The sequence below is a fragment of the Janthinobacterium sp. CG3 genome (assembly GCF_000344615.1).
Taxonomy (GTDB): Bacteria; Pseudomonadota; Gammaproteobacteria; order Burkholderiales; family Burkholderiaceae_D; genus Janthinobacterium.
This window is the reverse complement of sequence record NZ_KB467824.1, coordinates 1852683-1966147: the sequence shown is the minus strand read 5'-3', so window position 1 is coordinate 1966147 and position 113465 is coordinate 1852683. Positions and strand designations below refer to the sequence as shown.

General features: G+C 63.7%; 98 protein-coding genes and 10 pseudogenes. 57 read left to right on the top strand and 51 right to left on the bottom strand.

Features of this window, described 5'->3' with window-relative positions; translation table 11 throughout:
• The first annotated feature begins 128 nt into the window (after nt 1–128).
• The 4 genes from JANGC3_RS0108450 (at nt 129) to JANGC3_RS0108435 (ending at nt 7495) form a co-directional block, all read left to right on the top strand.
• Nucleotides 129–1391 (top strand): efflux RND transporter periplasmic adaptor subunit, encoded by a 1263-nt coding sequence (locus tag JANGC3_RS0108450; RefSeq protein WP_017876055.1) that lies wholly within the window; start codon nt 129–131, stop codon nt 1389–1391.
• A 3-nt stretch (nt 1392–1394) separates the two neighbouring features.
• Nucleotides 1395–4580 (top strand): efflux RND transporter permease subunit, encoded by a 3186-nt coding sequence (locus tag JANGC3_RS0108445; protein WP_017876054.1) that lies wholly within the window; start codon nt 1395–1397, stop codon nt 4578–4580.
• Between the two features lie 11 nt (nt 4581–4591).
• The gene (locus JANGC3_RS0108440; RefSeq protein ID WP_017876053.1) at nt 4592–6061 is read left to right on the top strand and encodes an efflux transporter outer membrane subunit; all 1470 of its coding nucleotides are present in this window, start codon (nt 4592–4594) and stop codon (nt 6059–6061) included.
• A 147-nt stretch (nt 6062–6208) separates the two neighbouring features.
• Complete coding sequence (locus JANGC3_RS0108435; protein WP_017876052.1) at nt 6209–7495, top strand: FAD-dependent oxidoreductase; 1287 nt, start codon at nt 6209–6211, stop codon at nt 7493–7495.
• Between the two features lie 55 nt (nt 7496–7550).
• Here JANGC3_RS0108435 and JANGC3_RS0108430 read toward each other — a convergent pair whose 3' ends face one another.
• On the bottom strand, nt 7551–8324 hold the full coding sequence (locus JANGC3_RS0108430; RefSeq protein ID WP_026132728.1) for a ferredoxin--NADP reductase: 774 nt from the start codon (nt 8322–8324) through the stop codon (nt 7551–7553).
• A gap of 287 nt (nt 8325–8611) precedes the next feature.
• Between JANGC3_RS0108430 and JANGC3_RS0108425 the strand changes: the two genes are divergently transcribed.
• From JANGC3_RS0108425 to JANGC3_RS0108415, 3 genes are read left to right on the top strand one after another with little or no spacing between them, the layout of a single operon-like run.
• Nucleotides 8612–9100, top strand: coding sequence for a DUF6328 family protein (locus JANGC3_RS0108425; protein WP_017876050.1), 489 nt, complete (start codon nt 8612–8614; stop codon nt 9098–9100).
• Between the two features lie 13 nt (nt 9101–9113).
• Complete coding sequence (locus JANGC3_RS28850; RefSeq protein WP_017876049.1) at nt 9114–9383, top strand: cupin domain-containing protein; 270 nt, start codon at nt 9114–9116, stop codon at nt 9381–9383.
• A gap of 1 nt (nt 9384) precedes the next feature.
• Nucleotides 9385–9915 (top strand): GNAT family N-acetyltransferase, encoded by a 531-nt coding sequence (locus JANGC3_RS0108415; protein ID WP_026132727.1) that lies wholly within the window; start codon nt 9385–9387, stop codon nt 9913–9915.
• Here JANGC3_RS0108415 and JANGC3_RS0108410 read toward each other — a convergent pair whose 3' ends face one another.
• The 8 genes and pseudogenes from JANGC3_RS0108410 to JANGC3_RS0108375 all read right to left on the bottom strand — a co-directional run bounded on the left by JANGC3_RS0108410 (nt 9916) and on the right by JANGC3_RS0108375 (nt 18156).
• Nucleotides 9916–10815, bottom strand: coding sequence for a fatty acid desaturase family protein (locus JANGC3_RS0108410; protein ID WP_017876047.1), 900 nt, complete (start codon nt 10813–10815; stop codon nt 9916–9918). It abuts the gene before it with no gap.
• A gap of 23 nt (nt 10816–10838) precedes the next feature.
• Nucleotides 10839–11954 (bottom strand): hypothetical protein, encoded by a 1116-nt coding sequence (locus tag JANGC3_RS0108405; protein WP_017876046.1) that lies wholly within the window; start codon nt 11952–11954, stop codon nt 10839–10841.
• Nucleotides 11951–12676 carry a hypothetical protein gene (locus JANGC3_RS0108400; RefSeq protein ID WP_035787565.1) on the bottom strand — a complete coding sequence of 242 codons (726 nt, stop codon included), beginning with the start codon at nt 12674–12676 and terminating at the stop codon, nt 11951–11953. Before JANGC3_RS0108400 ends, JANGC3_RS0108405 begins: the two co-directional genes overlap by 4 nt.
• The gene (locus tag JANGC3_RS0108395; protein WP_017876044.1) at nt 12666–13667 is read right to left on the bottom strand and encodes a hypothetical protein; all 1002 of its coding nucleotides are present in this window, start codon (nt 13665–13667) and stop codon (nt 12666–12668) included. The genes JANGC3_RS0108400 and JANGC3_RS0108395 overlap by 11 nt, the downstream gene beginning before the upstream one ends.
• Nucleotides 13668–13704: 37 nt before the next feature.
• Nucleotides 13705–14733 carry a glycosyltransferase gene (locus tag JANGC3_RS0108390; RefSeq protein WP_017876043.1) on the bottom strand — a complete coding sequence of 343 codons (1029 nt, stop codon included), beginning with the start codon at nt 14731–14733 and terminating at the stop codon, nt 13705–13707.
• A complete protein-coding gene (locus JANGC3_RS28845; protein WP_017876042.1) occupies nt 14723–16030 on the bottom strand; it encodes a glycosyltransferase in 1308 nt (435 codons plus the stop codon). The genes JANGC3_RS0108390 and JANGC3_RS28845 overlap by 11 nt, the downstream gene beginning before the upstream one ends.
• Nucleotides 16031–16217: 187 nt before the next feature.
• Nucleotides 16218–16325, bottom strand: a pseudogene (locus JANGC3_RS32495) (PEP-CTERM sorting domain-containing protein); the annotation flags it as partial.
• A gap of 490 nt (nt 16326–16815) precedes the next feature.
• On the bottom strand, nt 16816–18156 hold the full coding sequence (locus JANGC3_RS0108375; RefSeq protein ID WP_017876040.1) for an MFS transporter: 1341 nt from the start codon (nt 18154–18156) through the stop codon (nt 16816–16818).
• A 150-nt stretch (nt 18157–18306) separates the two neighbouring features.
• On the opposite strand from JANGC3_RS0108375, the gene cyoA reads away from it, so the two are divergent.
• The 15 genes from cyoA (at nt 18307) to JANGC3_RS0108300 (ending at nt 33838) form a co-directional block, all read left to right on the top strand.
• The gene (cyoA, locus tag JANGC3_RS0108370; protein ID WP_035787564.1) at nt 18307–19341 is read left to right on the top strand and encodes a ubiquinol oxidase subunit II; all 1035 of its coding nucleotides are present in this window, start codon (nt 18307–18309) and stop codon (nt 19339–19341) included.
• Nucleotides 19341–21344, top strand: a complete 2004-nt coding sequence (gene cyoB, locus JANGC3_RS0108365; RefSeq protein WP_026132725.1) for a cytochrome o ubiquinol oxidase subunit I — start codon at nt 19341–19343, stop codon at nt 21342–21344. Before cyoA ends, cyoB begins: the two co-directional genes overlap by 1 nt.
• 4 nt (nt 21345–21348) lie before the next feature.
• Nucleotides 21349–21978 carry a cytochrome o ubiquinol oxidase subunit III gene (gene cyoC / locus JANGC3_RS0108360; RefSeq protein WP_017876037.1) on the top strand — a complete coding sequence of 210 codons (630 nt, stop codon included), beginning with the start codon at nt 21349–21351 and terminating at the stop codon, nt 21976–21978.
• Nucleotides 21975–22382, top strand: coding sequence for a cytochrome o ubiquinol oxidase subunit IV (gene cyoD, locus JANGC3_RS0108355; RefSeq protein WP_017876036.1), 408 nt, complete (start codon nt 21975–21977; stop codon nt 22380–22382). Before cyoC ends, cyoD begins: the two co-directional genes overlap by 4 nt.
• Nucleotides 22383–22405: 23 nt before the next feature.
• A complete protein-coding gene (locus JANGC3_RS0108350; RefSeq protein WP_017876035.1) occupies nt 22406–23224 on the top strand; it encodes an SURF1 family protein in 819 nt (272 codons plus the stop codon).
• A gap of 98 nt (nt 23225–23322) precedes the next feature.
• The gene (locus tag JANGC3_RS0108345; protein ID WP_017876034.1) at nt 23323–24669 is read left to right on the top strand and encodes an ATP-binding protein; all 1347 of its coding nucleotides are present in this window, start codon (nt 23323–23325) and stop codon (nt 24667–24669) included.
• Nucleotides 24659–25213 (top strand): response regulator transcription factor, encoded by a 555-nt coding sequence (locus JANGC3_RS0108340; RefSeq protein WP_026132724.1) that lies wholly within the window; start codon nt 24659–24661, stop codon nt 25211–25213. Before JANGC3_RS0108345 ends, JANGC3_RS0108340 begins: the two co-directional genes overlap by 11 nt.
• 254 nt (nt 25214–25467) lie before the next feature.
• On the top strand, nt 25468–25878 hold the full coding sequence (locus JANGC3_RS0108335; protein WP_035787563.1) for a type IV pilin protein: 411 nt from the start codon (nt 25468–25470) through the stop codon (nt 25876–25878).
• A gap of 2 nt (nt 25879–25880) precedes the next feature.
• Complete coding sequence (locus tag JANGC3_RS0108330) at nt 25881–26447, top strand: prepilin-type N-terminal cleavage/methylation domain-containing protein (protein WP_017876031.1); 567 nt, start codon at nt 25881–25883, stop codon at nt 26445–26447.
• Nucleotides 26444–27901: a PilW family protein gene (locus JANGC3_RS30720; RefSeq protein ID WP_017876030.1), complete on the top strand. Its 1458-nt coding sequence runs from the start codon at nt 26444–26446 to the stop codon at nt 27899–27901. Before JANGC3_RS0108330 ends, JANGC3_RS30720 begins: the two co-directional genes overlap by 4 nt.
• Nucleotides 27898–28437, top strand: a complete 540-nt coding sequence (locus JANGC3_RS0108320) for a pilus assembly PilX family protein (RefSeq protein WP_026132722.1) — start codon at nt 27898–27900, stop codon at nt 28435–28437. The genes JANGC3_RS30720 and JANGC3_RS0108320 overlap by 4 nt, the downstream gene beginning before the upstream one ends.
• Nucleotides 28438–28457: 20 nt before the next feature.
• Nucleotides 28458–31532 carry a pilus assembly protein gene (locus JANGC3_RS0108315; RefSeq protein WP_017876028.1) on the top strand — a complete coding sequence of 1025 codons (3075 nt, stop codon included), beginning with the start codon at nt 28458–28460 and terminating at the stop codon, nt 31530–31532.
• On the top strand, nt 31529–32092 hold the full coding sequence (locus JANGC3_RS0108310; RefSeq protein WP_017876027.1) for a GspH/FimT family pseudopilin: 564 nt from the start codon (nt 31529–31531) through the stop codon (nt 32090–32092). Before JANGC3_RS0108315 ends, JANGC3_RS0108310 begins: the two co-directional genes overlap by 4 nt.
• A gap of 164 nt (nt 32093–32256) precedes the next feature.
• Nucleotides 32257–32667 carry a PRC-barrel domain-containing protein gene (locus JANGC3_RS0108305; RefSeq protein ID WP_017876026.1) on the top strand — a complete coding sequence of 137 codons (411 nt, stop codon included), beginning with the start codon at nt 32257–32259 and terminating at the stop codon, nt 32665–32667.
• A 304-nt stretch (nt 32668–32971) separates the two neighbouring features.
• Nucleotides 32972–33838 (top strand): alpha/beta hydrolase, encoded by an 867-nt coding sequence (locus JANGC3_RS0108300; RefSeq protein WP_051068252.1) that lies wholly within the window; start codon nt 32972–32974, stop codon nt 33836–33838.
• A 121-nt stretch (nt 33839–33959) separates the two neighbouring features.
• On the opposite strand, the gene JANGC3_RS0108295 is transcribed toward JANGC3_RS0108300, so the two are convergent.
• The 8 genes from JANGC3_RS0108295 to JANGC3_RS33605 form a co-directional block, all read right to left on the bottom strand.
• Nucleotides 33960–34208, bottom strand: coding sequence for a DUF3297 family protein (locus JANGC3_RS0108295; RefSeq protein ID WP_026132719.1), 249 nt, complete (start codon nt 34206–34208; stop codon nt 33960–33962).
• 170 nt (nt 34209–34378) lie between these two features.
• Nucleotides 34379–36757 carry a DNA polymerase II gene (locus JANGC3_RS0108290; protein WP_017876023.1) on the bottom strand — a complete coding sequence of 793 codons (2379 nt, stop codon included), beginning with the start codon at nt 36755–36757 and terminating at the stop codon, nt 34379–34381.
• Nucleotides 36758–36881: 124 nt separating this feature from the next.
• Nucleotides 36882–37421, bottom strand: coding sequence for a molybdopterin-dependent oxidoreductase (locus JANGC3_RS0108285; protein ID WP_157406530.1), 540 nt, complete (start codon nt 37419–37421; stop codon nt 36882–36884).
• A 49-nt stretch (nt 37422–37470) separates the two neighbouring features.
• Nucleotides 37471–37830 (bottom strand): winged helix-turn-helix domain-containing protein, encoded by a 360-nt coding sequence (locus JANGC3_RS0108280; protein ID WP_017876021.1) that lies wholly within the window; start codon nt 37828–37830, stop codon nt 37471–37473.
• Between the two features lie 103 nt (nt 37831–37933).
• The gene (gene modC, locus JANGC3_RS0108275; RefSeq protein ID WP_017876020.1) at nt 37934–39028 is read right to left on the bottom strand and encodes a molybdenum ABC transporter ATP-binding protein; all 1095 of its coding nucleotides are present in this window, start codon (nt 39026–39028) and stop codon (nt 37934–37936) included.
• 10 nt (nt 39029–39038) lie between these two features.
• The gene (gene modB, locus JANGC3_RS0108270) at nt 39039–39713 is read right to left on the bottom strand and encodes a molybdate ABC transporter permease subunit (RefSeq protein ID WP_017876019.1); all 675 of its coding nucleotides are present in this window, start codon (nt 39711–39713) and stop codon (nt 39039–39041) included.
• Nucleotides 39714–39723: 10 nt separating this feature from the next.
• Nucleotides 39724–40467 carry a molybdate ABC transporter substrate-binding protein gene (modA, locus tag JANGC3_RS0108265; protein ID WP_017876018.1) on the bottom strand — a complete coding sequence of 248 codons (744 nt, stop codon included), beginning with the start codon at nt 40465–40467 and terminating at the stop codon, nt 39724–39726.
• 195 nt (nt 40468–40662) lie between these two features.
• On the bottom strand, nt 40663–40842 hold the full coding sequence (locus JANGC3_RS33605) for a hypothetical protein (RefSeq protein WP_232429813.1): 180 nt from the start codon (nt 40840–40842) through the stop codon (nt 40663–40665).
• Between JANGC3_RS33605 and JANGC3_RS0108255 the strand changes: the two genes are divergently transcribed.
• Nucleotides 40786–41931 (top strand): IS4 family transposase, encoded by a 1146-nt coding sequence (locus JANGC3_RS0108255; RefSeq protein WP_017876017.1) that lies wholly within the window; start codon nt 40786–40788, stop codon nt 41929–41931. The genes JANGC3_RS33605 and JANGC3_RS0108255 overlap by 57 nt on opposite strands.
• Nucleotides 41932–41992: 61 nt before the next feature.
• Here the strand turns inward: JANGC3_RS0108255 and JANGC3_RS0108250 are convergent, their stop codons facing one another.
• Nucleotides 41993–42421, bottom strand: coding sequence for a TOBE domain-containing protein (locus JANGC3_RS0108250; RefSeq protein ID WP_017876016.1), 429 nt, complete (start codon nt 42419–42421; stop codon nt 41993–41995).
• Nucleotides 42422–42665: 244 nt separating this feature from the next.
• Between JANGC3_RS0108250 and JANGC3_RS0108245 the strand changes: the two genes are divergently transcribed.
• On the top strand, nt 42666–44693 hold the full coding sequence (locus tag JANGC3_RS0108245) for a TonB-dependent receptor plug domain-containing protein (protein WP_017876015.1): 2028 nt from the start codon (nt 42666–42668) through the stop codon (nt 44691–44693).
• On the opposite strand, the gene JANGC3_RS0108240 is transcribed toward JANGC3_RS0108245, so the two are convergent.
• The 3 genes from JANGC3_RS0108240 to JANGC3_RS34310 form a co-directional block, all read right to left on the bottom strand.
• Nucleotides 44684–46090, bottom strand: coding sequence for a wax ester/triacylglycerol synthase family O-acyltransferase (locus JANGC3_RS0108240; protein WP_017876014.1), 1407 nt, complete (start codon nt 46088–46090; stop codon nt 44684–44686). The two genes, JANGC3_RS0108245 and JANGC3_RS0108240, sit on opposite strands and share 10 nt — an antisense overlap.
• 120 nt (nt 46091–46210) lie before the next feature.
• On the bottom strand, nt 46211–47830 hold the full coding sequence (locus tag JANGC3_RS0108235) for a fatty acyl-CoA reductase (protein WP_232429676.1): 1620 nt from the start codon (nt 47828–47830) through the stop codon (nt 46211–46213).
• A gap of 825 nt (nt 47831–48655) precedes the next feature.
• Nucleotides 48656–49033 carry a hypothetical protein gene (locus JANGC3_RS34310; protein ID WP_157406529.1) on the bottom strand — a complete coding sequence of 126 codons (378 nt, stop codon included), beginning with the start codon at nt 49031–49033 and terminating at the stop codon, nt 48656–48658.
• Nucleotides 49034–49130: 97 nt separating this feature from the next.
• On the opposite strand from JANGC3_RS34310, the gene JANGC3_RS0108220 reads away from it, so the two are divergent.
• On the top strand, nt 49131–49304 hold the full coding sequence (locus JANGC3_RS0108220; RefSeq protein WP_157406528.1) for a hypothetical protein: 174 nt from the start codon (nt 49131–49133) through the stop codon (nt 49302–49304).
• A 92-nt stretch (nt 49305–49396) separates the two neighbouring features.
• Here the strand turns inward: JANGC3_RS0108220 and JANGC3_RS0108215 are convergent, their stop codons facing one another.
• From JANGC3_RS0108215 to JANGC3_RS28820, 4 genes are all read right to left on the bottom strand, one after another.
• The gene (locus JANGC3_RS0108215; RefSeq protein WP_026132715.1) at nt 49397–49828 is read right to left on the bottom strand and encodes an HD domain-containing protein; all 432 of its coding nucleotides are present in this window, start codon (nt 49826–49828) and stop codon (nt 49397–49399) included.
• A gap of 45 nt (nt 49829–49873) precedes the next feature.
• Nucleotides 49874–50362, bottom strand: a complete 489-nt coding sequence (locus tag JANGC3_RS0108210) for a hypothetical protein (protein ID WP_017876008.1) — start codon at nt 50360–50362, stop codon at nt 49874–49876.
• Between the two features lie 71 nt (nt 50363–50433).
• Nucleotides 50434–51330 (bottom strand): alpha/beta hydrolase family protein, encoded by an 897-nt coding sequence (locus tag JANGC3_RS28825; protein WP_017876007.1) that lies wholly within the window; start codon nt 51328–51330, stop codon nt 50434–50436.
• Nucleotides 51331–51344: 14 nt separating this feature from the next.
• Complete coding sequence (locus tag JANGC3_RS28820) at nt 51345–51992, bottom strand: TetR/AcrR family transcriptional regulator (RefSeq protein WP_017876006.1); 648 nt, start codon at nt 51990–51992, stop codon at nt 51345–51347.
• Between the two features lie 153 nt (nt 51993–52145).
• On the opposite strand from JANGC3_RS28820, the gene JANGC3_RS0108195 reads away from it, so the two are divergent.
• Complete coding sequence (locus tag JANGC3_RS0108195; protein WP_017876005.1) at nt 52146–53291, top strand: cupin domain-containing protein; 1146 nt, start codon at nt 52146–52148, stop codon at nt 53289–53291.
• A 20-nt stretch (nt 53292–53311) separates the two neighbouring features.
• Here JANGC3_RS0108195 and JANGC3_RS31390 read toward each other — a convergent pair whose 3' ends face one another.
• Entirely contained in the window at nt 53312–53800 is a 489-nt protein-coding gene (locus tag JANGC3_RS31390) for a GNAT family N-acetyltransferase (protein WP_081611803.1), read from the bottom strand.
• 190 nt (nt 53801–53990) lie between these two features.
• Here JANGC3_RS31390 and JANGC3_RS0108185 point away from each other — a divergent pair, with 190 nt between their 5' ends.
• Nucleotides 53991–54416 (top strand): YsnF/AvaK domain-containing protein, encoded by a 426-nt coding sequence (locus JANGC3_RS0108185; protein WP_026132714.1) that lies wholly within the window; start codon nt 53991–53993, stop codon nt 54414–54416.
• 34 nt (nt 54417–54450) lie between these two features.
• On the top strand, nt 54451–55593 hold the full coding sequence (locus tag JANGC3_RS0108180; protein ID WP_026132713.1) for a YsnF/AvaK domain-containing protein: 1143 nt from the start codon (nt 54451–54453) through the stop codon (nt 55591–55593).
• Between the two features lie 281 nt (nt 55594–55874).
• On the opposite strand, the gene JANGC3_RS0108175 is transcribed toward JANGC3_RS0108180, so the two are convergent.
• Complete coding sequence (locus tag JANGC3_RS0108175; protein ID WP_017876000.1) at nt 55875–56687, bottom strand: hypothetical protein; 813 nt, start codon at nt 56685–56687, stop codon at nt 55875–55877.
• Between the two features lie 312 nt (nt 56688–56999).
• Here JANGC3_RS0108175 and JANGC3_RS0108170 point away from each other — a divergent pair, with 312 nt between their 5' ends.
• Together JANGC3_RS0108170 and JANGC3_RS0108165 are read left to right on the top strand one after the other, a co-directional pair.
• Nucleotides 57000–58841 (top strand): hypothetical protein, encoded by a 1842-nt coding sequence (locus JANGC3_RS0108170; protein ID WP_017875999.1) that lies wholly within the window; start codon nt 57000–57002, stop codon nt 58839–58841.
• 48 nt (nt 58842–58889) lie between these two features.
• Nucleotides 58890–59318, top strand: a complete 429-nt coding sequence (locus JANGC3_RS0108165; protein ID WP_157406527.1) for a PGDYG domain-containing protein — start codon at nt 58890–58892, stop codon at nt 59316–59318.
• A 110-nt stretch (nt 59319–59428) separates the two neighbouring features.
• On the opposite strand, the gene JANGC3_RS0108160 is transcribed toward JANGC3_RS0108165, so the two are convergent.
• The gene (locus tag JANGC3_RS0108160; protein WP_017875997.1) at nt 59429–60622 is read right to left on the bottom strand and encodes an amino acid aminotransferase; all 1194 of its coding nucleotides are present in this window, start codon (nt 60620–60622) and stop codon (nt 59429–59431) included.
• Between the two features lie 67 nt (nt 60623–60689).
• Entirely contained in the window at nt 60690–61766 is a 1077-nt protein-coding gene (hppD, locus tag JANGC3_RS0108155) for a 4-hydroxyphenylpyruvate dioxygenase (protein ID WP_017875996.1), read from the bottom strand.
• A gap of 130 nt (nt 61767–61896) precedes the next feature.
• Here hppD and JANGC3_RS0108150 point away from each other — a divergent pair, with 130 nt between their 5' ends.
• Together JANGC3_RS0108150 and JANGC3_RS0108145 are read left to right on the top strand one after the other, a co-directional pair.
• Entirely contained in the window at nt 61897–62412 is a 516-nt protein-coding gene (locus JANGC3_RS0108150) for an Lrp/AsnC family transcriptional regulator (protein WP_017875995.1), read from the top strand.
• Between the two features lie 90 nt (nt 62413–62502).
• Nucleotides 62503–64932 carry a penicillin-binding protein 1A gene (locus JANGC3_RS0108145; RefSeq protein ID WP_157406526.1) on the top strand — a complete coding sequence of 810 codons (2430 nt, stop codon included), beginning with the start codon at nt 62503–62505 and terminating at the stop codon, nt 64930–64932.
• 55 nt (nt 64933–64987) lie between these two features.
• On the opposite strand, the gene serB is transcribed toward JANGC3_RS0108145, so the two are convergent.
• Together serB and mfd are read right to left on the bottom strand one after the other, a co-directional pair.
• Nucleotides 64988–65902, bottom strand: a complete 915-nt coding sequence (serB, locus tag JANGC3_RS0108140) for a phosphoserine phosphatase SerB (RefSeq protein WP_017875993.1) — start codon at nt 65900–65902, stop codon at nt 64988–64990.
• Nucleotides 65902–69342: a transcription-repair coupling factor gene (mfd, locus tag JANGC3_RS0108135; RefSeq protein WP_017875992.1), complete on the bottom strand. Its 3441-nt coding sequence runs from the start codon at nt 69340–69342 to the stop codon at nt 65902–65904. The genes serB and mfd overlap by 1 nt, the downstream gene beginning before the upstream one ends.
• A gap of 210 nt (nt 69343–69552) precedes the next feature.
• Here mfd and JANGC3_RS0108130 point away from each other — a divergent pair, with 210 nt between their 5' ends.
• Nucleotides 69553–70422, top strand: coding sequence for a pirin family protein (locus JANGC3_RS0108130; RefSeq protein ID WP_026132712.1), 870 nt, complete (start codon nt 69553–69555; stop codon nt 70420–70422).
• A gap of 29 nt (nt 70423–70451) precedes the next feature.
• On the opposite strand, the gene JANGC3_RS0108125 is transcribed toward JANGC3_RS0108130, so the two are convergent.
• On the bottom strand, nt 70452–70979 hold the full coding sequence (locus tag JANGC3_RS0108125) for a metal-dependent hydrolase (protein WP_017875990.1): 528 nt from the start codon (nt 70977–70979) through the stop codon (nt 70452–70454).
• A gap of 179 nt (nt 70980–71158) precedes the next feature.
• The gene (ppsR, locus tag JANGC3_RS0108120; protein ID WP_017875989.1) at nt 71159–72007 is read right to left on the bottom strand and encodes a posphoenolpyruvate synthetase regulatory kinase/phosphorylase PpsR; all 849 of its coding nucleotides are present in this window, start codon (nt 72005–72007) and stop codon (nt 71159–71161) included.
• 221 nt (nt 72008–72228) lie between these two features.
• Between ppsR and ppsA the strand changes: the two genes are divergently transcribed.
• From ppsA to JANGC3_RS31385, 4 genes are all read left to right on the top strand, one after another.
• A complete protein-coding gene (gene ppsA / locus JANGC3_RS0108115; RefSeq protein WP_035788434.1) occupies nt 72229–74589 on the top strand; it encodes a phosphoenolpyruvate synthase in 2361 nt (786 codons plus the stop codon).
• A 195-nt stretch (nt 74590–74784) separates the two neighbouring features.
• Nucleotides 74785–75201: an NfeD family protein gene (locus JANGC3_RS0108110; RefSeq protein WP_026132710.1), complete on the top strand. Its 417-nt coding sequence runs from the start codon at nt 74785–74787 to the stop codon at nt 75199–75201.
• 104 nt (nt 75202–75305) lie between these two features.
• A complete protein-coding gene (locus JANGC3_RS0108105) occupies nt 75306–76253 on the top strand; it encodes an SPFH domain-containing protein (RefSeq protein ID WP_017875986.1) in 948 nt (315 codons plus the stop codon).
• A gap of 461 nt (nt 76254–76714) precedes the next feature.
• Entirely contained in the window at nt 76715–77023 is a 309-nt protein-coding gene (locus JANGC3_RS31385) for an H-NS histone family protein (RefSeq protein ID WP_081611802.1), read from the top strand.
• 323 nt (nt 77024–77346) lie between these two features.
• Here the strand turns inward: JANGC3_RS31385 and smpB are convergent, their stop codons facing one another.
• Entirely contained in the window at nt 77347–77796 is a 450-nt protein-coding gene (gene smpB, locus JANGC3_RS0108095) for an SsrA-binding protein SmpB (RefSeq protein WP_017875984.1), read from the bottom strand.
• A gap of 96 nt (nt 77797–77892) precedes the next feature.
• On the opposite strand from smpB, the gene JANGC3_RS0108090 reads away from it, so the two are divergent.
• Both JANGC3_RS0108090 and JANGC3_RS0108085 read left to right on the top strand, forming a co-directional pair.
• Nucleotides 77893–78324, top strand: a complete 432-nt coding sequence (locus JANGC3_RS0108090; protein ID WP_026132709.1) for a type II toxin-antitoxin system RatA family toxin — start codon at nt 77893–77895, stop codon at nt 78322–78324.
• On the top strand, nt 78317–78622 hold the full coding sequence (locus tag JANGC3_RS0108085; RefSeq protein ID WP_017875982.1) for an RnfH family protein: 306 nt from the start codon (nt 78317–78319) through the stop codon (nt 78620–78622). The genes JANGC3_RS0108090 and JANGC3_RS0108085 overlap by 8 nt, the downstream gene beginning before the upstream one ends.
• A gap of 43 nt (nt 78623–78665) precedes the next feature.
• On the opposite strand, the gene JANGC3_RS0108080 is transcribed toward JANGC3_RS0108085, so the two are convergent.
• Complete coding sequence (locus tag JANGC3_RS0108080) at nt 78666–79187, bottom strand: DUF4124 domain-containing protein (RefSeq protein ID WP_017875981.1); 522 nt, start codon at nt 79185–79187, stop codon at nt 78666–78668.
• A 161-nt stretch (nt 79188–79348) separates the two neighbouring features.
• Between JANGC3_RS0108080 and guaB the strand changes: the two genes are divergently transcribed.
• The 3 genes and pseudogenes from guaB to JANGC3_RS0108060 all read left to right on the top strand — a co-directional run bounded on the left by guaB (nt 79349) and on the right by JANGC3_RS0108060 (nt 83981).
• Entirely contained in the window at nt 79349–80812 is a 1464-nt protein-coding gene (gene guaB / locus JANGC3_RS0108075) for an IMP dehydrogenase (RefSeq protein WP_026132707.1), read from the top strand.
• A 125-nt stretch (nt 80813–80937) separates the two neighbouring features.
• Nucleotides 80938–82548 (top strand): glutamine-hydrolyzing GMP synthase, encoded by a 1611-nt coding sequence (gene guaA, locus JANGC3_RS0108070; protein ID WP_017875979.1) that lies wholly within the window; start codon nt 80938–80940, stop codon nt 82546–82548.
• A 309-nt stretch (nt 82549–82857) separates the two neighbouring features.
• A pseudogene (locus JANGC3_RS0108060) lies at nt 82858–83981 on the top strand (tyrosine-type recombinase/integrase).
• A 137-nt stretch (nt 83982–84118) separates the two neighbouring features.
• Here the strand turns inward: JANGC3_RS0108060 and JANGC3_RS31380 are convergent.
• Nucleotides 84119–84376 carry a helix-turn-helix transcriptional regulator gene (locus tag JANGC3_RS31380; RefSeq protein WP_198292006.1) on the bottom strand — a complete coding sequence of 86 codons (258 nt, stop codon included), beginning with the start codon at nt 84374–84376 and terminating at the stop codon, nt 84119–84121.
• A gap of 146 nt (nt 84377–84522) precedes the next feature.
• On the opposite strand from JANGC3_RS31380, the gene JANGC3_RS32485 reads away from it, so the two are divergent.
• From JANGC3_RS32485 to JANGC3_RS31365, 5 genes and pseudogenes are all read left to right on the top strand, one after another.
• Complete coding sequence (locus JANGC3_RS32485; protein ID WP_157406525.1) at nt 84523–84837, top strand: hypothetical protein; 315 nt, start codon at nt 84523–84525, stop codon at nt 84835–84837.
• A 307-nt stretch (nt 84838–85144) separates the two neighbouring features.
• Nucleotides 85145–85267, top strand: a pseudogene (locus JANGC3_RS31375) (IS66 family transposase); the annotation flags it as partial.
• A 65-nt stretch (nt 85268–85332) separates the two neighbouring features.
• Complete coding sequence (locus JANGC3_RS0108045) at nt 85333–86658, top strand: IS1182 family transposase (RefSeq protein ID WP_017875976.1); 1326 nt, start codon at nt 85333–85335, stop codon at nt 86656–86658.
• Between the two features lie 147 nt (nt 86659–86805).
• Nucleotides 86806–87714 (top strand): annotated as a pseudogene (tnpC, locus tag JANGC3_RS31370) (IS66 family transposase); the annotation flags it as partial.
• A 308-nt stretch (nt 87715–88022) separates the two neighbouring features.
• A protein-coding gene (locus JANGC3_RS31365; protein WP_442905264.1) for an IS3 family transposase occupies nt 88023–89431 on the top strand; the annotation gives its coding sequence in 2 pieces (ribosomal slippage) (nt 88023–88463 and nt 88466–89431; 1407 coding nt in all).
• 620 nt (nt 89432–90051) lie between these two features.
• Here JANGC3_RS31365 and JANGC3_RS0108025 read toward each other — a convergent pair.
• The 3 genes from JANGC3_RS0108025 to JANGC3_RS33600 all read right to left on the bottom strand — a co-directional run bounded on the left by JANGC3_RS0108025 (nt 90052) and on the right by JANGC3_RS33600 (nt 92436).
• A complete protein-coding gene (locus JANGC3_RS0108025) occupies nt 90052–91395 on the bottom strand; it encodes an IS4 family transposase (RefSeq protein ID WP_017875972.1) in 1344 nt (447 codons plus the stop codon).
• Nucleotides 91396–91637: 242 nt separating this feature from the next.
• The gene (locus tag JANGC3_RS33190) at nt 91638–92270 is read right to left on the bottom strand and encodes a hypothetical protein (RefSeq protein WP_198292005.1); all 633 of its coding nucleotides are present in this window, start codon (nt 92268–92270) and stop codon (nt 91638–91640) included.
• On the bottom strand, nt 92257–92436 hold the full coding sequence (locus JANGC3_RS33600; protein ID WP_232429813.1) for a hypothetical protein: 180 nt from the start codon (nt 92434–92436) through the stop codon (nt 92257–92259). The genes JANGC3_RS33190 and JANGC3_RS33600 overlap by 14 nt, the downstream gene beginning before the upstream one ends.
• Here JANGC3_RS33600 and JANGC3_RS0108015 point away from each other — a divergent pair.
• The 3 genes from JANGC3_RS0108015 to tnpB all read left to right on the top strand — a co-directional run bounded on the left by JANGC3_RS0108015 (nt 92380) and on the right by tnpB (nt 94716).
• Nucleotides 92380–93525: an IS4 family transposase gene (locus tag JANGC3_RS0108015; protein WP_017875970.1), complete on the top strand. Its 1146-nt coding sequence runs from the start codon at nt 92380–92382 to the stop codon at nt 93523–93525. The two genes, JANGC3_RS33600 and JANGC3_RS0108015, sit on opposite strands and share 57 nt — an antisense overlap.
• A gap of 461 nt (nt 93526–93986) precedes the next feature.
• The gene (locus tag JANGC3_RS30710) at nt 93987–94280 is read left to right on the top strand and encodes a transposase (RefSeq protein WP_051068250.1); all 294 of its coding nucleotides are present in this window, start codon (nt 93987–93989) and stop codon (nt 94278–94280) included.
• An 88-nt stretch (nt 94281–94368) separates the two neighbouring features.
• On the top strand, nt 94369–94716 hold the full coding sequence (tnpB, locus tag JANGC3_RS0108005; protein ID WP_017875969.1) for an IS66 family insertion sequence element accessory protein TnpB: 348 nt from the start codon (nt 94369–94371) through the stop codon (nt 94714–94716).
• Nucleotides 94717–94754: 38 nt separating this feature from the next.
• Here the strand turns inward: tnpB and JANGC3_RS34305 are convergent, their stop codons facing one another.
• Nucleotides 94755–94946, bottom strand: coding sequence for a hypothetical protein (locus JANGC3_RS34305; protein WP_017875968.1), 192 nt, complete (start codon nt 94944–94946; stop codon nt 94755–94757).
• Between JANGC3_RS34305 and tnpC (JANGC3_RS28790) the strand changes: the two are divergent.
• A pseudogene (tnpC, locus tag JANGC3_RS28790) lies at nt 94869–96330 on the top strand (IS66 family transposase). The gene JANGC3_RS34305 and the pseudogene tnpC (JANGC3_RS28790) sit on opposite strands and share 78 nt — an antisense overlap.
• 666 nt (nt 96331–96996) lie before the next feature.
• Here the strand turns inward: tnpC (JANGC3_RS28790) and JANGC3_RS28785 are convergent.
• Nucleotides 96997–97623: pseudogene (locus JANGC3_RS28785) on the bottom strand (transposase); the annotation flags it as partial.
• 82 nt (nt 97624–97705) lie between these two features.
• Here JANGC3_RS28785 and JANGC3_RS28780 point away from each other — a divergent pair.
• Nucleotides 97706–98296: pseudogene (locus tag JANGC3_RS28780) on the top strand (IS66 family transposase); the annotation flags it as partial.
• An 84-nt stretch (nt 98297–98380) separates the two neighbouring features.
• Here the strand turns inward: JANGC3_RS28780 and JANGC3_RS32480 are convergent.
• Nucleotides 98381–99364 (bottom strand): hypothetical protein, encoded by a 984-nt coding sequence (locus JANGC3_RS32480; RefSeq protein ID WP_157406524.1) that lies wholly within the window; start codon nt 99362–99364, stop codon nt 98381–98383.
• 201 nt (nt 99365–99565) lie between these two features.
• Between JANGC3_RS32480 and JANGC3_RS32475 the strand changes: the two genes are divergently transcribed.
• Nucleotides 99566–100714, top strand: a complete 1149-nt coding sequence (locus JANGC3_RS32475) for a helix-turn-helix transcriptional regulator (RefSeq protein ID WP_157406523.1) — start codon at nt 99566–99568, stop codon at nt 100712–100714.
• A gap of 105 nt (nt 100715–100819) precedes the next feature.
• On the opposite strand, the gene JANGC3_RS34300 is transcribed toward JANGC3_RS32475, so the two are convergent.
• Together JANGC3_RS34300 and JANGC3_RS32470 are read right to left on the bottom strand one after the other, a co-directional pair.
• Entirely contained in the window at nt 100820–101152 is a 333-nt protein-coding gene (locus JANGC3_RS34300) for a transposase (protein ID WP_081611800.1), read from the bottom strand.
• A 172-nt stretch (nt 101153–101324) separates the two neighbouring features.
• Nucleotides 101325–101462, bottom strand: a complete 138-nt coding sequence (locus JANGC3_RS32470) for a transposase domain-containing protein (protein WP_017875962.1) — start codon at nt 101460–101462, stop codon at nt 101325–101327.
• Here JANGC3_RS32470 and JANGC3_RS31350 point away from each other — a divergent pair.
• Nucleotides 101462–101810, top strand: a pseudogene (locus JANGC3_RS31350) (transposase); the annotation flags it as partial. The gene JANGC3_RS32470 and the pseudogene JANGC3_RS31350 sit on opposite strands and share 1 nt — an antisense overlap.
• A 323-nt stretch (nt 101811–102133) precedes the next feature.
• Here the strand turns inward: JANGC3_RS31350 and JANGC3_RS30705 are convergent.
• From JANGC3_RS30705 to JANGC3_RS32465, 4 genes are all read right to left on the bottom strand, one after another.
• A complete protein-coding gene (locus JANGC3_RS30705) occupies nt 102134–103072 on the bottom strand; it encodes an HAF repeat-containing PEP-CTERM protein (protein WP_157406522.1) in 939 nt (312 codons plus the stop codon).
• A 214-nt stretch (nt 103073–103286) separates the two neighbouring features.
• Nucleotides 103287–104612 (bottom strand): IS1182 family transposase, encoded by a 1326-nt coding sequence (locus JANGC3_RS0107965; protein WP_017875959.1) that lies wholly within the window; start codon nt 104610–104612, stop codon nt 103287–103289.
• A gap of 157 nt (nt 104613–104769) precedes the next feature.
• Entirely contained in the window at nt 104770–106173 is a 1404-nt protein-coding gene (tnpC, locus tag JANGC3_RS0107960) for an IS66 family transposase (protein ID WP_081611998.1), read from the bottom strand.
• Nucleotides 106174–106524: 351 nt separating this feature from the next.
• On the bottom strand, nt 106525–106734 hold the full coding sequence (locus tag JANGC3_RS32465) for a hypothetical protein (RefSeq protein ID WP_157406521.1): 210 nt from the start codon (nt 106732–106734) through the stop codon (nt 106525–106527).
• Between the two features lie 646 nt (nt 106735–107380).
• On the opposite strand from JANGC3_RS32465, the pseudogene JANGC3_RS31340 reads away from it, so the two are divergent.
• Nucleotides 107381–107536 (top strand): annotated as a pseudogene (locus JANGC3_RS31340) (IS256 family transposase); the annotation flags it as partial.
• Nucleotides 107537–107622: 86 nt separating this feature from the next.
• Here JANGC3_RS31340 and JANGC3_RS0107950 read toward each other — a convergent pair.
• Nucleotides 107623–108846 (bottom strand): IS256 family transposase, encoded by a 1224-nt coding sequence (locus JANGC3_RS0107950; protein ID WP_017875956.1) that lies wholly within the window; start codon nt 108844–108846, stop codon nt 107623–107625.
• 415 nt (nt 108847–109261) lie between these two features.
• Between JANGC3_RS0107950 and JANGC3_RS28770 the strand changes: the two are divergent.
• Nucleotides 109262–110174, top strand: a pseudogene (locus tag JANGC3_RS28770) (IS30 family transposase); the annotation flags it as partial.
• A gap of 61 nt (nt 110175–110235) precedes the next feature.
• On the opposite strand, the gene JANGC3_RS31335 reads toward JANGC3_RS28770, so the two are convergent.
• Both JANGC3_RS31335 and JANGC3_RS28765 read right to left on the bottom strand, forming a co-directional pair.
• A protein-coding gene (locus JANGC3_RS31335) for an IS3 family transposase (protein ID WP_442905263.1) occupies nt 110236–111707 on the bottom strand; the annotation gives its coding sequence in 2 pieces (ribosomal slippage) (nt 110236–111264 and nt 111267–111707; 1470 coding nt in all).
• A gap of 317 nt (nt 111708–112024) precedes the next feature.
• Nucleotides 112025–112393 carry a hypothetical protein gene (locus JANGC3_RS28765; protein ID WP_017875949.1) on the bottom strand — a complete coding sequence of 123 codons (369 nt, stop codon included), beginning with the start codon at nt 112391–112393 and terminating at the stop codon, nt 112025–112027.
• A gap of 111 nt (nt 112394–112504) precedes the next feature.
• Between JANGC3_RS28765 and JANGC3_RS28760 the strand changes: the two genes are divergently transcribed.
• The coding region (locus tag JANGC3_RS28760) for an ISAs1 family transposase (RefSeq protein WP_017875948.1) at nt 112505–113465 on the top strand (961 nt) is incomplete at its 3' end.

The window sequence follows — 113465 nt, the reverse complement described above, 5'->3', positions numbered from 1 at the left end:
CTGTGTAGTGTATATTTTCGCCGCCATATACAGCACGCGGGTCTGCGCCCGCCCCGAATCACCTGTATCAAGCCAGAAGGCATTGTTCCGCCTAAATCATTATAAATTTCATAACAAAAGGGAAAAATATGAAAAACGTTCAACAATTGACGACGCTGGCACGGCCGCTCGCCGCCGCGCTGGCACTGGCGGGGCTGGCAGCCCTGGGCTTGAGCGCGTGCGATTCGGCCAATAGCAAGGCGCAGGAAGCGCCGGCGCAGGCTGGTCCGCCGATTTCGGCCGCCGCCGTGGTGGAAAAACAGATCGTCGAAACCCAGGAATTCTCGGGCCGCCTGGAAGCGGTCGAGCGCGTCGAAATCCGTTCGCGCGTCGGCGGCTTCATCACCTCCGTCAACTTCAAGCCGGGCAGCGAAGTGAAAAAGGGCGACGTCTTGTTCGTCATCGACCCGCGGCCGTTCCAGGCCGAGATGAGCCGCGCCGAAGCGGCCGCCTTGTCGGCCCGCGCCAAGGCCGACCTGGCCAAGCTGGAGCTGGTGCGCGCCGAAAAGCTGTTGGCCGAAAAAGCCATCCCGCAGCGCGAACTCGACGAGAAGGCTTCCGGCCTGAAGGAGCTCGACGCCAACGCCCGCGCCGCCCAGGCCTCGTTTGAAGCGGCCAAGCTGAACCTGAGCTTCACCCAGGTGCACGCGCCGATCAACGGCCGCGTCAGCAAGGCCGAAATCACCGTTGGCAACCTGATCGACGGCTCCGCCGTGCTGACCTCGGTGGTGTCGACCGACCGCATCTACGCCAGCTTCGACGGCGACGAAGACACCTACCTGCGCGTCGGCGCCCAGTCGCACAAGGGCGCGCCGGTCACGGTGCGGGTCGGCCTAGCCAACGAAGCGGGCTTTCCGCACGAGGGCAAGCTGGAATTCGTCGATAACCAGCTCGATCCGAAAACCGGCAGCGTGCGCATGCGCGCCACCTTCGCCAACGCCGACAACGTGCTGGTTCCCGGCCTGTTCGCCCGCGTCCAGCTGGACGCCGGCAACGGCGGCAAGGAGCAGACCCGCGCGCTGTTGATCAGCGACCGCGCCATCGGCACCGACCAGAACCGCAAGTTCGTCTTCGTCGTCGGCGCCGACAGCAAGGCCGAATACCGCCCGGTGAAACTGGGACCGACGGTGGACGGCTTGCGCGTGGTGCGCGAGGGCTTGAAGGCGGGCGAGAAAATCGTCGTCAACGGCCTGCAACGCGTGCGCCCCGGCGCCCCGGTGACGGCGCAGGTGGTGGCGATGGATTTCGATCCGGCCGCCCCGGTCGCCAAACCGGAAGCAAAACAACCGGCTAAACCAGCGGCGAAAGACGCCAAGGTCGCAGCCACGGCGGCATCGACTGTAAAGGAATAAATCATGAATTTTTCACGCTTTTTTGTCGACAAGCCGATCTTCGCGGCGGTGTTGTCGATCATCATTTTCGTGGCCGGCTTGCTGTCGATCTTCAAGCTGCCGATCTCGGAATACCCGGACGTGGTGCCGCCTTCGGTGGTGGTGCGCGCGCAGTACCCGGGCGCCAACCCGAAAGTCATCGCCGAAACCGTCGCCGCGCCGCTGGAGGAGCAAATCAACGGCGTCGAGAACATGCTCTACATGTCCTCGCAAAACACCTCCGACGGTTCGCTGGCGCTGACCGTCACCTTCAAGATCGGCACCAACGTCGAGCAGGCTGAAACGCAGGTGCAAAACCGCGTCCAGCGCGCCCTGCCGCGGCTGCCGGAAGAGGTGCGCCAGATCGGCGTGACCACCGTCAAAAGCTCGCCCAACCTGACCTTGGTGGTGCATTTGACCTCGCCCGACAACCGTTACGACGACCTGTACCTGCGTAACTACGCGGTGCTGAACGTCAAAGACCAGCTGGCCCGCATTCCGGGCATGGGCGAAGTCAATATGTTCGGTTCCGGCGACTACGCCATGCGCGTCTGGCTCGATCCGCAAAAAGTGGCGGGCCGCGGCCTGACCGCCGGCGACGTCGTCGGCGCCATCCGCGAGCAGAACGTGCAAGTGGCCGCCGGGGTGATCGGCCAGTCGCCGGCCAAGGACAGCCAGTTCCAGTTGACCGTCAACACCCAGGGCCGTTTGCAATCGGTCGAGGAGTTCGGCGAGATCATTGTGCGCACCAACGCCGACGGCGCCCTGACGCGCCTGAAGGACGTCGCGCGCATCGAGATGGGATCGAACTCCTATTCGCTGCGTTCGCTGCTGAATAATAAATCGGCGGTCGGTATCGGTATTTTCGAGGCGCCCAACGCCAACGCGCTGCAACTGTCGACCGACGTGCGCGCCAAAATGGACGAGCTGAAAAAGGATTTCCCGCAGGGCCTGGACTACAGCGTCGTCTACGATCCTACCCAGTTCGTCAGCGAATCGATCAGCGCCGTCATCCACACCCTGTTGGAAGCGGTGGCCCTGGTGGTGCTGGTGGTGATCATCTTCCTGCAAACCTGGCGCGCCTCGATCATCCCGCTGCTGGCGGTGCCGGTGTCGATCATCGGCACCTTCGCGGTCATGCTGGGTTTCGGCTTCTCGATCAACACCTTGTCGCTGTTCGGGCTGGTGCTGGCGATCGGTATCGTCGTCGATGACGCCATTGTCGTGGTGGAAAACGTCGAGCGCAATATCTCGATGGGCAAGAGCCCGCGCGACGCCACCATCCAGGCGATGAAGGAAGTCAGCGGCCCGATTATCGCCATCGCCCTGGTGCTGTGCGCCGTGTTCGTGCCGATCGCCTTCGTCTCCGGCCTGTCCGGCCAGTTCTACCGCCAGTTCGCGCTGACCATCGCCATCTCGACCGTGATTTCGGCGTTCAGCTCGCTGACGCTGGCCCCGGCCCTGGCCGCCGCGCTGCTGAAGCCGCACGACGCGCCGAAAGACGCGCTGACGCGCCTGATGGACAAGCTGTTCGGCCGCTTCTTCGCCTGGTTCAACCGCTTCTTCGGCCGCACCTCGGCCAAGTATGAAAGCGGCGTCAAGGGCGTGCTGCGCCGCAAAGGCGCCTCGGTCGCGGTGTACGCCATGCTGGCGGTCGCCGCCGCGTTCATGTTCAAGGTGGTGCCGAACGGTTTCGTGCCTGGCCAGGACAAGCAATACCTGGTCGGCTTCGCGCAACTGCCCGACGCCGCCTCGCTGGAGCGCACCGACGCCGTGATCCGCCGCATGTCCGACATCGCCATGAAAGTCCCCGGCGTGGAATCGTCGGTGGCCTTCCCCGGCCTGTCGATCAATGGTTTCACCAACGCGCCGAACGCCGGTATCGTCTTCACGGCGCTGAAACCGTTCAGCGAGCGCACTTCGAAGGAGCAGTCCGGCCAGGCCATCGCGGCCGAAATCAACAAGCAAATGGGCGCGGTGCAGGACGCCTTCATCATGGTCTTCCCGCCGCCGCCGGTGAACGGGCTGGGCACCATCGGCGGCTTCAAGATGATGATCGAAGACCGCGGCAACGTCGGCTACGACGAGTTGTACAAGGCGACCCAGGCGATGCAGATGAAGGCATGGCAAAATCCGAAGCTGGCCGGCGTGTTCTCCAGCTTCCAGATCAACGTGCCGCAGCTGTTCGCCGACGTCGACCGCGCCAAGGCCAAGCAGCTGGGCGTGCCGCTGACGAGCATTTACCAGACCTTGCAGATCAACCTCGGTTCGATGTACGTGAACGACTTCAACCAGTTTGGCCGCACCTACCAAGTGCGGGTGCAGGCCGACGCGCCGTTCCGTTCGCAGGCCGAAGCCATCGCGCAACTGAAGGTACGCAACGGCCAGGGCGAGATGATTCCGCTGTCGTCGCTGATGCGTGTTAAAGACAGCTACGGTCCCGACCGCGTGCAGCGCTACAACGCCTACGTGTCGGCCGACATGAACGGCGCGCCGGCCCCCGGCGTGTCGTCCGGCGAAGCGCAGGCCGAGCTGGAGAAGATCGCCCGCGAAGTGCTGCCGAAGGGCATCACCTACGAGTGGACCGACCTGACCTACCAGGACATCCTGTCCGGTAACACGATGATTTACGTGTTCCCGCTGTGCGTGTTGCTGGTGTTCCTGGTGCTGGCCGCCCAGTATGAAAGCTGGACCCTGCCGCTGGCCGTCATCTTGATCGTGCCGATGTCGATCCTGTGCGCGCTGATCGGCGTCAAGCTGACCGGCGGCGACAACAACGTCTTCACGCAGATCGCGCTGTTCGTGCTGGTCGGGTTGGCGTCGAAAAACGCGATTCTGATCGTCGAATTCGCCAGGGAACTGGAAGACCACGGCCGCACCATCGTCGAAGCGGCGCTGGAGTCTTGCCGCCTGCGTCTGCGTCCTATCCTGATGACGTCGATCGCCTTCATCATGGGTGTGGTGCCGCTGGTGTTTTCGCACGGCGCCGGTTCGGAAATGCGCCACGCGATGGGTGTGGCGGTCTTCGCCGGCATGCTGGGCGTGACCTTCTTCGGCCTGTTCCTGACACCGGTGTTCTACGTGCTGCTGCGCACGCTGGCCCAGCGCCTTGGCAAAAAAACCGACGCGGCGGTAGCAGTGGCCGCGCCAAAATTGGAAGGGACACATTAATGGGTACAGCAATGAAGACAAGCGCTATCGCCAAGCGCGTCGCGCCCCTGCTGGCAGCGCTGCTGCTGGTGGCCTGCGCCGCGCCGGAATTCAAGCAACCGCAAATGGCGCTGCCGGCCGCCTTCAAAGAGGCGCCGCAGCCGGTGCAAACGGCCGCCGACGGCAGCCGCTGGAAACAGGGCCAGCCGGCCGAACAACAGCCGCGCGGCGAATGGTGGCTGGCGTTTAACGACCCGGCGCTGAACCAGTTGATCGCCGAGGCGACCAAGGCCAACGCCAACCTGGCGGTGGCGGCGGCGCGGGTGCGCCAGGCGCGCGCCATCGCCGGCATCGCCGAAGCGGACCGCGTTCCGCAGATCGGCGCCGGCGTCGGCGCCCAGCGCAGCCGCGCCTCGGCGGTGTCGCTGGGGCTGCCGCAGGGCACCGCGGTGGCGCCGGCGACGCTTTACCAGGCCAACCTGACGGCCAGCTACGAGCTCGACCTGTTCGGCCGCGTCGCCTCGAACGTCAGCGCCTCGCGCGCCGACGCCGCCGCCGTCGAAGCGACCTTCCGCTCGGTGCTGCTGGCGCTGCAGGCCGACGTCGCGCAAACCTACTTCCGTTTGCGCGCCACCGACGCCGAGCTGGCCACGTTGGACCAGACCGTGCGCCTGCGCGAAGAGGGCGTGCACGTCAACCAGCGCCGCTACGACCTGGGCGACATCGGCGAATTCGACCTGGCCCGCGCCAAGACGGAACTGTCGACCACCCGCGCCGAAGCGATCGGCCTGCAGCGTCAGCGCGTCAACGCCGAGCACGCGCTGGCGGTCCTGCTGGGCCAGCCGGCCGCCAACTTCACGGCCGGCGTCAGCCCCTTGCTCGACAACGCGCCGATGCCGGCGATCCCGGCCGGCATGCCGTCGTCGCTGCTGGAGCGCCGTCCCGACATCGCCTCGGCGCAGCGCGCCATGATGGCGTCGAACGCCCGCATCGGCATCGCCAAGTCGGCGATGTTCCCGGCGCTGACGCTGAACGCCTCCGGCGGCGGCGCCTCCGACGTCTTCTCCGACATCTTCAAGTGGAGCACGCGTTCGTGGGTACTGGGCGCGCTGATGTCGATGCCGATCATCGACGGCGGGCGCAACAAGGCCAATATCACGCGCAGCGAAGCGCTGCTCGACGAGTCGGTGGCGAGCTATCGCCAAAGCGTGCTGGTGGCCTTTGCCGAAGTCGAAGACAACCTGGCCGGCCTGCGCATCCTGGCCGGGCAGGGCGAGCAGATCGACGACGCCGTCGTCTCGGCGCGGCGCTCGGCCGACCTGGCGCGCAAGCTGTACGCGGCCGGCCGCTCCAGCTACCTCGACCTGCTCGACGCCCAGCGCAACCTGGCCAACGTCGAACGCAGCGCGGTGCAACTGCGCGGCAGCCGCGCGGTGACCACCGTCGCGCTGATCCGCTCGCTGGGCGGCGGCTGGGACAGCGCCGCGACGGCCAGCAAGTAACAAAGTAAACGGCGGGGCATAAAAAAACGGCGGACGCGCAAGCGTTCCGCCGTTTTTTTGCTGAGACAAAGTGAGCAAGGGGACAGACCACGATTTCCGAGGGAATCTTTCTCGGAAATCGTGGTCTGTCCCCGGTATGATATGACAATGAACCCAGTCCAATCGTTTTATGACGTGATCGTTGTCGGCAGCGGCCCCGGCGGCGCGGCGGTCGCGCGCGACCTGGCGCGCCGGCAGCTGCGCGTACTGATCCTCGAACAGGGCAGCGCCGCCCCGCTGACCGGCACCCTGGGCCAGATGGCGGCGATGGCCGCCGTCCCCGGCAAAGGCGCGTTCTTCAACCAGGACGGCTCGCTTCTGGTGCGCGGCGTCGCCGCCGGCGGTAGTTCGGCGATCAATTTCGCCACCGCGATGGCGCCGCCGCTGCCGTACTTCGCCAAGTACGGCGTCGACCTGGGGCCGGCGCTGGCGGCGCTGCGGCGCGAATTGCCGATGGCGCCGCTGCCCGACGCGCTGATCGGACCGATGGCCAAGCGCATCATGCAGGGCGCCCGCGCGCTCGGCCACGACTGGCAAAAGCTCGACAAAATGATCTACCCCGACAAATGCCGCAGCGGCTGCTGGCGCTGCGTCTACGGCTGTCCGTTCGGCGCCAAATGGACCGCCAGGAATCTGCTCGACGACGCCGTCGCGGCCGGTGCCGAACTGCTGTCGGAGGCGAAGGCGCAGCGCGTGATCGTCGAGCAGGGGCGGGCGAGCGGCGTCGAATTCACGCGTCAGGGCCAAACGCGGCAAGCCCGCGCCGGCGTGGTCGTGCTGGCCGGCGGCGGCATTGGCAGCCCGCGGTTGCTGCACGCGTCCGGGCTGGCGGCCGGCTACGACCGCCATTTCAGCGATCCGGTCATCGCCGTCATGGGCAGCGTCGACGACGTCGACGGCGGCGCCGAGGTGCCGATGGCGGCCGGCATGCATCTGCACGGCGACGGCATCACGCTGGCCGACATGGCGCTGCCGCGGCCGATGTACCAGGCCTTCGCCGCGCAGGTGGGGCGCTTCGACCGCCTGTTGGCGCACCGCCGCACCTTGACGATCATGGTCAAGATCCGCGACGAACTGGGCGGGCGCATCGGGCCGCGCTGGGTGAACAAGTCGCTGCAGCCGGCCGACCGGCAAAAGCTGGCGCGCGGCGTCGAACTGGCGCGCGCGATCCTACGCCAGGCGGGCGCGAAACATCAGTTCAACAGCCTGCATTTCGCCGCGCATCCGGGCGGCAGTGTACGCATCGGCGACGGCGTGGACGCGACGTTACAGACGCCGACCGGGAATTTGTTCGTGTGCGACGCGTCGGTGATACCGGAGGCATGGGGCTTGCCGCCGACATTGACGTTGCTGTGCTTGGGGACAAGGCTGGCCGCGCACCTGGCGGACAGCTAGGGCGGCCATGCGCCGGCGCGGGGCCGCAGCCCCGCGCCGGCATGGCGCAGCTTGCTTACTTCTCGGCGAATGCCCGTTCGATGACGAAGTCGCCCGGCGTCGAGGTGTTGCCCTCTTTAAAGCCGCGCGTTTCCAGCATGTCCTTCAAGTCGCGCAGCATGTCGGAGCTGCCGCAGATCATGATGCGGTCGACCGCCGGGTCCAGCGCCGGCACGCCCAGGTCTTCGAACAGCTTGCCGCTCTCGATCAGATCGGTGACGCGGCCGGTGTTGCGGTAGGCTTCGCGGGTGACCGTCGGGTAGTAGCGCAGCTTGCTCGAAATCATGTCGCCGAGGAACTCGTGGTTCGGCAAATGCTCTACCAGCAAGTCGTGGTAGGCCAATTCTTCGACCTGGCGCACGCCGTGGACCAGGATCAGCTGGTCGAACTTGTCATAGATATCGGGGTCGCGCACGATGCTCATGAACGGCGCCAGGCCGGTGCCGGTCGACAGCATGTACAGGCGCTTGCCCGGCAGCAGGTAGTCGGCCACCAGGGTGCCGGTCGGCTTGCGGCCGACAATCACCGCGTCGCCGACCTGCAGATGCTGCAGGCGCGACGTCAACGGTCCGCCTGGCACCTTGATGCTGAAAAACTCCAGATGGTCTTCGTAGTTGGCGCTGGCGATGCTGTAGGCGCGCAGCAGCGGCTTGCCGTCGACGCGCAGGCCGATCATGGTGAAGTGACCGTTGGAGAAACGCAACGCTGGGTCGCGCGTCGTTGTGAAAGAGAACAGAGTGTCTGTCCAGTGGTGCACGCTTAATACGCGCTCTTCGTTCATCGAGCTCATGATGGTTCCATAATTCTGCTGGGCTAAAAAAGTGAGGGCACCGGCGCGCGCGCGCGAAATCTGGCAAATCGCTGTTCAACGGCCCGGCTATGGCGCCCGCTTGAAATGATGGCGCAGGCGACATTGTAGCGGAATGACAGCAATCCTGCGCCGGAACGCCGGCGGCGGCCCGTTCGCGGTGCGAATGAAGGCCTCGCTACCGGCCCGGGCGGGGGCCGCTTGAACGGACGCGACGTTCCAATAACGCGCCCGTATAATCACCACACGTCCATTTTTTGAGAAGCGCCATGCCGCATATTCAACCGTCGCCGTTGATCGACGCCGACAGCCCCGCCGACCTGAACGACGACGGCGACTTTTCCGACATGCTCAGCGAACTGCGCATCTTGCTGCCCGGCGCGCAGATGCTGACGGCGTTCCTGATCATCCTGCCGTTCAACGGCGGCTTCCGCCACATCGTACAGGCTGAAAAATACGTGTTCCTCGCAACCTTCTTCTTCGCCCTGAGCAGCCTGATATTGCTCAGCGCGCCGGCGATCCAACACCGCCTGATGCGTCCGCTCAACGACCGCGCCCGCTTCAAACGGGTGGCGACCCGGCAAATCGTCGTCGGATCGCTAACCCTGGCCTTCGCGCTGGTGCTGGGCACCAACCTGGTGATCTCCGAAGTGTTTGGCGGCGGCGTCGGCTATATCGCCACCGGGGTCATGGGCACGCTAATCCTGTGCATATGGTGGTTGCTGCCGATGCACTTGAAGCGCGCCCACAACATCTAGCCCGGCGCGCGCGATGGCGTCGCCGATCCAGATTGTCGAGGTGGCGTTTCCGGCGCAGGCGCGCGTGGCCTATGAAACCGGCGCCCGGGCCAGCCAGATCCACCAACAGGTGTGGGTGCTGGAGGGTTCCATCGACGTCAGCGTCGGCGACGAGCGACATCGCCTCGGCACCGGCGACTGCCTGGCGCTGCTGTTGGACCGGCCCGTGGCGTTCCACAATCCGACCCTGACGGGCGCCCGCTACGCCGTCGTCATCACCACCATGCCCACATCCTGGAGATAATATGCCGAACCCAGCACCACAGCATCGCATTCGCCGCCTGCAGACGGTGTCCGCGCTGGAAATACAGGCGCTGGCCGAGTTGTTGATCGATTGCGTAGAGCACGGCGCGTCGGTGAGCTTCATGCAACCCTTGTCGATGGAGCGGGCGTTGGCGTTTTGGCGCCAGGTGGCCGACGCCGTGGCCCGCGGCGAGCGCGCATTGCTGGTGGCGGACGACGCCGACGGCATCGTCGGCACGGTGCAACTGGTATTGGCGCAGCCGGAGAATCAACCGCACCGCGCCGATTTGTCGAAGATGCTGGTGCTGAGCCGCGCGCGTCGGCGCGGTCTGGGCGAGGCCTTGATGCAGGCGGCCGAGCAGGCGGCGCGCGCGTGCGGCAAGTCCTTACTGGTGCTGGACACGGCCAGCGGCGACGCCGAGCGGCTCTACGCCCGGCTCGGTTGGCGGCGCTGCGGCATGGTGCCGGGCTATGCGCTGCTGCCGAACGGCGAGCCGTGCGACACCACCTATTTCTACCGGCAACTGGGCTAATTAGGTGGTGACGTCCCTTAACACTTGCGCATAGCCGCGATACAGGTTTGCGGTCGGCAGGACGCCCTGGGCTTTCATGACCTCGTGGACTTCCTGCAAATGGTAGAAGGGCGCGCGCACGTGTTGGTGGTGTTCGATGTGGTAATGGATGGCGTGCGGGCCGAAAAAGAAGGTTTGCCAGCTCGGCCGGACCACCGACCTGGCGTTTTGGGTCTGGTCTTTTGTTTCGGGGTAGCCGGCGTGCTCGGTGATGGCGCGTACGCGCGCGAACACTTGTAGCAGCGTCAGCGCGGGCAGTATCCACAGGCCGAGGTACAGGCCAGGGTGGCCGGCGGCGGCCAGCGCGCCCAGCAAAATACCATTGCTGACGACGATCGAGGCCAGCACGAAGGCGCCGGTCGCCGGCTGTGACGGGCCTTTGGGCATGACGTCGCGGTACTTGCCGCCCATGAAGTCGCGTACGCTGAGGAAGTAGCCGATGCTGGTGAGGTCCTTGAACAGGCGCCACGCCAGTTCCTTTCTGGGCACCGGGTAGTCGGCGATGCCGAACACCACCGCGACCGGGTCGTTGCCGGCCATCGGCGCGCGGTGGTGCTGCATGTGGCCGGTGCGGTAGGAGAACATCGACAGCATCAAGGGCGCCGCCGTGAACACCTGGCCGACGAAGTCGTTCACGCGCCGGGTGCGGGTGAGCAGGCCGTGGGCGCTTTCGTGCATCAGTACGGCCAAGGCGAGCTGGGTCCGGGCGATCAGTATGGCCGCCACCAGGTAGGCGACGGGGTGGGCGAAGTAGATGGCGCCGGCGAAGCAGCAGGCTATCAAGGCCCAGTCCAGCGCCAGCGCGCCGACGGCGCGGAGCGGCTGGATTTCGCTGAGGTGGGGTGGCAGGTGGGTTTGCATGTTTTCCGGATGTTAGCGTTGATTTAGCGGGGCGGCGCCAGCGCCGTTAGTACCGTGACCCAGCTTTGCAGGCGCGCGGTCGCGGCGGCGTGGCCGCACGGCGGGGCGGCGACGTTGGCGGCGGCCAGCAACTCGCGGCAAGCCTCGCGCGCGGCGGCGCCGAACGCTGGCGCGTCGCCGCGCCAGACGACGGTGCGGTGAAGCAGGCCCAGTTCGGCGGCGCGGGCGGCGTTGATTTGCTGCTCCGGCTGTTCCGTCACGACCAGCAGGATGGGGCGGTGGTAGACCAGCGCGACCGACAGCGCGGCCATGCCCGGCGCCGATATGATGAGCTCGCTGGCGGCGGCGCGCCCGACCCAGTCCGGGTCTTGCGCCAGCCAGCCGGGGCGCCCGGCGTAGCCCTCGCCGATCAGGTGCGCTTGCAGGCCGGCGTCGGCCAAGCCCCGTTCCAGCGCCTCGGCCAGCAGCGGGTCGCGAAAGTGCGGGTTCAGGTAGACCACCGCGCGACTGGCGCTGGCGGCGTCGGCGGGCGGCCGCGCCGGCACCACCGCCACCGGCGTCGGCAGGCGGTAGTTGTCGCCCTGGCTTTCGGCCGGTTTGGCGTAGGAGAAGTCGTGCTCCAGGCGCGCGCGGCTGGCGCCGAGTTGCCAGGCGACGATGCGGCGGAACAGTCCTGCCACCCAGCCCGGCAGGCGGCCGTGGAAGTTGGTTTCAAGCGCGTGGCGCAGGCTGGCGCCGTACACGTGCACCACTTTGCGGCGCCAGAAGGGCATGCAACCCATGAACAGCAGCGCCGGGTGGAAGGAGTCGTTGACGATCAGGTCGGCGTGGCGCAGCGCCGCGCGCAGGCGGATGATGTCGCGCAGCATGCGCGAGGGCCGGAACAGGTAATTGGCGACGTTGGCGTCGGTGGCCTCGCGCAGCATGTTCTGGCGGGTGTCGAACTGCACCGCGTAGTGGCGCGACAGCAAGGTCGACTCGACGCCGAATTCGGCCAGGAAGCGCGCGCCTTCGTCGGACGTGGTCAGCACTTGCACGCTGGCGCCGTCGGCGCGCAGCGCGTGGGTCAGCAATTGCGCCCGCATCAGGTGGCCGCGGGCGTCCGCCGTGGCCAGGTAGATCACCCGCAGCGCGCTCAAGCGCGCGCCGGACGCAGGCGCAAGGCCAGCCCCGCCAGATACATGCCGAGCGCGCCGGTGACGCCGTACGCGCGGTCGATGCCGCGGATCTCATGCAACAGCGCCGCCAACGCCGGCTGTTCCCGCGGCGCCACCAGCCGCGCCAGCGTGTGGCTGCACAGGCGCACGTGGCGCTCTTCGTCGGCCAGCACGCCCGATAGCAGGGGGTGCAGCCGGTGGCGCGGGCCGATCAACGCGCAGTGGCGTTGCAGCACGCGCGAGGCCATTTGCTCGGCGCACAGGCCGATGGCGAACGCCGGCACCAGCAGGCCGCTGGCGAACTGCCCGGCGTGGCGCCTGGCCAGGCGCTGCCACTGGCCGATCTTGCGCCGGCTCAGCCAGTCCGGCTCGCCGGGGACGTGGGGCGCGCCGCGCTCGGCCAGCGCGGCGGCGAAGGCTTGCGCGTGGCGCTGTTCGTCGGCCAGGTGCTGGTCCATCTGGCGCGCTAGCCAGTCCGGGCGCGCGCCTATCAGTTCGCGTTGCAGGGCGATTTCGGTGGCTTCCTCGCCGATCAGGTAGATGCGCAGCAGTAGCCGCTCGCCGGCGGCGCTGGCGTGCAACTGGCGCAGCGCGGCGCGCTTGATCGCGTTGACCAGCCGCGCCTGCCACGCCGGCCAGCCGCGCAACGGCGGCGCCCGCACGCAGGCCGGCGCCGTCGGCAAGGCGGCTGTGTCAGCGGGCATGCGCGCCGCCGTCCAGCTGTTGCCAGCCCAGCACCAGGCCGATGAAGCTTTGTTGCAGGAAGGCGCGGGCGACCGCGTCGGCGCCGGGGAAGTCCTGCTGCTGGTCGCCGAAGCGCAGATAACCTTTGCCGTTGACCGCGCCGACCGACAGTTTTTCGTGTTTCTTGAAGCCGCGAACGAGCAGCGGCTTGAGCATCGGCTGGCCGCTCAAGCCGAACAGGAACAGTTCGCGCTGCGCCACGGCGTCGGGGATTTTCCCGGTCAGCGCCTCCAGTTCGAAGGCCCAACTGCCTTGCGTCAGCAGCGAATCGACGTTGCCGCCGTTCACGGGGTCGCTGTGCAGGCGCGCCCGCATCACCGACTTCGACAGTTTTCCGGCGCCCACGGCGATGGTGATGTCGGCGTCGCGCGCGTCCTTGGCGCGGTTGTCGCGCACCTGCACCAGGTCGCTGGCCAGGCGCGTCGCCAGGCTTGGCTGGGTCAGCGTTTCGGTGATTTTCTCGGCCACCAGCACGACGCGCTTGCCGTCCGCCTCGGTGACGTCGACCTGGTACGGGTCGATTTGCACGGCGCTGAAATTGCCCTTGACCGGCGCGTGGGTGTGCTGGCTGGTCGACCATTTGTCGCCGGACTTGCTCAGTACCAGGTGAAAGCCCAGCGGCACGCGCTTGCCGTCTTCGCTCAGGCCGCTGCCTTGCAGCAGCACATCGCCGACGACGGTTTTCTTGGCGTATTGGCGGGTGTTGTGGAAGTGGATCAGTTGTTCGGCCTGGTCGAGCGTGGCGCGGGTTTCGGCGTGGTCCAGCGCCAGGCGGTTGCATTGCTCGGCGTTGCCGGTCAGCGCGGCGAGCGGGCAGCCGCTGGCGGACGGGAAGGCGAACACGCCGCGGCCGGCGAACTCGGTGGCGCCGGCAAGGGCGCAGGCGTGCGCCAGCAGCAAACCCAGCATGGCGTGGCGGGCGAGGGGGAGTGCGGACAGTTTATGGGTCATGGCAAGCAATCTAAAATAAGGCTCAACGGCGAACGGTTCAACGGCGGTGGTAGGACAGCGCTTGCGCGGCGGCGGCGTCCTCGCCGCCCGGCGACGTGCGCAAGCCGAGGCCGCGACACAGCGCGCCCAGCATGTCGACGGCGGAAAACGCGGCGATCAGGGCGACGCCGGACAGCCAGCGCGGGCCGCGCAACGGCGGCAGGTGCTGGTGGTTCAGCGCGCGCAGGCTGAAGCACAGGCGCGAGCCGAGCACGCACAGCGGCCCGAGCGGCCCGCTGCGGCCCAGCCATTGCAAGGACCGGGGCAGGTAGGCGCGCACCAGGTGCGGCGTCAGGCCGTGGGTGTCCTGGCCGCGCATCCAGCGCAATTTCAGCGCTTCGAAGCGGCTGTCGGGCAGCTTGTGCTCGGTGTGGGCGGCGGCCGCGTAGTGCAGCGCCACGCCGGCTTGCTGCAGATGCAAGCCGAGCACCTGGCAGTGGGCGCGGTAGACGCCGTTGAGCGACTGGTAGTTGTACCGGGCGAAGACGTCGCGGCGGAATACCACGTTGTTGGCGTAGAAATTGCGCGTGGCGCCGGCTTGCAGCGGGCTGGGGAAGTACATGAAGTCCAGCGTGGTCAGCGCCGAGCCGACGACGCTGGCGGCGTAACTGGTGCGCCCGACGACGACGGCGGGCGCGTCGGCGCCGGCCAGCGGCGCCAGCAGTTGCTCCAGCCAGTCGGGCGCCGGCACGCAGTCGGTGTCGGCGAAGGCGACGTAGTCGCAGCGGGCGGCGTCGGTGGCGGCGAAACCGGCGTTTTTGGCGTCGTAATAGCCGGTGGCGTCGTCGATGCGGACGAAGTCGACGGCGCGGCCGGCCAGCCGCGTCACGGCGGCGCGGCAGGCGTCGCTCAAGCCGTCGTGGGTGACGACGACCTGGGCCAGCGCGCGCAGCGGCAGGCTTTGCCCGGCCAGCAGGCCGATCACCCGTTCCAGGCTGGCGGCGGTCTTGGCGGCGGCGTCGGCGCCGCCGCGCAGGTTGTTGGTTTCCAGTACCAGCGCGGTGCGCGCGGCGGTGTCAGCTTGCATGGGCGGAGGCTCCTTTAGTGGTATCGCGCGCGGGGGGAGTGGCATGGTGTGCGGCGTTGCCAAGTTCTTCGATCAAATCGGCGATGTGGGCGGCGGCGCACGGTTCCCGCGCCATGCGCGCGGCGATGGCCCGGCAGGCGGCCGGCGTGCCGGGCTGGCTCAACAGGCCGGCCAGCGCGCGCGTCCATGTTTCGAGCGGCGCCCGCGGCGCCACGCAGGCGGCGACGCCGAGCCGGCGCAGGCGCGCGGCGTTGTCCGGCTGGTCGTAGGCGAATGGCGCGATCAGTTGCGGCTTGCCGGCGGCCAGTGCGTTGGCGCAGGTGCCGATGCCGCCGTGGTGGATAAAGGCGGCCACGCGCGGCGCCAGCAGGTCGAACGGCACGTAGGCCTCGTAGTGGGCGAACGGCGGCAACACCTCGGGCAATTGTTCGCGGTAGGGCGTCACCAGTACCACGCGCAGGCCCAGCGCCGCGGCCGCGCCGATGGCGCGCTGGAAGAACAGCCGGCCGTGCGCCATCGCCGACCCGGGCGTGGCGGCCAGCGGTGCCGGCCCGGTGTCGAGGAAGCGCTGAAGAGCGTCGCCCAGCGCCTGCCCGGGCGCCGCGGCCAGGCGCGGGAAGCCGGTGCAGACGGCGTTGGCGGGCCAGTCGGCCCGCGGCGCGGCGAACCATGCCGGCCAGGCGCAAATGACCCGCTGCGGCGAGTGCAGCCAGCGGCCCATGATATGCCGCACCGGCGCCAGGCCGAGCTCGGCGCGCACAGAGGCGAGTTGGGCGCCGACCAGCGGGTCGATGAGTGTGCGTTCGAGCAGATTGAATACGGCGCGCACGGCCCAGGCGGGCAGGGCGCGCAGCCAGGCCATGCCGCCGTGCAGCGCCGGATCGCTCGCCGAAAAAAAGCAGGCCGGCGCCAGATGGACGGTGGCCAGCTTGACGCCATGGCTTTCCTGTAGCAATCGGGCCGGGAAGGCCAGGCTGCTGCCGACGAGCACCGTGTCGTCGCCGCGTATATGTTCGAGCAACAGCGCGTAGCCGGCGCGCGTCTGGGCGCCCAGCGACTTCAGCATAATCGGCAAGCCCTTGCGCGGATGCCACAGCTCGGTTTCGGCGACCAGCGCGTCGAAGTGCGTTTGGCTGAAACCGGAGTGGAACGCCAGGCCGGCGTTTTCCACCTTGCTTTGAAACGGGGCCGCGGCGAACAGTTTGACGTCGTGGCCGCGCCGTTTCAGTTCCTGGCCGATGGCGATGAACGGGTATACGTCGCCGGCGCTGCCGACCGCCACGATCAAAATATTCAAATGCCGATCCCCGGTTACGCTCTGTCAATGTGCAGGGCTATCGTTTACATCCCTCGTAGGGCTTGTGCGAATTGGCATGATTGTCGCATATGCCAACGCAATTGCGCGTGCATTGGGCGTTTTGCGCGGCGCAAGGAAAAACAGCGGCCTTGCGGCCGCTGTCAGGCGATGGGCTGGGGTCCGGCCGTTAGCCTTCGGCGGCCTTGCGGCGGCGCGCCACGGCGCCGACCATGAACAGGCCGGCCAGTAGCATGGCATAGGTTTCCGGTTCCGGCACGGCGGAGACGGTGCCGTTGATGACGAATGGCAACTCCACACCTCGGCCCGAGCCGGATTCGACCAAGTTATTGAACCGGGCGTTGACGCCGCTCGCCTGGGCGGCGTCGCCGATCCGCGCGTCCGAGGTGGGTGGCTGCCACGGTCCCGAGCCGAGCGATCCGGTCAGGCTCCAGCGCAGCCAGTACTGGCCGGCGTCGAGGGAAAAGTCGGCCACGTCGGCGTGGCTGCGATAGATGCCGCGCTGGTGATTGCCCAAGGTGGTGCTGGTGACGCGGTAACCTTCGAGGCCGCCGTTGCCGACGGCGCTCACCTCTGGTTGTTGTGGTTAGGAATTACAACACCGAGGGTACGATTTTGATATTGAAAAGTATACGAAAATTATATAATTTGAAAGACTATTTTTTAACTATTCAATCGTTGGCGAAGCGGTTAAGAAAACCAACGGCGTCACCGCGGGGCCGGACCTTCAGGCCTGACCCCGGCTCTTTGCCCGGTCCGCGAATTTCTCAGTCGCGGATTTCCAGCGCGCGGTTCAGGCTGAGCGCGGCCAGCGAGCACACCGCGCCGGACAGCAAATACACGCTGACGTAGGCCAGGCCGAAGTGGGCCGACAGGCCCAGCGCCACCAACGGCGCGAAGCCGGCGCCGACCAGCCAGGCCAGGTCCGACGTCAAGGCGGCGCCGGTGTAGCGGTATTTCGCCGGGAAGTTGGCGGTGACGGCGCCGGCGGCCTGGCCATAGGACAGGCCCAGCAGGGCGAAGCCGAGCAAGATGAAAATGTTCTGGCCCAGGTCGCCGCCGTCCATCAGCATCGGCACGAAGCCGCTGAAGACGGCGATCAGGCCGGCCAGCGCGGCCAGTGTGGTGCGCCGGCCAACCCGGTCGGCGATCAGGCCGGAGGCGACGATGCCGGCCGCCGCCAGCGCCGCGCCCAGCATCTGCACCAGCAGGAAGTCGCCGGCCGAGCGCGTCGAGTACAGCACGATCCACGACAGCGGGAACACCGTCACCAGGTGGAACAGCGCGTAGCTGGCCAGCGCCGCCAGCGCGCCGATGACCAGGTTGCCGCCCTGCGTGTGGGCCATTTCAACGACCTTGGTCGGTTGCAGCTCGCGCTCTTCGAGCAGGTGCGAGTATTCCTCGGTCGAGACCAGGCGCAGGCGCGCGAACAGCGCCACGACGTTGATGGCGAAGGCGACGTAAAACGGATAGCGCCAGCCCCAGTCGAGGAAGTCGGCGGTGGAGACGGCCGACAGCAGGTACCAGAACAGGCCGGCGGCGATAACAAAGCCGACCGGCGCGCCCAATTGGCCCAGCATCGCGTACCAGCCGCGCCGTTGCGGCGGCGCGTTCAGCGCCAGCAACGACGGCAGGCCGTCCCAGGAACCGCCCAGCGCCAGGCCCTGGCCGATGCGCAGCAGCGCCAACAGCACGATGGCCGCGCCGCCCAGGTGGGAATAGGTCGGCAGGAAGGCGATGCCGGCGGTGGAGATGCCCAGCAGGAACAGCGCCAGCGTCAGTTTGGCTTCGCGCCCGAAGCGCCGCTGGATCGCCATCGAGGCGATGGTGCCGAACGGCCGGGCGACGAAGGCGAAGGCGAAGATGGTGAACGCGTACAGCGTGCCGTCGAGCCGGTCGGCGAAGGGGAAGAACACCGACGGGAACACCAGCACCGAGGCGATGGCGTAGACGAAGAAGTCGAAATACTCCGACGCGCGGCCGATGACCACGCCGATGGCGATCTCGCCCGGGGCGATCTTGCCGTGGTCGGCGTTGATGCGGCGGGCGTCGTCGGCGGCGGCGCGGGGAGGGAAGTCAGATGGGACGTGCCCGCTGTGTGTATCCATTGTTGACATAGTCAGCGTCTCTCAAATTGGTTCAGTCTGTCAATATGCCGGCCCGGGTGGCGCGCAGGGTAGGACAAAGTGTCCAATCGCCAGGGGGGCGCGGTCAAGTTACAGTAACATATTCCTCACCCTTTGTAGGGCACAAACCGCATGACTACATCACTAATTCGCCGCGGTGCCACCTTGTTACCCCTTGTTTTGCTGGCTGGTTGCAACACGGTGGTCATGAATCCGTCCGGCGACATCGCCGCCCAGCAGGGTAAGCTGATCGTCGTATCGACCCTGTTGATGCTGATTATCATCGTTCCCGTCATCGCCTTGACGGTGCTGTTCGCCTGGCGTTATCGCAAGGGTAATACCGGGGCCACCTATGCGCCGGACTGGGACCATTCCACCGCGCTGGAACTGGTGATCTGGGGCGCGCCGCTGTTGATCATTATCGCGCTGGGCCTGCTGACCTGGATCAGCACCCATACGCTGGACCCGTACCGGCCCTTGCAACGCCTCGACGCCAACCGCCCGGTCGCCGCCGGCGTCAAGCCGCTCAACGTGCAGGTGGTGGCGCTGGACTGGAAATGGCTGTTCATTTATCCCGACCTGGGCATCGCCACCGTGAACGTGCTGGCCGCGCCGGTCGACGTGCCGGTGCGCTTCAAGATCAGCGCCTCGAACGTGATGAATTCCTTCTACATTCCGGCGCTGGCCGGCCAGATCTACGCCATGCCGGGCATGGAAACGACGCTTAACGCCGTCATCAACCGGGCGGGCGTGTTCGACGGTTTTTCCGCCAACTACAGCGGCGCCGGCTTCTCGGACATGCGCTTCAAGTTCCACGGCATGGCGCCGGCCGACTTCGAGCGCTGGGTGCAGGCCACCAAGGGCGGCACCGCCAAGCTCGACCGCGCCGGCTACCAGGCGCTGGAAAAGCCTAGCGAGCGCGATCCGGTGCGCCGCTACGGCTCGGTCGAGGCCGGCCTGTTCGACGCCATCGTCAACCGCTGCGTCGACCTCGACGCGGTCTGTATGAACACCATGATGGCCGCCGACGCCAACCGCGGCAAGATCAAAGCGGCCGTCGCCAAGCTAAGCGGCAACGGCAACGGCGCCGCCGCCAAGCTGGCCGCCGCCGGGGCCGACATCTGCGTCACGCCAACCACGCCAACCACTTCAGTGAAGAAACAATAATGTCTGAGCATATCGATATGACGAAGCTCGTCTTCGGCCGCCTGAGCTGGGACGCGATCCCGCTGCACGAGCCCATCCTGCTGGCGACGTTCGCCATGGTGGCGCTGGGCGGCGTGGCCATCCTGGGCCTGCTGACCCGCTACCGCCTGTGGGGCACCTTGTGGCGCGACTGGATCACCAGCATCGACCACAAGAAAATCGGCATCATGTACATGGTCTTCGGCCTGGTCATGCTGCTGCGCGGCTTCGCCGACGCCCTGATGATGCGCGCCCAGCAGGCGTTCGCCTTCGGCGACTCGGCCGGCTTCCTGCCGCCGCACCACTACGACCAGATCTTCACCGCCCACGGCGTGATCATGATTTTCTTCGTCGCCATGCCGCTGGTGACCGGGCTGATGAACTACGTCGTGCCGCTGCAGATCGGCGCGCGCGACGTCGCCTTCCCCTTCTTGAACAACTTCAGCTTCTGGATGACCGCGTTCGGCGGCGGCCTGACGATGGCCTCGCTGTTCGTCGGCGAATTCGCCCGCACCGGCTGGCTGGCGTATCCGCCGCTGTCGGGCATCCTGGCCAGCCCCGACGTCGGCGTCGACTACTATATCTGGTCGCTGCAGATCGCCGGGGTGGGTACGCTGCTGTCGGGCATCAACCTGATCGCCACCATCGTCAAAATGCGCGCGCCCGGCATGAGCATGATGAAGATGCCGGTGTTTACCTGGACCTCGCTGTGCACCAACGTGCTCATCGTCGCCGCCTTCCCGGTCCTGACGGCCGTGCTGGGCATGCTGTCGCTGGACCGCATGGTCGGCACCAACTTCTTCACCAACGACATGGGCGGCAACGCCATGATGTACGTCAACCTGATCTGGATCTGGGGCCACCCCGAAGTCTACATCCTGATCCTGCCGGCCTTCGGCATCTTCTCCGAAGTGGTGTCGACCTTCTGCGGCAAGCGCCTGTTCGGCTACACCTCGATGGTCTACGCCACCGTCGTCATCACCATCCTGTCCTACCTGGTCTGGTTGCACCACTTCTTCACCATGGGCTCGGGCGCCAGCGTCAACTCCTTCTTCGGCATCACGACGATGATCATCTCGATTCCGACCGGCGCGAAGATCTTCAACTGGCTGTTTACCATGTACCGCGGACGCATCCGCTTCGAGTTGCCGATGATGTGGACCATCGCGTTCATGATCACCTTCGTCATCGGCGGCATGACCGGCGTGCTGCTGGCGGTGCCGCCGGCCGACTTCGTGCTGCACAACAGCCTGTTCCTGATCGCCCACTTCCACAACGTCATCATCGGCGGCGTGCTGTTCGGCCTGTTCGCCGGCATCAACTACTGGTTCCCGAAAGCCTTCGGCTACAAGCTCGACGAGTTCTGGGGCAAGTGCTCGTTCTGGTTCTGGACCATCGGCTTCTACGTCGCCTTCATGCCGCTGTACGTGCTCGGCCTGATGGGCGTGACGCGCCGCGTCGGCCACTTCGAAGACCCGTCGCTGCAAATCTGGTTCCAAATCGCCGCCCTGGGCGCCGTGCTGATCCTGTTCGGCATCGTCTCGATGATCGTCCAGTTCGTCGTCAGCTACATGCGCCGCGAACAGTTGCGCGACTTCAGCGGCGACCCGTGGGACGGCCGCACGCTGGAATGGTCGACCTCGTCGCCGCCGCCCGACTATAACTTCGCCTTCACCCCGCGCGTGCACGACAACGACACCTGGGCCGACATGAAGAAGAACCAGTACGCGCGGCCGCTGCAGGGCTACGCGGCGATCCACATGCCGAAAAACACCGGCGCCGGCTTCGTCGTCGCGGCGCTCAGCGCGGTGTGCGGCTTCGCGCTGATCTGGCAGATGTGGCTGGTCGGCGGCGTCGCCTTCGTGGCGATGCTGGCCGCCATCATCGTCCACACCTTCAACTATCAACGCGACTTCTACATTCCGGCGGAGCAGGTCGCCCGCACGGAAGAGGCTCGCACCCGTATGCTGGAAACCTATGCGTGACGCCATGACCCCACTTGCCACCTCCACCCCGGGCGGCGCCGCCGCCGGCCCGCGCTACTACGTGCACGAACACCATCCGGAAAACGGCACCTTGCTCGGCTTCTGGCTGTACCTGATGAGCGATTGCCTGATCTTCGCCTGCCTGTTCGCCGTCTACGCCGTGCTGGGGCGCAACTACGCCGGCGGCCCGTCCGGCGCCGAACTGTTCGACCTGCCGCTGGTGGCGCTGAACACCGCCTTCCTGCTGTTCTCGTCGATCACCTACGGCTTCGCCATGCTGGAGATGCAAAAGAAACGCCTGCGCAGCACCCTGCTGTGGCTGGGCGTGACCGGCGTGCTGGGCGCCTGCTTCCTCGGCCTGGAACTGTACGAGTTCGCCCACCTGATCCACGAAGGCGCCGGCCCGCAGCGCAGCGGCTTCCTGACCGCGTTCTTCGCCCTGGTCGGCACGCACGGCTTGCACGTGACGTTCGGTATCGTCTGGCTGATTACGTTGATGTGCCAGCTCGGCAAGCACGGCTTGACGCCCGAAAACGGCCGCCGCCTGATGTGCCTGTCGATGTTCTGGCATTTCCTGGACGTCATCTGGATCGGCGTCTTCACCTTTGTCTACCTGATGGGAGTCTTGCCATGAGCGAGCATCACGAACATTCCGCCGGCCACGGCCACGGCCACGAGGACGGCGCCAGCCACGGCAGCCTGAAAACCTACGCCATCGGCTTCCTGCTGTCGGTGGTGTTGACCGCCATCCCGTTCTGGCTGGTGATGGGCAAGGTATTCGACAACTCCGGCACCGCCGGGCTGGTGCTGCTCGGCTTCGCCGCCGTGCAAATCGTCGTCCACATGATCTACTTCCTGCACATGAACACCAAGTCCGAGGGTGGCTGGTCGATGCTGGCGCTGATCTTCACCATCATGCTGGTCGTCATCATGCTGGCCGGTTCGATCTGGGTCATGTACCACCTGAACCACAACATGATGCCGGGCATGATGCATGAGACCCCGCACGACATGAGCGACACGCGCACGATGCCATGAGTGCGCCACCCGGCGGCGGCCGAATGACAGGCCCGGCCGCCACCCCGGCCGGGCCGGGCGCCCGCGCGCGTCCGCGCCCGGCTTTTTTACGCATCGTCCTGGCGCTGCTCGCCGGGCTGGCCTGCGCCGGCTTGCTCGCGCTGGGCACCTGGCAATTGCAACGGCTGCAATGGAAACTGGCGCTGATCGAACGCGTCGAACAGCGCGTGCGCGCCGCCCCGGCGCCCGCGCCCGGCCCCGAGCGCTGGTCCCAGGTCACGGCGGCCAGCGACGAATACCGCCGCGTGCGCGTGGCCGGCGCCCTGCTGCATGGTCTGAGCGTGCGCGTGCAGGCAACCACCGGGCTGGGCGCCGGCTTCTGGCTGCTGACGCCGCTGTGCGGCGCCGACGGCAACATCGTCCTCATCAACCGTGGCTTCATCGCGCCGCGCGCCGGCGAGCGCCCCGTGGCGGCGCAGACGGCGGCGCCGGCCGTCTGCGACCCGGCCAGCGCCGCCGCCGGCGAGCCGGTCGTCGTCACCGGCCTGCTGCGCATCAGCGAGCCGGGCGGCGCCTTCCTGCGGCAAAACGATGCGGCCGGCAACCGCTGGCACTCGCGCGACGTTGCCGCCATCGCCGCCGCGCGCCAACTCGCGCGCGTCGCCCCCTACTTCATCGACGCCGACGCCAAGTCGGCGGCCGGGGCGGGGCGGGAACGTCCGGTCGGCGGCTTAACCGTCATCGCCTTCCAGAATAACCACCTGGTCTACGCGCTAACTTGGTACGCTCTTGCTATGATGCTGGTCGGGGCCTGCGTCTGGGTCGTGCGCCTGGAACGGCGCCGCCAAGCCAATGTGGAATGAGGCATCCGAGGCGCCGTCGGTCGGGTTAGCGCAGTGCAACCCGGCGTTCGTTGGCGCGTCCCCAAGCCCCCAGCACCTGCCCGACCAAGAAAGCTACGATGCACAGCAACAAAGAAACCACGGCCCCCCCAGACGGCGGCAAAGAAGCAGCCACGCCGCCGGCGGCCCCAAGCCACGCCGCCGGCCACAAAAACATGCTCCAACTAATACAGTTGCGTTGGATCGCCGTGTGCGGGCAAATCACCACCATCGCCTGCGTCAGCCTGGGCTTCGGCATCAAATTGCCGATGCCGGAATTGCTGCAAGTGCTGGCCTGCCTGGTCGCCTTCAACATCGCCAGTCAACTGCGCTGGCATGAACGGCGCGTCGTCGCCAACGGCGAACTGTTCTTCGCCTTGCTGGTCGATGTCGCCAGCCTGACCACCCAGCTCTACCTGACCGGCGGCACCAGCAACCCGTTCGCCTTCCTGTTCCTGCTGCAGGTGACGCTCAGCGCCGTACTGCTCGAAGCCTGGTCGACCTGGACCATCGTCGTCATCACCAGCGCCTGCCTGGCGGGGCTGGCGCGCTTCTCCCGTCCGCTGGCGCTGCCGTTCGACCCCGAACGCGGCATCGCCAGCCTGTACCTCCAGGGCGTGCTCATCTGCTTCGCCCTGATCGCCGCCTTGCTGGTCGTCTTCATCACCCGCATTACCCGCAACCAGCGCGCCGGCGCCGCCCAACTGGCCCACCTGCGCCAACGCGCGGCCGAAGAGGAGCACATCGTGCGCATGGGGCTGCTGGCGTCGGGCGCGGCGCACGAACTCGGCACCCCGTTGGCGACCCTGTCGGTGATCCTGGGCGACTGGCGGCGCATGCCCGAATTCAGCCAAAACCCCGAATTGATCGAAGAAATCGGCGAAATGCAGGCCCAGCTGAAGCGCTGCAAAAGCATCGTCAGCGGCATCCTGCTGTCGGCCGGCGAAGCGCGCGGCGAATCGTCGGTGAAAACCACCATCGGTATCTTCCTCGACGACCTGGCCGAGGAATGGCGCGGCAGCCGGCCGGTCGACACCTTCCTCTACGAAAACCGCATCGAGCAGGATCTGCCGGTGGTGTTCGACTCGGCCCTGAAACAAATGATTTGCAACGTGCTCGACAACGCCTTGGAGGCGTCGCCCAAGTGGGTCAAGCTGGAAGCGAAGCGCGAGGCCGATTCCTTGATCCTGTCGATCAGCGACGTCGGCCGCGGTTTCGCGCCGGCGATGCTGGCGCAATTCGGCAAACCCTACCAATCGAGCAAGGGCAGGCCGGGCGGCGGCCTCGGGCTGTTCCTGGTGGTCAACGTCGCGCGCACCCTGGGCGGCACCGTCACGGCGCACAACCTGGCCGGGGGCGGCGCGCAAGTCGAATTGACGCTGCCGCTGGCGGCGATCCGACTGGCGGAGGACGCCCATGTCGACTGAACGCCTGCTATTGCTGATCGAGGACGACGCCGCCTTCGCGCGCACGCTGGGGCGCTCGTTCGAGCGGCGCGGCTACCGCGTGCTGTTCGCCGAAAACCTCGACGAGGCCGCCGCCGTACTGCTGCGGCACACGCCCGGCTACGCCGTCGTCGACCTGAAGCTGAAGGGCACCACGTCCGGGCTGGCCTGCGTCGAATTGCTGCACAAGCACGACCCGGCCATGCTGATCGTGGTGTTGACCGGCTTCGCCAGCATCGCCACGGCGGTCGCCGCCATCAAGCTGGGCGCTTGCCAGTACCTGGCCAAGCCGTCCAACACCGACGACATCGAGGAAGCCTTCGGGCAGATGAGCGGCAGCGGCGTCGCCGTCAGCGAGGTCGACGTCGACTTGACGAACCGCGCGACGTCGATCAAGACGCTGGAATGGGAGCGCATCCACAAGATGCTGGCGGAAACCGACTTCAATATTTCCGAGACGGCGCGCAGGTTGGGTATGCACCGGCGCACGCTGGCGCGCAAGCTGGAGAAGCAGCGCGTCAAATAGGCGCCGGCGCCGGGTGCCGCCGTTGATCGACCTTGCGCGGGCCGACCGCTATCGGCGGGAGGCTGTTGCCGCTGCTGCCGCTGCTGCCGCTGCTGCCGCGAGCGAATTCGTCGTTGTCAGGAATTTGTCAGTATTTCTTCAGGAAAATGTCAGCTCCCTGTGATATTGTTTCTTACGGGAAAAAGCCAGTCGGGCTGGAGAAGTTTTTTAGCAATCGAACTGGTCATCGGCATCCCCTCATCAGGAGGCTAGTCATGAAGAAGCAATTGCCAGCAGCAGGCGGCGCGCAGCGCGGATTTACCTTGGTCGAACTGATGATCGCCCTCGTCATCATAGGCATCCTGACAGCCATCGCCATACCGTCGTATACACAACACGTGTTGCGTGGGAAGCGTGCCGCGGCGCAGGCGCAAATGCTGGATATGGCCAACCGCGAAGAGCAGTTCATGCTGGCCAATCGCGCGTACGCGGACAAGGCGACCCTGGTGGCCAACGGTTTTACCTTGCCCGCCGATGTGGCGGCAAATTACACCTACGACGTCACCACCACCAGCGCCGGACTGCCCGGCTTCACCATTAGCTTCACCGCAATCGGCGCGCAACGGGCCGACGGCCCGCTGTCGCTCAGCAACACCGGCGTCAAATTGCCAGCGGCGAAGTGGTAGGTATGCGCCCCTACGGCCACCATCGTTCGCAGGGCGGCAGCACCTTGTTGGAGGTGCTGGTGACGATCGTGATTCTGGCCATGGGCCTGTTAGGACTGGCGGGCTTGCAAATACGGATGCATATATCGGAAATGGAGAGTTACCAGCGTGTCCAGGCGATGATTCTGCTGGAGGACATGGCGCGCCGCTTTGAAGTGAACCGCAATTTCGCCGCCGATTACTTGACCGGCGCGACGGCGCCGCTGGGCGCCGGCATGACTTGCCCGACCACCTCTGCCACCTTGCAACAGCGCGATGCGCGCCAGTGGTGCGGCGCCCTGCAAGGCGCGGCCGAAAAATCAGGAACCAGCAAAGTTGGCGTGATGATTGGCGGTCGCGGCTGCGTCGAAAGTCTTGGCGGCAACGAATACATGATCACGGTCGCTTGGCAGGGACTGGAGGCCGTGTCGGCGCCGCCGGCAAGCGTGGCGTGCGGTAAGGATTTGTACGACGGCGCCGCCGCATCGACGTGCAGGGCCGACGCTTGCCGCCGCACCGTCACCACCATCGTCCGGATTGCCCCGCTATGAAGCACCTCTATCCTGTCTTGCCCGCGCTTGCCGAGCGGCGCCATCATGGCGGCTTTTCGCTGGTCGAGCTGATGGTGTCGGTGACGATTAGTCTGTTGATTCTGGTCGCGCTGAGCGCCATGTTCATTAACGTGTCGAGGTCGAACAACGAGATGATTAAGTCCAACAGCCAGATCGAGAACGGCCGCTTTGCCGTGCAGTTGCTGGAAAACGACCTGGTGCACGCCGGCTTCTGGAGCCAGTTCGTGCCCCAGTTCGATGACGTCAACTGGACCGGCGTGCCTAACGATACGCCGGACGTGGTGCCTGATCCCTGCCTGGCCCACAACGCAGGCAACTGGAACTTTTCCTATATCCAAAGCCTGATCGGTATTCCGGTCCAGAGCGGCGACGCCGCGCCCGGCACCTGTGTGTTGGGCAGCAAGCGCGCCAATACCGACGTACTGGTGGTGCGTCACGCCGCCACCTGCGCACCGGGCGAGGCCAACTGCGACGCCGACACGACCGGCAAGCTGTATTTCCAGAACTCGCTGTGCGGTGCCGGCACCGCCGGCACCGCCCGGGCGAGCGGCAACACCACCATGACCATCGCGCTGGCGCTGCCGTCCGATACGACGACGACGTCGGCGACCGACAACGCCTACAGTGGCATGACCATACGCACTACCGGTGGCACCGGCGCCGGCCAAAGCCGGGTGGTCTCCAGCTACAACGGCGGCACCGCCGTGGCAACGGTGGCGTCGGCCTGGACCACGACGCCGGACGCCACCACCACCTACACCATTGTGGAACATTTGCTGGCAACGAGTAACTTCACGCTGCACGGCCGCGGCGCCGATTGCTCGGCCGCACCGTTGGCAAGCAAACGCAAGTTTGTCTCGACGATGTACTACGTGCGCGACTATTCCCACACCGCCGGCGATGGCGTGCCGACCTTGGTGCGCTCGGTGTTCGACCCCGCCGGCGCGCCGGCGCTGGCGCACCAGGCCCCCGAAGCGCTGGTCGAGGGCATCGAGCGCTTCGCCGTCGAACTGGGCATCGACAACGTCGTGTCGCGCTGTGGCCTCGGCACGGCGGTCGACTACACGGCGGCGGTCGCCAAAGTCGATCCGTCCACCTGCGTGTTGAACGCCGACGCCTCCCGCAATTCCCTGCCCACCAACCGCGGCGACGGCAATCCCGACCGGTTCGTGCGCTGCACCACCGCCGCGCCGTGCACGGTAGCGCAACTGGCCAACGTCGTTGCCGCCCAGTTGTTCGTGCTGGTGCGTAACACCGAACCGAGCCCGGACTACACCGATAGCAAAACCTATTGCCTGACCAGTATCGCGGCCGACGGTAGTTGCCCGGCGGCCAGCCTGGCCGGTCCGTTCAACGACCATTACAAGCGCCATTTGTTCAGCACCACGGTCCGTCTGACAACCATTTCAAGCCGGCGGGAGACGCCGCAATGAAACATTCCTCAATGCGGGCCAGGCAGGGCGGGGCCGTCCTGGTGGTGGGCTTGATCATGCTGATACTGATCACGCTGATGGTGACGACGGCCTTTCGTTTCAGCTCGACAAACTTGAAAGCGGTCAACAATATGCAGTCGCGCAACGAGGCGATCGCCGCCGCCAACAAGGCCATGGAGCAGGTTGTCGGATCCTGGGATTTCGGCACGCCGCCCTCGGCCGACCAGTTCAGCATCGATATCGACAACAACGGCACCCAGGATTACGTTGTCGATATTGCCATGCCGGTATGCGTCAGGGCCGCACCCACGAGCTTGCCCAGGCCGCCTGACAGTGAATGCCCAACCAACGCGGAAGGGCTGACGATCTGCGCGCCGACCGTCTCGACCGTCTACAACGTCGTCTGGGAACTGGACGCTACCGCAACCGGGACGAGCGGCACGCGCGTGCGCATCCGCCAAGGAATCGGCAGATCGATCTCACAGGCGCAATGCAACGCCGCCTGTCCGCCGGCTCCCGGCTCGCCTTGTGCCTGACCCAGTTATAGGAAATCAACATGACGCATTCCCTGATTCAAGGCGTACTGGCGACGGCACTGCTTGCGCTACCTCTGGCCACGTCGGCGACCGACCTGGACCTGTATACCAATCTCGGCAGCGCGGTGGCGGCCGACTTGCCGAACGTATTGTTTATTATCGACAACACGGCAAACTGGAACACTGCCTTCACCAACGAGATGGCCGCGCTGGCCAATACCTTGCACAACCTGCCGGTCAATAAGTTCAATATCGGTATCATGCTGGCCACCGAAAGCGGCGGCGGCAACGGCGGCCAAGCCGGCGGCTATGTGCGGGCGGCCATCCGTACCATGAACGGCGCCAACAAGCTCAAGTATGAAGCGCTGGTGAATAGCTTCGACAGGCTTGCCGACAAGGGCAACTCGGGCGCTTCGGGTGTTTCCATGGCCGAGGCCTACGCTTACTTCTCCGGCGGCGCCGCCTATTCGGGCAATCAAAAAACCAAGACCGACTATCTCGGCAACGTGGGCGGCACCAGCCAAAGCACGGCCATTTACGCGCTCGGCGGCAATGCCCTGAGCTCCTTCGGCGCGGCCAACTACCTGTCGCCGGTGGCGTCGGGCAGTTGTGCCAAGAATTACATCATCTATATCAGTAACGGCCCCAATCAGGAAAGCAGCAGCAAAGATACGATCGCCAACGGCTTGCTCTCTTCCGCCGCCGGCGGCGGCACCGCCGGCGCCAACGCGGTCGCGCAAATCCCTATTTCGCCAAGTGGCTCGCAAAGCAATCCGAGCGACGAATGGGCGCGTTTCATGAAAAAAAGCGCGTTCCAAATCGTCACCTATTCCATTGACGTCGATCCTGGCGCCAGCGGCCAGGGGCCGGGCTGGACGGCGCTGCTCAAAAGCATGTCGGGCCTGAGCAACTACACCGCCGTCAGCAGCGTCGGCGGCAGCGCGGCCATTGCCAGCTCGATCAATGACGCCTTGTCCAAGATTCAATCGGTGAACAGCGTGTTCGCGGCGGTGAGCTTGCCGGCCAGCGCCAACGTCCAGGGCGCCTACCTCAACCAGCTCTACGTCGGCATGTTCCGCCCGGACCCCGACTCCAAGCCGCGCTGGATGGGCAACCTGAAGCAATACCAGCTGGGCGCTGCAAGCACGCTCGTCGATGCCGATTCCGCCCCGGCCATCAACACCCAAACCGGCTTCATCTCGGAGTGCGCGCGCAGTTACTGGACGCCGTCCAAAAGCAGCCCGGACGCGTATTGGGTGAACGATCCGAAGGGAAAATGCATTCCGCCGCCCGGTTCGGCGGCGGATCTGTACGCGCAGTCGAACAGCCCCGACGGCAATATCGTCGAGAAGGGGGCTGCCGGCTACGTGCTGCGCGCGCAGAGCGCCGCCTCGCGCGTGGTGAAGACCTGCTCGGCAACGAATTGCAACGCCTTGCTCGACTTTAATAGCACCAACGTCAGTACCGCCGCGCTGGGCGCGGCCGACAGCGCCGAACGCGATACCCTGATCCAGTGGGCGCGCGGACAGAACGTCGATGGCGACTTGTCGAAGACAACGACGGAGATGCGGCCGTCGGCGCACAGCGACGTCATCCACTCCAACCCGCTCGCACTCAGCTACGGCTCGAACGTGGTGGTGTTTTACGGCAGCAACGATGGCATGCTTCACGCGATCAACGGCAACCAGACCGCCGCGAACGGCTCGGCCAATGCCGGCGCGGAGCTGTGGGCGTTCATGCCGCCCGAGTTTATCGGCAACGTTAAGCGCTTACGCAACAATTCGCCGAACGTCAGCGTCACCCCGCCAGTCGGCGGCGTCGTCAGCGGCAGCGCGAAGCCGTTCGGCATCGACGGCCCGATTTCGGCTTATAAAACCGGCGCGACCACGTGGATTTACGCCGGCATGCGGCGCGGTGGCCGTGCGGTGTATTCTTTCGACGTGTCGATCGCGGCCAGCCCGTCGTTGAAGTGGAAGGGCGGCTGCTCCGGCAGCGCCGATACCAGTTGCACCACCGGCACCGCCGGCATGGGCCAGACCTGGTCGTCGCCACAGCCGGTCAGGGCCAGCGGCTATTTCGGCGGCGCCGCGCCGATGCTGATTATGGGCGGCGGTTACGACGAGTGCGAAGACGCCGATCAGAACACCTGCACCAGCACCTCGAAAGGCCACAAGATCTATGTGCTGGACGCCGCTACCGGCGCGGTGCTGGTGTCGCTGAACACCGATCGCGGCGTCGTCGGCGACGTCAAGATCGTCCCGGGTCCGGGGGGCTACGCCAAGTACGCCTATGCCGCCGACCTCGGCGGTAATATTTACCGCGTCACCATCGATACGCTGGCGCCGGCGTCGTGGACTATTCTGAAGATCGCTTCGCTCGGTTGCAGCACCGCCACCAGCTGCACCGACAACCGAAAATTCATGTTCGCGCCCAGCGTCGTTCCCGAGTCCGACGGCAGCTACAGCCTGTATGTGGGTTCGGGTGACCGTGAAAAACCGCTCGGCAGCGCCTATTTCCCGCACACCTCGGCGGTGGTCGACTATTTTTTCAAAATCAAGGACAAACCGTCCGACACGGGCTGGTTGCCGGCCGAAGCTGCCGTCAATTGCCCTGGACAGTCTTTGATCTGCCTCAATTCGCTCACCAGCGCCGGCACCGCCAGCGGAACCTGCGGCCTCGGCGCCGGCGGCGTCGCCACCGGCAAGGGATGGATGCTGGGGCTGCGCGCAACTGAAAAAGTGGTAACGCCGGCTTCCACCCGGTTTGGGGTGACAACGTTCTCCACCCACATGCCGGCTGTGCCGGTGGCAGGTTCCTGCGCGTCGAACCTCGGCACCACCCACGTCTATAACCTTGGCGTGACAGACGCGGCGCCCACGCCCGGCACCACCTGCAACGCGGTCGTCACCGGCGGTGGTTTGCCGCCGCCGCCGGAAAAAATCGACGTTTGTATCAACAGGGACTGCACCACCAAGAAATCGATCTGTATCGGCTGCAGCACCGAATCGTCGATCCAGTCGCAGGAAAACGGTGTTCCTAGCGGCTTGATCAAGTCGAATTCCAAACGCAGGGTCTACTGGTATTTGCAAAAATGAGTCCGAACCGTCTGCGCCGCGGCGGGCAACTGGGCGTACCAACCGGATTTTCGCTGGTCGAACTGATGGTCTCGGTCGCCATCCTGGCCATCCTGCTGGCAGCGGCGACGCCCGCCTACAACGGTATGATCATGAATTCGACAGCGACGCAGTACGCGAACAATCTGATGGCGAGCACCATGCTGGCGCGTAGCGAAGCAATCAAGCGCAACGCGCCGGTGTCGCTGTGCGTGTCGGCCGACGGCGCCAGTTGCGGCAGCGGCGGCTGGGAACAGGGCTGGCTGGTAACATGCAGCACCTCCGACCAAGTCGCCTGCGATAGCGCCGGCAGCGGTACGCTGGTGATCGAGTATCAGCGCGCCGCCAAGGCGGGCTGGAAAATTACCGAGGCCGGTGGATTACGCAGTATTACGTTCGAGCCCAGCGGCACTGGTGCGACGGCGGCATCGCTGACGGTCTGTCGGGCCACTCCCAGCGTGGGAACGCAGCAGCGCGTGGTGCGGATCAGCGCCACCGGCCGTCCTTCTACCACCAAAATCACGGACAGCGTTTGCCTCTGAAGGCGGAGGCTGGGGCAAGTCCGCGTTCGGGCCAGGTCCGATTGCGCCCGGATGTGAAATAGCCTCCCGCTCGGGCAAATCGCGACAAAACCTCCATATGTTCGGCGCCGTACGGACCAGCACGGCGCAGCGGCTTACTCTTGGGCACTTACAGGAGATTCCACATGAGCTATTTAGAAAAAGACATTTTCGGCATCTATACAAACCACCAAGGCCCGGGTCCGCATTTGATGGGCGCCGATACCTTGATCGGCAACGCGGTCTTCAACCATGAAGACGTCGACCTGGGTGCAATCAAGGAAATCATGCTCGACATGCGTACCGGAAAAGTGGCCTACGCGGTCATGTCGTTCGGCGGATTCCTGGGCATGGGCGACAAATTGTTCGCGGTGCCATGGACGGCCCTGGTCCTCGACACCATCAACGAGCGCTTCATACTGAACGTCGAGAAAGAACATCTGGTCAACGCGCCAGGATTTGCAAAGGATGCCTGGCCGGACATGAGCGATGCAGCTTGGGTCAGTGAGTTGCATGCCTATTACGGCACCAAAGCCTATCAAGATCCGCCTTTGTAATTGTTGGCGGCAAGCGTATCACTGCAACATCGATACGGCGAACACAACCTTTTTTGCCGCTCGACGCTGTACTTTTATCATTCACTCACAGGAGATTTACCATGTACATTGGCGCCGGCACTATCCTTTTGATCATCATTCTCGTTCTAATTTTTCGATGATTCCCGCAGCGAGTCTACCCGGCTCGCAAACAGCGCCGCCGGTGGGTGATCCCGGCGGCATTTTTTTGCCTGTCGTTAAGTAAGCTTGGCCGTCGGACACAGCGCGCCGATATAATCGTGCATCCTCCATTTACCGGCTCAATATGAATACAATCCCCGCCGCCTTGAGCGTCCTGGCCCTGATGGCCGTCGCTGTCTGCGCCGTCACCGCCTGCTCGCCGATCACCGTCCTGAACGCGCTGTCACCGGCGGGCGACACGCGCAGCAGCAAAGACGTCGCCTACGCTGCCGGTCCGCGCAACAAACTCGATATCTATCTTCCCGAACACGTCGACGGCACGGCCCCGGTCGTCGTCTTCTTTTACGGCGGCAATTGGGTCGACGGCAACCGCGCCGACTACGCATTTGTCGGGCGGGCGCTGGCTTCGCGCGGCATCATCGCCGTCATTCCCGACTATCGACTGTATCCCGAGGTGAGTTATCCGACCCTGCTCGACGACCCCAGCGCCGCCGTGGCGTGGACCGCGCGCGACATTGCGCGCTACGGCGGCGACCCGGCTCGTTTGTTTGTGATGGGCCACAGCGCCGGCGCGTATAACGCCGCCATGGTGGCGCTGGACCCGCGCCGCCTGGCCAAGTTCGGCATGAAACCGTCGATGTTGAGTGGATTGATCGGCCTGGCCGGGCCGTATGACTTTATTCCGATTGAAAACAAGACGACGCGCCCGGTTTTCCATTTTCCGAACACGCCATTGGATTCGCAGCCGGTGAGCCATGTCAGCGCGTCCGCGCCGCGCACCTTGCTGATTGCGCCGGTCAACGACGATCTGGTGAATCCAAAGCGTAACACCGGTGGTCTGGCGCGCAAGCTGCGGGAAAACGGCGTCGCCGTCACCGAGCGTTATTTCGACGGCGTCAGCCATACCACTCTGGTCGGATCGATCGCCGTGCCGTTGCGCCGGCTCGGGCCTACGCTCGATGAGGTGGAGGCGTTTGTGAAGGGGAAATAAATGTTGTAGTCGCTGGCACGAGCTTGGCGGCTTGGACGGTTCTCCGTCAGCCTCGTGCCAGGATGTTAGGCGACTATTGCAAGACGTGGATCGGCGTTGGATGCGCGTCAGCGGCAGGGATTTATTTGTAAAACGCTTCGACTCGGCCGGTCAGTTTGATCAGCAGGGGCTTGCCCTTGCGGTCTACCGCTTTCAGCGAGGCTATTTTGATCCAGCCTTCGCTGATGCAGTATTCCTCGACGTCTAAACGTTCTTTGTCGTTGATTTTAATGCCGACGTCGTGTTCGAACACGGCGGCGACGTGGTGCGGGCTGCGTGGATCGACTGAGAGGCGGTCAGGCAAAGGGGGGAGGGTGGTGGTATCGTTCATGGGCATAATTATCCACTACAAACACGATCCAGACAACGGTATGTCGTGCGGCGCCGGACGATTGCTTGAAGTCCCGCTCGGCGCGGCTGTGGTCCGGGCACGGGGACGCGCCAACGAAGCTCGGCTTGCGCTGCGCTAAGCCGGCCCACGCCTGCTTCTTGTGCGCGTATTTAGAACAGGCTGTGTTGCTGGCTGGTCAGGGTGGTGAAGTCGTCGCGCAGGAAGGGCAGGATGGCGTCCGCCACCGGTTGCAATTGCCGCGTCAGGTAGTGGTGGTAGTCGATCGGCGAACGCTGGACTTCCAGCGGTTCCGGGCCTGCCGTGGTCATCACGTAGCGTATCCAGCCGCCGTTTTGGTATTGCAGCGGTCGTCCTTGCCGCCGGTTGTAGTCGTCGGCGAGGCGCGCGGCGCGCACGTGCGGCGGCACGTTGCGCTCATAGTCACCGAGCGGGCGGCGCAGCCGTTTGCGGTAAACCAGTAGCGCGTCGAGCTCGCCGGCGGCGGTGCGGTTGGCGTAGTCGCGCACGTAGTCCTGGTAGGGCTCGCCCTTGAAGATGCGCTGGTACAGCGTTTGCTGGAATTGCTGCGCCAGCGGCGTCCAGTCGCTGCGCACCGTTTCCAGGCCCTTGTAGACCATTTCCTCGCTGCCGTCGGGCTTGTTGATCAAGCCGGCGTAGCGTTTTTTGCTGCCCAGCTCGGAGCCGCGTATCGTCGGCATCAGGAAACGCCGGTAGTGGGTTTCAAATTGCAGTTCGAGGGCGTTGTCGAGGTCGAATTCCTCGCGCAGGTGCCGCTCCCACCACTGGTTGACATGCTTGGCGAGCGCCAGGCCGATCTCGCTCGCCTGTTCCTCGCTGTGGGCGTGCTTCAGCCAGACGAAGGTGGAGTCGGTGTCGCCGTAGATGACTTGGTAGCCTTGTTCTTCGATCAACTCGCGCGTGCGGTGCATGATTTCCTGCCCGCGCAGCGTGATCGAGGACGCCAGGCGCGGGTCGAAGAAGCGGCAGCCGTCGGACCCCAGCACACCATAAAACGCGTTCATGATAATTTTCAGCGCCTGCGACAGCGGCTTGTTGTGTTCGCGCTTGGCCGTGTCGCGTCCCTGCCAGATTTGCTTGACGATGGCCGGCAGGCAATGTTTGTCGCGCGCGAAGCGGCCGCCGCGAAAGCCCTGCACGCTCGCCGCGTCGTCGGCGTTGGCGTCGCGGGTGCCGACCACCAGCCCGACCGGGTCGATCAGGAAGGTGCGGATGATAGACGGGTACAGACTTTTGTAGTCGAGCACCAGCACCGAGTCGTACAGGCCGGAGCGCGACTCCATGACGTAGCCGCCGGGGCTGTTTTCGCCGACGACGTCGCCGAGGTTGGGCGCGACATAGCCCTGGCGGTGCATCAGCGGCATGTACAGGTGCTCGAAGGCGGCCACCGAGCCGCCGCTGCGGTCGGCCGCCAGCCCGGTGACGCTGGCGCGTTCGAGCAGGAAGGTCAGCAGTTCGGTCTTGGCGAAGATGCGCGTGACCAGTTCGCAGTCTTTCAGGTTGTAGCGCGCCAGGGCCGGCTTGTCTTCGGCGAAGCGGCGGTCGATTTCGGCCATTCGCTGGTAGGGGTTGTCGATCGACTTGCCTTCGCCGAGCAGGGTTTGCGCGACGTTTTCCAGGCTGAACGAGGAAAAATTCCACGTCGCCGACTTGAGCGCTTCGATGCCGTCGATGATCAGGCGGCCGGCGGCGGCCGCGAAGAAGTGTTGCTGCTTGCCGCCGTGTTCGCGCCATTCCATGGCGCTGCCGTCGCGGCCGAAGCGCAGCGGCATGTGGTGGCGCTCGGCGTGCTTGCGCAGCACGCGCAGGTCGAACTGCACCAGGTTCCAGCCGATGATGGCGTCGGGGTCGTGCCGCTCCAGCCACTGGTTCAGCCGCTCCAGCATGTGTGGATGGCTGTCGCAGTACTCCAGGTCGAAGTCGAGCGCCTCGCCGCCGCCGTTGGGCGGCCCCAGCATGTAGACCTGGCGCTGGCCGCAACCTTCCAGCGCGATCGAATACAGCTCGCCGTGGGCGGTGGTTTCGATGTCCAGCGAGGCCAGCTTCAGCGTCGGGCGGTAGCCGGGGGCCGCTTTCAGCTGGCTGTCGAGCAGCGGCCCCTTGCCGCCGGGGCCGGGCTGGCCGCCGAACCACACCGGCGCGGTGATGAAGCGCTCCATCAGGTAGCGCTCGGGCGGGCGCACGTCGGCCTCGTAGACGTCGACGCCGACCTCGCGCAGGCGTTTTTCCTGCCTGAGCAACTGGCGGTACTGCCGGCAATACAGGCCCAGCACCGGACGGTGGTGGAAATCGTTCAGGGCCAGCGGGCGCAGCTCGGAGGCGCGGTCGCCGCGCAGCACCGTTTCCGCCAGCTCGCGCTGCTCGGCCGGGATGAAGGCCACCGACGACTGCGCCGGCAGGCGGATGTGGCGCGGGCCGTCGTCGGTCGCCAGCCAAAACTCGACGTCCGTGCCGGCGGCCGTGTCGCGCCAGTGGCGGGTGAGGAGAAAGCCCTGTTGTAGTTGATCCAAGGTGCTACCTTTAAGCGCTTATCCGGCTGTTGACGCATCATTGCGTGCCGCTGCCCGATACCAGCTTCAAGGCGCCTACAGCGGGCGGCCTCGCATCATAAGGCAAACAGCCGCCGGCCAGGCGTCATTCGACGATCTGGCGTACCTCGATGGCTTGCAGCCATTTCACGTGGCGCGGACCGGTACGCTTGTCCTTGCCTGAAATCAGCGCGAGCGGGCCTTCGTCGGCGCCCAGCGGCTTGCCGTCTCGTTCGAACAGCACCAGCACGTCGTCGCCGACCTGCGAATTGAACAGCTCGCTCCACGAGAAGATCACCTTGTAGCCGTCGCCGGCGGTGGCGATGACGGCCAGCTTCTTGACGGTATGGTGGTCGCGCGTGACGACTTGGGCCTGTTCCAGGATGTCGCGCAGGCGCACGCCGCGCACATGCACCGGTTTCCCCGCGTCGGCGCCGTCGCGGCCGGCCAGTTGCAGCTCGCTGATTTGCCGCGGCGGGTAGCCGCGCAGGTCGTCGGCGCGCAGCGTCAGCTTGCGTTCGACGGCGCCGGACACGGTGACGCTTGGGCTTGCCGCGGCCGGCGCCGTGGCGTCATGGGCGCAGCCCGGCGCGCAGGCGGCGAGCGCGCCGGCCATCGTCAAGGTGCGAAATATAGAGGACATCATGGGTTTTCAATTCCATTTCGTTATATTCTTGCGAATATAGCACGCTGCGTCACTTGTCGTCTACGTTGCGCAACAGCAGCGCCAACGCGTCCAGATGCGTTGCCGCGGCGGCGCGCGCCGCCGCTTCCATGGCGCGAAATTGGGCCAGCACCTGCAGGCCCGCTTGCGTGACGTTGGCGCCGCCGCCCTGCACGCCGCCCGCCGCGCCGCGCACCAGCGGTTCGCGGAAACTGCGGTTCATGACGTCCACCAGCAGCCAGGCGCGGCGGTAAGACATGTCCATGCTGCGCGCCGCCGCGCTGATCGAACCGGTCTGCGCGATGGCGTCGAGCAGGTCCGCTTTGCCGGGGCCCATGGCCACGTCGTCGTCGCGCCGCAGCCGCAGTTTTAAGTCGATCCTGATCGTCATTGAAACACCTTGAACATGGGAACGAATATTATAACGCCGGCAGCTTGCCGCCACGCCACGCAACCAACCCCGGGGCCAGGTCTCGCCATGGCGGCGTCGGTTGTCAGTGCATCGACAGCAGCGCGGCCGCCTTGACCTGCGCCCAGACCGGTTTGCCGGTTTCCAGGGCGAGCAGGTCGCGCGAGCGGCGCGTGATGCGCGCCAGCAGCGCCGTGCCGCCGGCGTCGAGCTTGACGATGACGTGCGCCGGGTCGTTGGCCGGCCACTCGGCCGCCACCGTGGCGCGCAGCTGGTTCAGGATCGAGCTGTCGCTCTGCGGCGCCAGCGTCAGGCTGACGTCGCGCGCCAGGATGCGCAGCCGCAGCCGGGCGCCCGGCGCCAGTTCCTGGTGCGCGATGTGCATGGTGCCGCCGGCCGCGCGCAGGCGCAGCAGTTGGTAGGGCGCGTCGAAGCCGTCGACGACGCCTTCGACCAGCGCGCCGGCGTCGTCGGCCAGCGCCGCCGACAAGTCCAGCCGCGCCAGCGTGTCGGCGGCCGGCCCGCTGGCCAGCACGCGGCCGCCGTCGAGCAGCACGACGTGGTCGGCCAGGCGCGCCACTTCGTCGATCGAGTGGCTGACGTACAGCATCGGGATCGCCAGCTCGCCGTGGATGCGCTCCAGATAGGGCAGCACTTCCTCCTTGCGCTTGCCGTCCAGCGACGCCAGCGGTTCGTCCAGCAGCAATAGGCGCGGCTTGGTCAGCAGCGCCCTGGCAATCGCCACGCGCTGGCGCTCGCCGCCGGACAGCTCGGTGCTGCGGCGCGCCAGCAGGTGGCCGATGCCGAGCAGCGACAGCGCCTGCGCCATCACCTTGTCGCCGTCGGCGGCGCCGGCGCGCCGGCGGGCGAAGTCGAGGTTTCCCTGCACCGACAGGTGCGGGAACAGGCTGGCCTCCTGGAATACATAGCCCAGCGCGCGCCGGTGGGTCGGCACGAACAGCCCGGCGGCGTCGTCTTGCCAGGTCTCGCCGTTGACTTCCAGGTAGCCGCCGGCGTGGCGCTCCAAGCCGGCGACGGCGCGCAATAGCGTGGTCTTGCCGGAGCCGGAGTGGCCGAACAGCGCCGTGACGCCGCGCCCCGGCAAATCCAGTTGCGCCCGCATGGCGAAGCCGTCGCGGTCGACGTTGAAGCGCGCGCGGATGGCGGGCGGCTGGCTCATGGTTGTCGCCTCATGGGGTCTTCCGGGTCGGATTAAAGGCGTACAGCAGTAACAGCGCGACGAAGCTGAAGGCCAGCATGCCGCCGGCCAGCCAGTGCGCCTGGGCGTATTCGGCGGCGTCGACGTGGCCGTAAATTTGCACCGAGACGACGCGCGTCTTGTTCGGGATGTTCCCGCCTATCATCAGCACCACGCCGAACTCGCCTATCGTGTGGGCGAAGCCGAGCGTGGCGGCGGTAATGAAGCCGGGTTTGGACAGTGGCAGCACCACCGAGAAGAAGGTGTCCAGCGGACCGGCGCGCAGGGTTGCGGCCACTTCCAGCGGGCGCCTGCCGATCGCCTCGAAGGCGTTTTGCAGCGGCTGCACGACAAAGGGCAGCGAATACACGAGCGAGCCGATAACCAGGCCGGGGAAGGTGAACGGTAGCAGGCCGATGCCCAGCGTCTGGGTCAGGTGGCCGATCGGGCCGTTCGGCCCCATCGTCACCAGAAGGTAGAAGCCCAGCACCGACGGCGGCAGCACCAGCGGCAGCGCGACAACCGCGCCCACCAGGCTTTTGTAGCGCGAGCGCGTTTGCGCCAGCCACCACGCCACCGGCGTTCCCAGCAACAGCAACAGCGCCGTGACGAGGGTCGCCAGCTTCAAGGTCAGCCAGATGGCGCCCCAGTCTTCGGGAGTGAGCATGTAGCGGGTTTTAGAGGTCGTAACCGTAGGAGCGTATCACGGCTTTCGCCTTGTCGCCCTTCAGGTAGGCGAGAAACGCCTCGGCGGCCGGTTTGCCCTTGCCCTTGTCCAGCACCACCGCGTCCTGGCGGATCGGGCTGTGCAGCTTGCCCGGCACGACCCAGGCCGAGCCGGATTTCAGCTTGCCGCCCTCGTACACCTGCGCCATGGCGACAAAACCCAGCGGCGCGGCGCCGGACGCGACGAACTGGTGGGTTTGCGAAATGCTTTCGCCCAGCACAAACTTGGCTTCCAGCGCGCCGTACAGCTTGAGCTTTTGCAGCACCTCCACCGCCGCCGCGCCGTATGGCGCCAGCTTCGGGTTGGCGATCGACAGGTGCTCGAAGCCGCCTTTCTTCAGCACCTCGCCCTGGTCGTCGACCAGGCCAGCCTGCGCGCTCCACAGCACCAGCTTGCCGATCGCATAGGTAAAGCGGCTGTTCGGCACGGCGGCGCCTTCCTTTTCCAGTTTGGCCGGGGTGTCGTCGTCGGCGGCCAGCAGCACCTCGAACGGCGCGCCGTTCTTGATTTGCGCGTAGAACTTGCCGGTGGCGCCGAACGAGGCCAGCACCTTGTGGCCGGTGTCCTGTTCGAAGCGGGCGGCGATGTCTTTCATCGGCGCGGCGAAATTGGCGGCGACGGCGACCTGCACCTCATCGGCGTGGGCGATATTGGCGGCGGCGAGGGCGATCAGTAAGGCGGTCAGGCGGAACATGGGAACTCCAGAGGTGAAGGATCGATATATAACGAAGTATATAACGGCATGCGCACCGGATGGGCCCGCCGCCGTTTGCCCCCACCGCGCGGCCAATCCACCCAAGTTAAGAATTTTTCTTTAAAAGTAGAGCGAAATACAATAAAAAGCTTGACATGCCAGTGAGGTAGGGCGCGGCCAGTGAGATTTTTTACCTCATTGGCCGCCATGTCCCTTGCCGCACTGTTCAACGATCTTGCCGCGCATTTGCAGTCCGTCGAATTCCTTCTGACGGCCCGACATATTGAACACCCCGCCGCATTTTCCCGCCAGCGAAAATTGCCGTTGCCGGCGCTGGTCGCGTTGATGCTTACCGGTATGCGCATGAGCGTCCAAGCCGAGCTCGACGTATTCTTCGCCCATCTGCAGCAACGTGCGCAATTGGTGCGCAAGGTGTCTGAGCAGGCGTTCGCCCAGGCGCGCGTCAAGCTGTCTCTGACGGCCATTCCCCTGCTCAACGACTGGCTGGTCGCACGCGCCGAGTACCACGGATTTGTGCCGCGCTGGCGCGGCCTGCGTTTGGTCGCCGCTGATGCTTCGACCATGCGCTTCGGCTTGCGCGCGAGCCACGTCAAGCGCGCCGCGCTGGCCGATCAAATCCTGTTCGGCCTGTTCCTTCCCGGCGCGGAGTTGATGCTTGCGGCCTCGCTGCACGGCATCGAGGACTGCGGCGAGCGGCAAATGCTGGTCGAACACCTGGACCGGCTTTCCGGCACCGATCTTCTGCTGCTCGACCGGGGCTACCCGTCCCGATGGCTGGTATCGCTGCTCAAACATCGTCACATTGCGTTCTGCATGCGCGTCGAGAAGGCCGGCAACGGCGGCTTTCCCTGCGTGCGCGACTTCCTGCGCTCCGGTCTGAGCGAGCAGCTCGTCATGCTGCGCGCGCCCGACCGGCGCGACGCCGACGATTATGAATGCCCCCGAGAACCCCAGCAGGNGCGCCTCGTCCGCCATGTCGCGCCGAACGGCAAGGTGCGGGTGTTGATGACCAATTTGTTCGACAGCGCGCGCTTTCCCGCCGACGGCTTCGGCGACCTCTACCACAAGCGCTGGCGTATCGAGGAAGCCTTCAAGCGGCTCAAGCATCGACTCAATTTGGAGCATGTGTCCGGCCTGTCCCAGCAAGCCGTGGTGCAGGACGTCGCCGCCAAAATCATGTGCGATAACTTGCAAACCCTGGCGGCCTTGACAGCCCACGACAGCGCCGACCTGCGCGCAGCCGAGCGCATCAACCACGCCTATGCGCATACCGCCCTCAAACCATTGTTGCCGGCCCTCCTGCTCGGAAAAAAGGTGGCGAAGTTACTGCGCGAGGTGCTGCGCCTGATTGCGAAACGGACATACGTCCATAGGGAAAATCTATCCAAAACACGCAAAGCCAGGCCGAAGCCGCACAAGCACATGGCCCAAAAACCATGTTAAAAGGTTGGAAAATCCTTAACTTGGGTGGATTGACCGCGCGGCGGGGGCGGGAAGTACGGAGTTACACTTTGACGCCGACGATAACGCTCGACGCCTTGAACGCGGCGCTGGCGGCCTTGCCCGGAGCCAGGCCCAGGTTGCCGACGCTGTCGTTGGTGACGATGGCGGCTATGACGTCGCCGCTGGCCAGTTTCAGGGTGACTTCGGCATTCACCGCGCCGATCGTGACTTTTTCCACCGTACCGGCGAGCTGGTTGCGCGACGACAGGCGCACACCGGCCGTATCGGTCAGCAGAATGATCCAGGAAGCCTTGATCAGGGCGAAGGCCTCGGAGCCGACCGCCAAGCCGAGCGATTGCGCGCTGCTGTGGGTCAGGACGGCGACGATTTTCTGGCCGTCCGGCAATCCGATTTCGACTTCATCATTGACCGCCCCGCGTTGGATGGCAGTGACTTTTCCGCTGAGTTGATTGCGCGCGCTGGTAAACATGATTTAACTCCTGGTGATTGTTGGATGCACCCGCCATGAGGCGCGGGTGCGGCGCAACATATTAGCGGAGCATTTCCCCTCGGCCGGTCAGCATCTGGAATAACCGATATATCTTGCCATATATAGTGGCTCGCTATATTCGATTATATATTACGATGGTGATTGCCGGGCTGCAAGAAGGTTGAATTGCGGCAGGCGCTATATCCTTATTACTATAACGACGGCAAGGGAGAGCGGGAACGCGATGAAACAAGACAGTCAACGAAATAAGAAACAAGGCCGGAACGGCGCGCGCAAAACCGCGTTGGCAGTCGCCGCGCTGGCCGCGCTGGGCCATGGCTACGCCTGGGCGCAGGCGGCGTTTGAACTGGGCGCGGTGACGGTGGTGGGCCAGCGCGCGCAGGCCGGCGAAGTTGCTGAGGTTGGCGAGGTTGGCGACCATCAGGTCGCGTCGGTGCTTACCCGCCAGGACATGCGCAAGTTCAACCGCGACAACGTCGGCGATGCGCTGAACCTGCTGTCGGGCGTGAGCTTGTCGACCAATGCGCGCAACGAGAAGACCATTGCGGTGCGCGGCTTCGACGCGCGCCAGGTGCCGCTGTTCATCGACGGCATTCCCGTCTACGTACCGTACGACGGTTATGTCGATTTCAACCGTTTCACGACGGCCGACCTGGCCGCGATCCAGGTCGCCAAAGGCTTCAGCTCGGTCGCCTACGGCGCCAACGCGCTGGGCGGCGCCATCAACCTGATCTCGCGCAAACCGCTGCGGCGCCTTGAGGCCGATGCGACGGCCGGCGCGGCCGACGGCCGTGAACGGCAGGTTTCCGCCAACCTCGGCAGCAACCAGGGCCTGTGGTATGTGCAGGCCGGCGTGTCCTACCTGGAGGGCGACGGTTTCCCGCTGTCGGCCGATGTCGCGCGCAGCGCCAGCGAAGACGGTGGCCAGCGCAACAACGCCTACCGCAAGGACGGCAAGCTGTCGTTCAAGTTGGGCCTGACGCCGAACGGGCGCGACGAATACGCGCTCAGTTATTACCGGCAGGACGGTGAAAAGGGGCAGCCGCCGTCGACCGACGCGGCCGCCGCGCGTTACTGGAAATGGCCGTTCTGGGACAAGGAGAGCTTGTACTTCATTTCGAAGACGGCGTTGGGCGCCGTTGAATTGCTGCAATTGCGGCTGTACCACGACAGCTACGACAACGAAGTCGACACGTACACCAACGGCGCCTACACGCGCCTGAAAACCGCGGGCGCGGGCAGCGTCGGCACCGGCCGCAGCATGTATCACGACCGCACCGTCGGTGGTTCAATCACTTTGGAATCGGCGCGCTGGCAAGCCCACACGCTGCGCCTGGTGGCGCACTACAAGGCCGACAAGCACCAGGAACTGGACGGCAACGGCGTCAGCAATACCATTTTTGAGGATGGCTTGCTGTCGTATGCGCTGGAGGACACGGTCGAACTGGCCCCGGCCTGGACGCTATCGCTGGGCGCGGCGCGCCACCAGCTGAAGCCGGCGAGCGTGTACAGCCTCGGCAATCCGTACGCGCTGCCCGGCACGCAGCACGCGTACAACGCGCAAGCCGGCTTGTTCCACGACTGGGCCGGCGCGGGCCGTGTGTACGCGAACGTGGCCGGCAAGACGCGCTTGCCAACCTTGAAGGACCGCTACTCCCAGCGCCTCGGCACCTATATTGAAAATCCGGCGCTGCGGGCGGAGCGCTCGCTGAACTATGAAATTGGCTACCGGGGCCGCGCCTGGGCGGGCGTCAAGGCGGAGGCGGCGGTGTTCTACAGCGATATCAGCGACAAGATCCAGCCGGTGGCCAATGTCGCCGGCGCCAAATCGCAGATGCGCAACGTCGGCCGGGTGCGGGCGACGGGCCTCGAATTGGGCGTCAACGGCCGGGCCGGCGCGTGGCTGGAGTGGGGCGGCAATGTCACGCTGACCGCGCTGAAAAACCTCGGCGCGCCGACGCTAAAGCTGACCGACGTGCCGAAACGCAAGCTGACCGCGCACCTGCTGTTGCGTCCGGCCGACGCCGTCGAATTGCTCGCCTTCGCCGAACACGACAGTGGCCGCTGGGTTTCGAATACGCTGGCGCTGCCCGGCTTTACGACCTTGAACGTGAAGGCGGCATACAAGCCGACGGCGCGCGTAACGCTGGAGGCGGGCGTCAACAACGCCACCGACCGGAATTACGCGCTCGCCGACGGTTTCCCGAGCCCGGGCCGGCTGTGGTTTGCCAACATCCGCTATCAGCTATAAGTGAGGGGCGCCGGCGCGCCGAGGCTGGCGCCGGTCTGCGGCGCGGCCACCTCGGCGCCGGCGCGGGTGGCGCGCTCCAGCTCGCCGAAAGCGTCCTGGGTCAGCGCCATCAAACGCTGCGGGTCGGGCACCAGGTCGGTGTCGACGAACAGGGCCAGTTGGATCTGCCCGGCGTAGGAGATAAAGGCCAGGCCGACGCCAAGCCTGCCGGCCTGCGGCACCCAGCAGATCAGGTCGGTCATTTTCGAGCCGGCCAGGTAGCGCCGGCTGAGCGGGCCTTCGATGTTGGTCAGCACCACCGAGCCTTTCGAGGTGAACAGGTTCAGCGCAAAGTGTTGCAACGCCGTCGGCAGGCAGCCGGCGATCGACAGGAAGGCCATCGTCGCCTGCGGTTGCAGCGAGCGTTTGATGGCGCTCATGCGCGCGCTCGACTGGCGCAGGCGCTGGCACGGGTCGTCGACGTTGGTCGGCAGTTCGACGGCGACCAGGCCGAACTCGTTGCCGAGCTGGAAGGCGTTGGCCTTTTCGCGCAGGTTGAAGGTGACGGCGGCGCGCAGCGCGCGGCCGTCGACGCCCTGGCCGCGCTCGGCCAGGTACTGGCGCAGCGCGCCCGAGACGGCGGCGACCCAGACGTCGTTGAGCGTCACGCCCATGCGCTTGGCCATGGCCCGCACGCGCGCCATTTCCAGCGGCGGCAGCCAGACCAGTTGCTTGTCGCCCGCCAGCGGCGCCTTGAACTGGCTGTGCGCGTCGGGCCACAGCAGCGACAGGCGCGTGACGTGGGCGGCGATTTTCAGCCACGACAGGCCGCGCGCCAGCGTCGAACAGACCGAGTTGCCGGCCACCAGGGCGCGGTGCGGGTGGCCGACCGGCGACGGCGCCTTGCCGTGGCGGCCGTTGTCGTCGGTCAGGTGGTTCAGCACGTGCACCAGGCCGAGGCCGTCGGTGATGCAGTGGTGCACGCGGAAGACGATGGCGTGGCCGCCGCCGACACGGTCGAGCACCGTCATGTGCCACAGTGGCTGGTTCGGCGCCAGCGGCAGGTGGGCGATGCGCGTCATATGGCTTTGCAGCTCGCGCAGACTGACTTCGTGCGCCATCCGTTCCAGCTTGATGTGCTGCGCGATGTCGAAGCCGGCGTCCTCGACCCAGTGCGGCCGGCCCAGCCGGCGCTGCACCTTCTGCGTGAAGCGCGGGTAGTTCGGCAGACGGTCGGCGATGGTCGACACCAGGCGCTCCATGTCGACCTCGCCCTCGAACAGCAAGATGCTGTTGATGACCATCATGTTCTGCCGGGTGTCCATGCGGTGCCAGGCGTAGTCGCGCCGCGTCATCGGCAGCGCCGCGGTGTCGTGCTCCGGTTGGGCCGGCGCGAGCGGTGCGTAAGAATGGTTCATTGCTGCTGTCTCCTATGGCCGCGTCGGTCTTTGTTGACGTCGGCGTGGTTGTGTGGCGCGCCACTGAATGCATGAATGCCGCCGCCGGGCCGAGCCAAGCCGAGCTGCGACATCACCTTCTTATGCGCCGACGGCCGGCTCCGGCTCCGATGCCGTTTGTCGCGCGACGGCGGCGTCGGGCGCCGGCGCCGCCCTCGGCCGCAGCGCATAGCGGTTCAAACCGGCCATGTGGACGCGGCACAGGTAGTCGGGCCAGTCGATTAGCGCCGGATCGGTCGGAAACTCGGCGTTGTCCTCGAGGTTAAAGCGGCGCGCCAGCGCCATCAGCTTGTGGTTGTGGAAGCGATACTGCGGCGCGGTGTAGAACGAGAACGTCAGTGCCAGCGTCTGCGTGGTGCGCAGCGCGTCGAGCGCGGGCGAGGCGCCGGCGCCCAGCAGGCGGCGCGCGCCGCTCCACAGGCCAACGCCGGTGCGCATGGCGCGCAGCATCAGCAAAAAGGTCGGGCGGCTGACGACGCGGAAATCGCGTCGCGGCGCGCGGTAGAACAGCCGCTCGTAGCTGCGCCAGTTTTCCTTGGCCTCGGTCTGCACCAGCTCGATGACCTTGCCCAGCAGGACCGGGTTGCGCGAGCCGGTGCAGGCTTGGTAGATACGCTGGGCTGCCGGGTCGGCCAGCGCCTCGGCGCTGGCCAGCACGATGCTGTTGGCCACCAGGTCGGCCGGCACGATGTCGATGACCTCGCCGGGCTTGGCCGGGAACACGCTGGTTTTGCCGCGGGCGTAGGCAAGGATGATGGCGTCGGCCACCTTGACGCCCTCGATCCAGCCGGCGGTCGGTTCCTGCAGCGTGCTTTCGATGATAGACGGGCGCACGATGGTCAGCGCGCGCCCGCGCATGGCGCGCATCGCCAGTTGCTCGCCAAGCCATTTGGTGAAGGTATAGGTGTCGTTCCAGCCGTGGTAGTGGGCCTCGGCGATGCCCAGTTCGGTCAGGCGGCGCGCCCGCCGCGCCGGGTCGGCGACGCCGGCCTTGACCTGCTCGATGCGGTGCTGCAGCCGGGCCAGCAGGCGCGACAGGTCGTATTGGCCGTCGGCGTGGCGCGGCACGATGGCGCGGGCCGGATCGATCGGCCGCTCGTACATCTCGCCGCGGTGGTAGCCGTTGACGTAACAGGTCGAGACCTGGATCAGCGGCGCCTTGGCGGCGCGCGCCAGCGCAGTCACGTTCAGCACGCTCAAGGCGTTGATGCTGAGCGCCTCGTCGAGCGCTTCGCGAAAATTGACGCTGGCGGCGGCGTTGACGACCAGATCGACCTGGCGCGACAGCAGCGCGAAGGCCGGCAGCGGCAGGCCGAAGCCGGCCTCGGTCACTTCGCCGGTGACGCAGTCGATTTTCTCGGCGAAGAAGCGGGCGAGGAATTGCGGCCGCTCGGCGCGCAGCCGGTCGAACACCGACGAGGTGGCGATGTCGCGCTCGAAGCGCGCGCGGGCGTCGGCGCCGTGGCGGTCGCCGCGGATCAGCAGGATGACGCTGCCGACGTCGGGCACCGCGCGGATCAGCTTTTCCAGCACAACCTTGGCCAGAAAACCGGTGCTGCCGGTCAGCAGGATGTGCTTGCCGGCCAGGGCCTCCTGGGCGTTCAGCGGGCCGGTGCAGCTGGCCGCGGCGGCGGCGGCGGCTGCGGCGCCGCCGGCGTCGTGGCGGCGCCTCGGCGAGGCCGGCGGGAATGTGTAGTTCAAGGCGCGTTCCATAGGCTACTCAGTCTCTCTAAATGCTTGCAACCTTCGATCGTGCAGCGCCGCGCGTGCCGCGCGTCCGCCGTGGCGGTCCGGCCCTGCCCATGATGTGCTCCACGTTCTTTGTGAGAAGTTGTTTGCTGCGCGCGGAAAGCGGTGGCCAGCCCGCGCGCATGACAGTAGGAAACGGTATCAATACTGCAATTGACTCGGGCTTGATCTTAATGCGAAATCGGCGCGGGGCAGGGGGCTTTGCCTAGACTTGGCGAGCCAAACGCATGGCTGTGCGAGTCAGAGAGGACGGGGAGATCCGGGCGGCCTATGAACCGGAAGGGACCTTCCGCGCTGACCCGCTCGCCGCGAAATGCGCGCTCAAGGGGGCGCAGTATGCCACTGCCAGCAGCGCCGCCCACAACAGTGTAGAGGCCTCATACAGCATATTTTGCAGGGGTGTGCAGAGCGACGGACCAGAAAATAAGAAAATAAGGGGACCGACAATCGTTACGTAAAGGGACAGCGTCCGACCCCAGGGTTTGAGCTGGAAAAGCCCGACAATGCCAGCTATTTTGGCAAACAAAAGGGGACTTAGCACGACGATGCCAGTCCAAGGGTATTCATTAATCCAGGTCTTCGGCAAGTTGCCATAGGCGTCCGCCAATTCCCGGGAAAAGCTTTCCGAGCCCGAGGCGCTCGCAGCCACAGTGGCGACCGTTAATACCATGCATAGGACGAGTAAGGAGCGAAATTGTGCGGGTGTCATAGTTGTCATATCTAAAGGATGGAAAATTCCGGGAGAACAATGGCCTTCTCCAATTGAGATCCTTTTTATTATTGCCGATACTTGAGGCCCCGCATTCGGTATTCAAGGCAGCGAAATGGCACATTGATCAATGTCGTAAAGCCGATACACTTTCGTCCCAAGAGCACCCATTTCAGCACCTGAGTCGCTACAATTGGCCAAATCCTCATTTGGCGCGATACTTTGAAAATACCATCACTTCTTGCTTCCCTGTTGTTCCTGGTCTCGTTGGGCGGTTGCGGCGTCGTCGCCGCGCCATGCCGGGTGACCTCGGCCGTGCTAAAAATGGTGCCGCTGGTCGGCCACGCGGCGGCGCTGCCGACCGACGCCTGTGCGGCCGTAATCGATTGACGCGGCGCAGCAGTTGACATGGCGGGCAGGGTGACTTCCTCGATCAATAATGCCACAGCGCTGGATAATTTATCCCCGCAACGTTCGCTAGCGAACCGTATCGCATGGGAAATGCGCGTAAGGTTGGCCCTCAACCTAATTAAGGAGTTGGCCATGACCAAGCACACTAACGATCCGTGTGAACAGCAGCAGAAGGACGCGGAACAAGCGCAACAGGAAGCGACCAAGAACCAGCAGCGCGCCGAGGCGGACGAAGTGCTCGGTCGCCACAAAAATGACGCGCAGAAGGACCACAAGGGCGCCGATAAGGGGCCTCGCGGCCAGTAAACGGTCTGGACCTCGCCCTCAGCGCACTCGTCAAAGAGCGTTTTGGGCGAACCATCTAATCGGGGCAGTGATTTGCCCCCGGTTTCACATTGCTACACTGCGCTCAGTAGTTCTTTTGCGCGCCGGTATTTCTCCAGTCGGGCCAAGTCCTTGGCCGACGGTGTGCCGATGCGGCTCAAATCCATGTTGTCGGCAATGTCCGCCAGCTTCACCTCCCGGCCCAGCGCGTTTTGCGCCGCGCGCAATACAAACGCCTCGTATTCCTCGCCGTCGCGCTTGCTGACGGACTCGACCGCCATCACCACGACCTCGCTAAAGCCCTCGGCGCGCAACCTGTCGAAGCTCCAGCCCTGGCTGGCGCCGTCTTCCACGACATCGTGCAACATCGCAACCATTTTTGCCTCGTCCGATGCGCAGGCGTGCGCTACCCGGATCGGATGGCCTATGTAAGGCGCGCCGCCCTTGTCGACTTGATGTTGGTGTACTTCCCGTGCAATTTCCATGGCGCGTGCGACGCTGCTCATGTTGACCTCCTGGCGAGTGGCAGTTTGTTTTTGTTGACGTCCCGGCTACTTGCGGCGGCAGGGTTTTCCCTCGTATTGATGCCCATGTAAGACATATTTTTGACCATTCCAGCGTTCCACCGGAAAGCAGAAGCCCGGGCCGCCGATCTCGATGTCCGGCCAGCCGCTCGCCCCCTTGGAGGGCAGGAAGCTGAGCATGCCGGTGCCGCTGGTGATGAGTTTCCAGCTACCGTCGGCTTGCTTGCTGACCAGGCTGTAGCCGCTGCCGGTATGTCCGTAGCAAGCAGTGCCGCCCTCCGTGATGAGCGCCTCGGGAAGGCCGTCGCCGTTGACGTCGCGCACTTCGGCGATCGCCCCCGGCTCGTAGCTGGGACTGGGGTCGTCGCAGTTGCGCCATTGCTTGCCCGTGAGGTTGAAGCCGGCCGCCTTGAACGCGGCAAGCTGCTCACCGTGCGGCAGTTTCACGGGCGCGCTGAGCGCCGAGGCGCTCAACAGGATAATCGAGGTACCGGCAATGAGCAGGTGGTTTTTCATGGCATCGCGCTTTTCGACATTGGACGGACGGAACCGGCGGGTCCACTGAGTCTATCATTGCCGGCCGGCGCTCAGCGCCGCGTTGCCGCTATTGGCGCGCAGGCCAGCGTTGCGGCGCTGCGCTGGTCGAGCCAGTCGCCAACCAGCGGCCACAGCAGTTTTTCTTGCTGGCGCCGGAAGAAGCCGAAATGGCCGATCCTGGGCACGTCGAATTGCTGCGGCGTCAATTCGCGATAGTCGACGGTCGCGTTGGTGTAGGCCTGGTGCATCAGGCGCGAGCCTTCCTCTAGCAGCAATTCGTCGTCGCTAAACGTCAGGGCCAGCACTGGGAACGTGGCGCCGGCGTAGGCGGCGCGCGCACCCGGTTCGCCGGATAGCAAGTAGTCCGGACTCAGGCACCAGCGGCGCCACTGGAATATTACCCGGCTGGGCAGGTCGCCGATAATGCCGATGCGGGCGCCGGGGAAGTAGCCGAACAGCGGGCATAACAGCGGGGCCAGCAGGTACCACAGCAACGGCGCGCGGCGCCGCGTGCCCGGCTGGTTGTGGCGCACCGCGCCGCTGCCGACCGCGATGTTGACCAGGCCGGCGAGCAGCGGCAGCGAGGGCAGCAGCGGCGCGGTTTGCCCGCCCAGGCTGTGGCCGAGCAGGAACACCGGCGCGCCGTTTGCCGCCGCGCTGGCGTGCCGGACCACCGCGTCGCAGTCGAGCCTGACCCAGTCGCCGATGTCGGCCTTGCAGGCGCGCATCGGGCCGCGCGCCGATTCGCCCATGCCGCGGTAGTCGAAGGTCCACACGCGGTAGCCGCGCCCGGCCAGGTAGGCGGCGAAGTCGCCATAAAAACTCTGCGGTATCGCCATGCCCGGCGCGATCACGATATCGGCGCGCACCGCCTGCAGGGGGGCATGGCAATATGCCGCCAGAGCGTGGCCGTCGGCGGCGTGCAGGGTGAGCGGGGTGCGTGTCATATGCATAATTCCTGTCAGGATGGAACGGAAGGGGAGCCGGAACGGCTGGGATCGGTCGCCAGGCTGAGCCAGGCGGCGCGGCTTAATTCGTCAACCGCTTCGCGCGGGTCGAGCGTGACGCGTCCGCCCAACCAGTGGCGCGACAGTTCCTGCGCCGCACCCAGCAGCAGCGGCCCGTACAGCTCGAACGGCAGGCGGCGCAGTATGCCTTGCTTGAACCACGGTTTGAACAGCTCGAAGTATTCCTTGAAATGGTCGGCGGTGCGCTGGCGGATCGCCTGCTCGTGCGCCGGGCCGACGGCCTGCCGCCGGGCGAATAGAAAGCGCGCCAGATCCGGCTTGGCGACGATCCAGCCAAGATGGGTTTCGAGCAGGGCGTGGATGGCCTGTTTGGCGTCGGGTGCGCCGCGGGTACGGGAAAGTATCTGGCCCCAGTAGTCGTCCAGGCCCTGGGCGAACAGCGCCGCGGCGATGCTCTCCTTGTTGCCGAAGTGGTGGTAGATGCTGCCGACCGAGGCTTGGCTGCGCTGGCGGATGTCGTCGATGGTCGCCGCTTCGATACCTTTTTCGGAGAACACGACAAGGGCGGCCGCCAGAATCGCCGACTTGCGGTCGGCGGGCTGGGAGGGTTCGGAGGTGGGGGTGTCGGGAATCGCAGTCATGGCTAGAATGATCTTCTAGAATATTATTCTAGTCAAGCGCTAGATTCAGTGGAAAACATACCGATGTCGCTTTCCTTGACCTGGGTGATATCCGCGCGCGCTCGCCGGTGATACAACATTGGCTTGAATTTTCCACTGCGCACTGCGCCAGCCATGTTCACTCTCCATCTAGACGATTTTTCGCTCGAACACTTCCTTCAGCACTACTGGCAGCAAAAGCCGGTAGTGATACGCCAAGGCTTCCAACACTTTGTCGACCCGATTAGTCCGGACGAGCTGGCCGGCCTGGCCTGCGAGGAGGAGATCGAGTCGCGGCTGGTGTACCGCAAGGACGGTGAATGGCAAGCCGAGCTTGGCCCGTTCGAGTCGTATGAACGCCTGGGCGAGCGCGACTGGTCGCTGCTGGTGCAGGCGGCCAACCACTGGTCGCCGCAAGTGGCGGCGCTGGTCGCGCCGTTTTCCTTCCTGCCGAAATGGCGTATGGACGACGTCATGGCCAGCTACGCCACGCCGGGCGGCGGCGTCGGGCCGCACATCGACCTGTACGACGTCTTTATCTGCCAGGGTTCGGGCCGGCGCAATTGGCGCGTCGGCGAGCGCGGCAACCACCGCCAGTTCGCCGCCCACGCGGCGCTGCTGCACACCGAGCCGTTCGAAGCCATCATCGACGTCGAGCTGCTGCCCGGCGACATCCTTTACATTCCGCCCGGCTTTCCCCACGACGGCGTGACGATCGAGCATTCCATGAGCTTTTCGGTGGGTTTCCGCGCCAAGTCGGCCAGCGATTTGCTCAGCGGTCTGGCCGACCACCTGATCGACCGGGAGCTGGGCGGCGGCCTCATGAGCGACCCGGGGCGGCCGGTCCACCACGAGCAGGGCCGCATCGACGCCGGCGATTTCGCGCGCATCAAGGCGCACCTGCGCACGGTGCTCGATGACGACGCGCTGCTCGCCGATTTCGCCGGCAACTATTTTTCGAAGACCAAGTGCCAGCTCGACTTGCAGGAGTTGGAGCAGCCCTTCGTCGAGGCGGAATTGGTCGCCGAGCTGGCGCGGCAGGGCCTGACCCGGATCGGCGGCCTGCGCTGTTTCTACGTCGACCAGACGGTGGCGCAGGGCGTTTGCTATGTCGATGGCGAGCGCTTCGAATTCGGCGCCGCCGGGCGCGGCGCGGTGCTGGCGCTATGCGACCACGAGCACCTGAGCCACGCTTTGCTGAAGACCTGGCTGCGCCAGCCGGCCTTCCTTGCCGCCCTAACGCAGTGGGTCAATGGCGGCTATTGGTATTTCGAAGACTGACCAGCCGGCGCGCTTGTCGTTCACACGCCGGACGCTAGAAAGGCGTCCATCTCGCTGGGCATCCACGAGCACACGCCTTTCTCCCAGACCGCGGCGCCAATGCCACGGTAGAATCCGACCGCCGGGGCGTTACCCAACTCAACCGTCCAGCGCGCGAAGGCCAAGCCGCGTGTCCGGCATTCGCCGGCGACCGCTTTCATCAGTTGCTTGCCGATTCCGCCACCCCTGGCCGATGCGTCGACAAACACATCGTCGACATGCAGATACCGGTTCGCGTTCCAAATCGAATAGTTGACCGTGTAGGAGGCAAAACCAACCGCCTTGCCGTCCATTTCTGCCAGAAAAACGCAAAATTGCGGGTTTTCGCCAAAGCCATCTCGCGCCAGGATTTCTTCTGAAGTTAGAACATAGGTTTCAAATCCTTCGTGGGCGGCCAATGCGCGCACCATGCCAAGGAAGCTTGCGACGTCGCATCGTTCTGCTTTTCTGATTGTTACATTAAGCATCATTCTTGTCCGCAGGTGCCTGATTAGTGACGATAGCCAAGGGTACACCAATGTTGGGACATGCTCAATCTTTTGCCCGGCGGCACGGCGGCGCTCACTGGAAGTTTCCTAGAGGCTAGGGTGCGCGTCGTCGCCGCAATTTGGGCTAACCTTAGTGGTCGAAACTGCATGGCGTGTTTAGGAAGGGAGCGGCATGGAAAAAGACGCAAAACAGTCCGCGCTTGATGCGGCTGAACCCGCCGTAAGCATTCCCGTCCATCGGGAAGAACTCAATGTTGGCACTCGCACGGTCGATACCGGTCGCGGCGTACGGGTGCGCACGACGGTCCTTGAACGGCCGCAGCAGATCGACGAAGTCCTGCATAGCGACGTGATCAGTGTCGAGCATGTGCCGGTCGACAAAATAGTGTCCCTCGAAGACGCGCCGGCATCGCGTTACGAAGGCGACACGCTCATCGTTCCAATCCTGGAGGAAGTGCTGGTTGTCGAGAGGCGCTTGCGGATCAAGGAAGAAATTCACATCACCAAGAGTCGGCGCGCGCAGCGCCATTCCGAGACCGTTTCACTGAAGTCGGAGGAAGTCGTCGTCGAGCGCTTTGACGACACTTCGGACCGCTAAACCAAGGGGCTGACCTTAAATCGGAGGAACCATCATGCAACACACACTAGTGGCCGTATTTGATAACCGGGCGGATGCCCAGCAAGCGAAGGACGAGTTGTTGAGCTCCGGTTTCGCCAGCCAGGACGTACGCCTGAGCGAAGGCGACGCCGCCTCTGCCGGCGTCGACCAGCGCAGCGGCGCCGACGCGTCGGTCGACGACGGCTCCATTGGCTCGAGCATCAAAAGTTTTTTCAGCAATATGTTTGGCACCGACACCGACGAGCACGCGCAGAAGTATTCCACCGCCGTCAGCCGCGGCAGTTATGTACTGACCGTCAGCGCCGACGACGAAGCCGAAGTCGAACGCGCCGCCGATATTGTCGAGGGCCACGGCCCGGTCGATATCGACGAAAAATCGGCGCAATGGCGTGGCGCCGGCATGTCGGACGAGGCCATGCGCATGGGTTCCGGCGGGCAGCAGCAGTCGGTGTCGATGTCGCAGCAAAGCGGGCAGGGTTCGCAAGGCGCGATGCAAGGTTCCACGCTGTCCGGCTCGCAGCAGAGGGAGCAGAGGGCGAGCGGCGTTGACAGCACGGCCATCCCCGTGGTCCAGGAAGAGCTGAGGGTGGGCAAGCGCGAAGTCCAGCGCGGCGGGGTGCGGATCTTCCAGCGCGTCGTCGAAACGCCGGTCAATGAGACCGTCAACCTGCGCGAAGAGCACGTCAGCGTTGAGCGGCGCCCGGTGAACCAGCCGGTCAGCGGCGCCGACGTGGCGTTCGAGGAGAAGTCCTTCGAACTGCGCGAGTCGGCGGAAGAAGCCGTCGTCGAGAAATCCGCCCGCGTGGTCGAGGAGGTTGTCATCGGCAAGGAAGTCACGCAGCGCCAGGAGGAAATTTCCGACACCGTGCGGCGCACCGAGGTGGAGGTGCAGCGACTGGGCGGCGGCGAGCGTGACGACACCTACTACCGCAACCACTACAACGCCAACCTGGCCAGCATGGGCGGCGCGTACGAGGACTACGCGCCGGCCTATGGTTATGGATCGCGCATGGCCGGCGACGCCCAGTACCAGGGGCGCGGGTGGAACGACGTCGAGCCGCGCTTGCGCAGCGACTGGGAGGCGCGCAATCCCGGGTCGACCTGGGAGAGGATGAAAGCGGCGGTGCGCCACGGTTGGGAAAAGGTCAGCTCGTAGGCGGGGCTTACCTTAAGCGGCTTTGGCGTCGACACAATCAAAACCAAGGGCGTAACGCTGGAGTCGGACCCTGAGGGTCCGAAGATGCAAATGCCGCTAAGTGAAGGATTGTCGTAGGTCGGGTTAGCCCGCCAGGGCGTAACCCGACTGGCGTCGGCAGCGGCTCGGCGTCGGATTACGCGTTGCGCTAATCCGACCTGCGGAAGTTTGGCGGCATTAGTCTCCGCCCCCGGCGCTTTGCCTTCGCTTGGTTGTTAGCCTTGCCGGCCCGCTAGCCGGTGTTACCTTGGCTCGACGATGTTGCTGTGGCCCTCGGTGCGGATGACCGCCACCTTCGGGTCGTTGAACGCTCTTTTGAGTTTGCTCCACCAGTCTTGCGCCTCATGTCTCGAGTAGCATGGCCGCGTACCCTTCACACTGTCCTCGACGGGAGAGTCGACGCCTGCCCGCTCCCATGCAAAGCCGCAGCGAGGGGGCAGGAATTGCTTGCCGAGTTCGGCCAGCGCCGCGCCGTGCATGGCGGCATCCGTTGCGCTCAATGAGGCAAGGAGCTTGGCCGTAACGCCGGCCCTGATCAGCAGCGCCAGGTGCAGGCACTCCACCTGCGCCTGGTTGGCGCAGTAGGCGCGCGCGTGGATGGCGAAGGTGTTGGCGGCGAATGTCAGCGCGTCGATCTGCGCCGCGGTCATGGGCGTGTCCAGCTGGTCCATGTCGGCCAAGCCATGCAGCGACAGCAGGAACTGCGGCGACAAGGTGATGGCGTGCTCGCCGTCAATCAGGGCAACGGCTATGTCGGCGGAGTCCGGCAACAGCATGAGGAAGCGAAAGCCGGCGACGAAATAGCCGGTCTGGCCGGCGTCCGCGATCGCGTCGGCTTCGTTCACGTACACGCACCAGTGCGGCAGCTCCTCGCCACTGCCCGCCTGCATAAATGTATCGGTACGGGTCTGTCCATAAGGCCCCGGCATCTGCGTGCCGAGTATCCATACCGGCAACGGCAAGACTTCCCGCTTGAAGCGTAGTCCCGCCTGGGCGATGCCGTCGGCGTCTCCTTCATGCATCTGGACAAGGATCTCGAGCGTTGGGTGGAGCATGTTGTGGCCTTTGTTTGAAGGGTGGGCGGGCAGGCGCAGGCCGGCATTACACTCTAGGTGTGATATTTAGACAAGAGTGATTTGATTGGCTGGCTCAAAGGACACAATTGCCTGCGGTAGGTAGACTGCTGTTTTTTGCCGCCGTCGTCCTGGTTCCGCGAACCGGCCTGTGGGAGGTGCCGCGATATGGCCAGGCCTCCGCCCTGCGCCCGGATTTGCGGCGCCGGTTTGCCGTTGATTAAACGCCGTCCGTCCGGGCGTCGCTACAATCGATCTGTATTGACCTTCCATTCACCAACCACCGGCGGGACCATGAACGCCTGCGACTCGCCGTCTCTTGCCTTTCCGGCCGCGCCGTTCCGCAGGCTGGCGCGCAATTTGCTGATCGCCGGCCATCGCCCGGCGCGGCTGCCGGCGTCGGCGGACCGGCTCGCCGAGCTGGAAGGAATGATGGACCGCGCGGTGCGCCTCGTCGCCGGCTTGGCGACGGCCGGCGGCGCGGCGCTGCGTATCGTCAGCGGCGTGGCCGACGGCGCCGACGCCTGCGCCGCGCGCGTCGCCCGGGCGCAGGGGCTGGAGCTGCACCTGATCGGCGCGTGTCCGCCGGCGCAACCGTCGGCCGCGCTGGCGCAGGCCGCGCGTACCGCCTTCATCCTCAAACAGTGCGCGGAGCCGCTGCCCGAGAGCCTGGTGGCGGCGGCCGACGAGGCCAAGCTGGCGCTGGCCGACGCGCTGCTCGTGGTGTGGGACGGCGAGCCGGCGGCCGGCCACGTCGGCGGCTCGGTGCGCCTGTTGCTCGCCGCGCTGCGCCAATTCACGCCGGTGCTGTGGATCGACGCCGGCGCGCAAGGAGGGGCGGCGTTGCGCCTGCTCGACCATGGCAAGTTCGACGCCGCCGCCTTCGCCGCACTGCATGTCGACCCGGACAACGTCGCGCTCTTGCGCGCTCTGTTCGTCGCGCTCGACGACGCCGCGCCGCAGGCGCAGCTGGCGCTGGCGTTCGGCCCGTTTTGGCGGGCCGGCACGCTGGCCAGCCTGAGCCTGCCCTTGCTCGATCCGGCGCTCGCCACGGTCGGCCGGCGCAACTGGAGCGGCCTATTCCATAGCGGCTTTCTGGCGCTGTTCGGGCCGTGGCCGCAGCGGGTTGCGCCGCAGGCGGCCTCGACCTGGCGCGGTCCGGCCGCGTTCGAGCGCGCCGCCGCGTGGCCGGACGCCACCTGGCGCTGGTTCGACCGCTGCGACCGCGCCGCCATGCGGGCGTCCGGCCGGCACCGCGACCAGATCGTGCTGGTCGAATTGTGCGGCAGCCTCGCCGTGCTGGGCGCGGTGGCCGGCGCCATCGAATGGGGCGCGCTGAGCCTGGCCTGGGGCGCGCTGGAGTTGCTGGCCTTGCTCGGCATCGGCCTGGTGGTTTGGCTTAACCGCAAACGCGCGCGCAACAGCCACGCCGCGTGGATGCGCTTCCGGCCGGCGGCCGAGGCGCTGCGCCTGAGTGCCTTGCTGCATCCGCTGCTGGCCAGTCTGGGCGGCAGCGGCATGGGCGCCGGCGGCTGGCGCAGCCGGCCGGGCGCGCCGCTGTCACCCTTGTCCCCGCAGCAGTTGGCCATGCCCTACCATTGGCTGGTGACGCAACTGCTGCGGGAAGCCGGCGCGCCCGAGCGCGGGCTGCATTGCCTCGAAGCGCTGCAGGATGAACACAAGCTGGCATTGACGGCGCTGCTCGACGAGCAGATCGCGTTCCAGGACTGCGCACACCGCGACGCCGGCACGGTGCACCAGCGTTTGCACGGCGTCACCGCCGCCGTCTATTTCGCGGTGCTGGCGACGGTGCTGCTGCACGTGTACGCGCTGGCCGACGGTCGCTCCGACCTCGGACACTGGCTCCACGCGCAGCGCTGGCCCTTGCTGATCACGGCCTTTTTCCCGGCGCTGGCGGCGGCGCTGCACGGCATCAACAGCAAGCTGCAACTGCCGCAGGTGGCGCGCGGCGCCCAGGCAACGGCGGCGCGGCTGCGGGCGTTGCGCGCCGCGGTCGGCGCCTGCGCCACGCCGATGGCGCTGCGCACGCTGGCGCTGGAGACCGCCGCGACGATGTACGCGGAACACGGCAGTTGGACCGGCTTGATGGAGCAGCAATACGTGACCATGCCGTAGGTGTTACGCTGGCGTTTCATCGGGGCGGATATGCACAAGGGCGATTTGATGCCAGTGGCGGGAGCGCGGCGCGCCTTCAAGCGGGCGCAGCCGGTAGCGGTGCGCTTCGCGCCGGCCGCCGGCGTGCTGCGCACGCGCGAGGGCGAAGTGGCGTACCGCGCCGGCGACGCGCTGCTGACGGGGCCGCACCGGGAACGGTGGCCGGTGCAGCGCCACCGCTTCGACGCCGCCTACGTGGCCGTCGGCGATACGCTGGCCGGCCAGCCCGGCCAGTACAGCAAGCGCTACCGGGAAGTGTGGGCGCTCAGGCTGGACCGGCCGGCCAGCGTCAAGGTCGGCTGGCAGCACAGTCCGGTGGAGGGCAAGCCGGGCGACTGGCTGGTGCAGTACGGGCCGGGAAACTTCGGCGTCGTCGCCGCGGCCATTTTCGACGCGACGTATGAGCTGTTGGATGGCGGCGCGTCTACGACACGCTAACGCGCATTCCCGTAGTTCGGGTTAGCCCAAAGGGCGTCACCCGACTGGCGTCGGCGGCGGCCCGGCGTCGCATTACGCTGCGCTAATCCGACCTGCGCCATATTATCGTCTTAGTCAAGCACCTTGGCGATGGCGGCGGCGACCGGCGCCAGCGTTTCCCGCGTCAACGCGGCGATGCAGACGCGGCCCGATTCGAGCAGGTAGATCGCCGATTCCTCGCGCAGCTTGCGCACCTGCGCCACCGTCAGTCCGGTGTAGCTGAACATGCCGCTTTGCTTGATCAGGTACTCGAAATCGCGCTCCGGGCGCAGCGCGCGCAGTTGCGCGTACAAGCCTTCGCGCATGGCCTGGATGCGTCCGCGCATCGCCTCCAGCTCGCCGCTCCAGTCGGCCGCCAGCTCCGGGTTCTCCAGCACGGTGGCGACGATGCGCGCGCCGTGCGTCGGCGGGCTCGAATAGTTGCGGCGGATCGCCGCCTTCAACTGGCCCAGCACGTTGGCCGCTTCCTGGGCGTCGTCGCAGACGATGCTCAGCGAACCGCAGCGCTCGCCGTACAGCGAGAAGTTCTTCGAGAACGAGCTGGCCACCAGCAGCGGAATGCCCTCGGCGACGAAGTGGCGGATGGCGAACGCGTCGGCGTCGATGCCGCCGCCGAATCCTTGGTAGGCGATGTCGAAGAACGGCAGCAGCTTGCGGCTGCTGATGGTTTTCGCCAGTTCGCGCCATTGCGCCTCGCTCAGGTCGGCGCCGGTCGGGTTATGGCAGCAGGCGTGCAGCACCACGATGTCCCCAGCCGGCACCGCGTTCAGCGCCGCCTGCATCGCCGTGAAGTCGACGTGCTGGATCGCCGCGCTGTAGTAGGGGTAGGAATGGACGGTGAAGCCGGCGCCGGCGAAAATGGCGCGGTGGTTGTCCCAGGTCGGGTCGCAGATCCATACCTCGGCCTGCTTAAAATACGCGGCTAGGAAGTCGGCGCCGACCTTCAGCGCGCCGGAGCCGCCCACGGTTTGCGCGGTGGCCACGCGCTGCTCGGCCAGCGCCGGCGCGTCGGCGCCGAACAGCAGTCGCTGCACCTGCTTGCGGTAGGACGGCGCGCCCTCCATCGGCAGGTAGGGGCGGATGCCCGGGTTGGCCAGCAGGGCGGTCTCGGCCTTGAGCACCGCGCCCATCACCGGCAGCTTGCTCGCCTCGTTGAGGTAGACGCCGATGCCCAGGTTGATTTTCCCGGCGCGCGGATCGGCGATGAAGGTTTCGTTCAGCGTCAAGATGGGATCGCCGGGATAGATGTCAACGTGCTCGAACATGGGGTTCCTCAATGGTGGAAGCCGGCGCACGACGTCTGCGCCGGTAAAAATAGAGCTCAGGGCGTGCTTAGGACGCCTTCAACACGCCGCGGCGGACCTGGTCGCGCTCGATCGACTCGAACAGCGCCTTGAAGTTGCCTTCGCCGAAGCCGTCGTCGCCCTTGCGCTGGATGAACTCGAAGAACACCGGTCCCAGCACCGTCGCCGAAAAAATTTGCAGCAGCAGGCGCTTCTCGCCACCGCTGGTGGTGCCGTCGAGCAAAATGCCGCGCGCCCGCAGTTCGTTGGCGTTTTCGCCGTGGCCCGGCAGGCGCTCTTCCAGCATTTCGTAGTAGGTCGACGGCGGCGCCACCATCATCGGCACGCCGGCCGCCTTCAAGCGGTCCAGCGTGGCCACCAAGTCGTCCGAGTATAGCGCAATGTGCTGGATGCCCTCGCCGTTGAACTGCATCAGGTACTCTTCGATCTGCCCGGCGCCCTTGGACGATTCCTCGTTGAGCGGGATGCGGATTTTGCCGTCCGGCGCCGTCATCGCCTTCGACGTCAGGCCGGTGTATTCGCCGGAAATGTCGAAGTAGCGGATTTCGCGGAAGTTGAACAGCTTCTCGTAGAAGCCGGCCCAGTAGCTCATGCGGCCGCGGTAGACGTTGTGGGTCAGGTGGTCGATCAGCTTCAGGCCGACACCCGGCGGGTTGCGCTCGACGCCGTCGATGAATTCGAAGTCGATGTCATAGATCGACTTGCCGTCTTCGAAGCGGTCGATCAGGTACAGCGGCGCGCCGCCGATACCCTTGATGGCGGGCAGGCGCAGTTCCATCGGGCCGGTCGGGATTTCGATCGGCTGGGCGCCCAGTTCCAGCGCGCGGGCGTAGGCCTGGTGCGCGTTTTTGACGCGGAAGGCCATGCCGCAGGCGGATGGGCCGTGCTCGGCGGCGAAGTAGGCGGCGGCGCTGCCCGGCTCGTTGTTAATGATGAAGTTGATGCCGCCCTGGCGGTACAGCACCACGTTCTTCGAGCGGTGCCGCGCCACCAGTGAAAAGCCCATCATCTCGAACACCGGTTCCAGCACGTTCGGCGTCGGCGAGGCGAATTCAACGAATTCAAAGCCCATCAGGCCCATCGGGTTGTCAAAGAGGTCGGACATGGTGGCGCTCCTGGTTATGATTTATGAAGGATATTTTAGTGCGCTAAAGCCGCATATTGTGCGCGTAGTAGGTAAAATAACGCTATTGCCATGCACAAAATATTTATCAAACGGCCCATTGGAGAACTAAATGAACAAGGTAGCCGTTGATCGCTACGATATCGATTTGCTGCAGGCGCTGCAGCGCGACGGCCGCGCCACCAATAGCGCGCTGGGCGAGAAGGTGCACCTGTCGACGTCGCAGGTGAGCCGGCGCATCCAGCGCCTGGAGGAGACCGACGTCATTTCGCATTACGTGGCGGTGCTCAACCCGGAGGTGGTGGGGCTGGGCGTGATGGCGTTCACCCATGTGACGCTGGAGCGGCAGGGCGAGCAGGGCGGGCGTTTCGAAGAGTCCATCGCCGATATCCCCGAGGTGCTCGAATGCCTGTCCGTGACCGGCGAGGCCGACTACATCCTGCGCATCGCCGTGCCCGACCTGGCCTCGTTCGCCGACTTCATGACGACCCGCCTGCTGCGCCTGCCCGGCGTGGCCAACGTCAAATCGACGGTCACGCTGAAAACCATCAAGCAGAGTTTCAGCCTGCCGCTGGAGCACATCAAGCGCCCGGCCCAGGTCAAACGGCAAATCACCTTCACCAAATAGGGCAATCGGCGGCCATCTTGCCATTGGACGGCGCCACGGTCGGGTATACTTGCCATACGGGATCATCCGGCATCGGGCAAGGCATCAAGAATGGAAGAGAATCAAACATTGGCCGCGCGCGCGCGCCGTCTGTACGCGCGCCTTGCGGCGTGGACGTTGCCGCGGGCGCAGGCGGCGTATGCGCGGCTGCGCGCGGGCGTGCGCGTCGGCGGCGCCGAGGCGCTGGCGCAGGGCGCGCGCGCCAACGCCTACCTGCAAAGCCGCCCGCCCGGGCGCCGCCGCTTGCTGCTGGTGCTGTGGTCGGGCGCCGCCTTGCTGGGGGCGCTGGTGCTGTATGTGCTGATGCTGATCCCGCTCACGCCCGGCATCAGCGACCTGCGCCACGCCCGCGCCGCCCAGGCCAGCACGCTGGTGTCGGCCGACGGCAAGGAGCTGGCCAGTTTCGACCAGGGCTTGCAGGAACACGTGACGCTGGCGCAGATTTCGCCGCAGGTGGTGGCGGCCCTGGTGGCCACCGAGGACCACCGCTTCTACCAGCACCACGGCGTCGATTTCGTGCGCATCGGCGGCGCCTTGCTGTCGAGCCTGAGCGGCGACGCCCAGGGCGGCTCGACCATTACGCAGCAGTTGGCGCGCAATATGTTCCCCGAGGAGATAGGGCGTTCGCGCAACCTGAACCGCAAGGTCAAGGAGATGATCACCGCGCTGAAGATCGAGGCGACCTTCAGCAAGACCGAGATCCTGGAAGCCTACCTGAACACGGTGCCCTTCCTGTACAACACCTTCGGCATCGAGATGGCGGCGCGCACCTATTTCGACAAGCCGGCCGCGCGCCTCGACATCCTCGAAAGCGCGACCCTGGTCGGCATGCTCAAGGGCACCCATTACTACAACCCGGTCGGCAACCCGGAGCGCTCGCTCAAGCGCCGCAACGTCGTGCTGGGGCAGATGCGCAAGCATAACGCCATGACCGAGCGGCGCTATCGCGAGCTGGTGCGGCGCCCGCTGCGGGTGCGCTTCTCGCGCCAGACCGAGCGCAGCATGACGGACGCGCACTTCACCGCGCACGTGCGCAAGTGGTTGATCGAGTGGGCCGACGAGAACGACTACAACCTTGAGCGCGACGGCCTGGTGGTGCATACCACGCTCGACTACGCGCTGCAGCAGGCGGCGATGCGCGCCGTCGAGCGCCAGGGCGGCGCGCTGCAGGCGGTCGCCGACACCGAGTGGAGCCGCTCCGCAACCTGGTCGTCGACCTCGACCGGCTCCTACGCCGGCACGCGCGACGGCGCCTTCCAGTACTTCTGGGATACGCACGGCGCGCTGGCCGACGCCGTCGTGCGCGAATCGCCCGAGTACCGCCGCGCCGTCGAAGGCGGCGAGGCGGCGGCTGACGCGCTACGGCGCCTGAAGGCCGACCGCGCCTTCGTCGCCCAGCTGCGCGCCGCCAAGACGCGCCTGGAGGCGGGCTTCGTCGCGATGGACCCGGGCAGCGGCCAGTTGCGCGCCTGGGTCGGCAGCCGCGACTTCCGCCGCGAGCAATACGACCACGTCGCCCAGGCGCAGCGCCAGCCCGGCTCGACCTTCAAACCCTTCGTCTACGGCGCCGCGCTGGAGAAGGGCCTGCCGCCGGAGAAACCGTACCGCGACGCCGTGCTCGACATCAAGGCCGGCGACGGCACCATTTGGCGCCCGACCGACATGAGCGGCACCAGCGGCCAACAAATGACGATGCGCGACGGCCTGGTCTACTCGAAGAACACCATTACCGCGCAGGTGATGCAGGACGTCGGCCTGCCGGCCATCGTCAAACTGGCGCGCGCGCTCGGCGTGCGCGACAGCAAATTGACGCCGGTACCGTCGCTGGCGCTGGGCACCAGCCCGGTGACCTTGCTGGAGATGGTCAACGCCTACGCCAGCATCGCCGCCCAGGGCGAGTACCGCAAGCCGGTGTTCGTCACCCACATCACCGACCGCGCCGGCAAGACCATCGCCAGCTTCGCGCCGCAGTCGCCGCAGCGCGCCATGTCGGCCGAGTCGGCCGCGACCCTGGTCGACATGATGCGCGGCGTCGTCAACCGCGGCACCGGCACCGGCGTGCGCTACCGCTTCGGCATTTCCGGCGACGTCGCCGGCAAAACCGGCACGACGCAGAACAACACCGACGGCTGGTTCATCTTGATGCACCCGAACCTGGTGGCGGGCGCCTGGGTTGGCTTCAACGACGCCCGCGTGACGATGCGCAGCAATTACTGGGGCCAGGGCGGCCACAACGCGCTGCTGATGGTGGGCGACTTCTTCCGCGCCGCGCTCGACGGCGGCCGCATCGAACGCGACGCGGTGTTCCCGGGCGGGCGCCGGCCGGCGCCGGCGCGCCACCAAGAGCAGCCGGAGGAGGTCGAGGAGGAGCCGGGCGATTTGCAGCCGGAGGGCGCGCCGGAGCCGGGGCAGGGTGGGGGCGCCGAGGCGCCGCCGCCGGAACCGCCGGCGCCGAGCGAGGCCGCGAGGCCGGAGGCATAGCGTTTTTCGTAGGTCGGCTTACGCCCTGATGGGCTAACCCGATCTACCAAATACCTTAGGGTATGGCCGCCAGCGGCACCGGCGTGTGGTGGTGGCCGTCGTCGGCCTCGAACAGGGTCAGTACGCCGTCGAGTCCGACGAAATTGAGCGCCACGTCGGCCTGCTCGCGCACCACCGGCTTGGCGCGGAACGCCACCGACAAGCCGGCGATCGACATCATGCGCAGGTCGTTGGCGCCGTCGCCCATGACGATGGCCTGGCCCGGCGTAATGCCCATCTCGGCGCAGACGCGTTCGACGGTGCGCTTCTTCTCCTCGGCGTCGACGATGCCGCCGACTACCCGGCCGGTCAGCTTGCCGTCGACGATTTCCAGTTCGTTGGCGTGGGCGTAGTCCAGGCCCAGTTTTTCTTTCAGGCGCGAGGTGAAGAAGGTGAAGCCGCCCGACACCAGCAGCGTCTTCAGGCCGGCCGCCTTGACCCCAGCCAGCATCTTCTGGGCACCCATCGACAGGCGCAGGCGCTCGACGTAGACGCGCTCCAGCGCCGTCGCGTCCAGGCCTTCGAGCAAGGCGACGCGGCGGATCAGGCTTTCGGAGAATTCCAGTTCGCCGCGCATGGCCGCCTCGGTAATCTCGGCCACCTGCGGTTTCAGGCCCTGCATGTCGGCGATCTCGTCGATGCACTCGATGGTGATCAGCGTCGAATCCATGTCCATCGCCACCAGCTTGAACTCGCTCAGCCGGCGCACGCCCATCATGTAGGTGGCGTCGAGGCGGGCGGCCTGGGCCGCCACCTCGATGGTCTGGCGCAGCCCGGACGAGTAGCTGATGTCCTCGCAGCGCACGGCGCTGGCGCCCAGCACCGTGGTGCGCGCCGGCGCGGCCAGCGCGGCGATGCGCTCCAGCGCGGCGGCGCTGCCGTCGAGGCCCTGCAAAGTCAGGTTCATGGTGATGTTTGTGGTGTTCTTCATTACGCTGTCAGCTGTTTGATGGTGGTTTTAATTTGCGTCACGCGGGCCGCCAGATCCGGCATGTTCGCCGTGATCTTCAGCTTGTCCTGGCCGTTCAGCTTGATGTGGCGGTTCTTTTGGATCAGCTCGATGATGCGCATCGCGTCGATGGGCGGCTTGACCATGAACTGCAGCGTGGCGGCCTCGCCGTGGGCGTCGATCTTGATGATGCCGACGCTTTTCGCCGCCACCCGCAGGCGGTGCGTCTCGACCAGCGCCTTGACGGCGTCGGGCAGTTTGCCGAAACGGTCGATCAGCTCTTCCTGGATGTCGTCGATCTTGTGCTGGCCGGCGCAGTTGGCCAGCCGCTTGTAGATCGACAGGCGTTCGTGGACGTCGCCGCAGAAGTCGGCCGGCAGCAGCGCCGGCACGTGCAGGTTGATCTCGGTGGTCGAGGACAGCGGCGCGGCCAGGTCCGGCTCCTTGCCGCTCTTGAGCGATCGCACCGCCTCGTTGAGCATGTCGGAGTACAGCTGGAAGCCGATCTCGTGCATCTCGCCGGACTGGCTGTCGCCGAGCACCTCGCCGGCGCCGCGGATTTCCAGGTCGTGCATCGCCAGGTAGAAGCCGCTGCCCAGCTCCTCCATCTGCTGGATCGCGTCGAGGCGGCGCTGCGCCAGCTTGGTCAGCCCCTGCACGTCGTGCACCAGCAGGTAGGCGTAGGCCTGGTGGTGCGAGCGCCCGACCCGGCCGCGCAACTGGTGCAACTGCGCCAGGCCGAACTTGTCGGCGCGGTGCATGATGATGGTGTTGGCGGTCGGCACGTCGATGCCGGTCTCGATGATGGTGGTGCACAGCAGGATGTTGAAGCGCTGCGCGACGAAGTCGCGCATCACCTTTTCCAGGTCGCGCTCGTGCATCTGGCCGTGGGCCACCGCGATGCGCGCCTCCGGCAGCAGCTCGGTCAGCGCCGCCATGCGGTTCTGGATGGTCTCGACCTCGTTGTGCAGGAAGTAGATCTGGCCGCCGCGCTTCAATTCGCGCAGGCAGGCTTCGCGGATGATCGACTCGCTCTCGCTGCGCACGAAGGTCTTGATCGCCAGGCGCTTTTGCGGCGCGGTGGCGATGATCGAGAAGTCGCGCAGGCCCTCCAGCGCCATGCCCAGCGTGCGCGGGATCGGCGTGGCCGTCAGCGTCAGCACGTCGACCTCGGCGCGCAGCGCCTTCAGCGCCTCCTTCTGGCGCACGCCGAAGCGGTGCTCCTCGTCGATGATGACCAGGCCCAGGCGGGTGAACTTGACGTCCTCCGACAGCAGCTTGTGGGTGCCGATGACGATGTCGAGGGTGCCGTCGGCCATGCCCTTGAACGCTTGCGTGATCTCCTTGCCGCTGCGGAAGCGCGACAGCTCGGCGATGCGCACCGGCCAGTCGGCGAAGCGGTCGGCGAAGGTTTGCGCGTGCTGCTCGGCCAGCAGCGTGGTCGGCGCCAGGATGGCCACCTGCTTGCCGCCCATGACGGCGATGAAGGCGGCGCGCAGCGCCACCTCGGTCTTGCCGAAGCCGACGTCGCCGCACACCAGGCGGTCCATCGGTTTGCCCGACGTCATGTCCTTGATGACGTTGTTGATCGCCTCCTGCTGGTCGGGCGTCTCGTCGAAGCCGAAGCTGTCGGCGAAGCGCTCGTAGTCGTGCGCCGAATATTCAAAGGCGTGGCCCTGGCGCAGCGCGCGCCGGGCGTACAGGTTGAGCAGCTCGGCGGCGGTGTCGCGCACCTGGTCGAAGGCGCGCTTCTTGGCCTTTTCCCACTGGCCCGAGCCGAGCGAGTGCAGCGGCGCGTCCTCCGGCGAGGCGCCGGAATAGCGCGAGATCACGTGCAACTGCGACACCGGCACGTAGAGTTTGCTCTCCTTGGCGTAGTCGAGGTGCAGGAACTCGGTTTCGCCTTCGCCCAGGTCCATGCTGATCAGGCCCATGTAGCGGCCGATGCCGTGGTTGATGTGCACCACCGGGTCGCCGATTTTCAGTTCCGACAGGTCGCGCACCATCGACTCGACCTGGGTCACGCCCTCCTGCTTCTTCTTGCCGACGCGCCGGCCGGAGCCGGCGTACAGTTCGGTCTCGGTGACGAAGACCAGGTTGCCGTCGGCGGTAAACAGCTCGAAGCCGGCGTGCAGCGGCGCCACCCCCAGCATCAGCTTGGCGTCGGCGTACTGGAAGCCCTCGAAACCCTCGACCGGCGCCAGCGCCAGGCCGTATTCGGTGAAGTACTGTTGCAGCGTTTCGCGGCGACCGTTCGACTCGGCGCAGATCATCACGCGCCGGCCCGGTTGCAGCAGGTAGTTGCGCAGATTGGCCAGCGGGTCGTCGGCGCGGCGGTTGACGGCGATGTTGGGCACCGGCGCCGACAACTCCGACGCCAGCGCGTCGTTGTCTTTGGCGATGGCCCAGCGCGGCAGCGGCTTGGCCAGCGTGAAGAAGTTCTCGTCGCTGAGGAACAGCGCCTCGGGCGCCAGGATGGGGCGCTCGCGGTCGGCCTTCAGGAAGCGGTAGCGCGACTGCGTGTCGACCCAGAAGCGCTTGATGGCGCTGTCGATGTCGCCGACCAGGGCCATCGAGGCGTCCGCCGGCAGGTAGTCGAACAGCGTCGCGGTTTGCTCGAAAAACAGCGGCAGGTAATACTCGATACCGGCCGAGGCGATGCCGCTGCTGATGTCCTTGTAGACCACCGAGCGCGACGGGTCGCCCTCGAACTGCTCGCGCCAGCGGCTGCGGAAGGTGGTGCGGGCCGCCTCGTCCATCGGAAATTCGCGCCCGGGCAGCAGGCGCACCTCGTGCACCGGGTACAGCGAGCGCTGGGTGTCGGCGTCGAAGGTGCGGATGGTCTCGATGGTGTCGCCGAACAGGTCGAGGCGGTAGGGCAGGGCCGAACCCATCGGGAACAGGTCGAGCAGGCCGCCGCGCACCGAATACTCGCCCGGCGACATCACCTGCGAGACGTGGGTGTAGCCGGCCAGTGTCAGTTGCGACTTCAGGCGCGCCTCGTCGAGCGTCTCGCCTTTTTTGAAGAAGAAGGTGTAGGCGGCCAGGAAGGACGGCGGCGCCAGGCGCACCAGCGCCGTGGTCGCCGGCACGATCAAGACGTCGCACTGGCGCGACTGCACCTCGTACAGCGTGGCCAGGCGCTCTGAGACCAGGTCCTGGTGCGGCGAAAAGGCGTCGTAGGGCAGGGTTTCCCAGTCCGGCAGCAGATGGCAGCGCAGCTTGCCGGCGAACCAGGGGATCTCGTCGAGCAGGCGCTGGCCGTCGCTGGCGTTGGCCACGACCACGGCCAGCATCTGGCCCTGCGACGACAATTCCAGCGCGGCCAGCGCCAGCGCGTAGGCGTCCGACGAGCCGTACAGGGCGGGCAGCGCGAAGCGGTTGCCGGGTTTCGGAAGCGATTTTTTTAAGTCAAAGGACATGCGGGCGACGACACATATTGAGCGGTTAGGCGCACAGCCGAGAGTGGCCGCGCCGCTGTCGTACATTATAGTCGAAGCGTCCGCGAAGAGTGGGTCGCCGGGCGTGCGGCGGGCCGTGCGCGGATGGCGCAAAGCGTGTAAATTGAGGCTTTCCCGGCTTTATTGGACGACGGCCGTGACCAACGAACTACCTACGTATTGGCTTGAGCGATGACTATTTCCACTGTATTGAAGGGCCACGAAAAGGACCTGGGCGGCGGCCTGCTGGTGCGCCGTTACCTGCCGGCGGCGGCGAAGCAGGCGGTCGGGCCGTTTATTTTCTTCGACCATTTCGGCCCGGTCGACGTGGCGCCGGACGCCAACCACGACGTCCGGCCGCACCCGCATATCGGCCTGGCCACGGTGACCTATCTGTTCGAGGGCGCCATGGACCACCGCGACAGCCTGGGCACGTTCCAGCGCATCGAGCCGGGCGCGATCAACTGGATGACGGCCGGGCGCGGCATCGTCCACTCCGAGCGCACGCCGAAGGATTTGGCCGGGGTGCCGCACCGCACCCACGGCCTGCAACTGTGGGCCGCGCTGCCGCAGCGGCACGAGGAGGACGAACCGAGCTTTTCGCACACGCCGCAGGCGGACATTCCCGTGGTCGAACTGGACGGCGCCGTCGTCAAGGTGCTGATCGGCAGCGCCTTCGGCCGCACCTCGCCGGTGGCGACCTATATGCAGACGCTGTACCTGGACGTCGCCTTGCAGGCGGGCCGGGTGATCGAGCTGGCCGGCTTGCCGGCCGAGGTGGCGATTTACCCGATCAGCGGCGAACTGGAGATAGACGGCGTCGCGCTGGCGTTGCACACGATGGCGCTGCTGGCCGCCGGCGGCGCGCCGCTGGTGCGCGCCGGCGGCGCGGCGCGGTTCGCCGTCATCGGCGGCGAGCCGCTCGACGGGCCCCGCTTCATCTCGTGGAATTTCGTCTCGTCGAGCAAGCAGCGCATCGCCCGGGCCGGCGAGGACTGGAGCGCGCAGCGCATGGGCCAGGTGCCGGGCGAGACGGAGTGGATTCCGCTGCCGACGCGGTAAACGTCAGCGCGTCGCCGGCTTCCTTAGGCCTACGAACACGCCGGCAGCGAGCGCACGAAGGCCAGCGCCTTGTGCGCGTGCACGTCCTCGAAGAAGACGTGGTCGGCGATGAAGCCGGCCGCCAGCCACGACGCCGCCACGACGATGATGTCGCAGCGCCCGCTTTTCCATAGCTTCAGCGAGTGGCGCCCGATAATCCACGGCACGCCCAGCGGGTTGGGCCAGTCCGCCAGCAGGTGCATCACGCCGCCGCTGGCGAAACCGAACAGCAGCGGCGCCCAAAGCGCGTGTCCCAGCGCCAGGTAGGAGTAGCCCAGCAGGGCGAGCCAGGCAATGCCCCAGTGCGTCCAGGTCCGGTGCGTGATCCACAGCCGGTGCCGGCGCGACCACCAGGCCACCTCCAGCCAGTCGGGCGCGGTGCCGCCCAGCACGCCCGCGACGAAGCTCAGGAAGCTGACGATCTGGTACGGCCCGCCCTCGCCGGCGTGCGCCACCAGCGCCGCGGCGATGACGCCGGCGGCCCATCCGGTTGCGTGGTGCGCTTTGTTGGACGCCATAGGAAAATCGGGCGCCGCGCGGGCGCCTCTGCAATGAGTGTGGGTAACTGGATGAATATACAGTATTTCGATGTGGAAATGCTAGCGCCGCGTGCGGGCTTTTCGCGGGTCGGCTGAGCGCGCGGCGCGTAAGTCGACCATGTCGGCGGCGCCATGCCCGGTTGCGGCCCGCGCCAACGCTAGTATTCGCGCCGGTTCGGCTTGATTTCCTGCAGGATCGTGGTGGAGATTTCCTCGATCGATTTGGTGGTCGACGAGAGCCAGCGTATGCCTTCGCGCTTCATCATTTTCTCCGCCTCGTTGACTTCGTAGCGGCAGTTTTCGATCGACGCGTATTTGCTGCCGGCGCGCCGCTCGTTGCGTATTTCCGACAAGCGCTCGGGCGTGATGCTCAGGCCGAAAATTTTCGATTTGAACTCGTACAGCGCCGACGGCAGCTTGTCGCGCTCGAAGTCGTCCGGGATCAAGGGGTAGTTGGCGGCCTTGATGCCGTACTGCATCGCCAGGTACAGGCTGGTCGGGGTCTTGCCCGAGCGCGACACGCCGACCAGGATGACGTCGGCCGAGGCCAGGTTCTTGTGCGACTGGCCGTCGTCGTGGGCCAGCGAGTAGTTGATCGCCTCGATGCGGTTCTTGTATTCCTCGCTGTCGACGATGTTGTGCGAGCGGCCGATGGTGTGGGTCGATTTCACGCCCAGCTCGTGCTCCAGCGGCGCCACGAAGGTCTGGATCAGGTCCATGTGCATGCCGCTGGACTTGCGGATGACGTTCGACAGGTCTTCCTTGACCAGCGTCGAGAAGACGATCGGGCGCTGGCCGTCGGTGGTGAAGGCTTCGTTGATCTTGCGCGCCGCGTCGTAGGCCTTGTCGAGCGTGTCGATGAAGGGCAGGCGGATTTGCCGGAAGCGCAGCTCGAACTGGGTCAGCACGGCGTGGCCGAAGGTCTCGGCGGTGATGCCGGTGCCGTCCGAAACAAAGAAGACGGTGCGGGCGGCGGCGGGCAGAACGGGGCGGGGATCTGGGGTCATAAAGTCTTCTGGTCAATATTGATCGTCGTCAAACTGCGTCGCGGGCTGTTAAAATGGGGCAACGGTATGATTGTGCTGCACGACGCCCAGAATAACAAGAACACATGTCAGTGCGCCTCGCGACGATTTCTATCATCAGTAAAGGTGTCATTATGACCAACGCAGCATTGCAGGAGCAGAACAACGAGGCGGTGTACGTCGCTTCGTTCGACCATTTGCGCATGACGGATGTCGAATCCGTCGGCGGCAAGAACGCCTCGCTCGGCGAAATGATCAGCCAACTGGCGGGCGCGGGTGTGCGCGTGCCGGGCGGCTTCGCCACCACCGCGCAAGCGTTCCGCGACTTCCTGTCGTACAGCGCCAACGGCGGCGCCCCGCTGGCCCAGCGCATCGCCGACCGCCTGGAAGGCTTGAACATCGACGACGTGCGTTCGCTGGCCCTGGCCGGCGCCGAAATCCGCAAGTGGATCGTCGAAACCCCGTTCCAGCCGCGCCTGGCCAGCGAAATCGCCGCGTTCTACGAGAAACTGGTGGCCGATTCGGACACCGAGATGTCGTTCGCCGTGCGTTCCTCGGCCACCGCCGAAGATTTGCCGGACGCCTCCTTCGCCGGCCAGCAAGAAACCTTCCTCAACGTGGTCGGCATCGACAACGTGCTTGAAGCCATGAAGGAAGTGTTCGCCTCGTTGTACAACGACCGCGCCATCTCCTACCGCGTGCACAAGGGCTTCACCCACGCTGAAGTGGCGCTGTCGGCCGGCGTGCAACGCATGGTGCGCTCCGACCTGGGCGCGGCCGGCGTCATGTTCACCATCGACACCGAGTCCGGCTTCAAGGACGTGGTCTTCGTCACCTCCAGCTACGGCCTGGGCGAGACGGTGGTGCAGGGCGCGGTCAATCCGGACGAGTTCTACGTCCACAAGCCGATGCTGGAACTGGGCAAATCGCCTGTGATCCGCCGCAACATCGGCTCCAAGCTGCTGAAAATGGAATTCACCAACGAAGCCAAGGCCGGCCGCTCCGTGAAAACCGTCGACGTGCCCGTTGAAATGCGCAACCGCTACTCGCTGAACGACAGCGAAGTGGTGGAACTGGCGAAATACGCCGTCATCATCGAGAACCACTACGGCCGTCCAATGGACATCGAGTGGGGCAAGGACGGCCGCGACGGCAAGCTGTACATCCTGCAGGCGCGTCCTGAAACCGTCAAATCGCAACAGAAATCGACCGACGCGCAGCAGCGCTTCAAGCTCAAAAGCAGCGGCACGGTGCTGACCTCGGGCCGCGCCATCGGCCAGAAAATCGGCGCCGGCCCGGTCCGCGTGATCCACGATCCGGCCGACATGGAACGCGTCCAGCCGGGCGACGTACTGGTGGCCGACATGACCGACCCGAACTGGGAGCCGGTCATGAAACGCGCCGCGGCGATCGTCACCAACCGCGGCGGGCGCACCTGCCACGCGGCGATTATCGCCCGTGAACTGGGTGTCCCCGCCGTGGTCGGTTGCGGCAACGCCACCGAGCTGCTGAAGGACGGCACCTTCGTCACCGTGTCCTGCGCCGAAGGCGACGAGGGCCGCATCTACGACGGCCTGCTGGAAACGGAAGTGTCGGAAGAGGCGCGCGGCGAACTGCCACCGTTGCCGACGAAGATCATGCTCAACGTCGGCAATCCGCAGATGGCGTTCGACTTCCAGTCGATCCCGAACGCAGGCGTCGGCCTGGCGCGTCTGGAATTCATCATCAACAACAACATCGGCGTGCATCCGAAGGCGATTCTCGAGTATCCGAACATCGACGCCGACCTGAAGAAAGCCGTGGAATCGGTCGCCCGCGGCCACGCCTCGCCGAAAGCGTTCTACATCGACAAGCTGGCCGAGGGTATCGCCACCATCGCCGCCGCGTTCTGGCCGAAACCGGTCATCGTGCGCCTGTCCGACTTCAAGTCGAACGAGTACAAGAAGCTGATCGGCGGTTCGCGCTACGAGCCGGACGAGGAAAACCCGATGTTGGGCTTCCGCGGCGCCGCGCGCTACCTGTCGCCGGACTTCGCCGAGTCGTTCGAGATGGAATGCCTGGCCATGAAGCGCGTGCGCAACGACATGGGCCTGACCAACGTCGAGATCATGGTGCCGTTCGTGCGTACCCTGGGCCAAGCCGCGAAAGTCGTCGACCTGCTGGGTAAAAACGGCCTGAAGCGCGGCGAAAACGGCCTGCGCCTGATCATGATGTGCGAAGTGCCGTCGAACGCCATCCTGGCCGACCAGTTCCTCGAGTATTTCGACGGTTTCTCGATCGGTTCGAACGATCTGACCCAGCTGACGCTGGGCCTGGACCGCGATTCCGGCATGGCCTTGCTGGCCGCCGATTTCGACGAGCGCGACCCGGCCGTGAAAGCCTTGCTGGCGATGGCCATCAAGGCTTGCCGCGCGCAGGGCAAATACATCGGCATTTGCGGCCAGGGGCCGTCCGACCATCCGGATTTCGCGGTCTGGCTGATGGAGCAGGGCATTGAATCGATGTCGCTGAACCCGGACTCGGTGATCGACACCTGGCAAAAACTGGCGGCGCTGCAGAAATAATGGCGCCGGAATGGGATATAAATAGCAAACAATGAACATTGTCGTTTTGACGGCAAGGTAATGTGCGTTAGACTGGCTGCATATAAGAGTCTGGCAAAAACTATTAATACATACCCATTCGCAAGACAAAACCCTCGCCGCCCTTATCGGGCTGCGGGGGTTTTTTTTAGTCGTTTTACTTGAACGGGAGGCATGATGTCGGATTGGATGAGCTGGTTCCTGGTGGCCGGCGTGGTGGTGATTCTGGAGCTATTTACCGGAACCTTTTATCTGTTGATGATCGCCATCGGTATCGCCGCCGGCGCTCTGGTGGCGCTGGCCGGGCCGGGGATGCCGGTGCAGACCCTGGTGGCGGCGGCGGTCGGCGTGCTGGCCACGCTGCTGCTACGGCGCAGCAAATACGGCAAGCCGGCGACGTCGGAGGCGGGGCGCGACGCCAACGTGAATATGGACGTGGGCCAGCGCATTGACGTGGCGCATTGGGTCGACGGCGAAGCGCGGGTGATGTACCGGGGCGCGCAATGGGATGTGCAACTGGCGCCCGGCGCCAATCCCGAGGCCGGCAACTACATCATTCAGGAAGTGCGCGGCAGCCGCCTGATCGTCGGCTAGGGCAATGCTAGAGGGGGCGTAGCTCGGCTGAGCGCCAGCGTAAGCCGATATCACGCGGCCATTCGGATTCAGCGATACCAGTTAATTCACCAGGAGAGCAGCATATGGACATCAGTTTCGGTAGCGTCACCATCGTTTTCTTCATTTTCGCGCTGGTCTTTGTATTCAAGACCATCAACGTCGTGCCGCAACAGCACGCCTGGGTGGTCGAACGCCTTGGAAAATACCACGCCACGCTGGGGCCGGGCTTGAACATCGTCATTCCGTTTGTCGACCGCATCGCCTATAAACACTCGCTGAAGGAAATCCCGCTCGACGTGCCGCCGCAGGTCTGTATCACGCGCGACAACACGCAACTGCAAGTGGACGGCATTTTGTACTTCCAGATCACCGACGCGATGCGCGCGTCCTACGGCTCGTCGAATTACATCGCGGCGATCACGCAATTGGCGCAAACCACGCTGCGCTCGGTGATCGGCAAAATGGAACTGGATAAGACGTTTGAAGAACGCGACCATATCAACACGACCATCGTCAACGCCATCGATGAATCGGCGGCGAACTGGGGCGTCAAGGTGCTGCGCTATGAAATCAAGGATCTGACGCCGCCAAAGGAAATCCTGCATGCAATGCAGGCGCAAATTACCGCCGAGCGCGAAAAGCGCGCGCTGATCGCCGCCTCCGAGGGGCGGCGCCAGGAGCAGATCAATATCGCCAGCGGCGAACGGGAAGCGTCGATTGCCCGCTCCGAAGGCGAAAAGCAGGCGTCGATTAACCGGGCGCAGGGGCAGGCCACGGCGATTGTCGCGCTGGCCGAGGCGAACGCCGAGGCGCTGCGCCAGGTGGCGGCGGCGATTCGCGAGCCGGGCGGCGCCGACGCGGTGAATTTGAAAGTGGCCGAGCAATATGTCGGGGCCTTCGCGCAATTGGCCAAGACGAATAACTCGATTATCGTTCCCGCCAATATGGGCGATATCAGCGGCTTGATCGCTACCGCAATGCAAGTCGTAAAGACCCAGAAAAAACTGCCGGGCGAGGGTGTGCAGGCCTGAAAAGATACGGCTTATGGCATTAAAACAACAGTTGTCTAGGCATGCATAGACGCAGGGGAATGCTGCGGGATAAGCCGGATAAGGGCGGGCGCGGTCGAAAACAATGCTGCGGCGCCCGGCCGGTGCCGATTTAAACAAAGCGCAGTGGATCAGGGGCGCTCCAGATGGGAATTGCTATTTACTGTTATTAAAAATTGCAAGATAATTGATGCTACATTGCAATCCGGTACCGGCATTATCTACGTTAGCGCTGGTTGAGCCGGTTCGACAATGGCGGCGGCGTGTGGAAATTGGATGGGCTTGAATGGCGTTCGGCTGCGGGGCGGCGCTATAATTGCTGGATAGTGAAGGCCGCTAGTCGAATTAGATGTAAAAAATATCAAAAAACGCGCAAAGCGCGTTACAATTGGATAGAATCTTTTTTCTTAAACTTCATCGTTCATACACCCACAGGAGACATCATGGATCTATCCACTTTATCCCTCGCCGATTTGCGTAAACTGCAAGACGACATCAAGAAACAAATGAAGAGGCGCGAACAAGACGATATGAGCAAAGCCCGGGAACAAATCCTGGCAATCGCGCAGAGCGTTGGCGTTTCGGTCAAAGACTTGGTTGGCACCGGTATCCGCGCTAAGACCGGCACCGTAGCGGTACGTTACCGCAATCCTAACGACACGTCGCAGCAATGGACGGGTCGCGGTCGTCAACCGAAATGGGTAAAAGAATGGACTGATTCCGGCAAATCGCGCGATTTGCTGAAGGTTTAAAAACCGTTCATTCGGATGCTTGCCAGTTTATCTGCCGCAAGCATCCGGACCCGGCCGGCGCCAGCGGAAACAATCCGCCGACGCGCCTGATCCGGTCTGTCTATGCACGCGGCCACCCCGCGGCGTCGAGTCTGCGATGGCTCCTCCGGCCCTTGCGCCCCGCCAATACAAGATGGTGGCCGGCTGTGAATCACCCCAATGGAATAATCGACTATCCCCGGCCTTGCGATGTTCCGCGCGGCGCGGCGTTGTTCCATTGCCCGGACATGAAAAAGCCCGGTGCGCGACCGGGCTTGGGGCGGGGCGGACGAGGCGGCGGCTTATTAGCGGCGGTGCGTCTTCATTGCCGCCTGGACTTCGCGGCTGCCATCGCGGTCTTTTTCCGCGGCGCGTTTATCGTGCTGCTTCTTGCCCTTGGCCAGGCCGATTTCGCATTTGATGCGGCCGCCCTTGTAATGCAGGTTGAGTGGCACCAGGGTAAAGCCGGAACGGACGACTTTGCCGATCAATTTGCTCATCTCGGCTTTGTGCAGCAGCAGCTTGCGCGTGCGCACCGCCTCCGGATGGATATGGGTGGACGCGGTCGGCAGCGCGCTGATGTGGGCGCCGAACAGGAATAGTTCGTCGCCCCGGACGACGACGTAGGCCTCCTTGATCTGCACGCGGGCGTCGCGGATCGCCTTGACTTCCCAGCCTTCGAGCACGAGGCCCGCTTCGTAGCGATCCTCGATGAAGTAGTCGTGAAAGGCTTTTTTATTGTCAGCTATGGTCATGAGATGGTAAATGTGCGCGGGTCGGTTAAACTACTGTCTCGCGCAAGCGCGATCAAAACGATTGAGATATCCAACATCATAGCAAACGGTTCTTCAATGGCAGTAGTACATAAATCAGTTTTCCTGGGATACAGCGCGGAACAGATGTTCGCGCTGGTGGCGGCAGTCGAGGACTATCCCAAATTTTTGCCCTGGTGCGGCGGTGTCGAGGTGCGCGAGCGCGGCGAGCACACCGTTGTGGCAAGCCTGGCGATACATTACCACGGAGTGCGGCAAAGCTTCACGACATCGAACGAGAACGCGCCCTCCACCAGCATCAAGATGAAGCTGGTGGACGGGCCTTTCAAGTCCCTGGACGGGGTCTGGACGTTCAAGGCGCTGCGGGCCGACGCCTGCAAGATCGAACTCGACTTGCACTACGAATTTTCCAGCCGCGTGCTGGAGCAAATCATCGGGCCGGTGTTCGGCATGATCGCCAACAGCATGGTTGACTCCTTCTGCAAGCGCGCCGAGACGGTGTATGGGTGAGGCGATGACTCGGCAGATCAAGGTGCAGGTGTGCTACGCGACGCCCGACTACGAATTCCTGCGCGATCTGCAGGTGCCCGCCGGCACGACGCTGGAGCAGGCTGTGCGCTTGAGCGGCCTGCTGCTGGAGGTGCCGCGAATCGACCTGGCCAGCGCGGCCGTCGGCGTCTACGCCAAGAAAAAATCGCTCGACACCGTCTTGCGCGAGCACGACCGCGTCGAAGTCTACCGCCCGCTGCTGGCGGACCCGAAGGAAACGCGGCGCCGCCGCGCCGGCGTGAAGCCAGCCAAGACCTGATTTAGGCGGTTTCGGCGTTGTGGCAATTGGTGACAGCGCCGCGCTATTTGCAGTCGGCCAGCGCGCGCTGCACTTTTTTGCTTTGCTGCGCGCGCTCTTCGTCGCCCATGTAGCCGGGCTGGCCGGCCTTGTCGGTGGTGCCGATGCGCCGGCCCGATTCCAGCGTCTGCTTGCTCTGGCGCAGGCCGGCGCAATTGCTGTCGATGTCGGCCTGGCGCTTGGCCGCTTCGGCGGCCTTCTGCTCCTTCTCGGCCTCGTCGGCTTTGCGCTTGCGAAAGTCGGCGTTGCGCTCGGCGGTGGTCGGCTCCGCCTTGGGCGCCTGCGCGCCGGCCGCAGGGGTGGATGCTGCCGCCGCGGCCTCGCCGCCGGCCGCCTCCTGCAACGCGGCGCCGGGCGCCTTCAGGATGCGCTTGGCCGGCACCGCCGGCGGCGGCGGGCGGTCCGAATACTGCCGCAGGCCCTTGTCGTCGAGCCATACGTATTGCGCCTGCGCCAGCGCCGCCGCGGCCAGCAGCGCGCCGCCGAATAGCAGGCGTGGCCAGCGTGTTGCTTGTTTCGTCGTCATGTGCGTCTTTCGGTTGGCCTTGTGCCCAGATTTCGCCATGTTTCCACACGGAAGTCAATCGCGGCACCGCATGTCGACCATTTTGCCGATGTCTTTCCCGTATGCAAAGACGAGAGGGGATTTTGTCTGTATAATTCACTTTTGCGCCAATAGGAAATGCTATGCGTCTACTTCAAAAAGCACTCACATTCGATGACGTGCTGCTCGTCCCCGCTTACTCCAACGTTTTGCCTGTCGATACGTCCCTCAAGACTCGCCTGACCCGCAACATCTCGCTGAACATTCCGCTGCTGTCGGCGGCGATGGACACCGTGACCGAAGCCCGTCTGGCCATCGCCATGGCGCAAGAAGGCGGTATCGGCATTATCCACAAGAATCTGAATCCGAAAGACCAGGCGCGCGAAGTGGCGCGGGTCAAACGTTTCGAAGCGGGCGTGCTGCGCGACCCGATCACGATTCCGCCGGAAATGAAGATCCGCGACGTGATCGCGCTGACGGAGCAATACGGCATCAGCGGTTTCCCCGTGGTGCAGGGCAAGGAAGTAGTCGGCATCATCACCAACCGCGATTTGCGTTTTGAGCAGGAACTGGACGCCGAAGCGCGCGCCAAGATGACCCCGCGCGAAAAACTGGTGTTCGTCACCGAAGGCGCCGACCTGGCCGAAGCCAAGCGCCTGATGAACAAGCACCGCCTCGAACGCGTGCTGGTGGTCAACGAAGCGTTTGAACTGCGCGGCCTGATCACCGTCAAGGACATCCAGAAGGCCACCGAACATCCGTTCGCCTCCAAGGATTCGCTGGGCAAGCTGCTGGTCGGCGCCGCCGTCGGCGTCAGCGCCAAGGACGAGGAGCGCATCGAACTGCTGGTCGCCGCCGGCGTCGACGTGCTGGTGGTCGACACCGCCCACGGCCATTCGCAGGGCATCCTGGATCGGGTGCGCTGGATCAAAACCAAATTTCCCCACGTTGACGTCATCGGCGGCAACATCGCCACCGCCGCCGCCGCCCTGGCGCTGGTCGAATACGGCGCCGACGCAGTCAAGGTCGGCATCGGCCCTGGCTCGATCTGCACCACCCGTATCGTCGCCGGCGTCGGCGTGCCGCAAATCACCGCGATTTCCAACGTCGCCGAAGCGCTGGCCGGCACCGGCGTGCCGTGCATCGCCGACGGCGGCATCCGCTTCTCGGGCGACATTTCGAAGGCGCTGGCCGCCGGCGCCTCGACCGTGATGATGGGCAGCATGTTCGCCGGCACCGAAGAAGCGCCGGGCGAAGTGATCCTGTACCAGGGCCGCAGCTTCAAGTCCTACCGCGGCATGGGCAGCCTGGGCGCGATGACGGACGGCTCGGCCGACCGTTATTTCCAGGACGCCACCATGAAGGCCGACAAGTTCGTGCCAGAAGGTATCGAAGGGCGCGTCGCCTACAAGGGCAGCGTGCTGGCGATCATCTACCAACTGGTCGGCGGCGTGCGCCAATCGATGGGTTACTGCGGTTGCGCCACCATCGACGAACTGCGCGAAAAAGCCGAATTCGTGGAAATCACGTCGGCCGGCATGCGCGAGTCGCATGTGCACGACGTGCAGATCACCAAGGAAGCGCCGAACTACCGCTCCGGCGACTGATGTTGCAAGGGCTGGCGCGGCAACGTCGCGCCAGCAGCCGTCCCGCCACCGGCGGGGCGCGCCACCGTTTTCCACCGGGGCAGAGCGCCTGCTCCCCGATGTATTCATTGAAAAGTGCCCACTCCATGCATTCTAAAATCCTCATCCTCGATTTCGGCTCACAAGTCACCCAGCTGATCGCCCGCCGCGTGCGCGATTCCGGCGTGTTCTCCGAAGTGTTCCCGCACGACGTCAGCGACGAGTTCGTGCGCAACTACGGCGCCGCCGGCGTGATCCTGTCGGGCAGCCACAGCTCGGTGTTGGAAGGCGACGCGCCGCGCGCGCCGCAGGCCGTGTTCGAATTGGGCGTGCCGGTGCTGGGCATCTGCTACGGCATGCAGACGATGGCCGCGCAACTGGGCGGCAAGGTTGAAAACGGCCTGGTGCGCGAATTCGGCTACGCCGAAGTGCGCGCCCGCAGCCACACCAAGCTGCTCGACGGCATCGCCGACTTCGTCACCGACGAAGGCCACGGCATGCTGAAGGTGTGGATGAGCCACGGCGACAAGGTGCTCGAGATGCCGCCCGGCTTCAAGCTGATGGGCAACTCGGCCAGTTGCGCGATCGCCGCCATGGCCGACGAGGAGCGCCGCTTCTACGCCGTGCAATTCCACCCGGAAGTGACGCACACGATGCAGGGCAAGGCCATCCTGGGCCGTTTCGTGCATGAAATCTGCGGCTGCAAATCCGACTGGAACATGCCTGACTATATCACCGAGGCGGTCGAGAAGATCCGCGCCCAGGTCGGCACCGACGACGTCATCCTCGGCCTGTCCGGCGGCGTCGACTCGTCGGTTGCCGCCGCGCTGATCCACCGCGCCATCGGCGACCAGCTGACCTGCGTCTTCGTCGACCACGGCCTGCTGCGCCTGGACGAGGGCAAGATGGTGATGGACATGTTCGCCAAGAACCTCGGCGTCAAAGTCATCCGCGTCGACGCCGAAGAGCAATTCATGGGCCACCTGGCCGGCGTCGCCGACCCGGAAGCGAAGCGCAAAATCATCGGCCGCGAATTCGTCGAAGTGTTCCAGGTCGAAGCGGGCAAGCTCTCCAACGCCAAATGGCTGGCGCAGGGCACCATCTACCCCGACGTTATCGAAAGCGCCGGCAAGGGCAAGAAGGGCCAGACCATTAAGAGCCACCACAACGTCGGCGGCTTGCCGGAGACCTTGAACCTGAAGTTGCTCGAACCGCTACGTGAACTGTTCAAGGACGAAGTGCGCAAGCTGGGCGTCGCGCTCGGGCTGCCGCACGAGATGGTTTACCGCCATCCGTTCCCTGGTCCTGGCCTGGGCGTGCGTATCCTCGGCGAGGTGAAGAAGGACTTCGCCGACCTGCTGCGCCGCGCCGACGCGATCTTCATCGAAGAGCTGCGCAACGCGCCGTTTGAATTCGTCGGCGGCGAGGGCCTCGACCCTGAGCAGGCGCCGCGGAACTGGTACGACGGCACCAGCCAGGCCTTCGCCGTGTTCCTGCCGGTGAAGTCGGTCGGCGTCATGGGCGACGGCCGCACCTACGAGTACGTGGTGGCGCTGCGCGCGGTGCAGACGCAGGACTTCATGACGGCGCACTGGGCGCACCTGCCGCACTCGCTGCTGGGCAAAGTGTCGAACCGCATCATCAATGAAGTGCGCGGCATCAACCGCGTGGTCTACGATATTTCCGGCAAGCCACCCGCGACCATCGAATGGGAATGATTCCCTGACTGGCGGCCTCTGGCAATGCCGGGTAGGTGGATGAGACTAAGCCCCTGATTCCAGGGGCTTTTTTCGTAAATGGCCTGCAGCGATCGGCATGTTCCGGCAAAGGCAAGCACGATTTATTGATGGTACATTAGATGGCATCAAATTTTGGGAGCAAAATTTTGAGTGTCAATACCATCATTCCCCATTGCAACCGATGATGGTGCCAATGATGGTATTTTCGATGTTAAATGATTGATTTAAAAGGCTTTTTTTACGGCGAAAATCGCCGTTTCAATGATGGTACCAAGGCAGGGGGAACTCATGCTGACCGACACAAAGCTTAGAAGTCTCAAACCCGGAGACAAGACATTCAAACTGACGGACCGCGATGGCTTGTATGTCGCGGTGCTCACCACAGGGACCATTTCGTTTCGCTACAACTATCGCATCAATGGCCGTCAAGAGACCCTGGTGCTGGGTAAGTACGGAGTCGGTGGAATCACGCTGCTGCAGGCGCGGGAGAAGCTTGATGCCGCCAAGAAGACGCTGGCATCTGGGCCGAGCGCTGGCTGGCGAAGTACAAGATGGCGGAATCCACGCGCGATATGCGGCGTTCGGTTTACGAGCGTGACTTGAAAGGGCCGTTTGGCCGCCTGCTCTTGGCCGAGATCACGCACAACGAATTACGCACCCTGTGCGATAAAATCGTCGAGCGCGGCGCACCGGCCACCGCCGTCCATGCGCGCGAGATCGTCATGATGGTATTCCGGCATGCCGGACAACGTGGACACCTGCACGAAAATCCGGCCGACATGGTGCCGCCCTGTTCAATCGCCCAATTTGAACCGAGGGACCGCGCCCTCGGTCCGGGTGAGATCGCCTTGTTCTACAAATATGTCGACTATGTGCATTCGTCACCCACGCTCCGCCTGGCGTGCAAACTGCTTCTTCTGACCATGGTGCGCAAGTCCGAATTGACCGCGGCCACATGGGACGAGGTCAACTTTTCGGAGGCAATATGGGCAATACCGGGGAAGCGCATGAAGAGGCGCAATCCGCACAATGTCTATCTGGCTCGGCAGGCACTGGACATGCTGGTGGCGTTAAAAACCTGCGCCGGTACGTCCCCGTATTTACTCCCATCTCGATATGACCCGGACTTGCCGATTAGCGGAGCGACGCTGAATCGCATTCTGACGGCAACTGTTTCTGAAGCGCGGGCTCAGGGCGAGGAGCTCCAGGAATTTTCCCCGCACGACTTGCGTCGGACAGCATCGACCCTATTGCACGAAGCCGGCTATAACACGGATTGGATTGAGAAGTGTCTCGCCCATGAGCAAAGAGGCGTCCGGGCTGTCTACAACAAGGCTGAGTACGAGCGCCAGCGCAGGGCCATGCTGCAGGACTGGGCTGATATGGTCGATTCGTGGACCGTGCCGAAATAATTGGGGCCGCGCGCCAACGCCGCAGGGGGCGTTGAGTGAAGGCGAGTGCATTTTGAATCTGTCGGCATCGCTATTTTGTGGTATGAGCTCGACTGCGCGCGGGGTCTGGACTGAAAATCGCCGCAGGCAGGGGGCTGTTATTGGCTATTTTTATCACCTGGTGGGCGGGGTTGCAACGCCATGGCCTTTTGACGGGCTATCCATCCGTCGACCTCGCCAAGATCCCAGGCGACGAGGCGGCAGGTGATCGAAAAGCGCTTTGGGAACTCGCCCCGTTTTTCCATGTCGAGGATGGTGCGCTCACACAGCGGGACTTTTAGCAGTAATTGTTTTCTTTTTATTAATATCCGATCAAATACTTTCATTTCAACCGGCGTTAATGGTCTGATGGTCATTTTTTTTCCTTAGCAGGATCGAGCGGTGAAAGATCAGGTGTCCTAGTAGCTAATGGTTTATTTGTGAAGGAGATGCCGTTCCTTCGGATATTTTGTATACTGGTATACATGCAAAATATACAAGATTCGAATGGAGCGGCTGATGTATGTCATACATTGATCGGGTGAACAACGGCACCATCGTCAATGTCATCGGCGAGTCATTCTCGGATGTCTTGGTTGATGGTCGCCAAACCTTCGGGAACGTCAGCGGCGACCAGACCGGGGCTGGCGCCTGGGGGGGAGACATCCACGAAATTCGCTACAACGCCTACAACGAGGTGGTGGGCAAGGGTGTGAACGGCAGCACGGCCGAGTTTGCCGAATACGACAAAATGGGGGGAGGGTCTGGAAAACCAATACGGGCGACGGTTCGACCAAGGCCTATCTGTACGACAAGAGCAGCAACGTCACCGTGTTGATCCAGTCCGCCGGCGCCGATCTACGCCCGATGACGCTGAACCAGATCATGTCGATTTATTTGGTGCAAGGGGCGTCGATCGACCCGGTCGTGGTTGCGGCAATCGCCGCCGGCGGCGTCAACATGACGTTGAGTACCTACGACAAGCGCCATCAGTTGACGGACACCTGTCAGCCGTCGATGAAGAGCGCCCACAATGTATTCACGATCCAGCAATTCTTGAGCCAGCAAACCGGCACTAATTTCACCGTCGGCGGCGTGACCATCGGGGCGACCAAGGCAGGCACGGTGAAGGCAACGGCAACGGTGGCGGCATGGCCGCTGTTGGCTTGCTGGCTTGGATCGCTGTTTGCAAGTACCTCGACCACCTGCCGCTGTACCGGGTCGAACAGATCGCAGCGCGCGCGGGCGTGCCGCTGGCGCGTTCCACGCTGGGCTAGGAGTCTGCGCGGCAGAAACTGATGCAATCGGAATGGGGACGAGGTAAACTTGTCGAATGACGACGAGCTACCTCCCCTACAATCAGCATCAACAGATGCTGCTTCCCCATGCTTTGCAAGACTGGCTCCCTGAGGGGCACCTGGCCTACTTCGTTAGCGACACTGTCGACTCGCGCGACCTGTCCGCCTTTCACGCGCGGTATGCAGGGGGCGGGTCCCGCAACCAGCCATTTAATCCGGCGATGATGGTCAAAATACTTGTGTACGGGTATGCAACCGGTGTGTTCTCATCACGCAAGCTGGCCCGAAAGCTGTACGAGGACGTGGCGTTGCGTATGCTCGCCGCTGACAACTATCCGGCGCACCGAACAATTTGCGATTTCCGCGCGATCCACTTGAAGGAACTGTCGGACCTGTTCGTACAGGTAGTGAAGATGGCGAAAGAGTGCGGCTTGGTCAAGCTTGGCACGATCGGTGTCGATGGCACCAAGATCAAGGCCAACGCATCGCGCCACAAAGCGATGAGCTACGACCGGATGCAAAAGGCCGAGCGTGAGCTCAAGGATCAAATCGACGCGTTGCTGGCCAGGGCCAGAGCGGCGGATGCCGCCGAAAAAAACGAGCCGGAACTCGATATCCCGGCGGAGATCGCAAGGCGCGAGGACCGCCTTGCCGTCATCCGCGCTGCCCGTGCGCGTCTTGAAGATCGCCAACGCCAGGCCGATATCGCGCGCGGCCGTAGCGATGACGAAGATGTGCCGCCCGAGGACTCTGGCAAGCCAAAGAAGAAGTCGCGTTTTAAATACAAGTTCGGCGAACCCAAGCCCGACGCCCAAGAGAATTTTACCGANCCGGAAAGCCGTATCATGAAGNGCGCCGGCGGCGGCTTCGACTATGCGTACAACGCCCAAGCTGCAGTCGACGAGAGCGCCCACATCATCGTGGCGGCCGAACTCGTCAATAGTGCGGCTGACAGTGGGCAACTGGCGTCGGTGCTCGCAGCGGTAAAGCGCAACGTCGGTGACGATGCCGAGCTGGTGCTCGCCGATGCAGGCTATCGCTCGGAAGCCATGTTCGAGCAACTACGCGCTCACCCGTCCGAACTGATTGTGGCACTCGGACGCATCGGCAAGCAGGAAGCGGTAATCGATCCGAAAAAGCGGCCTTTGTGTGCCGCCATGGCAGACAAGTTCAGATCCGCGACGATCCAGGCGGCTTACCGAAGACGCAAGTGGATCTCGGAACCGCCCAACGCTTGGGTGAAAAGCGTACTCGGGTTCCGGCAATTTAGCATGCGAGGACTGGCGAAGGCTCAGGCCGAGTGGAAACTCGTCTGCACCGCGCTGAACCTGCGGCGCATGGCGAAAATGCTGTCCGCGTAAGACCTGAAAGGGCGAAAGTCCGTCCAATCCCCGCTCTCAGGCTCCTATTTCATTCCACTTTCGAGTGCGAAAGTGAATCGCCATCGACGCAGGCAAGAAGCGCGTCACATGGTCAGCGCAAGAATTGTCTGCCGCGCAGACTCCTAGTGGATTGGACGCATCGGTGTGGCCTTGCAGCCGCTGGCCGACAGGCTGGCCGAATTGTTCAGGGAACGAAGTTGCCTGCATGCCGACGAAACACCGGTGCGCCAGCTCGATCCAGGCAGCGGCAAGACCAGACACGCTACCGCTCCAATGCGCTTGATGACGGGCCATCGGTGATCGTGTTCGACTACCAGAGCAGCCGAGCTGGCGCGCACGCACCTTCCTGCAAGACTGGCGAGGGCATCTGATGGTTGACGATTACGTCGGCTACAAAGCACTACTTGCGGCTGGCCCCACTGAGCTCGCGTGCCTGGCCCCACATTCGGCGCAAGTTCTTCGACGCGCACGCCGCCAGCGGCAGCCTCGTGGCCGAGGAGGCGCTGCGCCGCATTGCACAGCTGTATGCCATCGAGCAGCGAGCAGTGGGCATGACGCCGGTGCAGCGGCTCCCATTGCGCGAACAGCATGCCTTCCCGGCCTTGCCGACCTGCACGCCTGGCTCGTTGCGCCCCAGCGTACCGTCGCTGCCGGCAGCGGCACGGCCAAGGCCGTCGAACATGCGCTCAAGCGCTGGCCAGCACTACAGCGCTATGGCAGCTCGGGCAGCCTGCCGATCGACAACAATCCGGTCGAGAACGCGATACGCCCAATCGGCACCGGCAAAAAAAATGGCTCTTCACGGGTTCCGAGTGTGCGGGCCGCCGTGCCGCCGCGATCCAAAGTTTGTTCGCCACCGCTAAACTCAACGGCCTTGACCCTGCACGCTGGCTGGCCGATACCCTCGAAAAACTCCCTACCTGCCCCAACAGCAAAATCGACTCGTTGCTACCGTTCGCAAACTCTACACAACTCTACACAGGATTAGGCTCAGAACGAAGGTGGTTCGGCCGGCCGCTTACCCGGGATTCGTGAGCGCTGCGCGAGGACTGGTCTTGAGCGCGGGTGGTCAAATCGAACTGTTTCCTGAAGAGACACAACCATTGTCCGCGCCGGCACACGTCCGTGAAGCGTTCATGGCCTCAAGTTGCTATGCTGAAGTAATGAGGTTGCTTGACGCGACCCGCGGCGATATCGTCCGCTGGCTGGAAATCGATCAAACTCTGCATAATGATTGGTGCGGTGCTTTACGCCTGGGGCGACAAGTGCAGTGCGAGCCCCCTGTGCCAATATAACTTGAGACACCTACCCGATTAATTTAAAGTACAGCGGTAGGTTCCAACATGCACAACCGAAAGCATCAAATTAGCAGCCCAGCAGATACCCAGAACGCACCCGGCCCGTCGCCTATTGAGGTCCTGCGGCCCGACCCCGAGGTTGTTCCCATCGCCAAGCGGCGAGCCTTTTCCAAGGCCGAGAAGTTACGCATTCTGGCCGCCGCCGACGCCTGCGTGGCNCTTGGCGATATTGGCGCCTTGTTGCGCCGGGAGGGCATCTATTCGTCCCATCTGGCGACCTGGCGCAAGCAGCGGCAACTAGTTGGCGAGACTGGCGCGCTGGAGCGCAAGCGGGGACCGAAGGCTGATCCCGCCGGCGCCCAGACACGCCGGGTGCNGGAACTGGAAAACGAANTCGAGCGCCTGCGTGCCAAGCTGGTCAAGGCGGACTTGATCATCGACGCCCAAAAAAAACTTTCCATTCTGCTGGGGCTGAGCACCGCCGACACGCCGAGCGAGCCGAAGTGATCAGCGCCGCCAAGAGCCTCGTTGAACAGGTCGGCGTGGCCGCCGCCTGCCGCGCCCTGCGCCTGCCACGCAGCGCCNTGTATCGCGACCGAGCCGCTTGCCACGTCTGTCCATTGCCGGCCACCGCAGCACCGGCCCGGCGACCGCCGCTGGCGCTGTCGGAGCTGGAGCGCCGCGTGGTGCTCGACGTGCTCAACAGCCCACGCTTCGCCAATTGCGCTCCGGCGGCCATNCACGCCCAGTTACTCGACGAGGGACGTTACGTGGCNTCGGTGCGCACCATGTACCGCCTGTTGCAAGGCTGTGCCGCNGTGCGCGAGCGCCGCGACCAACTACGCCATCCCGAGTACGCCAAACCGGAACTGCTGGCCGTGGTGCCCAATCAAGTCTGGAGTTGGGACATCACGAAGTTGAAGGGTCCGGTCAGGGGCACCTGCTTCCACCTGTATGTCATTCTCGACATCTTCAGCCGCTACGTCGTCGGCTGGATGGTGGCCGAGCAGGAAACCGCCGAGCTGGCCGAGCAGCTCATTGCCGACAGCGCCGCCAANGAATGCATCGNACCGGGAACGCTAACCTTGCATGCCGACCGGGGCAGCAGCATGCGCTCCAAGCCGGTGGCCACGCTGCTGTGCGACCTGGGCATCGCCAAGTCGCACAGCAGGCCCTACGTCTCCGACGACAACCCGTACTCGGAGGCGCAATTCAAAACCATGAAGTACCAGCCCGGNTTTCCGCCACGCTTTGGCTCGCTGGCCGACGCGCGCGCGCACTGTGTCCAGTTCTTCTCTTGGTACAACCGACAGCANCGCCATTCCGGCATCGGCATGATGACGCCTGAGGGCGTTCACACCGGCCGCGCCGCCGAAGTGCGCAAGCAACGACAAGCCACTCTGGCAATCGCTTTCCAGCGCACGCCGAACCGCTTCAAACACCGCATGCCATAGCCGCAAAAATTGCCGACGGCCGCTTGGATCAACCCGCCACCAATGGAGAAAAAAGCTGCCTGAAATACGAGATTTAGACTCTCGCCGATTCAACCAGGTGTTTCAAAGTCATTGACACGCTCCGTCCGGCCGGCTTCCAGGCTAGCCCCCAAGCCCGGCTTCAGACAATCTAAGTCGCTTCCCGCAACTCTAGGAACGACCGCCGCTGTCCGAAGCGGACCGTCGTCGAGCCGTCAGCAAGCATTTCGAAACGAAGCGTTTGTTACCCCGAAGCGAAGTGGGTTCGTTCGGGCCAGGACCCGGTGGCGCGAAACTCTTTGAGTACCCTTGATGCCGCATTGCTGAATCTACTTCCAGCGTCATCGCCGCTCATAGGAAACAGTAGCTCGGCACCAAGCGTTTCCTTATCCAGGCGAAAGAGGCCTCGGCATTCGCCGACCTTCATATAACGACTCTCGTAGCGGGGGTCTATACACCACAAATCTGCCTCAAAAAAATAGTCAATGCAGGTAGATGTCTCTTTGTCCTTGACTATCCCGATGGACTGCCCGTCCAGGCGCATATCACCGTCTAGCTTCATCTCTCGCCTCTAGGCTTAAACCCATGTCGTTATACATAAGTCAGCCCAGCCCGTCGCGGAGCGAGCGTAGTGTCTCGGCGGCAGCGAACACTTGATCAAGCCCGCGCCAGATTGTCTTGGCGCCCGGCTCGCCGTCGCTCTTGCGGCCGAGGAATCCGCCCAGCTGCGCAATCAGTCGCACAACCTCATTCAATGTCGGTGGATTGGCGGGCATCTTTTTCTTGGTCAATAGGTAGGCGCCGCGGATCTCGTCGGGATCGAAGAACAGCGATGCGTCCAGGTCTGGGCACGTTCGTCCCTTGCGCATCAGATACGTCACGCGCCAAGCTACCACCATGAACAAGGCCAAGGCACGCTCGAGGCGCTCAAAGCTCGACAGCTGTAGCGCCTCGACTTCGCAGCCGTTTTTCAGAACATGGAAATAAATTTCTATTTCCCAGCGCGCCCGATACCAGTTGATCAGTTCGACCGCTTGTTCTTGCGACGCGACGGTGCGGTTCGTCAGCAAACGCCATTCGATTGGCTTGACGCCAGCGGGCGCCCCTACTTCGCGCGCCACGACACAGGTGACGGTGATGCGCCCCTTGTTCCCATCCTTGATCTCGACCTCGCGCGCCCACAGTTGCTGGCGCACGGCACGCCCCTTCTGGTTTTCCCGCGAGCCGACGGCGAACGCGATCTCGCCCAGCGGCGCCCCTGCCGTCGTCGCCTCCCACAATTTGGCGCCATCCTCGTCGGGCAGGCAGCGGTTATGCTTGGCCCGCACCAGCCAGTCGGCCGGGGTGCCCAGATCGCGGGCGCAGCGCATCATTTCCACCATGTCCGCTTCGCGGTCGGCCACGTACACCAGTCGCGTTTCCGGCATTTTCGCCGCTATCTCCGCCACGCGCTGGTAGCCTTCAACCCAGCGCTTGCTCTCGATCAGGCCCGACCTGACGCCATCGGCGCCGCGCTTCTCGCGCGCCCACATCCACGCGTCGAGCACGCCAAGGGGCTCGCGCTGCGCCGTGACCACGTAAGTCGGGTGCAGGTACATGCCGCGCCGCGCTTCGTAATTGAGCGGCCCGAGCCCGTCGATCTCCTGTCCGTTGAAATCGAGCTCCGTTGAATCCTGGATGCACAACACCACCGGCTGAGCGCGCATGCGCTCCTCGGTACGCTCCCAGTGCGGGGCAAGTATGGCTTCCCATTCCACTTCGGCATTGCCCAAGAAGCGGTAGGCCGCGCAGGTTTCGCCCCAGCTATCACACGCATCCGGGATGCTGGCCGTCGGATTGGCCGAAAATCGTTCCATCATTCGCTTCGCCCTCTTGTTGAGGCGGGCATCGCCAAGATCCAGTCCCGCGAATTCTTGTTCCGTCCACTGTTGTGCTACCTTGGTCACGCGTCCGCCGAAATTCCGAGAGTAAACGCGAATTCGGCAAAGTTTACAACCCCTCTGCGCAACCCATTGAATGTAAACGGTTTTTCGGGGGCGTGTTAGTCGGCGCGGGAGATGTGTATAACGCTATGGCTTAAACCGCTGCTCCGGCCGGCGGCTGGCGATCATACTCGCCCCTGGAATCGTACCTTACAGCGGCTGTTGCTGTCCCCAAAAAAATAGACCTCTCCGTGCTGCTTGTTCTTTCAATCGTCGCCACTGTTGATGGGCGGAGTCGCGGGGGATGAGAAGCTGATCCGAAGTGGAATGCAATATTTGTGTGTCGCGTGAAGGACTTCATTCGGCACATCGAAGTTTGACCAGTTGCGTGGCGCATGGATGCTAACTCCAAGGGCAAGTTCTCGATAGTGTGGCGACAAGCCGGTTACTATCCAGTCGAGGTGTTCACCGACGACAGAAAGTTCGCATGGAACGGTGTGGTACGTCTCTTTTAGTCGTGGATTTACGCCGCCACGATGGTGGGGGAAGTGGTTTGCGAACTTTGCATAGGCTGATTCCGACATACCTCGCAATAGGATCACATAGGAAACGCTGTCTAATTTAGAATCGGCCATAGTATTTAACTTTGGTGGTTGAGCTAAAGGAGGCATCCACCGGTACTGTATCTGTTGCATAAAATATTCATCGCCGCACGCACTGTTGAGCGGCCGCTCTTGACCGACTGCTGTCGATTGTACTCGACTACGCCCCCCCCTCTGCAAGCAATCCACCCAAGTTAAGAATTTTTCTTTAAAAGTAGAGCGAAATACAATAAAAAGCTTGACATGCCAGTGAGGTAGGGCGCGGCCAGTGAGATTTTTTACCTCATTGGCCGCCATGTCCCTTGCCGCACTGTTCAACGATCTTGCCGCGCATTTGCAGTCCGTCGAATTCCTTCTGACGGCCCGACATATTGAACACCCCGCCGCATTTTCCCGCCAGCGAAAATTGCCGTTGCCGGCGCTGGTCGCGTTGATGCTTACCGGTATGCGCATGAGCGTCCAAGCCGAGCTCGACGTATTCTTCGCCCATCTGCAGCAACGTGCGCAATTGGTGCGCAAGGTGTCTGAGCAGGCGTTCGCCCAGGCGCGCGTCAAGCTGTCTCTGACGGCCATTCCCCTGCTCAACGACTGGCTGGTCGCACGCGCCGAGTACCACGGATTTGTGCCGCGCTGGCGCGGCCTGCGTTTGGTCGCCGCTGATGCTTCGACCATGCGCTTCGGCTTGCGCGCGAGCCACGTCAAGCGCGCCGCGCTGGCCGATCAAATCCTGTTCGGCCTGTTCCTTCCCGGCGCGGAGTTGATGCTTGCGGCCTCGCTGCACGGCATCGAGGACTGCGGCGAGCGGCAAATGCTGGTCGAACACCTGGACCGGCTTTCCGGCACCGATCTTCTGCTGCTCGACCGGGGCTACCCGTCCCGATGGCTGGTATCGCTGCTCAAACATCGTCACATTGCGTTCTGCATGCGCGTCGAGAAGGCCGGCAACGGCGGCTTTCCCTGCGTGCGCGACTTCCTGCGCTCCGGTCTGAGCGAGCAGCTCGTCATGCTGCGCGCGCCCGACCGGCGCGACGCCGACGATTATGAATGCCCCCGAGAACCCCAGCAGGTGCGCCTCGTCCGCCATGTCGCGCCGAACGGCAAGGTGCGGGTGTTGATGACCAATTTGTTCGACAGCGCGCGCTTTCCCGCCGACGGCTTCGGCGACCTCTACCACAAGCGCTGGCGTATCGAGGAAGCCTTCAAGCGGCTCAAGCATCGNCTCAATTTGGAGCATGTGTCNGGCCTGTCCCAGCAAGCCGTGGTGCAGGACGTCGCCGCCAAAATCATGTGCGATAACTTGCAAACCCTGGCGGCCTTGACAGCCCACGACAGCGCCGACCTGCGCGCAGCCGAGCGCATCAACCACGCCTATGCGCATACCGCCCTCAAACCATTGTTGCCGGCCCTCCTGCTCGGAAAAAAGGTGGCGAAGTTACTGCGCGAGGTGCTGCGCCTGATTGCGAAACGGACATACGTCCATAGGGAAAATCTATCCAAAACACGCAAAGCCAGGCCGAAGCCGCACAAGCACATGGCCCAAAAACCATGTTAAAAGGTTGGAAAATCCTTAACTTGGGTGGATTGCCTCTGCAAGTGGCTTCCTCCGCGCACGCAACATCCCAGCCCCGCTGCACTTCAAGACCAGATGTCGCTCCAACTCCTTGGGCAGCAATCGCCTCCAAAGACCGGATTTGTTTCGAAAAACGATGTTGCCAAAACGGTCGAGATCGATCATTCTAGCAACCCAGTTTGAGCCCCTAAAATCATTGGCCAAAGTGGCGCCATTACGCCGAAAATGAGTGGTGCCTTAATGCCGGAAATTGACACCAAGACACCCAAGCCCTGTGCGAGTCCGTGCACGCCCCGGCACGCGACTCGACTTGAGTGCCGCCTACTTGATTGGGCAGTACCACAATTTTCGTAAGCGTCGGCTCACCGCCGTCTTCCCTTGAGCGCTGCAAGTCTCCATGATTGAATTTGGGGCGCAAATTGATTGTGTCCACAAATTTATTTATGGACACGATAATTCAACCAGTCATAACCAGGGCGAAACGCGGCCCGTATCGCCATCACAGCGACGAGTTCAAGCGTGCAGCCGTGGCGCGCACGCTGGTCGCCGACGCTTCGGTGTCGCTGATTGCCCGCGAATTGAAGATCAACGCGAATCAGTTGTTCAGCTGGCGCAAGCGTTTCGGTGGCGAGGGCCTGCGGGCGGCAACGCACCGGGCCAATTGGTGGCTATCACGGTGCTCGATACTCCGCGCGCGCCTGCGCCCGCACCGGCGGGTAGTGTCCCACCCGGCGTAATCGTGCTCAGCGTGGGTCAGGCTCAGCTGCGCCTGGAGGGCCAAGTCGACGCGGCCACGTTGGCGCTGTTGCTGGCCCGGCTGTTGCCATGATCGGCCTGCCTGCAGGCACCAAGATCTGGTTGGCCGCGGGCGTGACCGACATGCGCGCCGGCATGAACGGACTGGCGGCCAAGGCGCAGACGGCGTTGGCCGAAGATCCGTACAGCGGCCACGTGTTCTTGTTCCGGGGACGGCGCGGCGACATGATCAAGGTGTTGTGGTGGAGCGGCGACGGCCTGTGCCTGCTGGCAAAGCGGCTTGAGCGCGGCCGTTTCGTCTGGCCACAGGCCGGCAGCGGAAGCGTGGCGTTGACGCAGGCGCAGCTGTCGATGCTGCTCGAGGGCATAGACTGGCGCCGGCCGGAACGCACCTGGCGTCCCACGTCGGCCTTGTAAACGTCGCGCAGCTCGCGTAAACTCGGCCCATGCTCAGCTCAACCGACCTGCCCAACGACATCGACGCCTTGAAGGCGCTGTTGTTGGCGAGCGAGCGCCTGGTGCGCGAACGCGACGCGACCATCGCCACCCAAGGCGACGCATTGCTGAACATGCAAGCCCAATTGACGACGCGAGCCGCCGAGATCGAGCACCTGAAGCTGCAGATCGCCAAGCTGCGGCGCATGCAATTCGGCCGCAAGTCCGAGCAGCTAGACCACCAGATCGAACAGCTTGAACTCCAACTGGAAGACCTGCAGGCCGACGACGTCGAGGTCGAGCGGGAAATGCCAGCGGCTGACTCAGCGCCGCGCCGGCGCACCACGCAAACCCTTGCCGGAACACCTGCCACGCGACGAGAACGTGCACTTGCCACCGGCCGACGCCTGCCCGGCATGCGGCGGCGCACTGCGCCCCCTTGGCGAGGACGTGGCCGAACAGCTCGAGTTCACGCCGGCCAGCTTCCGCGTGGTGCGCCATGTGCGCCCCAAGCTGGCCTGCGGCTGCTGCGACGCCATCGTGCAGGCGCCGGCGCCGAACTGGCCGATCGAACGCGGCATCGCCGGACCCGGCCTGCTGGCGCACGTGCTGGTGGCCAAGTTCGCCGACCACCTGCCGCTGTATCGCCAGTCCGTGATCTACGCGCGCGAAGGAGTGCACTTGGACCGCGCGCTGCTGGCCAGTTGGGTGGGCGCCGGCAGCGCGCTGTTGCGCCCGTTGGTCGACGCGATCCGAAAACACGTACTGGCGGCCACCAAACTGCACGCCGACGACACGCCGGTACCGATGCTCGCGCCCGGCAACGGCAAGACCAAAACCGGCCGGCTGTGGACCTATGTGCGCGACGGCCGGACAGGCGGCGATGCGACACCCCCGGCGGTGTGGTTCGCCTACTCGCCGGATCGCAAAGGCATCCATCCGCAAACCCACCTAGCCTCGTTCAAGGGCGTTCTGCAGGCTGATGCGTATGCCGGGTTCAACTTCCTCTACGAAGGTGGGACGATCCAGGAAGCGGCCTGCTGGGCACACGCGCGCCGCAAGTTCCACGACCTGCACGCGGCCCGGCCATCGCCGTTGACCACCGAGGCGCTGCGGCGCATTGCGCAACTGTATGTAATCGAGGCCGACATCCGGGGTAAACCATCCGACGAACGCAAAGCCGTTCGGCAGGAACGCTCGCGACCGCTGCTCGACGATCTGGGCCGCTGGCTGCGGACCACGCTCGACACGCTCTCGCGTAAATCCGACACGGCGGCGGCCATCCTGTACTCATTGAACCTGTGGTCCGCGTTGATGCGCTACTGCGACGACGGCGCCATCGAAATCGACAACTCGGCGGCCGAACGAGCGCTGCGCGGCATCGCCATCGGCCGCCGAAACTACCTGTTCGCGGGCACCGACAGCGGCGGCGAGCGGGCCGCCGCGATTTACTCGCTGATCGGCACCGCCAAGCTAAACGGGGTCGACCCCGAAGCCTGGTTGCGCCATGTGCTGGCGCAGATCGCCGACCACCCCGTCAACCGCGTTCACGAGTTCCTGCCGTGGAACTACCTCCAGCAGATCAACCCTGCTTAAACAACACGCCGGTTCCCAGCGGTGTGACGCTATCATCGGTCAAATTGATTACCCGTTCGAGATGGTAGTGGCCGGACGCTTACGGCTCCTAACAATTAGAACAGTTTGAAAAAACAATCTATGGTGTCGGTTCGATAGCGGTACTTAGGTCAAAGTAGGTCCAGCGTTGTTGACTGAATGTCTGGAGTTATTTTTCCAGCGTCTTTATCACCTTCGGTTTTGGCCCCGGCGCCGCACCCACTAGCTCAGGCCCTGAGGTAGGTCCGCAAGGTCTCTTTGCGGGTTTTTACTTAGCGAACTCGGCGTGGGCACAGCAGTACATTACATTGCCGCAGTTGGTACCAGCGGTTCCAAAAAATTCCAGGCAGATCGACGGTCCGCGGCCGGGCGCTCTGGAGGAGCGCCAGGCATCCGCAGGTGGACGCCCTGAACGGGCGTCCCTCGCATTCGCTCGGCTCAAATCGCCCCCGCCGGCGGACCGGCCGCCGGTTGACTGTTTTGCAGGAACGCGATAGGCGCGCGGGGTCCTGACGATGTGGCGGCGCGCCCATCATCTTAGCCGGCAGCCGGATCAAGTTCAGGGGCACCGGCTTCCCAGCACGGTCTTCAGTTTCTCCTATTCACGTCAATGGGCGACACCTCCTCTGAGCGTAAGTTGTTCGTCGCTCAGCCAGTTGCGGCGGCGCCGACCAGCGGCGAACCGCGCACTCGGAGCGAGTTCAAGTAGATCGATTCGTCATACGGCGTGCGCGTCTGCCAGCAGCGAAAGAGGACGCGGATCCACTTGAAGGCTAACGCGCGCACCGCCGCTTGGTGGGTGTTGCCTTTGTCGCGCTGCTGGCGATAGTAGGCGCCGGCCCAGTACGACCTGGTTATGGTCTGGGCGCTCCACTCGACCATGGTCTGGCGCAGGAACTTGGGACATTGCCAGCGCCAGTAAACCCACGATTGCTGGCCGCGACCCTCAAGAACAGGGGCGACGCCGCAATACTGCTGGAACTCACGGGCAGATTGGAAGCGTTCTCGCTGCTCGCCGAATGCCGCCAGCAGGCGTGGTGCCCGCTGCGCCCCGGCTCCCGGCAGCGCGCTAAAGAGCGCGTAGTCCGGCAGCGTCAGCGCGATGGCCGCAATGCCCTCGTCGTAACGCTCAACGGCCAGCAAGGCGGCGCGCAGCTGGTCGACCACCGCCAAGGCCAGCAACTGGTATGCCATGATGACGGCGACGTCATTGGTGAGCGGAACCGCCGCTTTAATGGCGCCGATGCGTTCCTCGATGCAAGCGGGACCAATCACCCCTGAAATCCCAAGAGTGTGTGCTACGGATCCACTATATTCGGCGGATATGGGCTAGGCAGGCCAATTCGGTGGGACCGTCGGCTACAACGTTTTATTCGAAGACGGCACGATCCGCGATGCGGCATGCTGGGCGCATGCGCGGCGTAAATTCAACGATCTGCACGCGGCGCGGGCGAGGCCGCTCACCACCGAAGCATTGCGTCGTATCGCCGAGCTGTACTTGATCGAAGCCGATATCCGGGGAAAACCTCCCGATGAGCGAAGGCAGATTCGGCAAGCCTGCGCGCGTCCGCTGCTCGATGACCGGAAGCGCTGGCTGCGAACCAAGCTCGATACGCTGTCGCGTAAGTCCGATACGGCTGCGGCGATCCTATACGCGCTCAAACTCTGGCCGGCGCTGCTGCGCTACTACGATGACGGCGCCATCGAGATTGATAACCCGGCGGCCGAGGGCTGCGTGGCAATCGGTCGCCGCAACTACCTGTTTGCCGGCCCCGACAGCGGAGGTGAACGCTCCGCCGCTATCTACTCGCCGATCGGCACGGCCAGGCTGAACGGTGTCGACCCCGAAGCCTGGTTGCGTCACGTGCTGACGCATATCGCCGATCATCCCGTCACCCGGGTTGATGAGTTCTTGCCTTGGAACTGCAACCCGCCCGCAGGCCTCTGAGATGACGCCGTTTCCCAACGGTGTTATGCCATCATCGATCAATTTGCCAACCACTCAAGACGTCACTGGGGAGACGCTTACCATTTAAAAGAACCTTGCAACATTGTTGTCGATCACCTTGGTGATTATTCCAATGCGTCCTTCCGCACCATGGGGCGCTTGGTCATGCGGAGTCGGAGGCGTTGCTGGAGTTTGGCCTTGTTCTCCACCGCCGCAACTTCCCGGGTGGGCTCCTCTTGCACCACCGCGTCCGGACGGTCCAGAAGCCCCTGCGTAGCCGCCTTGTCCCACAGAGCCGGGATTGATCTCGAACGCTGCATACGAAAGGGCCACCCAGGCGTCCTGCGGCCCTACAAGTACCACATCAGCGCCAGAAGCCGCGTTGCCTCCCCGCCCGCCCGCCCCACCTTGTCCGCCTAGGCCACCGCCCCCCCCATTACTGGCACTATGTCTACAGCCGTCAAGTAAGCCTCCGCCCATTTCCCCGTCGCCACCATCTCCACCGTCTCCGCCGGCTCCGCCAGCGCCGCCATTAGCACCGTTACTGCCAGAGTAGCCGTTTGCGATCACGGACAATTTCAGTGCAGCGGGGATGGGTTGACTTTGCTTGTCAGCGACGCCCCCGCACACGATATAGAGTTTGGGAGCGGACGGCGCGTCGTCACCTTTTTGGCCGTCAGTACCACGCGAGCCATCTGTTCCACGTGGGCCATCCTGAGTCACGCCCGCTTTATAGCCCTTCGCTGACGTTGGTGGTGCCGGTGGTGGTTGATATATTTTTGGCTGCCAATCAACTGTAAGCTTCAACGTGGCATCTTTACTTGTGTCCACGAACTGTAGTTGATTCATCACTATGGCAACCCAGGGGTGCTCGTAGTCGTTGAGGATGAGTTTTGAATTTGGCTGAAATGTCACGACGCCAGCTTTCAGAACCTGCCCACCGAACGCGCGTATTCCGTTCACCGAAAATAAGTCCCCTTGCGACATGGCGGCGTTGATGGCCTCCTGCACCTCCTGAGGGAATAAACCTGGCTTGATATCTAATACTGGGATATTGTAATCTGGCATGGTGCTCTCCTAATGAAAGTAGCTGAAGAATTATTGTTTGATGGAAGTTGTTCGATAGCGTCATACGCGCGGTTTGACTGCGCCGGAATCACTGTCCATCGGTGTTGAGCGTAGAATTAAAGAATCGTCCTGTCATCATTCATCTGAATGAGTGGCGTTGTTTACTTTGCATGCGCCTTCGCGGTGCATTAGGGAATAGGCATGACTAATCTTACGCGCCTCGCCAACAGTGCCGTCGAACAATTTTATGAGGGAATCACGGCACCTGCGGCATGGCAAGACGCTTTAAACTCGCTACGTTTAATTGCTGGAAGCGCGCACGTCGCTTTGACCACTTGGGAACGAACGAGAAATATAACTGTGCTACACGAAAGTATAGAATTACCACAAAAGTGCCGCCAGCAATTTTCCGACTATTACCATGTGCTTGACCCCACTCGCGACAATATCGACCGGATCGCTGTGGGTAGCTGGTATATTGACCGTCAGCATTTGAATTCGCGGGTGATTGGTTGTAGTCCGTTTTATCAAGAATTCATGCGTGACTATGGCCTCGATTCGATCATTGCCACGCCACTCGTTCGCGACGGCACTGGCGATAGTTTTCTGGTGTTTCAGTTTGGCTTAAACGAGGCACATTCTTGGTGTGCGCCGTTGGAACTCTGTGAAGTACTTCCTCATATTCGCCGCGCTTTACTTCTACGTCGCCGTTTCAGCGCGCTAGCCATTGAAAAATCGATATGTGCCGATGTGCTAGCTGGCTTGCAGACACCACTGTTGGTTGTTGACGCAACCGCCCGTATTATCATCGCGAATAAGGCGGCCGAGTCGGCCTTAAAAAAGTATCGTTGTATCAACATTGCGGCGGAGCGTCTTGTTCTCACCGGTGTCGACAGTCCTCATTTCGCCAGCTTGCTTGCGCACGCCTGTGGCGGAGAAGCGCGGCGCGTCGCCGGTGCCATGCTTGCAGGGCGCGTTGATGGACCCCCGCTCCAGATCCTAGTCGCCCCTTTACCAGAACAGCACGCGCCATCGAGCGGCGGCCGCTCGCCGCTAGCGTTGGTGCTGCTGCGTGATGTACGCACACCATTCGACACGCCGGTGAAACTATTACAGCAGCTCTACGGCTTGACTGCATCAGAAGCGCGCATTGCGCTAGGTGTTTTGCACGGCGGCACTCCAAGTTCATTGGCCGCAAGCTCAAGCGTTTCCATGGCCACTGTGCGGACCCAATTAAGTGCGGTTTTCCAAAAAACTGGTACCCGACGCCAGGCAGAACTTGTCCAACTGCTCGGAACATTCTCGATGGTCACGGTGACCGGAACCGATCCAACAATCGTATGCGCTTGAGTATTTTTTTGACCATCCTTTTCGTTTTCCAAGCGTCCGCCCTTGGTCAAATTCGGATCGACACGGTGGGTCACCCATTAGCCGGGCATTGTCAACGGCACGAATTCAATCCTCGCTGTGTTCACGATTCGTTACTGTCCATCGCCAATGCTGTCGTTTCCCAAGCACGAATCGAGCCCTGCGCCTCACCGGCAACAGCGCACATGCTGTCTTACTCGGCGCGAGCTGGCCGCCTCCAAGCAGTTCGCGCCAGGCGAACATCTGATTGGCGCTGATGTTTTGCTTGCGGGCGATGCCCGAAACGGATGCGTTAGGCGGCAGCGATTGGGTGACAATGGCCTGCTTGAGCTCGTCGCTATGGCGACGATAGCTGCCACGTGTTAAAGCGCGTTGGCCTGGTTGAATTTTGGTGTCTATAATCGAGGTTTGTGTGCACAAACGATTTGTGTCTCAACCCCAAATCATGCTGGTAGGGGCCTCCCTCGTAAAGACGGCGCTGCCTTGACGCTTACCCTGAACCTGCTAGACGGCACTGAGCCGACGCTTATACCCAAGTAGCATGCAAGGTTGAAAGTTGGTAAGCGGCCAGCGACCGGCCTATGCAGCGCGCTTAGGTTTGGATAAAGTCCGGGAATGGCGGCAGCGAGTCGATCTGGCTGTTGGGGAACTTCGGGAGACTTTCCAATACATCGGCCAGCCAACGCGCCGGATCAAGTCCGTTGAGCTTGGCGGTGGCGAACAGGCTCACTCGGCATGCTGTATGCGGTTGGCATCCGGCCGGCGACGACGGTGTGGGCCCCGGGCACGGCGCCGCTGCCGCCGAAGCCATGGAGTGGCCGTGCCATGCGACCAACGCGGCTACGGCGCGAGGTCGGCAACGAGGAGGTTTCTGTGAACACCTTGGCGCTGGAGTTGCCTTCGCACGCATACCGCCCGGTCACATGGCGGGAAAGGAGCCAATACCAACTTGTCTTCCCGCTTTGCCGCCGTACGGGTGCGTCCCGCTCACCAAGGCAACTGTGGCACTGAGATGCGAGCCGAGGAATGGCTGCTGATCGAATGGCAGAAGGGCGACGAGGAGCCGCTGAAATACTTCTAACACCTTGCCTACCCCGACGTAAGGATGCGTTAATGTCCGTTTTAGGGACATCGGCTTCCGATGGCGGTCATACCAAAACATCCGGGTGTCCGTGGAAACTCGCACGAGTGCAAGCGCACTCAGACCGAGATACCCGACGCGCAAAGTCCACAAACGCAGCCCACCAAATTTGTTCCAAAAACGGCGGCGCGCGATGGATTCTTGGAACATTGCCAGCTGCAGTTTTTCTGGCTCGCGCTGCTGATCGCAGTTAATCTTGGTCGAAAAACTGCTGAATGCAGGCCGGGCCGTTATCGATTGCAGGTTGCTGCACCTATGCTTTAAGCCGCCTTGCTCCGGCGCACCATGAAGCCCGTCAGGCCTAGGCCTGCAAGCAGCATGGCGTAAGTTTCCGGCTCGGGGACTGCGCTCACCGATAGTAGGAATGCATGGCTTTGCCCGGTTATGGAATTTTGTGCATTACCAACAATCGAGCCGCTGTCGTTGATACCGGTTGCATTATCTAGGACCCAGCCCGCACTGACGGATGCAGAATCAAGAAAACTGTTAAGGTCGGTCGCGCGAGTACCATCCCAGAGCATTGCATGCAAAGCGTTTCCTAGCTGGGCCGATCCAACGACCTGGCCGGAATTATTGATGGCGGTGGCGTAGCTTTGTGCTCCGAGGGGGGCCAGGTCGGTCGCGCTAGTGCCATTCCAGAGGGTTGCATGGATAGCACCGCTAGACTGAGTATATCCGACGACTTGGCCCACATTATTGATGGCGGTGGCATCACTAAACGCTTCGTTCAGGATCGTAGCGCCAATTCCATTCCAGAGCGTTGCATGGGGAACAGCGCCGGAAAATCCGACGACCTGACCGGCATTGTTGATGGCTTTGGCAAAACCGTAACCCAGGTTGGTCGCCATAGCGCCATTCCACACGATGGCACTCGCATTCCAACTTCTGTTGTAGGCCAACCCCGTCGTCTGGCCGGTATCGTTGATGGCGAGGGCGCGGCTTTGCGTTCCGAGCGTTCCAAGCGGGTCCAGATCGGTCGCATTAGTGCCATTCCAGAGGGTTGCGTGAAGAGCAGAATTGTAGGCAGTAAGAGCCATTCCAACGACTTGGCCGATATTGTTGATGGCGTAGGCAATACTAATCGCTCCTCCAAGCGTACCCAGGTCGGTTGCGCTAGTACCATTCCAAAGCGTTGCGCGGGTATCATAGCCGATGGTCTCGGCCCATCCGACGATTTGGCCTGCATTGTTGATGGCCATGGCGGAACTATTAGTCCCTCCCAGTGTGCCGAGGTCGGCGAATGTGTAGAGGCTGGCGTTGGCTTGGCTAGGAGTCTGCGCGGCAGACAATTCTTGCGCTGACCATGTGACGCGCTTCTTGCCTGCGTCGATGGCGATTCACTTTCGCACTCGAAAGTGGAATGAAATAGGAGCCTGAGAGTGGGGATTGGACGGACTTTCGCCCTTTCAGGTCTTACGCGGACAGCATTTTCGCCATGCGCCGCAGGTTCAGCGCGGTGCAGACGAGTTTCCACTCGGCCTGAGCCTTCGCCAGTCCTCGCATGCTAAATTGCCGGAACCCGAGTACGCTTTTCACCCAAGCGTTGGGCGGTTCCGAGATCCACTTGCGTTTTCGGTAAGCCGCCTGGATCGTCGCGGATCTGAACTTGTCTGCCATGGCGGCACACAAAGGCCGCTTTTTCGGATCAATTACCGCTTCCTGCTTGCCGATGCGTCCGAGTGCCACAATCAGTTCGGACGGGTGAGCGCGTAGTTGCTCGAACATGGCTTCCGAGCGATAGCCTGCATCGGCGAGCACCAGCTCGGCATCGTCACCGACGTTGCGCTTTACCGCTGCGAGCACCGACGCCAGTTGCCCACTGTCAGCCGCACTATTGACGAGTTCGGCCGCCACGATGATGTGGGCGCTCTCGTCGACTGCAGCTTGGGCGTTGTACGCATAGTCGAAGCCGCCGCCGGCGCGCTTCATGATACGGCTTTCCGGGTCGGTAAAATTCTCTTGGGCGTCGGGCTTGGGTTCGCCGAACTTGTATTTAAAACGCGACTTCTTCTTTGGCTTGCCAGAGTCCTCGGGCGGCACATCTTCGTCATCGCTACGGCCGCGCGCGATATCGGCCTGGCGTTGGCGATCTTCAAGACGCGCACGGGCAGCGCGGATGACGGCAAGGCGGTCCTCGCGCCTTGCGATCTCCGCCGGGATATCGAGTTCCGGCTCGTTTTTTTCGGCGGCATCCGCCGCTCTGGCCCTGGCCAGCAACGCGTCGATTTGATCCTTGAGCTCACGCTCGGCCTTTTGCATCCGGTCGTAGCTCATCGCTTTGTGGCGCGATGCGTTGGCCTTGATCTTGGTGCCATCGACACCGATCGTACCAAGCTTGACCAAGCCGCACTCTTTCGCCATCTTCACTACCTGTACGAACAGGTCCGACAGTTCCTTCAAGTGGATCGCGCGGAAATCGCAAATTGTTCGGTGCGCCGGATAGTTGTCAGCGGCGAGCATACGCAACGCCACGTCCTCGTACAGCTTTCGGGCCAGCTTGCGTGATGAAAACACACCGGTTGCATACCCGTACACAAGTATTTTGACCATCATCGCCGGATTAAATGGCTGGTTGCGGGACCCGCCCCCTGCATACCGCGCGTGAAAGGCGGACAGGTCGAGCGAGTCGACAGTGTCGCTAACGAAGTAGGCCAGGTGCCCCTCAGGGAGCCAATCTTGCAAAGCATGGGGAAGCAGCATCTGTTGATGCTGATTGTAGGGGAGGTAGCTCGTCGTCATTCGACAAGTTTACCTCGTCCCCATTCCGATTGCATCAGTTTCTGCCGCGCAGACTCCTAGCGCCGATCAACAGGACACTGGCAAACAGACCAAGACGGGATAATTTAGCGGTCATTTTTCTCTTGTTGTGATTTAAGCGAAGAATCATTGTAACTGTTCAGCCACGGGCTGGCTGAATCGGGTTTCCAGCGAAGGCGCGGCGCAGGACGGCGAGCATGCCATGGCCTTGTTTGCGCAGTGTGTCGAGGCAGGAGCGGATGACGCAGAAGTTTTGGGCGCCCAACAAGGTGCGGAACGAGCCGGAGATTTTTTGCTTTACCTTGGGCATGCGGATGGCGCGTTCACCCAGGTTGTTGGTGAACGGCACGGCGGGATCAGACACGAACAGCAGCACGGCGTCGGCGTACCGGCGCAGGCGTAGCAGCAGGTTGAAGGCGACGGACTGCTTGACGCGGCCGGCCTTGCCATCGGGCTTGAGTTTGGCGGGATGGCGCCGTTCGCCCGCGGCCAGAATGGCGTCGTACAGGGTACGCAAGGCGGCCGCGCCAGCGGCGCCGAGTGCGATGTTTTGGCGCCGCGCCGCCTCGCATAATTCGTTGGCGCGCAGCAGCAGTTCGCTCATCCTGGCGGGCCAGCGCTCGCCGGTGAGCTCTTTGACGTAGAGCAGCTCGCGCAGCAAATGGGCGTTGCACAGCGCGTGCGCTCCGTCCAGTTGCCAGTACGGCGCCCAGCAATCATGGATCAGCACGCCAAGGCGCCGGGGCAGAATGGCTTGCGCGGCGATCGCCTCCATGCCGCGCTTGGCATGCACGCCATACCATGTGTGGCTGTCGTTGGCGGCCACGTGCAGCCAGTGCAGCTTGCCCTGTACGCGCAGACCCGATTCGTCGGCGTGCACCAGCGGCGCGGCGCGCAGGCTGTCGGCGATGGCGTCGGCGGTTGCTTGCAGAGCCACGCGTGCCTCGTCGACCCACGCCAGCAGCGTGGCCGGCGAGATGGCGATGTCGTACAGGTCGGTGATCAGTTGCGCGGCGCGGGCGAACGGCAGCAATTGTCCTTGGGTTAAGTGCACCTCCAGAGCTCGCACATTGGGGCCGTATTGCACTGCCTGCGTGACGGCCGCCGGGAACGCGCTGCGGAGGAGTTGGCCACAGGCGCAGCGTAGCGCCAGGACGCGGTGCTCGACGACGACGCAAGCCACGACGGGCGTGTCGATCACTTGCCGCTGTTCGGCGATCTCGGCCGCTTCTTGGTCCTGCGCGCAGCCGCAGCGGTCGCATTGCTCGGGCAGTTGATGGGTTTCGATCCGGCTCGGCCCGGCCATCCGCTTGAGCGTGTTGCCCTTGTGGCCAGGCCGGGCGCTGGGCAGGTTGCCGGACGGCTCGCGCAGCGAATTGGTCTTGCGCAAGCCATCGGAAGACGGCGGCTGGCTGGAGTTGTGGCTGTTCTTGGCAACCTTCGATTCCAGCGCCTCCAGCCGCTCCCACAGTGTCAACACGACGCCCTCAAGCTCGCCGCGCGTGAGGGCGGAGAGGTCAGGAGGGGAACGTTTTTTTGCCATAACCAGCATGATGAGCCGGCTAGAAAGGGTTTACAACTGTTTTTTTGAAAAACGCTCATGCTGAACAGTTACGAATCATTCAATTTCAATTTGGTAACAAATTGAAATTATCGCATTAAATTAAAGGAAACTTTCCGCCATGACACGGCGACCTCAATCCCCGGTCCAATAACAGGCCAGCCGAACGCCGCTCCAGGCGTGAATTGCCCGGCTTCGGGGCGCTGCCGGCGGGCCGATGTCGCTCAATACCGTGGTGCGCGCCCTGATGAGGTGATGTCGCCCTGAGCGTGGCGATGCTGCTGACGCCGTCTGACATTTACGCGCCGGTTACGCCGAAGATCGCGGTGTCCATCAAAATTGTGCTGGGTAGTGTTTAACCAGTAGGGCTATCACGTCGTCGCGCATGGTCAGGCGGCGCCTCAACGCGGTCATCTTAATGCGCCAATGCAGGCTGACGGGAATTTCCAGCGTCAGGAGCGCGGTCGGCTCTGGCCGCGCGTCGTAGGCGAAGAGATGTCGGTCGGGCGGCGTTGGCTCGAGCGGCGATGGATCAGGTCGCATTGGCTCGCCGGTCTCGTTGGCTATATTTTCCTATAACTGTTCAGCCTCTATGACAGCCCCGTAAAAATGCTCTATTTTTGCTGAAAAATTGGGCAAGCCGTCCATATTTTGACTATTTTTTAGGCGGATGTTATGTTTTCAAAAACATCTCATAGGGGCTGAACAGTTAGTGCGCCAGCAAAGCTGGCAAGAAGTAGTTGGTGAAAGTCCAATACGGAGAAGAAATGACGAAGTACTCTGGCCCCGAGTCATGCGTTGCACACCGCGAGGTGTGGGGCGAAGCGTTGACAGGGGAAACCGGCAGGCCAGCCATTGAGCCGCGAAATCAAGAAATCGGGATGCCGACGGAGTTGACTGAACCGGAAGGCAACACGGGGCATGGCGACAATCGCAAGTCATGCACTGATCCCGCGCGGTCGGAGACCCTGCGCATGCCGGGAAGCTTTTTGCACAGAAGCTGGGAGATCTCGGCGGCGCCTGACGAAACGCGGTCAGGCGGGACAGGGAAGGTTAATGACCGTCATCCTGTCATCAACGCGGTCGAGAAGTCGGATGTGCCCATAGTACCGAAGAAGTTGCCGAACAAAGCGGAAGCTGCGGAGGCAATGGAGGAAAGGGGTGCAACCGAGGGGAATGCTGGAGAGCCTCCCGCAGTTCATTCCCGACCGATGAAGCCGTCAGCAAGCTGTTCTACCTGGCGCTGAACAACATCAGCAAGAAATGGACAATGCCGCTGCGGGACTGGAAAGGAGCGCTCAACCGCTTCACGATCCAGTTTGAAGAACGGATGTTGCCGGCTTAAACGAAAACCCGTTTACACAAAATCCCGCACAGGGAGTGTCAGGATTTTTGTGTGGCCGAAGTCATTTAGCTAATGTCAATGCCTCGTCACAGGTGCGCGGTGAAGCGCTCGGTGAACAGGATGGCGAACTGGGTTTTCGCGGCGCGCCATGTGATCGGCGGCATTTTCCAGTTTTTGGCGATGTTGCACAATGCCAGCCAGATTAATTTTGTCGCCGCGTCGTCGTTCGGGAAATGGCCGCGATTTTTGATCACTCTGCGGATCTGCATGTTCAGGCTCTCGATGGCGTTGGTGGTGTAGACGATGCGCCGCACTTCCAGCGGATAGGAGAAGAACGGGATGACCTCCTGCCACTGGCGCCGCCACATGCCGGCGATCGGCGGATATTTGGCGCCCCACCGCCCGTTTGCGAACGCCTCCAGGGCCGCCACGGCTTCGGCTTCGGTATTGGCCCGGTAAACGGTTTTGAGCTCTGCGGCGACCAGTTTTCGGTCTTTCCAGTTAACGAAGTCGAGGCTGTTGCGGATCAGGTGCACGATGCAGGTTTGCACCTGCGTCTGCGGGAACACGGCGTTGATCGCCTGCGGGAAACCCTTCAGTCCGTCGACGACCGCGATCAGGATGTCCTCGACGCCGCGGTTCTTCAGTTCCGTCATCACGCGCAACCAGAACTTGGCGCCCTCGGTCTGCTCGATCCAGATGCCCAGGATCCCCTTGGTGCCGTCGGCGCGCACGCCTAGCGCCAAGTAGACGGCCTTGTTCTTGACGGTGCCCTCGTCGCGGATCTTGACCCGCAGCGCGTCGAAGAACACCAGCGGATACATCGTTTCGAGCGGCCGGTTCTGCCATTCGACGACCTCTTGCATGACTTCGCCGGTGATGGTCGAGATCAGATCCGGTGACACTTCAAGACCGTACAGCTCGGTCAAGTGGCCCTGGATCTCGCACACCGGCAAACCGCGCACGTACAGCGACACCACCTTGTCGTCGAATCCGGGCACGCGCCGCTGGTGCTTGGCGACGAGTTGCGGCTCGAAGCTGCCGTCGCGGTCGCGCGGAATGTCCAGCGTAAGCTTGGTATCGGACGCCATCACAGACTTCTTGCTGCTGCCGTTCTTGTGATTGCGCGTCGGTTCCGGGCCGTTGCGCTGATGCACCAGATGATGGGATAGCTCGGCCTGGAGCATTCTCTCTGCAAGCGCCTTTTTAAGCTGCCCGAACAGCCCGGCATCGGTGAACATCGATTGCGGATTGGCCGGGTCCACGCCGGCGAGCAGTTGGTCCAGCATGGTTTTGTCGAAGTTGGTCATACGTATCCTTTCTAGGGATAAATTTTATCGTATGCTTTCTTTCACACAAAATTTCTAACAGGCTCCCCGCACACCCCCGACCGGCTTCCGAAGCGAGGTGTGTCGCGCATGGCGGCGCATTCTGCAACGGCGCAGTCAGCGCCATCGCTTGTCTTGGCAGCGATTCAATCGTTTAGTGGATCGCCACATCCCGCCCTACCGAAACACCCATCCTTACCCCAGTGAGCGCTTTTACGTCAGACACTCAAGGTAGGAGCCTTGTGCGGTAGTTCCGCTCGCAGAGATCTGTGCGGGGGGCAGGAGGCGACTCCTGTCCCTACCGCGACCATTTTTCTCAGTTTCGATTTTTTGTTCATGCCTGATACATGGCAGTCTTAAAGACCAAGTGCAACACCTACTGCTTTAAGGTGCTGCTATACCGAGAAATTATTGGCATTTTACCACTCAGGATCGCGCAGTCGTCATAACCATGCGCGACGATTTGTGCTCCATCCGCTCCATTGCCAAACGCCTTTGCCGTTCCGCCAGCCCGATCAGCCGCGAGGTCAAGCGCGGCAGCGGCGCCGGCGTCTATGACGCCATTCTGGCGCACGCGCAGTGCCACGCGCGCCGCCCGCGCCGCGTGCCCAAACTGCGCACCGACGGCGTTTTGTTCCATGTCGTCCGGCACAAACTGAAACTGCTCTGGTCGTCGCAGCAGATTGCGCGCAAACTACGGCTTCTTTGGCCCAACAATCCCGAAAAATCCGTGTCCCATGAAACCATCTACAACGCCATTTATTTGCATCCGCGCGGCGAACTGAACCGCGAACTGGTCGCCTCCCTGTGCCACCACAGCCAAGTGCGCAAACCGCGCAGCCGTGGAACCGGCCGGCGCGGGCAAATCCCGCACATGCAGAGCATCCATATCCGCCCTCCGGAGATCGAGGATCGCCTCATCCCCGGTCATTGGGAGGGCGACCTGATCAGGGGCGCCGGCAACCGCTCGTCGGTGGGCTCGCTGGTCGAACGCACGACCGGTTTCGTGGTGCTCGCCAGATGGACAACGCCATCACCAAAGCCGTCGTCGACAGCTTCTCCTCGGTGCTCAACCGCGAGCCGGCGGCCTTTCGCAAAACCATGACTTACGACTAGGGCCGGGAGATGCACGGCCACAAAATCCTGACCGAGCGCACCGGCGTGCAGATCTATTTCGCCGATCCGCACAGCCCTTGGCAGCGCGGATCGACGAGAACACCAACGGTTTGCTACGCCAGCACGTGTCCAAGGGTTCCGACCTGTCGATCTACTCCCAGGACGAGCTCGACGCCATCGCTTTATCGCTCAACCGGAGCGTGTCAATGACTTTGAAACACCTGGTTGAATCGGCGAGAGTCTAAATCTCGTATTTCAGGCAGCTTTTTTCTCCATTGGTGGCGGGTTGATCCAAGCCGCCGTCGGCAATTTTTGCGGCTGTGGCATGCGGTGTTTGAAGCGGTTCGGCGTGCGCTGGAAAGCGATTGCCAGAGTGGCTTGTCGTTGCTTGCGCACTTCGGCGGCGCGGCCGGTGTGAACGCCCTCAGGCGTCATCATGCCGATGCCGGAATGGCGATGCTGTCGGTTGTACCAAGAGAAGAACTGGACACAGTGCGCGCGCGCGTCGGCCAGCGAGCCAAAGCGTGGCGGAAATCCGGGCTGGTACTTCATGGTTTTGAATTGCGCCTCCGAGTACGGGTTGTCGTCGGAGACGTAGGGCCTGCTGTGCGACTTGGCGATGCCCAGGTCGCACAGCAGCGTGGCCACCGGCTTGGAGCGCATGCTGCTGCCCCGGTCGGCATGCAAGGTTAGCGTTCCCGGTGCGATGCATTCCTTGGCGGCGCTGTCGGCAATGAGCTGCTCGGCCAGCTCGGCGGTTTCCTGCTCGGCCACCATCCAGCCGACGACGTAGCGGCTGAAGATGTCGAGAATGACATACAGGTGGAAGCAGGTGCCCCTGACCGGACCCTTCAACTTCGTGATGTCCCAACTCCAGACTTGATTGGGCACCACGGCCAGCAGTTCCGGTTTGGCGTACTCGGGATGGCGTAGTTGGTCGCGGCGCTCGCGCACCGCGGCACAGCCTTGCAACAGGCGGTACATGGTGCGCACCGAGGCCACGTAACGTCCCTCGTCGAGTAACTGGGCGTGAATGGCCGCCGGAGCGCAATTGGCGAAGCGTAGGCTGTTGAGCACGTCGAGCACCACGCGGCGCTCCAGCTCCGACAGCGCCAGCGGCGGTCGCCGGGCCGGTGCTGCGGTGGCCGGCAATGGACAGACGTGGCAAGCGGCTCGGTCGCGATACAAGGCGCTGCGTGGCAGGCGCAGGGGCCGGCAGGCGGCGGCCACGCCGACCTGTTCAACGAGGCTCTTGGCGGCGCTGATCACTTCGGCTCGCTCGGCGTGTCGGCGGTGCTCAGCCCCAGCAGAATGGAAAGTTTTTTTTGGGCGTCGATGATCAAGTCCGCCTTGACCAGCTTGGCACGCAGGCGCTCGATTTCGTTTTCCAGTTCCAGCACCCGGCGTGTCTGGGCGCCGGCGGGATCAGCCTTCGGTCCCCGCTTGCGCTCCAGCGCGCCAGTCTCGCCAACTAGTTGCCGCTGCTTGCGCCAGGTCGCCAGATGGGACGAATAGATGCCCTCCCGGCGCAACAAGGCGCCAATATCGCCAAGGGCCACGCAGGCGTCGGCGGCGGCCAGAATGCGTAACTTCTCGGCCTTGGAAAAGGCTCGCCGCTTGGCGATGGGAACAACCTCGGGGTCGGGCCGCAGGACCTCAATAGGCGACGGGCCGGGTGCGTTCTGGGTATCTGCTGGGCTGCTAATTTGATGCTTTCGGTTGTGCATGTTGGAACCTACCGCTGTACTTTAAATTAATCGGGTAGGTGTCTCAAGTTATATTGGCACAGGGGGAAGCCGCGAAGGTCTTGCCTGCAAGCGGTTCTCTGGACGCCGCCAGGTTGGCGGGAATACGGTTCATCAACGTCATGTTTGGCGTCTCGGACGAGAAGATCGAAGCTACGGTGGCGGAATCGACGGTTACCTCGGCACTAGTGCATGCAAACTACCCGGCGCAGCAGTGCAGTGTAAGCGATCCATAAACCCCAGTCTTGCCCACTGATCTGGCGAGGGGCAGGATGTTGACACGAACCAGGTAACGTGGTTTAGGTTCGCTTCGCTCGCTTCGGGATAGGGGCGAATGCGATGCAGTTGACGAAGTTCATCCCGGCGAGCATGACGTAGTTGTCTGTCGCTTCGGGGGCGATGTTGGCCAGCCACTTGTTGAGCTCGTCAGTGACATAGGCAAGCAGCGGTTTTTCTGGATGGGTTTCGAGGTATTGCATCACGGCGCGTTGGCGTTGTGCCGGGCCCAGGTCTTCGCCAAATCGAACAGTGGCGACATAGCGCCCTAATTGCTTGTCCAGGTCAGCTTCAGTGATCAATGGCCAGGGTAACCCCGACTGCTTCATCGACTGGAAGCAGACGAACAGTAGGTCCAGCGCAACCTCAATTTTTGCCAGCGAGACGCCCATGCGCTCAGGGCAATTGCATGAAGGCGGAGCCGAGGCGATGAGCACAGCTTGTAGGTATCGCTTGTAAACTCTTTGAAAAAGGCGTTTACTCTCGATATTTGGGCGAGAAAAATGACAATCGGACCGATGTCGCTGCTGGAAGCATTCGATGAATTACGCGATCCGCGCGCGCGCGAGTGCGCATATCAACTGGACGAATTGCTGCTGGCCGCGATCTGCGCCGTCATCAGTGGAGCGGAAAGCTGGACCACGGTTGTGGAATGGAGCGAAATGAAGCTCGAGTGGCTGCGTCAGTACCGGCCGTTCGCCAATGGCATCGCCTCGCACGACACCTTCGGACGCGTTTTTTCCCTGCTTGACGCGAAGCAGTTCGAATCGTGTTTTGTACGCTGGATGGGCGCACTGTGTCCGTCGCTTGAAGGGCAGCACATTGCCATCGATGGCAAATGCGTGCGTGGTTCACACGATGGCAAACAGAGCGCCATTCATCTGGTGTCGGCGTGGAGCAGCGCGAGCGGCGTCACACTTGGGCAGGTTCGGACCGCCGACAAGAGCAACGAGATCACCGCGATACCGGAATTATTGGATACCCTGGACGTCAAAGGCGCCATCATCACAATCGACGCGATGGGGTGCCAGCGCGACATCGCCGCCAAGATCGTTGCCAGCGGCGCCGACTATGTTCTGGGTGTGAAGGACAACCAGCCCGTCTTGGCCGAAGCCGTCAAGCTGTGGTTCGACGCCGCCGACGCAGGCAAGATGGATCGTCCATTCTGGGAGCACATCCAGACCGAAAAAGATCACGGACGGATCGAAACCCGGCGCTGCCTTGTCACCAACGACATCGCTTGGCTCGTTCAGCAAAAACAGCATTGGAGCGGGCTGCAAAGCCTCATCATGATCGAGTCGACGCGCGAAATCATCGGGCGAAACAGCACCGGAACAGCCAGCGTTGAACGCCGCTATTACATCAGCAGCTTGCCGGCCAAGGCTGCAATGTTGGGCAAAACAGTACGGGCGCACTGGGGCATCGAAAACAGCATGCATTGGGTGCTGGACGTCGCATTTCGCG

Bases quoted from the DNA above. Each gene is read 5' to 3' on its own strand.
- JANGC3_RS0108450 (WP_017876055.1), top strand. From the start codon at position 129: ATGAAAAACGTTCAACAATTGACGACGCTGGCACGGCCGCTCGCCGCC.
- JANGC3_RS0108445 (WP_017876054.1), top strand. From the start codon at position 1,395: ATGAATTTTTCACGCTTTTTTGTCGACAAGCCGATCTTCGCGGCGGTG.
- JANGC3_RS0108440 (WP_017876053.1), top strand. From the start codon at position 4,592: ATGAAGACAAGCGCTATCGCCAAGCGCGTCGCGCCCCTGCTGGCAGCG.
- JANGC3_RS0108435 (WP_017876052.1), top strand. From the start codon at position 6,209: ATGAACCCAGTCCAATCGTTTTATGACGTGATCGTTGTCGGCAGCGGC.
- JANGC3_RS0108430 (WP_026132728.1), bottom strand. From the start codon at position 8,324: ATGAGCTCGATGAACGAAGAGCGCGTATTAAGCGTGCACCACTGGACA.
- JANGC3_RS0108425 (WP_017876050.1), top strand. From the start codon at position 8,612: ATGCCGCATATTCAACCGTCGCCGTTGATCGACGCCGACAGCCCCGCC.
- JANGC3_RS28850 (WP_017876049.1), top strand. From the start codon at position 9,114: ATGGCGTCGCCGATCCAGATTGTCGAGGTGGCGTTTCCGGCGCAGGCG.
- JANGC3_RS0108415 (WP_026132727.1), top strand. From the start codon at position 9,385: ATGCCGAACCCAGCACCACAGCATCGCATTCGCCGCCTGCAGACGGTG.
- JANGC3_RS0108410 (WP_017876047.1), bottom strand. From the start codon at position 10,815: ATGCAAACCCACCTGCCACCCCACCTCAGCGAAATCCAGCCGCTCCGC.
- JANGC3_RS0108400 (WP_035787565.1), bottom strand. From the start codon at position 12,676: ATGCCCGCTGACACAGCCGCCTTGCCGACGGCGCCGGCCTGCGTGCGG.
- JANGC3_RS0108395 (WP_017876044.1), bottom strand. From the start codon at position 13,667: ATGACCCATAAACTGTCCGCACTCCCCCTCGCCCGCCACGCCATGCTG.
- JANGC3_RS0108390 (WP_017876043.1), bottom strand. From the start codon at position 14,733: ATGCAAGCTGACACCGCCGCGCGCACCGCGCTGGTACTGGAAACCAAC.
- JANGC3_RS0108375 (WP_017876040.1), bottom strand. From the start codon at position 18,156: ATGGATACACACAGCGGGCACGTCCCATCTGACTTCCCTCCCCGCGCC.
- cyoA (WP_035787564.1), top strand. From the start codon at position 18,307: ATGACTACATCACTAATTCGCCGCGGTGCCACCTTGTTACCCCTTGTT.
- cyoB (WP_026132725.1), top strand. From the start codon at position 19,341: ATGTCTGAGCATATCGATATGACGAAGCTCGTCTTCGGCCGCCTGAGC.
- cyoC (WP_017876037.1), top strand. From the start codon at position 21,349: ATGACCCCACTTGCCACCTCCACCCCGGGCGGCGCCGCCGCCGGCCCG.
- cyoD (WP_017876036.1), top strand. From the start codon at position 21,975: ATGAGCGAGCATCACGAACATTCCGCCGGCCACGGCCACGGCCACGAG.
- JANGC3_RS0108350 (WP_017876035.1), top strand. From the start codon at position 22,406: ATGACAGGCCCGGCCGCCACCCCGGCCGGGCCGGGCGCCCGCGCGCGT.
- JANGC3_RS0108345 (WP_017876034.1), top strand. From the start codon at position 23,323: ATGCACAGCAACAAAGAAACCACGGCCCCCCCAGACGGCGGCAAAGAA.
- JANGC3_RS0108340 (WP_026132724.1), top strand. From the start codon at position 24,659: ATGTCGACTGAACGCCTGCTATTGCTGATCGAGGACGACGCCGCCTTC.
- JANGC3_RS0108335 (WP_035787563.1), top strand. From the start codon at position 25,468: ATGAAGAAGCAATTGCCAGCAGCAGGCGGCGCGCAGCGCGGATTTACC.
- JANGC3_RS0108330 (WP_017876031.1), top strand. From the start codon at position 25,881: ATGCGCCCCTACGGCCACCATCGTTCGCAGGGCGGCAGCACCTTGTTG.
- JANGC3_RS30720 (WP_017876030.1), top strand. From the start codon at position 26,444: ATGAAGCACCTCTATCCTGTCTTGCCCGCGCTTGCCGAGCGGCGCCAT.
- JANGC3_RS0108320 (WP_026132722.1), top strand. From the start codon at position 27,898: ATGAAACATTCCTCAATGCGGGCCAGGCAGGGCGGGGCCGTCCTGGTG.
- JANGC3_RS0108315 (WP_017876028.1), top strand. From the start codon at position 28,458: ATGACGCATTCCCTGATTCAAGGCGTACTGGCGACGGCACTGCTTGCG.
- JANGC3_RS0108310 (WP_017876027.1), top strand. From the start codon at position 31,529: ATGAGTCCGAACCGTCTGCGCCGCGGCGGGCAACTGGGCGTACCAACC.
- JANGC3_RS0108305 (WP_017876026.1), top strand. From the start codon at position 32,257: ATGAGCTATTTAGAAAAAGACATTTTCGGCATCTATACAAACCACCAA.
- JANGC3_RS0108300 (WP_051068252.1), top strand. From the start codon at position 32,972: ATGAATACAATCCCCGCCGCCTTGAGCGTCCTGGCCCTGATGGCCGTC.
- JANGC3_RS0108295 (WP_026132719.1), bottom strand. From the start codon at position 34,208: ATGAACGATACCACCACCCTCCCCCCTTTGCCTGACCGCCTCTCAGTC.
- JANGC3_RS0108285 (WP_157406530.1), bottom strand. From the start codon at position 37,421: ATGATGTCCTCTATATTTCGCACCTTGACGATGGCCGGCGCGCTCGCC.
- JANGC3_RS0108280 (WP_017876021.1), bottom strand. From the start codon at position 37,830: ATGACGATCAGGATCGACTTAAAACTGCGGCTGCGGCGCGACGACGAC.
- modC (WP_017876020.1), bottom strand. From the start codon at position 39,028: ATGAGCCAGCCGCCCGCCATCCGCGCGCGCTTCAACGTCGACCGCGAC.
- modB (WP_017876019.1), bottom strand. From the start codon at position 39,713: ATGCTCACTCCCGAAGACTGGGGCGCCATCTGGCTGACCTTGAAGCTG.
- modA (WP_017876018.1), bottom strand. From the start codon at position 40,467: ATGTTCCGCCTGACCGCCTTACTGATCGCCCTCGCCGCCGCCAATATC.
- JANGC3_RS0108250 (WP_017876016.1), bottom strand. From the start codon at position 42,421: ATGTTTACCAGCGCGCGCAATCAACTCAGCGGAAAAGTCACTGCCATC.
- JANGC3_RS0108245 (WP_017876015.1), top strand. From the start codon at position 42,666: ATGAAACAAGACAGTCAACGAAATAAGAAACAAGGCCGGAACGGCGCG.
- JANGC3_RS0108240 (WP_017876014.1), bottom strand. From the start codon at position 46,090: ATGAACCATTCTTACGCACCGCTCGCGCCGGCCCAACCGGAGCACGAC.
- JANGC3_RS0108220 (WP_157406528.1), top strand. From the start codon at position 49,131: ATGACCAAGCACACTAACGATCCGTGTGAACAGCAGCAGAAGGACGCG.
- JANGC3_RS0108215 (WP_026132715.1), bottom strand. From the start codon at position 49,828: ATGAGCAGCGTCGCACGCGCCATGGAAATTGCACGGGAAGTACACCAA.
- JANGC3_RS0108210 (WP_017876008.1), bottom strand. From the start codon at position 50,362: ATGAAAAACCACCTGCTCATTGCCGGTACCTCGATTATCCTGTTGAGC.
- JANGC3_RS28825 (WP_017876007.1), bottom strand. From the start codon at position 51,330: ATGACACGCACCCCGCTCACCCTGCACGCCGCCGACGGCCACGCTCTG.
- JANGC3_RS28820 (WP_017876006.1), bottom strand. From the start codon at position 51,992: ATGACTGCGATTCCCGACACCCCCACCTCCGAACCCTCCCAGCCCGCC.
- JANGC3_RS0108195 (WP_017876005.1), top strand. From the start codon at position 52,146: ATGTTCACTCTCCATCTAGACGATTTTTCGCTCGAACACTTCCTTCAG.
- JANGC3_RS31390 (WP_081611803.1), bottom strand. From the start codon at position 53,800: ATGATGCTTAATGTAACAATCAGAAAAGCAGAACGATGCGACGTCGCA.
- JANGC3_RS0108185 (WP_026132714.1), top strand. From the start codon at position 53,991: ATGGAAAAAGACGCAAAACAGTCCGCGCTTGATGCGGCTGAACCCGCC.
- JANGC3_RS0108180 (WP_026132713.1), top strand. From the start codon at position 54,451: ATGCAACACACACTAGTGGCCGTATTTGATAACCGGGCGGATGCCCAG.
- JANGC3_RS0108175 (WP_017876000.1), bottom strand. From the start codon at position 56,687: ATGCTCCACCCAACGCTCGAGATCCTTGTCCAGATGCATGAAGGAGAC.
- JANGC3_RS0108170 (WP_017875999.1), top strand. From the start codon at position 57,000: ATGAACGCCTGCGACTCGCCGTCTCTTGCCTTTCCGGCCGCGCCGTTC.
- JANGC3_RS0108165 (WP_157406527.1), top strand. From the start codon at position 58,890: ATGCCAGTGGCGGGAGCGCGGCGCGCCTTCAAGCGGGCGCAGCCGGTA.
- JANGC3_RS0108160 (WP_017875997.1), bottom strand. From the start codon at position 60,622: ATGTTCGAGCACGTTGACATCTATCCCGGCGATCCCATCTTGACGCTG.
- hppD (WP_017875996.1), bottom strand. From the start codon at position 61,766: ATGTCCGACCTCTTTGACAACCCGATGGGCCTGATGGGCTTTGAATTC.
- JANGC3_RS0108150 (WP_017875995.1), top strand. From the start codon at position 61,897: ATGAACAAGGTAGCCGTTGATCGCTACGATATCGATTTGCTGCAGGCG.
- JANGC3_RS0108145 (WP_157406526.1), top strand. From the start codon at position 62,503: ATGGAAGAGAATCAAACATTGGCCGCGCGCGCGCGCCGTCTGTACGCG.
- serB (WP_017875993.1), bottom strand. From the start codon at position 65,902: ATGAAGAACACCACAAACATCACCATGAACCTGACTTTGCAGGGCCTC.
- mfd (WP_017875992.1), bottom strand. From the start codon at position 69,342: ATGTCCTTTGACTTAAAAAAATCGCTTCCGAAACCCGGCAACCGCTTC.
- JANGC3_RS0108130 (WP_026132712.1), top strand. From the start codon at position 69,553: ATGACTATTTCCACTGTATTGAAGGGCCACGAAAAGGACCTGGGCGGC.
- JANGC3_RS0108125 (WP_017875990.1), bottom strand. From the start codon at position 70,979: ATGGCGTCCAACAAAGCGCACCACGCAACCGGATGGGCCGCCGGCGTC.
- ppsR (WP_017875989.1), bottom strand. From the start codon at position 72,007: ATGACCCCAGATCCCCGCCCCGTTCTGCCCGCCGCCGCCCGCACCGTC.
- ppsA (WP_035788434.1), top strand. From the start codon at position 72,229: ATGACGGATGTCGAATCCGTCGGCGGCAAGAACGCCTCGCTCGGCGAA.
- JANGC3_RS0108110 (WP_026132710.1), top strand. From the start codon at position 74,785: ATGTCGGATTGGATGAGCTGGTTCCTGGTGGCCGGCGTGGTGGTGATT.
- JANGC3_RS0108105 (WP_017875986.1), top strand. From the start codon at position 75,306: ATGGACATCAGTTTCGGTAGCGTCACCATCGTTTTCTTCATTTTCGCG.
- JANGC3_RS31385 (WP_081611802.1), top strand. From the start codon at position 76,715: ATGGATCTATCCACTTTATCCCTCGCCGATTTGCGTAAACTGCAAGAC.
- smpB (WP_017875984.1), bottom strand. From the start codon at position 77,796: ATGACCATAGCTGACAATAAAAAAGCCTTTCACGACTACTTCATCGAG.
- JANGC3_RS0108090 (WP_026132709.1), top strand. From the start codon at position 77,893: ATGGCAGTAGTACATAAATCAGTTTTCCTGGGATACAGCGCGGAACAG.
- JANGC3_RS0108085 (WP_017875982.1), top strand. From the start codon at position 78,317: ATGGGTGAGGCGATGACTCGGCAGATCAAGGTGCAGGTGTGCTACGCG.
- JANGC3_RS0108080 (WP_017875981.1), bottom strand. From the start codon at position 79,187: ATGACGACGAAACAAGCAACACGCTGGCCACGCCTGCTATTCGGCGGC.
- guaB (WP_026132707.1), top strand. From the start codon at position 79,349: ATGCGTCTACTTCAAAAAGCACTCACATTCGATGACGTGCTGCTCGTC.
- guaA (WP_017875979.1), top strand. From the start codon at position 80,938: ATGCATTCTAAAATCCTCATCCTCGATTTCGGCTCACAAGTCACCCAG.
- JANGC3_RS31380 (WP_198292006.1), bottom strand. From the start codon at position 84,376: ATGACCATCAGACCATTAACGCCGGTTGAAATGAAAGTATTTGATCGG.
- JANGC3_RS32485 (WP_157406525.1), top strand. From the start codon at position 84,523: ATGTCATACATTGATCGGGTGAACAACGGCACCATCGTCAATGTCATC.
- JANGC3_RS33190 (WP_198292005.1), bottom strand. From the start codon at position 92,270: ATGGCGGCCAATGAGGTAAAAAATCTCACTGGCCGCGCCCTACCTCAC.
- JANGC3_RS30710 (WP_051068250.1), top strand. From the start codon at position 93,987: ATGGACACGATAATTCAACCAGTCATAACCAGGGCGAAACGCGGCCCG.
- tnpB (WP_017875969.1), top strand. From the start codon at position 94,369: ATGATCGGCCTGCCTGCAGGCACCAAGATCTGGTTGGCCGCGGGCGTG.
- JANGC3_RS32480 (WP_157406524.1), bottom strand. From the start codon at position 99,364: ATGCCAGATTACAATATCCCAGTATTAGATATCAAGCCAGGTTTATTC.
- JANGC3_RS32475 (WP_157406523.1), top strand. From the start codon at position 99,566: ATGACTAATCTTACGCGCCTCGCCAACAGTGCCGTCGAACAATTTTAT.
- JANGC3_RS30705 (WP_157406522.1), bottom strand. From the start codon at position 103,072: ATGGCCATCAACAATGCAGGCCAAATCGTCGGATGGGCCGAGACCATC.
- JANGC3_RS0107965 (WP_017875959.1), bottom strand. From the start codon at position 104,612: ATGACGACGAGCTACCTCCCCTACAATCAGCATCAACAGATGCTGCTT.
- tnpC (WP_081611998.1), bottom strand. From the start codon at position 106,173: ATGGCAAAAAAACGTTCCCCTCCTGACCTCTCCGCCCTCACGCGCGGC.
- JANGC3_RS32465 (WP_157406521.1), bottom strand. From the start codon at position 106,734: ATGCGACCTGATCCATCGCCGCTCGAGCCAACGCCGCCCGACCGACAT.
- JANGC3_RS0107950 (WP_017875956.1), bottom strand. From the start codon at position 108,846: ATGACCAACTTCGACAAAACCATGCTGGACCAACTGCTCGCCGGCGTG.
- JANGC3_RS28765 (WP_017875949.1), bottom strand. From the start codon at position 112,393: ATGGGCGTCTCGCTGGCAAAAATTGAGGTTGCGCTGGACCTACTGTTC.